The organism is Pseudomonas marincola (assembly GCF_900682675.2).
GTDB classification, from domain to species: Bacteria; Pseudomonadota; Gammaproteobacteria; order Pseudomonadales; family Pseudomonadaceae; genus Aquipseudomonas; species Aquipseudomonas marincola.
The window spans coordinates 1,140,665-1,254,882 of the sequence record NZ_LR215729.2 but is presented as its reverse complement, the minus strand read 5'-3'; the positions used below and the strand labels follow the sequence as shown (position 1 = coordinate 1,254,882).

At 57.7% G+C, this 114,218-nt stretch carries 108 protein-coding genes, 2 other RNA genes and 1 pseudogene (2 of these 111 running past the window's edge); 42 read left to right on the top strand and 69 right to left on the bottom strand.

The features are described 5' to 3' along the window. Together tcyL and tcyN are read left to right on the top strand one after the other, a co-directional pair. Positions 1-456, top strand: partial view of a cystine ABC transporter permease gene (tcyL, locus tag PMYSY11_RS05760; protein ID WP_069897802.1) — the 3' portion only. The gene continues 213 nt to the left of window position 1, outside the view; 456 of the gene's 669 nt are visible here — the last part of the coding sequence; the start codon falls outside the window, past its left edge; it ends in the stop codon at positions 454-456. Then, positions 456-1,229: an L-cystine ABC transporter ATP-binding protein TcyN gene (tcyN, locus tag PMYSY11_RS05755; RefSeq protein ID WP_150548566.1), complete on the top strand. Its 774-nt coding sequence runs from the start codon at positions 456-458 to the stop codon at positions 1,227-1,229. The genes tcyL and tcyN overlap by 1 nt, the downstream gene beginning before the upstream one ends. Positions 1,230-1,312: 83 nt before the next feature. On the opposite strand, the gene PMYSY11_RS05750 is transcribed toward tcyN, so the two are convergent. The 8 genes from PMYSY11_RS05750 to PMYSY11_RS05715 form a co-directional block, all read right to left on the bottom strand. After that, positions 1,313-1,621 (bottom strand): ribbon-helix-helix domain-containing protein, encoded by a 309-nt coding sequence (locus PMYSY11_RS05750; RefSeq protein WP_150548565.1) that lies wholly within the window; start codon positions 1,619-1,621, stop codon positions 1,313-1,315. Positions 1,622-1,649: 28 nt separating this feature from the next. Next, entirely contained in the window at positions 1,650-2,231 is a 582-nt protein-coding gene (locus PMYSY11_RS05745; RefSeq protein WP_069897805.1) for a DJ-1/PfpI family protein, read from the bottom strand. Between the two features lie 104 nt (positions 2,232-2,335). Continuing rightward, positions 2,336-3,493: a phospholipase D-like domain-containing protein gene (locus tag PMYSY11_RS05740; RefSeq protein WP_069897806.1), complete on the bottom strand. Its 1,158-nt coding sequence runs from the start codon at positions 3,491-3,493 to the stop codon at positions 2,336-2,338. Then, positions 3,493-4,071, bottom strand: a complete 579-nt coding sequence (locus PMYSY11_RS05735) for a YceI family protein (protein WP_150548564.1) — start codon at positions 4,069-4,071, stop codon at positions 3,493-3,495. Before PMYSY11_RS05735 ends, PMYSY11_RS05740 begins: the two co-directional genes overlap by 1 nt. A gap of 102 nt (positions 4,072-4,173) precedes the next feature. Beyond that, a complete protein-coding gene (locus PMYSY11_RS05730; RefSeq protein WP_150548563.1) occupies positions 4,174-4,512 on the bottom strand; it encodes an amidase in 339 nt (112 codons plus the stop codon). Beyond that, positions 4,509-5,630 (bottom strand): serine hydrolase domain-containing protein, encoded by a 1,122-nt coding sequence (locus tag PMYSY11_RS05725; protein ID WP_150548562.1) that lies wholly within the window; start codon positions 5,628-5,630, stop codon positions 4,509-4,511. Before PMYSY11_RS05725 ends, PMYSY11_RS05730 begins: the two co-directional genes overlap by 4 nt. Before the next feature lie 118 nt (positions 5,631-5,748). Next, positions 5,749-6,534, bottom strand: coding sequence for an oxygen-binding di-iron domain-containing protein (locus PMYSY11_RS05720; RefSeq protein ID WP_150548561.1), 786 nt, complete (start codon positions 6,532-6,534; stop codon positions 5,749-5,751). A gap of 77 nt (positions 6,535-6,611) precedes the next feature. Continuing rightward, positions 6,612-7,493, bottom strand: coding sequence for an acyl-CoA dehydrogenase family protein (locus tag PMYSY11_RS05715; RefSeq protein ID WP_150548560.1), 882 nt, complete (start codon positions 7,491-7,493; stop codon positions 6,612-6,614). Between the two features lie 158 nt (positions 7,494-7,651). Between PMYSY11_RS05715 and olsB the strand changes: the two genes are divergently transcribed. Both olsB and PMYSY11_RS05705 read left to right on the top strand, forming a co-directional pair. Further along, entirely contained in the window at positions 7,652-8,398 is a 747-nt protein-coding gene (gene olsB, locus PMYSY11_RS05710) for an L-ornithine N(alpha)-acyltransferase (RefSeq protein WP_069897812.1), read from the top strand. Between the two features lie 122 nt (positions 8,399-8,520). Further along, positions 8,521-9,297: a lysophospholipid acyltransferase family protein gene (locus tag PMYSY11_RS05705; protein ID WP_150548559.1), complete on the top strand. Its 777-nt coding sequence runs from the start codon at positions 8,521-8,523 to the stop codon at positions 9,295-9,297. On the opposite strand, the gene PMYSY11_RS05700 is transcribed toward PMYSY11_RS05705, so the two are convergent. Beyond that, the gene (locus PMYSY11_RS05700; RefSeq protein WP_150548558.1) at positions 9,294-9,878 is read right to left on the bottom strand and encodes an acyl carrier protein phosphodiesterase; all 585 of its coding nucleotides are present in this window, start codon (positions 9,876-9,878) and stop codon (positions 9,294-9,296) included. The genes PMYSY11_RS05705 and PMYSY11_RS05700 overlap by 4 nt on opposite strands. Positions 9,879-10,051: 173 nt before the next feature. Between PMYSY11_RS05700 and PMYSY11_RS05695 the strand changes: the two genes are divergently transcribed. Then, positions 10,052-10,363: an ArsR/SmtB family transcription factor gene (locus PMYSY11_RS05695; protein ID WP_150548557.1), complete on the top strand. Its 312-nt coding sequence runs from the start codon at positions 10,052-10,054 to the stop codon at positions 10,361-10,363. Positions 10,364-10,503: 140 nt separating this feature from the next. Next, positions 10,504-11,553 carry an alkene reductase gene (locus PMYSY11_RS05690; RefSeq protein ID WP_150548556.1) on the top strand — a complete coding sequence of 350 codons (1,050 nt, stop codon included), beginning with the start codon at positions 10,504-10,506 and terminating at the stop codon, positions 11,551-11,553. A gap of 77 nt (positions 11,554-11,630) precedes the next feature. On the opposite strand, the gene PMYSY11_RS05685 is transcribed toward PMYSY11_RS05690, so the two are convergent. After that, the gene (locus tag PMYSY11_RS05685) at positions 11,631-12,503 is read right to left on the bottom strand and encodes an ATPase (RefSeq protein WP_069897817.1); all 873 of its coding nucleotides are present in this window, start codon (positions 12,501-12,503) and stop codon (positions 11,631-11,633) included. 364 nt (positions 12,504-12,867) lie between these two features. Here PMYSY11_RS05685 and PMYSY11_RS05680 point away from each other — a divergent pair, with 364 nt between their 5' ends. Continuing rightward, on the top strand, positions 12,868-13,158 hold the full coding sequence (locus PMYSY11_RS05680; protein ID WP_069897818.1) for a hypothetical protein: 291 nt from the start codon (positions 12,868-12,870) through the stop codon (positions 13,156-13,158). 1 nt (position 13,159) lies between these two features. On the opposite strand, the gene PMYSY11_RS05675 is transcribed toward PMYSY11_RS05680, so the two are convergent. Then, positions 13,160-14,152: an NAD-dependent epimerase/dehydratase family protein gene (locus PMYSY11_RS05675; protein WP_150548555.1), complete on the bottom strand. Its 993-nt coding sequence runs from the start codon at positions 14,150-14,152 to the stop codon at positions 13,160-13,162. Positions 14,153-14,441: 289 nt separating this feature from the next. On the opposite strand from PMYSY11_RS05675, the gene PMYSY11_RS05670 reads away from it, so the two are divergent. Further along, complete coding sequence (locus PMYSY11_RS05670; protein ID WP_239655541.1) at positions 14,442-15,782, top strand: dihydrolipoyl dehydrogenase family protein; 1,341 nt, start codon at positions 14,442-14,444, stop codon at positions 15,780-15,782. Between the two features lie 78 nt (positions 15,783-15,860). On the opposite strand, the gene PMYSY11_RS05665 is transcribed toward PMYSY11_RS05670, so the two are convergent. Further along, a complete protein-coding gene (locus PMYSY11_RS05665; RefSeq protein ID WP_150548553.1) occupies positions 15,861-16,751 on the bottom strand; it encodes a LysR family transcriptional regulator ArgP in 891 nt (296 codons plus the stop codon). A gap of 109 nt (positions 16,752-16,860) precedes the next feature. On the opposite strand from PMYSY11_RS05665, the gene PMYSY11_RS05660 reads away from it, so the two are divergent. From PMYSY11_RS05660 to PMYSY11_RS05645, 4 genes are all read left to right on the top strand, one after another. Next, positions 16,861-17,259 carry an ACT domain-containing protein gene (locus tag PMYSY11_RS05660; RefSeq protein ID WP_150548552.1) on the top strand — a complete coding sequence of 133 codons (399 nt, stop codon included), beginning with the start codon at positions 16,861-16,863 and terminating at the stop codon, positions 17,257-17,259. A gap of 2 nt (positions 17,260-17,261) precedes the next feature. Next, complete coding sequence (locus PMYSY11_RS05655; protein WP_069897823.1) at positions 17,262-17,867, top strand: LysE/ArgO family amino acid transporter; 606 nt, start codon at positions 17,262-17,264, stop codon at positions 17,865-17,867. A gap of 186 nt (positions 17,868-18,053) precedes the next feature. Beyond that, on the top strand, positions 18,054-18,635 hold the full coding sequence (sodB, locus tag PMYSY11_RS05650; protein ID WP_069897824.1) for a superoxide dismutase [Fe]: 582 nt from the start codon (positions 18,054-18,056) through the stop codon (positions 18,633-18,635). Positions 18,636-18,961: 326 nt separating this feature from the next. Beyond that, complete coding sequence (locus tag PMYSY11_RS05645; RefSeq protein WP_420830077.1) at positions 18,962-21,016, top strand: putative bifunctional diguanylate cyclase/phosphodiesterase; 2,055 nt, start codon at positions 18,962-18,964, stop codon at positions 21,014-21,016. Here PMYSY11_RS05645 and PMYSY11_RS05640 read toward each other — a convergent pair. Continuing rightward, a complete protein-coding gene (locus PMYSY11_RS05640; RefSeq protein ID WP_150548550.1) occupies positions 20,987-21,874 on the bottom strand; it encodes a GIDE domain-containing protein in 888 nt (295 codons plus the stop codon). The two genes, PMYSY11_RS05645 and PMYSY11_RS05640, sit on opposite strands and share 30 nt — an antisense overlap. A gap of 3 nt (positions 21,875-21,877) precedes the next feature. After that, positions 21,878-22,450 carry a LemA family protein gene (locus PMYSY11_RS05635; RefSeq protein ID WP_090512992.1) on the bottom strand — a complete coding sequence of 191 codons (573 nt, stop codon included), beginning with the start codon at positions 22,448-22,450 and terminating at the stop codon, positions 21,878-21,880. A 203-nt stretch (positions 22,451-22,653) separates the two neighbouring features. Between PMYSY11_RS05635 and PMYSY11_RS05630 the strand changes: the two genes are divergently transcribed. From PMYSY11_RS05630 to PMYSY11_RS05600, 8 genes and pseudogenes are all read left to right on the top strand, one after another. Beyond that, the gene (locus tag PMYSY11_RS05630; protein WP_150548549.1) at positions 22,654-23,994 is read left to right on the top strand and encodes an imelysin family protein; all 1,341 of its coding nucleotides are present in this window, start codon (positions 22,654-22,656) and stop codon (positions 23,992-23,994) included. A gap of 175 nt (positions 23,995-24,169) precedes the next feature. Further along, positions 24,170-25,594, top strand: coding sequence for a di-heme oxidoreductase family protein (locus PMYSY11_RS05625; protein ID WP_150548548.1), 1,425 nt, complete (start codon positions 24,170-24,172; stop codon positions 25,592-25,594). 10 nt (positions 25,595-25,604) lie between these two features. Beyond that, positions 25,605-26,666, top strand: coding sequence for an imelysin family protein (locus PMYSY11_RS05620; RefSeq protein ID WP_150548547.1), 1,062 nt, complete (start codon positions 25,605-25,607; stop codon positions 26,664-26,666). After that, the gene (locus PMYSY11_RS05615; protein WP_150548546.1) at positions 26,667-27,761 is read left to right on the top strand and encodes a DUF1513 domain-containing protein; all 1,095 of its coding nucleotides are present in this window, start codon (positions 26,667-26,669) and stop codon (positions 27,759-27,761) included. A 177-nt stretch (positions 27,762-27,938) separates the two neighbouring features. Next, positions 27,939-28,685: pseudogene (locus PMYSY11_RS22075) on the top strand (HAMP domain-containing protein); the annotation flags it as partial. 117 nt (positions 28,686-28,802) lie between these two features. Further along, positions 28,803-29,570: a methyl-accepting chemotaxis protein gene (locus PMYSY11_RS22070; RefSeq protein ID WP_371850754.1), complete on the top strand. Its 768-nt coding sequence runs from the start codon at positions 28,803-28,805 to the stop codon at positions 29,568-29,570. Positions 29,571-29,804: 234 nt separating this feature from the next. Next, positions 29,805-30,938, top strand: a complete 1,134-nt coding sequence (locus PMYSY11_RS05605) for an efflux RND transporter periplasmic adaptor subunit (protein WP_150548544.1) — start codon at positions 29,805-29,807, stop codon at positions 30,936-30,938. Positions 30,939-31,019: 81 nt separating this feature from the next. After that, complete coding sequence (locus PMYSY11_RS05600; protein ID WP_150548543.1) at positions 31,020-34,064, top strand: multidrug efflux RND transporter permease subunit; 3,045 nt, start codon at positions 31,020-31,022, stop codon at positions 34,062-34,064. Positions 34,065-34,126: 62 nt separating this feature from the next. Here PMYSY11_RS05600 and PMYSY11_RS05595 read toward each other — a convergent pair whose 3' ends face one another. The 8 genes from PMYSY11_RS05595 to PMYSY11_RS05560 all read right to left on the bottom strand — a co-directional run bounded on the left by PMYSY11_RS05595 (position 34,127) and on the right by PMYSY11_RS05560 (position 42,276). Beyond that, positions 34,127-34,807 (bottom strand): class I SAM-dependent methyltransferase, encoded by a 681-nt coding sequence (locus PMYSY11_RS05595; RefSeq protein ID WP_150548542.1) that lies wholly within the window; start codon positions 34,805-34,807, stop codon positions 34,127-34,129. Between the two features lie 265 nt (positions 34,808-35,072). Next, the gene (locus PMYSY11_RS05590) at positions 35,073-35,297 is read right to left on the bottom strand and encodes a hypothetical protein (protein WP_069897835.1); all 225 of its coding nucleotides are present in this window, start codon (positions 35,295-35,297) and stop codon (positions 35,073-35,075) included. A gap of 463 nt (positions 35,298-35,760) precedes the next feature. Further along, positions 35,761-35,913, bottom strand: a complete 153-nt coding sequence (locus PMYSY11_RS05585) for a YegP family protein (RefSeq protein ID WP_150548541.1) — start codon at positions 35,911-35,913, stop codon at positions 35,761-35,763. A 146-nt stretch (positions 35,914-36,059) separates the two neighbouring features. Then, the gene (gene ltrA / locus PMYSY11_RS05580; protein WP_150548540.1) at positions 36,060-37,712 is read right to left on the bottom strand and encodes a group II intron reverse transcriptase/maturase; all 1,653 of its coding nucleotides are present in this window, start codon (positions 37,710-37,712) and stop codon (positions 36,060-36,062) included. A gap of 1,013 nt (positions 37,713-38,725) precedes the next feature. Continuing rightward, positions 38,726-40,372 (bottom strand): chaperonin GroEL, encoded by a 1,647-nt coding sequence (gene groL, locus PMYSY11_RS05575; protein ID WP_069897836.1) that lies wholly within the window; start codon positions 40,370-40,372, stop codon positions 38,726-38,728. 47 nt (positions 40,373-40,419) lie between these two features. Then, positions 40,420-40,713, bottom strand: a complete 294-nt coding sequence (locus tag PMYSY11_RS05570; RefSeq protein WP_069897837.1) for a co-chaperone GroES — start codon at positions 40,711-40,713, stop codon at positions 40,420-40,422. A gap of 318 nt (positions 40,714-41,031) precedes the next feature. Continuing rightward, positions 41,032-41,481, bottom strand: coding sequence for an FxsA family protein (locus PMYSY11_RS05565; protein ID WP_150548539.1), 450 nt, complete (start codon positions 41,479-41,481; stop codon positions 41,032-41,034). 81 nt (positions 41,482-41,562) lie between these two features. Further along, positions 41,563-42,276 carry a HugZ family pyridoxamine 5'-phosphate oxidase gene (locus PMYSY11_RS05560; RefSeq protein WP_150548538.1) on the bottom strand — a complete coding sequence of 238 codons (714 nt, stop codon included), beginning with the start codon at positions 42,274-42,276 and terminating at the stop codon, positions 41,563-41,565. A 104-nt stretch (positions 42,277-42,380) separates the two neighbouring features. Between PMYSY11_RS05560 and PMYSY11_RS05555 the strand changes: the two genes are divergently transcribed. Continuing rightward, positions 42,381-43,139: an SDR family oxidoreductase gene (locus tag PMYSY11_RS05555; protein ID WP_069897840.1), complete on the top strand. Its 759-nt coding sequence runs from the start codon at positions 42,381-42,383 to the stop codon at positions 43,137-43,139. Positions 43,140-43,204: 65 nt separating this feature from the next. On the opposite strand, the gene PMYSY11_RS05550 is transcribed toward PMYSY11_RS05555, so the two are convergent. From PMYSY11_RS05550 to PMYSY11_RS05540, 3 genes are all read right to left on the bottom strand, one after another. Continuing rightward, a complete protein-coding gene (locus tag PMYSY11_RS05550; RefSeq protein WP_150548537.1) occupies positions 43,205-44,209 on the bottom strand; it encodes a DUF481 domain-containing protein in 1,005 nt (334 codons plus the stop codon). Between the two features lie 262 nt (positions 44,210-44,471). Further along, a complete protein-coding gene (locus tag PMYSY11_RS05545) occupies positions 44,472-45,470 on the bottom strand; it encodes a DUF481 domain-containing protein (protein WP_090513026.1) in 999 nt (332 codons plus the stop codon). Between the two features lie 167 nt (positions 45,471-45,637). Beyond that, the gene (locus tag PMYSY11_RS05540; protein ID WP_150548536.1) at positions 45,638-46,627 is read right to left on the bottom strand and encodes a DUF481 domain-containing protein; all 990 of its coding nucleotides are present in this window, start codon (positions 46,625-46,627) and stop codon (positions 45,638-45,640) included. A gap of 19 nt (positions 46,628-46,646) precedes the next feature. Between PMYSY11_RS05540 and PMYSY11_RS05535 the strand changes: the two genes are divergently transcribed. The 3 genes from PMYSY11_RS05535 to PMYSY11_RS05525 all read left to right on the top strand — a co-directional run bounded on the left by PMYSY11_RS05535 (position 46,647) and on the right by PMYSY11_RS05525 (position 49,552). Further along, a complete protein-coding gene (locus tag PMYSY11_RS05535) occupies positions 46,647-47,039 on the top strand; it encodes an MGMT family protein (protein ID WP_079235503.1) in 393 nt (130 codons plus the stop codon). 43 nt (positions 47,040-47,082) lie between these two features. Beyond that, complete coding sequence (locus tag PMYSY11_RS05530) at positions 47,083-48,645, top strand: AmpG family muropeptide MFS transporter (protein ID WP_090513029.1); 1,563 nt, start codon at positions 47,083-47,085, stop codon at positions 48,643-48,645. 205 nt (positions 48,646-48,850) lie between these two features. Next, positions 48,851-49,552, top strand: coding sequence for a lipopolysaccharide kinase InaA family protein (locus PMYSY11_RS05525; protein WP_150548535.1), 702 nt, complete (start codon positions 48,851-48,853; stop codon positions 49,550-49,552). An 80-nt stretch (positions 49,553-49,632) separates the two neighbouring features. Here the strand turns inward: PMYSY11_RS05525 and PMYSY11_RS05520 are convergent, their stop codons facing one another. Both PMYSY11_RS05520 and PMYSY11_RS05515 read right to left on the bottom strand, forming a co-directional pair. Next, complete coding sequence (locus PMYSY11_RS05520; RefSeq protein WP_069897846.1) at positions 49,633-50,460, bottom strand: mechanosensitive ion channel family protein; 828 nt, start codon at positions 50,458-50,460, stop codon at positions 49,633-49,635. 156 nt (positions 50,461-50,616) lie between these two features. Then, positions 50,617-51,096 (bottom strand): YajQ family cyclic di-GMP-binding protein, encoded by a 480-nt coding sequence (locus tag PMYSY11_RS05515; RefSeq protein ID WP_069897847.1) that lies wholly within the window; start codon positions 51,094-51,096, stop codon positions 50,617-50,619. Positions 51,097-51,245: 149 nt separating this feature from the next. Here PMYSY11_RS05515 and PMYSY11_RS05510 point away from each other — a divergent pair, with 149 nt between their 5' ends. From PMYSY11_RS05510 to PMYSY11_RS05495, 4 genes are all read left to right on the top strand, one after another. Continuing rightward, the gene (locus PMYSY11_RS05510; RefSeq protein ID WP_150548534.1) at positions 51,246-52,211 is read left to right on the top strand and encodes a GGDEF domain-containing response regulator; all 966 of its coding nucleotides are present in this window, start codon (positions 51,246-51,248) and stop codon (positions 52,209-52,211) included. 74 nt (positions 52,212-52,285) lie between these two features. Next, complete coding sequence (locus PMYSY11_RS05505) at positions 52,286-53,197, top strand: putative 2-dehydropantoate 2-reductase (protein WP_150548533.1); 912 nt, start codon at positions 52,286-52,288, stop codon at positions 53,195-53,197. Between the two features lie 46 nt (positions 53,198-53,243). Beyond that, positions 53,244-55,262, top strand: coding sequence for a sensor histidine kinase (locus tag PMYSY11_RS05500; RefSeq protein WP_090513039.1), 2,019 nt, complete (start codon positions 53,244-53,246; stop codon positions 55,260-55,262). A 2-nt stretch (positions 55,263-55,264) separates the two neighbouring features. Next, complete coding sequence (locus PMYSY11_RS05495; protein ID WP_090513042.1) at positions 55,265-55,846, top strand: cob(I)yrinic acid a,c-diamide adenosyltransferase; 582 nt, start codon at positions 55,265-55,267, stop codon at positions 55,844-55,846. 19 nt (positions 55,847-55,865) lie between these two features. Here the strand turns inward: PMYSY11_RS05495 and PMYSY11_RS05490 are convergent, their stop codons facing one another. The 5 genes from PMYSY11_RS05490 to PMYSY11_RS05470 all read right to left on the bottom strand — a co-directional run bounded on the left by PMYSY11_RS05490 (position 55,866) and on the right by PMYSY11_RS05470 (position 60,017). Beyond that, positions 55,866-56,759 carry an RluA family pseudouridine synthase gene (locus tag PMYSY11_RS05490; protein ID WP_150548532.1) on the bottom strand — a complete coding sequence of 298 codons (894 nt, stop codon included), beginning with the start codon at positions 56,757-56,759 and terminating at the stop codon, positions 55,866-55,868. Between the two features lie 78 nt (positions 56,760-56,837). After that, positions 56,838-57,227 carry a diacylglycerol kinase gene (locus PMYSY11_RS05485; protein WP_150548531.1) on the bottom strand — a complete coding sequence of 130 codons (390 nt, stop codon included), beginning with the start codon at positions 57,225-57,227 and terminating at the stop codon, positions 56,838-56,840. A 32-nt stretch (positions 57,228-57,259) separates the two neighbouring features. Then, a complete protein-coding gene (locus PMYSY11_RS05480; RefSeq protein WP_150548530.1) occupies positions 57,260-57,949 on the bottom strand; it encodes a class I SAM-dependent methyltransferase in 690 nt (229 codons plus the stop codon). Between the two features lie 126 nt (positions 57,950-58,075). Beyond that, a complete protein-coding gene (locus tag PMYSY11_RS05475; protein WP_150548529.1) occupies positions 58,076-59,344 on the bottom strand; it encodes a sensor histidine kinase in 1,269 nt (422 codons plus the stop codon). Further along, a complete protein-coding gene (locus PMYSY11_RS05470) occupies positions 59,334-60,017 on the bottom strand; it encodes a response regulator transcription factor (protein WP_150548528.1) in 684 nt (227 codons plus the stop codon). Before PMYSY11_RS05470 ends, PMYSY11_RS05475 begins: the two co-directional genes overlap by 11 nt. Before the next feature lie 203 nt (positions 60,018-60,220). On the opposite strand from PMYSY11_RS05470, the gene PMYSY11_RS05465 reads away from it, so the two are divergent. Next, entirely contained in the window at positions 60,221-60,973 is a 753-nt protein-coding gene (locus PMYSY11_RS05465) for a phosphatase PAP2 family protein (protein WP_172970665.1), read from the top strand. Here the strand turns inward: PMYSY11_RS05465 and PMYSY11_RS05460 are convergent. From PMYSY11_RS05460 to PMYSY11_RS05435, 6 genes are all read right to left on the bottom strand, one after another. After that, the gene (locus tag PMYSY11_RS05460; protein ID WP_150548527.1) at positions 60,930-61,865 is read right to left on the bottom strand and encodes an AEC family transporter; all 936 of its coding nucleotides are present in this window, start codon (positions 61,863-61,865) and stop codon (positions 60,930-60,932) included. The two genes, PMYSY11_RS05465 and PMYSY11_RS05460, sit on opposite strands and share 44 nt — an antisense overlap. Positions 61,866-61,932: 67 nt before the next feature. Continuing rightward, positions 61,933-62,880: a Nudix family hydrolase gene (locus PMYSY11_RS05455; RefSeq protein ID WP_150548526.1), complete on the bottom strand. Its 948-nt coding sequence runs from the start codon at positions 62,878-62,880 to the stop codon at positions 61,933-61,935. Positions 62,881-62,883: 3 nt separating this feature from the next. Beyond that, positions 62,884-63,507 carry a glutathione S-transferase family protein gene (locus PMYSY11_RS05450; protein ID WP_090513060.1) on the bottom strand — a complete coding sequence of 208 codons (624 nt, stop codon included), beginning with the start codon at positions 63,505-63,507 and terminating at the stop codon, positions 62,884-62,886. 101 nt (positions 63,508-63,608) lie between these two features. Then, positions 63,609-64,826, bottom strand: coding sequence for a bifunctional glutamate N-acetyltransferase/amino-acid acetyltransferase ArgJ (argJ, locus tag PMYSY11_RS05445; protein WP_090513062.1), 1,218 nt, complete (start codon positions 64,824-64,826; stop codon positions 63,609-63,611). 138 nt (positions 64,827-64,964) lie between these two features. Then, positions 64,965-67,700 carry a preprotein translocase subunit SecA gene (secA, locus tag PMYSY11_RS05440; protein WP_150548525.1) on the bottom strand — a complete coding sequence of 912 codons (2,736 nt, stop codon included), beginning with the start codon at positions 67,698-67,700 and terminating at the stop codon, positions 64,965-64,967. A 118-nt stretch (positions 67,701-67,818) separates the two neighbouring features. Next, positions 67,819-68,748: a M23 family metallopeptidase gene (locus tag PMYSY11_RS05435; protein ID WP_150548524.1), complete on the bottom strand. Its 930-nt coding sequence runs from the start codon at positions 68,746-68,748 to the stop codon at positions 67,819-67,821. Positions 68,749-68,827: 79 nt separating this feature from the next. On the opposite strand from PMYSY11_RS05435, the gene PMYSY11_RS05430 reads away from it, so the two are divergent. Continuing rightward, the gene (locus tag PMYSY11_RS05430) at positions 68,828-69,283 is read left to right on the top strand and encodes a DUF721 domain-containing protein (RefSeq protein WP_069897862.1); all 456 of its coding nucleotides are present in this window, start codon (positions 68,828-68,830) and stop codon (positions 69,281-69,283) included. Positions 69,284-69,376: 93 nt separating this feature from the next. Here the strand turns inward: PMYSY11_RS05430 and lpxC are convergent, their stop codons facing one another. The 18 genes from lpxC to rsmI form a co-directional block, all read right to left on the bottom strand. After that, entirely contained in the window at positions 69,377-70,288 is a 912-nt protein-coding gene (gene lpxC / locus PMYSY11_RS05425) for a UDP-3-O-acyl-N-acetylglucosamine deacetylase (protein WP_069897863.1), read from the bottom strand. A gap of 112 nt (positions 70,289-70,400) precedes the next feature. Next, positions 70,401-71,603: a cell division protein FtsZ gene (gene ftsZ, locus PMYSY11_RS05420; RefSeq protein WP_069897864.1), complete on the bottom strand. Its 1,203-nt coding sequence runs from the start codon at positions 71,601-71,603 to the stop codon at positions 70,401-70,403. A 56-nt stretch (positions 71,604-71,659) separates the two neighbouring features. Beyond that, positions 71,660-72,907, bottom strand: a complete 1,248-nt coding sequence (gene ftsA, locus PMYSY11_RS05415; protein WP_069897865.1) for a cell division protein FtsA — start codon at positions 72,905-72,907, stop codon at positions 71,660-71,662. A 20-nt stretch (positions 72,908-72,927) separates the two neighbouring features. Further along, entirely contained in the window at positions 72,928-73,785 is an 858-nt protein-coding gene (locus tag PMYSY11_RS05410) for a cell division protein FtsQ/DivIB (protein WP_069897866.1), read from the bottom strand. Positions 73,786-73,788: 3 nt separating this feature from the next. Beyond that, complete coding sequence (locus PMYSY11_RS05405) at positions 73,789-74,739, bottom strand: D-alanine--D-alanine ligase (RefSeq protein ID WP_150548523.1); 951 nt, start codon at positions 74,737-74,739, stop codon at positions 73,789-73,791. Further along, on the bottom strand, positions 74,736-76,145 hold the full coding sequence (gene murC / locus PMYSY11_RS05400; RefSeq protein ID WP_239655586.1) for a UDP-N-acetylmuramate--L-alanine ligase: 1,410 nt from the start codon (positions 76,143-76,145) through the stop codon (positions 74,736-74,738). The genes PMYSY11_RS05405 and murC overlap by 4 nt, the downstream gene beginning before the upstream one ends. Positions 76,146-76,173: 28 nt before the next feature. After that, positions 76,174-77,244, bottom strand: coding sequence for an undecaprenyldiphospho-muramoylpentapeptide beta-N-acetylglucosaminyltransferase (gene murG / locus PMYSY11_RS05395; protein ID WP_069897869.1), 1,071 nt, complete (start codon positions 77,242-77,244; stop codon positions 76,174-76,176). Beyond that, a complete protein-coding gene (gene ftsW / locus PMYSY11_RS05390; RefSeq protein ID WP_069897870.1) occupies positions 77,234-78,463 on the bottom strand; it encodes a putative lipid II flippase FtsW in 1,230 nt (409 codons plus the stop codon). The genes murG and ftsW overlap by 11 nt, the downstream gene beginning before the upstream one ends. After that, positions 78,463-79,809 (bottom strand): UDP-N-acetylmuramoyl-L-alanine--D-glutamate ligase, encoded by a 1,347-nt coding sequence (gene murD / locus PMYSY11_RS05385; RefSeq protein WP_150548521.1) that lies wholly within the window; start codon positions 79,807-79,809, stop codon positions 78,463-78,465. Before murD ends, ftsW begins: the two co-directional genes overlap by 1 nt. Positions 79,810-79,816: 7 nt before the next feature. Next, positions 79,817-80,899 (bottom strand): phospho-N-acetylmuramoyl-pentapeptide-transferase, encoded by a 1,083-nt coding sequence (mraY, locus tag PMYSY11_RS05380; RefSeq protein WP_069897872.1) that lies wholly within the window; start codon positions 80,897-80,899, stop codon positions 79,817-79,819. Next, a complete protein-coding gene (locus PMYSY11_RS05375; RefSeq protein ID WP_150548520.1) occupies positions 80,900-82,279 on the bottom strand; it encodes a UDP-N-acetylmuramoyl-tripeptide--D-alanyl-D-alanine ligase in 1,380 nt (459 codons plus the stop codon). Beyond that, positions 82,272-83,735 carry a UDP-N-acetylmuramoyl-L-alanyl-D-glutamate--2,6-diaminopimelate ligase gene (locus PMYSY11_RS05370; RefSeq protein WP_150548519.1) on the bottom strand — a complete coding sequence of 488 codons (1,464 nt, stop codon included), beginning with the start codon at positions 83,733-83,735 and terminating at the stop codon, positions 82,272-82,274. The genes PMYSY11_RS05375 and PMYSY11_RS05370 overlap by 8 nt, the downstream gene beginning before the upstream one ends. After that, on the bottom strand, positions 83,735-85,468 hold the full coding sequence (locus PMYSY11_RS05365) for a peptidoglycan D,D-transpeptidase FtsI family protein (protein ID WP_090513081.1): 1,734 nt from the start codon (positions 85,466-85,468) through the stop codon (positions 83,735-83,737). Before PMYSY11_RS05365 ends, PMYSY11_RS05370 begins: the two co-directional genes overlap by 1 nt. Then, positions 85,465-85,758: a cell division protein FtsL gene (gene ftsL, locus PMYSY11_RS05360; protein ID WP_069897876.1), complete on the bottom strand. Its 294-nt coding sequence runs from the start codon at positions 85,756-85,758 to the stop codon at positions 85,465-85,467. Before ftsL ends, PMYSY11_RS05365 begins: the two co-directional genes overlap by 4 nt. Next, the gene (gene rsmH / locus PMYSY11_RS05355; RefSeq protein ID WP_069897877.1) at positions 85,755-86,696 is read right to left on the bottom strand and encodes a 16S rRNA (cytosine(1402)-N(4))-methyltransferase RsmH; all 942 of its coding nucleotides are present in this window, start codon (positions 86,694-86,696) and stop codon (positions 85,755-85,757) included. Before rsmH ends, ftsL begins: the two co-directional genes overlap by 4 nt. Before the next feature lie 2 nt (positions 86,697-86,698). Continuing rightward, on the bottom strand, positions 86,699-87,154 hold the full coding sequence (gene mraZ / locus PMYSY11_RS05350) for a division/cell wall cluster transcriptional repressor MraZ (RefSeq protein ID WP_069897878.1): 456 nt from the start codon (positions 87,152-87,154) through the stop codon (positions 86,699-86,701). 310 nt (positions 87,155-87,464) lie between these two features. Further along, positions 87,465-87,823: RNase P RNA component class A (gene rnpB, locus PMYSY11_RS05345), an RNA gene on the bottom strand. 96 nt (positions 87,824-87,919) lie between these two features. Further along, positions 87,920-88,777 (bottom strand): 16S rRNA (cytidine(1402)-2'-O)-methyltransferase, encoded by an 858-nt coding sequence (gene rsmI / locus PMYSY11_RS05340; RefSeq protein WP_239655585.1) that lies wholly within the window; start codon positions 88,775-88,777, stop codon positions 87,920-87,922. Between the two features lie 139 nt (positions 88,778-88,916). On the opposite strand from rsmI, the gene PMYSY11_RS05335 reads away from it, so the two are divergent. From PMYSY11_RS05335 to PMYSY11_RS05320, 4 genes are all read left to right on the top strand, one after another. Beyond that, entirely contained in the window at positions 88,917-90,728 is a 1,812-nt protein-coding gene (locus PMYSY11_RS05335; protein WP_090513086.1) for a penicillin-binding protein activator, read from the top strand. Continuing rightward, positions 90,728-91,099 (top strand): YraN family protein, encoded by a 372-nt coding sequence (locus tag PMYSY11_RS05330; protein ID WP_170827706.1) that lies wholly within the window; start codon positions 90,728-90,730, stop codon positions 91,097-91,099. The genes PMYSY11_RS05335 and PMYSY11_RS05330 overlap by 1 nt, the downstream gene beginning before the upstream one ends. A 117-nt stretch (positions 91,100-91,216) precedes the next feature. Beyond that, on the top strand, positions 91,217-91,810 hold the full coding sequence (locus PMYSY11_RS05325; protein WP_150548517.1) for a phosphoheptose isomerase: 594 nt from the start codon (positions 91,217-91,219) through the stop codon (positions 91,808-91,810). Beyond that, positions 91,807-92,340, top strand: a complete 534-nt coding sequence (locus PMYSY11_RS05320) for a BON domain-containing protein (RefSeq protein WP_090513093.1) — start codon at positions 91,807-91,809, stop codon at positions 92,338-92,340. Before PMYSY11_RS05325 ends, PMYSY11_RS05320 begins: the two co-directional genes overlap by 4 nt. Before the next feature lie 339 nt (positions 92,341-92,679). Here PMYSY11_RS05320 and PMYSY11_RS05315 read toward each other — a convergent pair whose 3' ends face one another. From PMYSY11_RS05315 to rplM, 7 genes are all read right to left on the bottom strand, one after another. Then, a complete protein-coding gene (locus tag PMYSY11_RS05315) occupies positions 92,680-93,093 on the bottom strand; it encodes a ClpXP protease specificity-enhancing factor (protein ID WP_069897885.1) in 414 nt (137 codons plus the stop codon). 14 nt (positions 93,094-93,107) lie between these two features. Beyond that, positions 93,108-93,725, bottom strand: coding sequence for a glutathione S-transferase N-terminal domain-containing protein (locus PMYSY11_RS05310; protein ID WP_069897886.1), 618 nt, complete (start codon positions 93,723-93,725; stop codon positions 93,108-93,110). 89 nt (positions 93,726-93,814) lie between these two features. Beyond that, the gene (locus tag PMYSY11_RS05305; protein ID WP_069897887.1) at positions 93,815-94,594 is read right to left on the bottom strand and encodes a cytochrome c1; all 780 of its coding nucleotides are present in this window, start codon (positions 94,592-94,594) and stop codon (positions 93,815-93,817) included. Further along, a complete protein-coding gene (locus PMYSY11_RS05300; RefSeq protein ID WP_069897888.1) occupies positions 94,594-95,805 on the bottom strand; it encodes a cytochrome b in 1,212 nt (403 codons plus the stop codon). Before PMYSY11_RS05300 ends, PMYSY11_RS05305 begins: the two co-directional genes overlap by 1 nt. Continuing rightward, positions 95,805-96,398 (bottom strand): ubiquinol-cytochrome c reductase iron-sulfur subunit, encoded by a 594-nt coding sequence (gene petA, locus PMYSY11_RS05295; protein WP_069897889.1) that lies wholly within the window; start codon positions 96,396-96,398, stop codon positions 95,805-95,807. The genes PMYSY11_RS05300 and petA overlap by 1 nt, the downstream gene beginning before the upstream one ends. Positions 96,399-96,655: 257 nt before the next feature. Next, complete coding sequence (gene rpsI, locus PMYSY11_RS05290; protein WP_150548516.1) at positions 96,656-97,048, bottom strand: 30S ribosomal protein S9; 393 nt, start codon at positions 97,046-97,048, stop codon at positions 96,656-96,658. A 14-nt stretch (positions 97,049-97,062) separates the two neighbouring features. After that, positions 97,063-97,491 (bottom strand): 50S ribosomal protein L13, encoded by a 429-nt coding sequence (gene rplM / locus PMYSY11_RS05285; protein WP_069897891.1) that lies wholly within the window; start codon positions 97,489-97,491, stop codon positions 97,063-97,065. Positions 97,492-97,741: 250 nt separating this feature from the next. Here rplM and PMYSY11_RS05280 point away from each other — a divergent pair, with 250 nt between their 5' ends. After that, positions 97,742-98,779, top strand: a complete 1,038-nt coding sequence (locus PMYSY11_RS05280; protein WP_150548515.1) for an NADP(H)-dependent aldo-keto reductase — start codon at positions 97,742-97,744, stop codon at positions 98,777-98,779. 67 nt (positions 98,780-98,846) lie between these two features. Here PMYSY11_RS05280 and fur read toward each other — a convergent pair whose 3' ends face one another. Next, positions 98,847-99,251 (bottom strand): ferric iron uptake transcriptional regulator, encoded by a 405-nt coding sequence (gene fur, locus PMYSY11_RS05275; protein WP_150548514.1) that lies wholly within the window; start codon positions 99,249-99,251, stop codon positions 98,847-98,849. 97 nt (positions 99,252-99,348) lie between these two features. Between fur and PMYSY11_RS05270 the strand changes: the two genes are divergently transcribed. Further along, the gene (locus PMYSY11_RS05270) at positions 99,349-99,909 is read left to right on the top strand and encodes an outer membrane protein assembly factor BamE (protein WP_150548513.1); all 561 of its coding nucleotides are present in this window, start codon (positions 99,349-99,351) and stop codon (positions 99,907-99,909) included. A 108-nt stretch (positions 99,910-100,017) separates the two neighbouring features. Here PMYSY11_RS05270 and PMYSY11_RS05265 read toward each other — a convergent pair whose 3' ends face one another. The 3 genes from PMYSY11_RS05265 to PMYSY11_RS05255 are packed head-to-tail and all read right to left on the bottom strand — an operon-like array spanning position 100,018 to position 102,212. Continuing rightward, positions 100,018-100,347 carry an RnfH family protein gene (locus tag PMYSY11_RS05265; RefSeq protein WP_150548512.1) on the bottom strand — a complete coding sequence of 110 codons (330 nt, stop codon included), beginning with the start codon at positions 100,345-100,347 and terminating at the stop codon, positions 100,018-100,020. After that, positions 100,340-100,774, bottom strand: coding sequence for a type II toxin-antitoxin system RatA family toxin (locus PMYSY11_RS05260; RefSeq protein ID WP_069897896.1), 435 nt, complete (start codon positions 100,772-100,774; stop codon positions 100,340-100,342). The genes PMYSY11_RS05265 and PMYSY11_RS05260 overlap by 8 nt, the downstream gene beginning before the upstream one ends. Positions 100,775-100,808: 34 nt before the next feature. Beyond that, complete coding sequence (locus tag PMYSY11_RS05255) at positions 100,809-102,212, bottom strand: sodium-dependent transporter (RefSeq protein ID WP_150548511.1); 1,404 nt, start codon at positions 102,210-102,212, stop codon at positions 100,809-100,811. Positions 102,213-102,552: 340 nt separating this feature from the next. Here PMYSY11_RS05255 and smpB point away from each other — a divergent pair, with 340 nt between their 5' ends. Next, positions 102,553-103,035 (top strand): SsrA-binding protein SmpB, encoded by a 483-nt coding sequence (gene smpB / locus PMYSY11_RS05250; protein ID WP_069897898.1) that lies wholly within the window; start codon positions 102,553-102,555, stop codon positions 103,033-103,035. Positions 103,036-104,098: 1,063 nt separating this feature from the next. Here the strand turns inward: smpB and PMYSY11_RS05245 are convergent. Continuing rightward, positions 104,099-104,872 (bottom strand): FCD domain-containing protein, encoded by a 774-nt coding sequence (locus PMYSY11_RS05245; RefSeq protein WP_069897899.1) that lies wholly within the window; start codon positions 104,870-104,872, stop codon positions 104,099-104,101. 319 nt (positions 104,873-105,191) lie between these two features. Between PMYSY11_RS05245 and PMYSY11_RS05240 the strand changes: the two genes are divergently transcribed. The 4 genes from PMYSY11_RS05240 to PMYSY11_RS05225 all read left to right on the top strand — a co-directional run bounded on the left by PMYSY11_RS05240 (position 105,192) and on the right by PMYSY11_RS05225 (position 111,417). Next, positions 105,192-106,889 carry an L-lactate permease gene (locus PMYSY11_RS05240; protein WP_069897900.1) on the top strand — a complete coding sequence of 566 codons (1,698 nt, stop codon included), beginning with the start codon at positions 105,192-105,194 and terminating at the stop codon, positions 106,887-106,889. A gap of 138 nt (positions 106,890-107,027) precedes the next feature. Then, entirely contained in the window at positions 107,028-108,173 is a 1,146-nt protein-coding gene (gene lldD / locus PMYSY11_RS05235; protein WP_150548510.1) for an FMN-dependent L-lactate dehydrogenase LldD, read from the top strand. 71 nt (positions 108,174-108,244) lie between these two features. Continuing rightward, on the top strand, positions 108,245-111,055 hold the full coding sequence (locus PMYSY11_RS05230) for an FAD-binding and (Fe-S)-binding domain-containing protein (RefSeq protein ID WP_150548509.1): 2,811 nt from the start codon (positions 108,245-108,247) through the stop codon (positions 111,053-111,055). A gap of 116 nt (positions 111,056-111,171) precedes the next feature. After that, positions 111,172-111,417 carry a hypothetical protein gene (locus tag PMYSY11_RS05225; protein ID WP_069897903.1) on the top strand — a complete coding sequence of 82 codons (246 nt, stop codon included), beginning with the start codon at positions 111,172-111,174 and terminating at the stop codon, positions 111,415-111,417. A gap of 49 nt (positions 111,418-111,466) precedes the next feature. Here the strand turns inward: PMYSY11_RS05225 and PMYSY11_RS05220 are convergent, their stop codons facing one another. After that, positions 111,467-113,965, bottom strand: a complete 2,499-nt coding sequence (locus PMYSY11_RS05220; RefSeq protein WP_150548508.1) for a sensor histidine kinase — start codon at positions 113,963-113,965, stop codon at positions 111,467-111,469. A 142-nt stretch (positions 113,966-114,107) separates the two neighbouring features. Here PMYSY11_RS05220 and ssrA point away from each other — a divergent pair. Then, positions 114,108-114,218, top strand: a transfer-messenger RNA (tmRNA) gene (gene ssrA / locus PMYSY11_RS05215) (it continues 276 nt past the right edge of the window).

Genomic DNA, 114,218 nt, shown 5'->3' with positions numbered 1-114,218 from the left:
CTGTTCATCATCTACTACGGGTTGCCGCAGGTCGGTATCCAGCTGAGCCCGCTGCTTTCGGCACTGGTCGGCTTCTCGCTGAACATGGCCGCCTACACTTCGGAAATTCTCCGCGCCGCGATCTCCTCGATCGACCGTGGCCAATGGGAGGCAGCAGCCAGTATCGGCATGAACCGGATGCAGACACTGCGCCGCTCGATTCTGCCGCAAGCAATGCGCACCGCTCTGCCGCCGCTGGGCAACAGCTTTATCTCGCTGGTTAAAGACACGGCGCTGGCCGCGACTATTCAGGTGCCAGAGCTGTTTCGTCAGGCGCAGCTGATTACGGCGCGCACCTACGAGATCTTCACCATGTACCTGGCTGCGGCATTTATTTACTGGATTCTGGCGACTTTACTGTCGCACTTTCAGAGCCGCCTTGAGGCGCGCGTCAACCGACACGAGCAGGACTCCTGATGATTTCCGTGCGTAACCTGACCAAACAATTCAATGGCCAAACCGTACTCAAGGGCATCGATCTTGAGGTGAAGGCCGGTGAAATTGTCGCCATCATCGGCCCCAGCGGTTCGGGCAAAACCACCCTGCTGCGTTGCCTCAATCTGCTTGAAACCCCGGACGGTGGCACCATCAAGGTCGGCGACATCGAAATCGACAGCAGCAAGCCGCTGGGCAAGCAGCAAAGCAAGATTCGTAAACTGCGCCAGCACGTCGGTTTTGTGTTCCAGAACTTCAATCTGTTCCCCCACCGCACTGCGCTGGAAAACGTGATTGAAGGGCCGCTGATCGTCAAGAAGGAACCGCTGGCAACCGTGACTGAGCGCGCCATTGCCCTGCTTGCCAAAGTGGGTCTGGCGGGTAAGGAAAACGCCTACCCGAAGCGTTTGTCCGGCGGCCAGCAACAGCGCGTCGCCATTGCCCGGGCGTTGGCGATGCAGCCAGATGTGATCCTGTTTGACGAGCCGACCTCGGCGCTCGACCCGGAACTCGTCGGCGAAGTGCTCTCAACGATTCGGGCATTGGCGCAGGAGCAGCGAACCATGGTGATTGTCACCCACGAGATGAGCTTTGCCCGTGATGTTGCCAATCGGGCAATCTTTATCGACAAGGGTGTCATCGTCGAACAGGGCGATGCCAAGAGCCTGTTTGGCGCGCCCAAGGAAGAGCGCACGCGCCAGTTCCTCAGCAAGTTCATCAGCGATGGCGCACCGCAAAATTCCGCGGACTTCTGATGCCTGCCTGAACAACGCGCAGAAAAAGACCGGCCTCAGCCGGTCTTTTTTATAACGCTGCAAAACTTCCGCCCGCTCAACGCTTATGCATTGGCCCGCGCCTGCACCACGCTCAGGCCAGTGGTGGGCGCACGCCGCTGCGCCAGATAACGGCTGCAACTGACGCGCAGGAACGAGGCAAAATTAACCACTTCGCCACGGTAATCCATAACCTCCTCATACAGCTTGGTGATCAGCTGATTGGTGGTCATGCCGTCAATTTCAGCGATTTCGCGCAGAATGTCCCAGAACTGGTTTTCCAGGCGCAAAGTGGTGACCACGCCGCAAATACGCAACGAGCGCGAGCGCGACTCGTACAGAATCGGGTCGGCCTTAACGTACAGCTCACACATAAATCACCTCAGCGTCTGCGGTTTCTGGTTACAGCTTGATTTCGGTGCCAAGCAATTGCAAGAAGCCAGCGAGCCATTTCGGATGCGCAGGCCAAGCTGGCGCCGACGCCAGATTACCCTCGACATGCGCCTCATCGGCGGCAATGTCGATGAACTCGCCACCGGCCAGACGTACTTCTGGCGCACAGGCCGGGTACGCACTGCACGCACGCCCTTCAAGCACACCTGCAGCCGCGAGCAATTGCGCGCCGTGGCACACAGCCGCAATCGGCTTGCCCGCAGCAGCCAAAGCCTTGACCAGCGCCAGCACATCCGCATTCAACCGCAGGTACTCGGGCGAGCGGCCACCGGGAACCACCAGCGCGTCGTAGTCTTCGGCCTTGACCTTGGCAAAGTCGAAGTTGAGCACGAAGTTGTGGCCAGGCTTTTCGCTGTAGGTCTGGTCACCTTCAAAGTCGTGGATGGCGGTGCGCACGAACTGGCCACTGGTTTTATCCGGGCAAACAGCGTGTACGGTGTGGCCGACCATCTGCAGCGCCTGAAAAGGCACCATCACTTCGTAGTCTTCTACGTAGTCACCGACCAGCATCAGAATCTTTTTCGCAGCCATGGTTTTCTCCTCACAGGGGTTGGGTTTAGAGAAGTATTGCCCCGCTAAAGCGTAGCCGGGTAATAGCCCGCGACTACGTTACACGGCGCAATTGAACATGCCGTTTAGCGGCGCCTGTCGAGCAGATTGACCACAACCCGGTCGAGCCAGCCCCACAACCGCTGCTGCAGGCGGCTCCACCATGGGCGTTGTTGCCAGAGTTCGTGGGTCACTTGCAGGCTCTGGCTGAAATCGTCGATGAAACATTGTTCGACCTGCTGAGTAAGCCGCGAATCGAGGGCCTCCAGATTGGCATCCAGATTGAAGCGCATATTCCAGTGGTCGAAGTTGCAAGAACCGAGGCTGACCCATTGATCGACCAGCACCATTTTCAGGTGCAAAAAGCGTGGCTGGTACTCGAATATCTTGATCCCGGAGCGCAGCAGACGCGGGTAATAACGCTGGCCGGCGTAGCGTACCGAGGGATGATCGGTGTTGCGCCCGCTCAACAGCAGGCGCACGTCTATGCCCCGCGAGGCAGCTTTACGCAGCGCCCGGCGCACCTTCCAGGTTGGCAGAAAATACGGCGTGGCCAGCCACACCCGCTGCTCGGCATTGCTCACCGCGCGGACCAGTGCCTGCAGAATATCGCGATGCTGGCGTGCATCGGCGTAAGCCACACGGCCATGGCCATCACCCGACTCGGGCGGTATTGGCGGTTGTTTGATGCGTTTGCTGGGCCGCAGCATCCAGCTCAGTTTGGCCACGCTGGCTCGCCACTGATGCTCAAACAGAGATTGCCAGTCCGCCACCAATGGGCCACTGATTTCGACCATCACTTCATGCCACGGGCTCTGCGCGTCATCCGGCACCCAGAACTCGTCGGTAGCGCCCGTGCCGCCGGTGAAGGCAACGTTGGCGTCGACCAGCAATAGCTTGCGGTGGTCACGATAAAAGTTACGGATACCGTGACGCCAGCGCAGCGGGTTGTAGCAGCGTATCTGCACGCCACAATCGCTCAAGCGCTTGCGTTCATTGGCATGCAATGCCTGCGCGCCGTAATCGTCGAACAGACAGCGCACCTGCACCCCGCGTTGAGCGGCCGCACACAGGCTGGCAACCAGCAACTCGACGCAGCGCCCGCTCTCGATCAGGTACAACTCAAGTTCCACTTGCTGCTGCGCGGCATCGATTGCCGCGATCATGCGCGGAAAAAATTGCGGGCCATCGTTGAGCAGGTTGAACCGGTTAGCGCTGCGCCAGCCAAATACTGTACCGGGCATCAGCGTTGACTGAAGATCAGGACAACACTGACCGGCACCGCCGGGCTTATCGACTTCAATCCGGCCGCGTTGCGCAAGGCCTCAAGCCCCGGCGACAAGGCAAAGTCATCAATATTGAGAATCAGCGGGCTCAGCGTCACGGCCTGGAAACGGTGGTAGTCCAGCCGGGTAATCAACAACTCGGCGCTGTACTGCTGCTGTTTGCCGTGCAGATTGATCTGCATGGGCTGCTGGATTTCCAGCTGCGCACCCGGCGCCAGCGTGGCCAGTTGGTCAAGGTCGATTTGCGCCTCGATGGTCGCTTCGGGATATTTATCTATCTCGAACAGCATCGAGCGCATGCGCTCATCGCGCAAAGGAATGCCGCTGGCAATCGACTCCAGTTCGACACGCATCTGCACCTTGCCTTGCTTATCGACGTTACCGTGCAGCTTGAGAAAGCGCTGAGGCTCGGCAACGCTTTGGTTCTTGGTCGAGACGAACGCGATCCGCGAAGACTCGTTATCCAGATACCAGTTGGCGTGAGCGGGTAAGGCAACACTGCAGGCAAGCAGCAGTAAAACACGTAGCAGTTGCATAAATATCCCTTGGGCATGGCACTCCAAGCCTCAAGATAGCCGCCTGCGTGCCCGTTGCAAAGTCACTTGAGCTTAGCCCTGCAATGTTAACGCCGTGAAATATTAACTGTCGGGTGTAGCAGCGGGTTGCGCGAGCAATTGGCAACCTTGACGCTGGCCCTGCCATTGCGCTGTTTGAGTGCTGCCCAGCCCGCGTGCAGTCACGCGCTTGCTGGCCTGATCATCAAGCAGTTCGCTCAGCGGAATGTACTGTTTGATGTAGCCTTCGCAGTAGTTCGGCGGATTATTCATCACATAGCGGCACGAGCAATATTCCTTGGCCGAGTAGGCCCCGATAATGCTCGGAAACGCTTGCAGATCAGCGCGATTAGTCCAGCCCCAGCCAAGCGCGATAAGCACCAGCACAGCCAAAATCGACAACCATGGATGACGACGGATCATGGTTTGACTCCTGGCCCAAAGGCGGCGGTGACACGTTTAAGCAACTCGTTGTGTTTGAAACTGCCATCGCGGTCATCGCCATAGCGCACCACGACCAACTTTTCCTCTGGCATCACATACATCCCCTGCCCCCAGTGGCCGAGCGCGGCAAAGGTATCGTCTGGTGCGTCCGGCCACGGCTTGCTGCCGGTTGGCGCGGCGCTGTTGAGCCACCACTGGGCACCAGGCACGGCGCCATCGGGCTTTTCAGCGTCGGCTTGATAACCGGCAAACGGCGTCAGGTTGAAAGTTACCCAGGCATCGGGCAGCAATTGCTGATCATGCCAACGTCCGCGGCGCTCCATCAGCAAGCCGACACGGGCCAGATCGCGGGCCGTCATGTAGGCATAGGAAGAACCCACGAAGGTGCCTGATGTATCTGTTTCCCAAACGGCCGAGGTGATTCCCAGCGGCTCGAACAGCGCCGTCCACGGGTAATCGGCATAGGCTTTGACGCCGACGATATTTTTCAGCGCCGCCGCGAGAATATTGCTGTCGCCACTGGAATAACGAAAGCGCTGGCCCGGCTCGGCATCCGCCGGGGTTTGCGCGGCGAACGCGGCCATGTCGGTTCGCCCACGGGTGTACAACATGCCGACCACCGAGGATTTCAGCGGCGCGTATTCATAGCCTTCCTGCCAGGCAAGGCCGGAGGCCCAGTTGAACAGATGGCCCATCTTGATTCCCGGGTGCTCAGCCATTGGCGCGTAATAAGCGGCAACGGGCGCATCTAACTTGAAACGCCCTTCGCCATAGGCAACCCCGAGCACGCTGGCCATCAGACTTTTGCTCATCGACCAGGTCAGGTGCGGCGTGGTGGCGGTAGTTGGCCCGGCGTAACGCTCGTAAATAATCTGACCATCGCGGATCACCAGCAACGCATCGGTGCGCACACCTTTGCGGGCCTCATCATCGCGCACCGGAAAGGCGTAGTCTTCCAGCGCGGTAATGGCCGCGCTGGTGCTGGCGGGCGCTGCGCTCCAATGCGGATCAGGCCAGCGCTCAGCGGCCAACACAGCACTGCAGGGCAATGCCAAGGCCAGGGCAAGAGTCAGTCGCGGGAAAAGCGGGATACGCATGGCAGCAGCTCGGCAGCAAGGGAAGCTGCACCCTAGCACGGGAAATATGACCCTCAATAGCGCGATATATACCGTGAATGCGGCTTATTTGGCGCGATAGGTCAAGGTTGTTACTGGGTTAACGCGGCAAGCGAAAATCGTCTGGCCCCATCAGATCCAATCCACACTCCAGCGTCTCGACCCAATCGAGGAACGCAGTGATCATTTCTGGCCCAACGAACGGGCGGCCATGTTGCGGCACGATCATCGCCACATCCATCTCGCGCACCATCGCCGCCCACAGCCGGCACACCTTGTTGCTGGCCATATAGCGCTGATGGAAGCCGCGCATGTGTGAGATGTGGCTGGCGAAGTCGCTCACCGGCGTTGCGTCATCCACCAGCGATGCGCCCATGTCGCCGGAAAACAGGATTTTGCTGACCGGGTCGTACAACTGAAAGTTGCCAACCGAATGCAGAAAGTGCGCGGGCACAGCCTTGAGCTGGCATTTGCCGAGGTTGAAACTCAGGCCGCGATCCGGCAGCGCGAGAATCCGGTCGTAGGTCGAGATACCGTGATTGATGGCCAGATAATTGGCCGTCAGGTGCGGCAGAAAGCGCGCCCACAATTTGGAGCAGATGACCTTGGCCCGCGTGTGCAGCAGCCATTTGTCCAGCGACGAGATGATGTCCGGGTCCTGATGCGAGGCAAAAATGTAAGTCAGGTCCTGCACCGGAATGAACCGCGACAACCCCAGCGACAGCGGGGTGTAAGTCAGATCGCCGCCGGGGTCGAGCAGCAGGTATTGGTCGTTGTCGATAATCAGGAACTGATTGGACTGCACGCCCTCGCCGCTCACCAAATCGTCGAACATCAGGCAGCTATGCCCGTCTTTCTCGAACAGCACTATCGGCTCACGGCGCATGATTTTTATTCCTGCAAAATCGCGCGACTCTAGCGAGTCCGACCCATGCGACTACTGATCTGGATCAACCCCGCGAGCTAGAGCGAGGCGAGCGCCTTGTGCAAACGCTGAGCGCGCGCCGAATTTGCGACATTCATCACAGTTTTGTCGCGACTCCATAGCGTCGCCCACTCAGCCGGTCCCGCTGCCAGTGCAGCGTCGATCTCGACCTGCAATGCATCGAACTGTGCGAACAGGCCCGCCAGCAGCACGTGCGTAGCGGCACTCGAAGCGCACAACCGCGATACCTCGCTGCAACCCGCCAGCAATGCCAGCAAACGCAACTGCAAGGGCTGCGGCCAGTCGCAAGTCTGGCCCACGCCATACAGCCAGGCACTCATGGCGCTGAGCACATGCAGGTCTTCGATGGTGCGAAACGGCTTGGCGTAATCGCTCCAGCCATCACCGGCCAGGCGCTCGCAAGGGGCGCTTTCCAGCTGCACCCGGGCATGGCTGACATCCGGCATGAACGGTAGCGCCGGCAGTTGTTCCAGACGCACGCCGGGCCCGCTGGTTTGCACCACGACCAGCGCCACGCGGGGCGCGTCTTCATCCGGTCCTTCCTCACGCGCCACCACCAACAGCCAGTCGGCAGCATCGCCAGCGGTGACAAAGTCTTTGCGACCATTGACGTGCAACCACGACAAACGCGATTGCATGTCGGCCGGGCGCAGACTTTTGTTTTCAGTCACGCACAAGGCGCCAAGTGTCCACGGTGCAGATGGCCAGAGTGCGCGCAACGCCGCCTGGTAACCGGCCAGAAAAGCCAAGCCCGGAGTGGCTGCCGCTCGCCCGCCAAGAATCGCCAGAGCCAGCGGTGACGGCTGCTGCAGCCGTTCAAGCAAGGCGCCATACCACTGATCGAGCGACGGATAAGCAGGGAGCCGTGGCTGATGACTCAACAATTCTTGCCAGCACATAAACAACCTCCGAAAACCATTTGGGCCGATGTCACACAAGCATCATGAATTGTTCATGGTGGTGACACTCGCAGTTTCTAGCCTGAGCTTGCCCAACAAGAATGATCGAATGCAAGACGTAGTCAGCACTTGCCCGAATCGGCTAACGGAGAAAGACCATGATCCAACAAGCAGCCAACACCAGTGCACGTCGTTTGCAGGCCGAACGTCTGAGCGGCCCTGCGGCTTTGCAAGAGGCGCAAGCCCTGCGCTATCGGGTTTTCAGTGCTGAATTTGACGCCAAGCTCAAAGGTGCCGAGTTGGGCCTGGACATGGACGACTACGACATTCACTGCAAACACATCGGTGTGCGCGACCTCAATACCGGCGAATTGGTCGCCACCACCCGCCTGCTCGACCATCAGGCTGCCGCCGGTTTGGGCCGTTTCTACAGCGAAGAAGAATTCAGCCTGCACGGTCTGGTTCACCTGCAAGGGCCGGTACTGGAAATTGGCCGCACCTGCGTCGCATTGGGTTATCGCAACGGCGGCACGATTGCGGTGCTCTGGAGCGAGTTGGCAGAAATCCTCAATGAGGGCGCTTACAGCTACCTGATGGGCTGCGCCAGCATTCCCATGCAGGACGGCGGCGTGCAGGCCCACGCAATCATGCAGCGTCTGCGCGAACGTTATCTGTGCAACGAACACCTGCGCGCCGAGCCCAAGCAGCCGCTGCCGGCGCTGAGCGTGCCCGCCAACGTGATTGCTGAAATGCCGCCCCTGCTCAAGGCGTATATGCGTCTGGGCGCAAAAATCTGCGGCGAGCCGTGCTGGGACAAGGAGTTCCAAGTTGCCGATGTGTTCATCCTGCTCAAGCGTGATGACCTCTGCCCACGCTACGCCCGCCACTTCAAGGCCGCGGTGTAATCGCGTCAGGCAAGCCGCTGAAACAGGCCGCGTGTGCAGTGCTTTTCAGGGGTTTGCTTGTGCGTCGACGCGCCACTGTGTAAAAAGTGCCGCCAGACTAGAGCCAACCCAACGGATACCTGATGATCAAACTGCGCCTGTATTTACGCTTGCTGCGCCTGCTCGCCGTGATCGGTCTGGGCACGTTTATGGCCGCCATTGTCAGCCTGATGGAGCGCTGCAGCCGTCGCGACTTGCTGAGCATGCGTCAACGCCTGACCCGCTGGTTCCTCAGTCGCCTCAGCGCCGCCTTGCCGTTTCGCGTCAGCGTTCGCGGCGAGTTGCCGAAAAAGCCCATGCTCTGGCTGAGTAACCATGTGTCATGGACCGATATTCCGCTGATCGGCATGATCGCCCCGCTGTCGTTTCTGTCCAAGGCAGAAGTACGCACCTGGCCGGTTGCCGGTTGGCTCGCACGCAAAGCCGGAACCTTGTTCATCCGCCGGGGTTCAGGTGACAGCGCCCTGCTCAACCAGCAGCTCGGCCGGCACTTGGGCAGCGGTCATGATTTGCTGATTTTTCCGGAAGGCACCACCACCGACGGCAGCGCCGTGCGCACCTTTCATGGCCGCCTGTTGAGCAGCGCGATTGAAAGCGCCGTGGATATCCAACCGGTGGCCATCCGCTACACGCGCCAAGGCAAGCCCGACACGATTGCGCCGTTTATTGGTGATGACGACATGCTCTCGCACCTGTTGCGCCTGTTCAGCAGCGATATCAGCGAAGTCGAAATCCAGTTGCTGACGCCCATTGCCAGCGCCAGCGGCAACCGCAATGAACTGGCGCGCAGAACCCAGACGGCGGTCAGTGACGCGTTATTTGGTCAGGCGCAACCTTGCGAGCCACGCGCCGCCGCTTAATCCTCACAGCGCCGCTGCTCGGCGACAAACGTCTGCAGCTGTGGATAAAACGCCTGAAAATCCTCCTGCAGCGGTTGATACAACCGCTGCAGCTCCAGCATCGCGTCAGCTAATTCCTCTGGGCGCGACAAACGCCGTTGCAGCCCGTAGATCACCTGCTCCAACACCGCAAAGTCGGCATAGCTGCCCAGCCAATCCTGCGCCGACATACGCGGTGCAATGCGCGCCAGATTGAGCGGCAACTCAGGTTCATTGGCCAGCACCGAGTAAACCCGGCTCGTGAACCGGTCGAGTGGCTCACTGGCGTAATCAGCCCAACGTTGCGCCAGGCAATGATCGAAGAACACATCCAGCACGATCCCGGCATAGCGCCTGCGGGTCAGTGAAAAACGCGCACAGGCCTGAAGTTGCAGTGGGTGGCTGTCGGTGAACACATCAATGCGCCGATGCAAACGAATGGCGGCTTCTATATCTGGCGCGAACTTGCCGGTGAGCGGGCCTTTGACGAAGTCGCCATACAGGCTCCCCAACAACTGCGCGGGCGCGTTGCCACCTAGATGCAAATGGGCAAGGTAATTCATGGGCCAATTCATACCGTGTAGCGGGCAATGGTGCCCGACAGAAGTTGAGTGCAGCAGGGCTGCGATGTTCCATCAGCGCAATCAATGATCACTATCGCTGGAATCGAAGGGTATATCGGGCCGACCCGATATAAAGTTCGTCCCATAGCGATACGCAACCGGCGGAACCTGACATGCAAACAGCACACATCGACCACCAAGAGATTATCAAAGCCCTCGCGCATCCGGTACGTCGAGACATTCTCAACTGGCTGAAAAACCCGGAAGAGTATTTTGCAGACCAGGACCACCCGCTCGAAATCGGCGTTTGTGCCGGCAAGATTGACCGGCTCACGGGTCTGTCGCAATCCAGTGTCTCGGCACATTTGCGCACCCTGCAAAACGCCGGACTGATTACCAGCAAGAAGATTGGCCAATGGCACTTCTTCAAGCGTGACGAGGCGGCCATTCAGGCATTTCTCGAAGAATTGAACAACACCCTTTAACTCGCTGTAACTGCCTTAAGCGTTGTTGGCGTAGCCGCCAGCTTAATAGAACCAACGCGCGACGCTCTGACGCACCGCGCAAGACTGAACCCGCAAGCATTTTTTGCACTCAACGAATAACCCTGATGGAGCGCTACCCAATGCCTACTCTGTTCGATCCAATCAAAATCGGCGACCTTGAACTCAACAACCGCATCATCATGGCGCCGCTGACCCGTGCCCGTGCTGATGAAGGCCGCGTGCCCAATGCGCTGATGGCTGAATACTATGTGCAACGTGCGTCCGCCGGCCTGATTATCACCGAAGCGACAGCCGTCACTCCGATGGGCGTCGGCTATGCCAACACTCCCGGCATCTGGTCAGCGGATCAGGTACGTGGCTGGAGCAATATCACCAAGGCTGTGCACGCCAATGGCGGCAAGATTGTCTTGCAACTGTGGCACGTTGGGCGCATCTCCGACCCGAGCTTCCTCGACGGTCAGCCCCCAGTTGCACCGAGCGCAATCGCGGCCAAGGGCCACGTAAGCCTGCTGCGTCCAATGCGTGACTACCCAACTCCGCGCGCACTGGAAACCGAAGAAATCGAAGACATTATCGAGGCTTATCGTCAGGGCGCAGAAAACGCCAAAGCGGCCGGTTTTGATGGCGTCGAAATCCACGCCGCCAACGGTTACCTGATCGACCAGTTCCTGCAGGACAGCACCAACAAGCGCACCGATCGCTACGGTGGTTCGATCGAGAACCGTGCACGCCTGCTGCTGGAAGTCACCGATGCCGCCATTGGCGTCTGGGGTGCTGGCCGGGTAGGTGTGCATCTGGCGCCACGTGGCGACTCGCATGACATGGGCGACTCGCAGGCCAGTGAAACCTTTGGCTATGTTGCCGCCGAGTTGGGCAAGCGCAACATCGCGTTCATCTTCACCCGTGAAAAGGCCGGTGAAGACAGCCTGACCCCGGCCCTGAAAAAGCAATTTGGTGGCATGTTCATCGCCAATGAGCGTTTCAGCAAAGAGCAAGCCAACGAGTGGCTGGCTGCCGGCAATGCAGATGCAATCGGCTTCGGTATACCGTTCATTGCCAACCCGGATCTGCCCGCTCGCTTGCAGGCTGATGCGCCGCTCAACGAGCCGCATCCGGAAACCTTCTACGGTTCTGGCCCTGTCGGCTACATCGACTACCCACGGATGTAACCAGCAGCCCGTTACTCAGGTAGCTGGCAGCAATAAAAAACCGGGCCTGGCCCGGTTTTTTATTGGCGATGATAAATTTAACGCTTGGCGTCGATTTGATCCTGCAGGTTGCGAATCTGCGCCTGCAAGGTCGTAATGCTGCGGGTCATCTGGGCGCGGAAGGCATCAAATTCAGCCGTGTTGTTTTTCGGCGCCGGTGCGGCCTTTGGTGCAGGCTGATTGTCGAACTCACTGCGCAGCACCAGCAGATCCTGGCTCAACCGTTCAATATCAGCGCCCGGATTGCCGATTTTCTTCAATTCAGTCACATCGCCATTCAAGCTCTTGAGCTGGCTCTGCAATTTGCTCACGTCACCTTGAGCTGCGACCAGATCCGCTTGTTGTTTCTTGAGGTCAGCCTGTTCGCTGGTCAATGCCTGCAATGCATCGGCAAGTTTAGTGCTGCCGCCCTGCTGCGATTTCACATCAGCCTGAACTGCCTCGAACACTTTGTTCTGTTCGGCTAGCTGGGCGACAGCCTTCTGCTGCTGGCCTTCCAGTTCGCCTAGCTTGCGTTGCAGTTGTTTGACCTCAAGCTTCAGCGCTTCGCTGCCGGAGGTCACGCTGGACTCGGCCGCGACAACCTTGCCGGAAATATCCTGAATACGCCCTGCTGCCTCTTCGCTGATTCGCGCAAAGCTTTCCTGCGTGGCGACCAGTTGCTGTTCCATCAGGTTGATCTGCTGAAAACTCCACCAGCCAAGCCCGGCGAAGGCGATGGTCAGCGCACCGACCAACGCCCAGAGCGGGCCGGTAGACGCCGGTTTCTGCTCGCTGCGCACAGGGCCGCGCACATGCACCGGGCGTTGTGCGGCAGGTGCTGCTACAGGCTCGGAAAAATCATCCTCCTCGCGCGCTCTGGCAGAGAGGCTGGGAACATGATCAATTTCGTCGTGTGCATCGTTACGCATGTTTAAACCTTTGGAAGGACACAGATAAGCTTGGAGCCACTGAAACAGCAGCGAACGCAGGACGCTCAGCGATTGCGCAATCGGCGCACAGTATAACGCCTCAGCGGCGCTGCATCAGTGTTGCGCAAAGTCTTTGCGCCATGCACTGAACAAGCGCACAGACCCGCCCAATCGACAGGTACAAAGCCCCACAGTTCCGCGGTTAGTGAAGTGGTACACGCTTTGCAGTCCCCTTTGGCGGGGCACAAGACCCGGTAATTGTTCGACATGCTAAACCTTCGACCTGTAAGACTCATACAGGCCTGTAAGGTCGCGAACGCCCCAAATGGGCAGGCGCGACTCATAATCAATAACAGGAAGGCCAATGGAACTGAACAAAGCGGTAATCGATTGTATGCAAAGCCTGCGCCGCCGGTTGCGCGCAGAACTCGCGGTTGATATTCGCCTTAGCCAACCGGATGCCGTGAGCGCAATGCTCAGCGCCTGCATGGCCTCGAACGACCCGCAAACCCGCGAACTCGGCGAGCATCTGGCCAATATCAGTGACACACCCATGAAGCCGACTGCACCGCCGATCAAACTTGCGGCCGAATCGGCGGATGCCGGCAGTGCAGGCTCATACAAGGTGTATCGCGGCCAGCGCGTTTACAGCTAACTCAGTTGGGCTGTACGGCTTTCCACCACTGGCAGAACTCGTCGAGTGCGGTCCATACGCTGACTTGCGGATCGTAGTCGAGGTATTGCTGCGCGCGGCCGATATCCAGCGAGAAGTCTTTGGCCATCACCGCCATGCCCAGGCGAAAGATGGTCGGCTCCGGACGCCCCGGCAACAACTTGCAAACGCCCTCGTTCAGCGCCGCCGCACTATAAGCCAGACCAAATGGCAGATGTTTGGTGACCGGGGGCATGTCGAGTTTGCGCATCACGTAATTGACCACATCCCAGAGCGGCACCGGCTGGCCGTTGCTGATGTTGTAGACCTTGCCCAGCGCCGGACCTGTCGCCATCAGGCAACTGAACAAGGCGTCGTTGAGGTTCTGCATGCTGGTGAAATCGACCTTGTTCAGGCCATTGCCGATGATCGAAAGCCGGCCTTTGCGATGCATGTTGATCAAGCGCGGAAAAATACTGGTATCGCCGGCACCGGTAACAAAACGCGGGCGCAGCGCCAGCACTTCAAGGCCAAATTCCTGGGCACCGAAAACCTGCTGCTCGGCTAAATACTTGGTCTTGCCGTAATGGTCGCTGAAACGCTTGGGAATCTGTTCTTCCTTGATGCCGACATGCGCCTGACCGTCGAAGTAGACCGAAGGTGACGACAAATGCACCAGACGCCGAACGTGGCGTTTCAGGCACGCCTCGATAATGTTTTCGGTCACGACCACGTTGGCCTGATGGAAGTGCTCGTACTTGCCCCAAACACCCACAGCGCCCGCGCAATGCACCACCGTATCGATGTCTTCACAGAGGCGTAACGCCAGCTCGGGATCGGACAAATCACCCTGAATAAATTCGGCGCCCCGTTTGACCAAATGCTCAACGCCTTCAGGACGACGGCCATTGACCCGCACTTCAAGCCCCTGCTCGAGGGCAAATCGCGCAAAGCGCCCACCAATAAAGCCGCTCGAACCGGTGACCAGAATTTTCATGGGTGATGTCCTGTTGTTTTGTTTGCCGCACTCTAGCAGTGCCGCCTGCCGGGTTACGTGGCCTGTCACGCCAGAATTACGACCTGACAGCGCACGCCGGCCACTCTGCACGCTCTGCATGGCGTTTGGCAACGCTGCATTTTCATGTGTAACCAGCACAAAGTCTTACTACCGTCAGTCTCAGTCCGATAGCCGCGCCGCAAGGCCGACGCTTATAATTTCCGGGCATTTTTTAAGGTTATTGCGATAACCACCCGCAACACGCATTCAATCGGATAGGGATATGACGATGAAATTTGACGCCATCATTATTGGCGGAGGCAATGCAGGATTCGGTGCCTCTTCAATTCTTGCCGCCGCCGGCCAGAAACTGGCCTTTATCGAGCAGGCCGAATTCGGTGGGACCTGCCCGAATCGTGGCTGCACACCTAAAAAGGTGCTGGTGGCTGCGGCCAAATCACTCGACGAGATCAACAAGGCCAGCGGCCACGGCATCAGCGTTTCAGCGCCAACCATCGACTGGACCCAGCTGATTGGCCGCAAAGACCAGATGATCGACTTCATCCCCGGTGCCATGCTCGGCGTGGCCGAGAAGCGCGGCACGGTATTCACCGGCAGCGCCAAGTTTGTCGGGCCCAACGAAGTTGAAGTCAACGGTCAGGTCTTGCAGGCCCGCAACATCATCATCGCCACCGGCTCGAAAACCCGCCCGCTGCCAATCTCCGGCGCGGAATTGATGATGACCTCCGACGATGTACTGGCCAATACCGAGTTGCCCAAGGAAATGATCTTTGTCGGTGGCGGCGTCATCGCTCTGGAATTCAGCCACGTCTATGCGCGGGCCGGGGTCAAAGTAACGATTCTCGAGGCGATGCCGCAATTACTGCCGCGCCAGGATACTGATGCCGTCGCCGCCTTGCAGAAGGCCACCGAAGCGCTGGGCGTGAGCATCATGACCGACGTCAAAGTGATGAAGATTACACGCGACGGTGAGCTGCTGAGCGTGCATATCGAGCATCAGGGCAAGTCGCTGATCCTCACGGCCGATGCGGTGGTCAATGGCGCCGGGCGCGTCGCCAACATTGACGATCTGGACCTGAACGCCGGCAATGTCGAGCACAAGGGTTATTCGATTCAGGTCGACGAATTCTTCCGCTCAACCAGCAACCCAGCCGTTTGGGTCGCCGGTGACGCCGTCGCCAGCACCGCTCAGTTGTCGCCAATCGCCACCATCGAAGGCCAGGTGGTTGCGCGCAACATTCTTGAAACCCCGCAACACCAGACCGACTATCGCGTGTTGCCCACAGCGGTTTACACCATTCCGGCGCTGAGCAGTGTCGGCCTGACCGAGCAGCAGGCCATTGATGCCAAGCTGAATGTCGAGGTTATCAACAGCGACATGAGCGGCTGGTTCTCCAGCAAGAACGTGCTCGCCGAACATGCGTGGGCGAAGATGATTGTCGATAAAGACACAGACATGATTGTAGGGGCGCACATGCTCGGGCATCAGGGCGAGGAGTTGATCAACCTGATTGCCATGGCCATGCGTTTCAACATCACTCGCAGCGAGTTGAAGGGCCAGTTGTTCGCGTATCCTACGTTCAGCTCCGACCTGAAAAACCTGATGTAAACCCTGGTTGCAGGCCAAAGGCTCCTGATAATCAGGGGCCTTTTTTGTGCGGGAAATGTACGTGTGCGCACCGTGGTCTCAAGCACTCACCAGCATAATCCCAGCCACTTGCTGCAAGCGCCGGGTGAGTCGATCAAGCAACTCGCCACCGTTGCGCCAGTGATGCCAGTAGATCGGCACATCAATCGGCTGATCGGCCACCAACTCAATCAACTCGCCACGCGCCAACTCGGCCTGCACCTGCAGTTCTGGCATCAGGCCCCAGCCCAGCCCTGCGCAGGTCATGCGCACAAAACCTTCGGAGGATGGACACAGGTGATAAACAAAGCCGCCGTTCACGCCCAACGCGGCCATGTAACGATGCTGTAGAAAGTCATCCGGGCCGAAAACAATGGCCGGCACCTGCGCCAGTTTTTCAGCCGTCACCCCTGAACTGAAGTGACGCGCGATAAACTCAGGGCTGGCGAATGCGCGATAACGCATGGCCCCAAGCAGCACGCTTCTGGCACCCGCAACCGGCCGCTCGCTGGCGCAAATGCACGCCGCCACATCGCCGCCGCGCATGCGCTTGAGCCCGACGTCCTGATCCTCGACGACCAGATCGAACACCACGCGGTTATCCGCGCAGAACTGCGCCACAGCTTGCGCCCACCAAGTGGCGAGACTGTCGGCGTTGAGCGCCACGCGCAAACGCTCCGGCAAACCTGCCTCGTTGAGCGCCGGCACCTGTGCCTGCAAATCGCGCTCAAGCAATCGCACCTGTTGCACATGGTTGAGCAGACGCCGGCCGACTTCGGTGGCTTGCGGGGGCGTTTCGCGCAACAACACCGGCTGACCCACTCGCGCCTCGAGCAACTTGATCCGCTGGGATACAGCCGACTGCGACAACCCGAGCATTTGCGCGGCGCGCTCGAAACCGCCCTGCTCGACTACAGCGGCCAGCGCCGCGAGTAACTTGTAATCAAACACATCATTTTTCCTTATATAGGATCAGCATAATTAATTTCTCTTATACATCGAGGCACGGCACATTAGCCAGCAAACCAAGCCCCTGAAACTGACTAATGGAGTTAGCGCAATGCCCGCAATCACCGACTTGAGCGAACTGTTAAAGCACATGAAGCCACTGCTCAATACCGGTGAATATGTGTTTTGCAGCATTGCCAGCCGCGCGCAACTGGGTGCTGTCGAGCCGCTGGGCAGCTTTCGTGAAAGCGAAGGCCTTACCGTGATTGTTGAACGTGAACAGGCGCAAGAACTGGGCTTGAACTTCGACTATGTGGCCGCCTGGCTGACCCTTGAAGTGCATTCGGCGTTGGCCGCTGTTGGGCTCACCGCCGCCGTGGCCAAAGCGCTGGCGGATGCGGGAATCAGCTGCAACGTGATTGCCGGTTTTTATCATGACCACCTGTTTGTCGATCACGCGCAGGGTGCGCGGGCACAGCAGGTGTTGCAGCAACTCAGCGAGGGGCAGTAATCATGTGGCAGAGCTATAGCAACGGCATATTGGTTGCCATCGGCCTGATCATGGCGATCGGGGCGCAAAACGCATTTGTCCTGGCCCAGAGCCTGCGCCGCGAGCATCATTTGCCCGTGGCGATGCTGTGCATTGCCTGTGATGCCATTCTGGTGACTGCCGGCGTATTCGGGCTCGCCACGTTACTCAGCCAAAGCCCGACGTTAATGGCCATCGCGCGCTGGGGCGGCGCGGCATTTTTAATCTGGTACGCAAGCCAGGCACTGCTGCGCGCATGGCGCCCGCAAGCGCTGGATGAAAATGGCCAAGGCACTCCGCGGCCATTGAAGGCCGTCCTTCTGGCGGCGCTGGCAGTGACCTTGCTCAACCCGCATGTGTACATAGACACGGTATTGCTGATCGGCTCGCTGGGTGCCCAGCAACCAATGCCGGGGGCCTATGCGCTGGGCGCCGCCAGCGCCTCGATGATGTGGTTCATGAGCCTGGCGTTTGGCGCGGCCTGGCTTGCACCGTGGCTTGCGCGCCCGACTACATGGCGCCTGATCGATCTGGCTGTGGCCGCCATGATGCTCACCGTCGCTCTGCAACTGCTGCTCAATCCGGTATAAGGCGAAAACGCACGCTATTGGCGGGCATGCAACTGTTATCCCACACAGTTGTCGCGTGGTTATGCGCCCTGTCCGATGCTATGATCGAAGATTCGCGGCACAGGGACGCCAAAACGCCCGCCGCTTTGTTTGGCCGCCCGTGATCGGCCTTGCGAACATCGCCCCAGACCTGACTAGGAGATAATCATGGCTTTCGAATTACCGGCCCTGCCGTACGAAAAAAACGCTCTTGAGCCGCACATTTCTGCGGAAACTCTGGATTTTCACCACGGTAAGCACCACAACACTTATGTGGTCAACCTGAACAACATGGTTCCAGGTACCGAGTTTGAAGGTAAGTCGCTCGAAGAAATCATCAAGACTTCTTCTGGTGGTGTTTTCAACAACGCCGCACAAATCTGGAACCACACCTTCTACTGGAACTGCCTGAGCCCTAACGGCGGCGGCGCTCCAACTGGCGCACTGGCTGACGCGATCAACGCGGCTTTCGGCTCGTTCGACAAGTTCAAGGAAGAGTTCAGCAAGACTTCCATCGGCACCTTCGGCTCTGGCTGGGGTTGGTTGGTGAAGAAGGCTGACGGCTCCCTCGCACTGGCCAGCACCATCGGCGCAGGCTGCCCGCTGACCAGCGGCGACACCCCGCTGCTGACTTGCGACGTGTGGGAACACGCCTACTACATCGACTACCGCAACGCGCGTCCTAAGTATGTTGAAGCGTTCTGGAACCTGGTTAACTGGGACTTCGTAGCGAAAAACTTCGCCGCCTAAGTTTCAGCCCAGAGAAGCCCGGCTCAGGCCGGGCTTTTTTATGCCCGGAGAAAATTGCCGACGTCATGGCTGCCCTACAGTTGTTTGAAATTTATATTCAAGTCTCAGGCACTATGAACCGATACGCAGACGGGGATTATTCAATTTTTGCACCCTGCACCATCGGGTAAACGTCTGGCGTTTTAAGCCGAACATTTATAGCCAGGACCTTTGACGACACCGGGCAGTTTGCCAATACTGCAAAGAGCCGAATCGCAACGCTCTGAAACAAGGATTGCTATTTGAAGCAGGATCGCAAAAACAGCTTGTCACTCAAACTGCTCGGAATGGTTTTGTTCTCTGCGCTTATCGTGGGTGTCGTTCTGAGTTGTGCGCAAATTGTCTTTGACGCCTATAAAACGCGTCAGATGGTGACCAATGACGCCCATCGAATTCTCGACATGTTTCGCGACCCTTCCACGCAAGCGGTGTATAGCCTCGACCGCGAAATGGGCATGCAGGTAGTCGAGGGGCTGTTCAAACATGAATCCGTGCATTACGCGGCGATCGGCCACCCGAATGAGCCGATGCTGGCCGAAAAAACCAGGCCGTTGCTCGACCTGCCAACGCGCTGGTTAACCGACCCGATTCTCGGCAAAGAGCAAACCTACAACACTCAGTTGGTGGGTCGCAGCCCGTATAACGAATACTACGGCGACCTGCGCATCACGCTGGACACGGCGGTGTATGGCGCCAACTTCATCACCAACTCCGGCGTGATCTTTATCTCCGGGGTGCTGCGCGCGCTAGCGATGGCGTTGGTGCTGTATCTGGTTTACCACTGGCTGCTCACCAAGCCGCTGGCAAAAATCATCGAGAACCTGAGCAATATCAATCCGGACCGTCCGAGCGAGCACAAGCTGCCGATGCTCAAAGGCCACGAGCGCAATGAACTCGGCCTGTGGATTAATACCGCCAACCAACTGCTCGCCTCGATTGAGCGCAACAGCCGGCTACGCGACGAAGCCGAGAGCAGCCTGCAACGCATGGCGCAGTATGACTTTCTCACCGGCTTGGCTAACCGCCAACAATTGCAAAACCAGCTTGATCAGATACTTCAATCTGCAGGCCCGGCGCAGCGTCGGGTCGCTGTGCTGTGCGTGGGTCTGGATGACTTCAAGGGTATCAACGAGCAGTTCAGTTATCAGGCCGGCGACGCTCTGCTGATGGCTCTGGCTGATCGCTTGCGCACCCACAGCAGCCGCCTTGGCACGCTGGCGCGCTTGGGCGGCGATCAGTTTGCACTGGTGCAGGCCGGCATCGGGCAACCTTATGAGGCGGCCGATCTGGCACAAAGTATTCTCGACAGCCTGGAGTCGCCGTTTCAGGTCGATGGCCAGGACGTGCTGCTGCGCGCCACCATCGGCATCACCCTGTTCCCGGAAGATGGCGATAACACCGAGCAGTTGCTGCAAAAAGCCGAGCAGACCATGACGCTGGCCAAGTCGCGTTCGCGTAACCGCTTCCAGTTCTACATTGCCAGTGTCGACAGCGAGATTCGTCGCCGTCGCGGGCTCGAAAAGGATTTGCGCGAAGCCCTCTCGCTCAATCAGTTCTATCTGGTGTTCCAACCGCAGATTGAATACAAGCACAACCAGATCGTCGGGGTTGAGGCGCTGCTGCGCTGGTCTCACCCGGAGCACGGGCTGATTCCACCGGATCAATTCATTCCGTTGGCCGAAAGTAACGGCCAGATCACCGCCATTGGTGAGTGGGTGCTCGACCAGAGCTGCCGCCAACTGCGCGCGTGGCACGACATGGGTTTCAATAACCTGCGCATGGCCGTCAATCTGTCGACCGTGCAGTTGCACCATGCCGAACTGCCTCGCGTCATCAGCAACCTGATGCAGGTTTACCGCCTGCCGCCGCGCAGCCTTGAACTGGAAGTCACCGAAACCGGCCTGATGGAAGACATCAGCACGGCAGCCATGCACTTGCACAGCCTGCGCCGCTCCGGCGCGCTGATTGCGATTGATGACTTTGGCACCGGCTATTCCTCGCTCAGTTACCTGAAGAGCTTGCCGCTGGACAAGATCAAGATCGACAAGAGCTTTGTTCAGGACTTACTGGATGACGAGGACGACGCGACCATTGTGCGCGCCATCATTCAGCTCGGTAAGAGCCTTGGCATGCAGGTGATTGCCGAAGGGGTCGAGACGGTTGAGCAGGAGCGCTACATCATTGCCGAAGGTTGCAATGAAGGTCAGGGTTACTTCTACAGCCGCCCCTTGCCGGCGCGTGAGCTAACCCCACTGCTGCGTCAGGCGCAGCGCAACAGCCCTGGCGCCAAGCGGGTCAGCCAAGCTGATGCTCTAGTTGCCCAGGATCCAGGCAAAGCCTAACGCACCGGCAATACACACCGCCGCGCCCGCCGCTGCCTGCCAGTACAACTGGCGGGCCAGCTCATCTTCACCGGCACACGACAATATGAAGGGCTGCGACTCAAGTGGCTTGGCCATGTGATGCTGGTCAGGCTTGAGGCTGTCGGCGCGGTGCAAGTCTTCGGCTTCGAGTTGCGCGGCAAGGCGCACCCGATTCCATTCCTGCTCGTCCAGTTGGCCATTGCCGTCGGAGTCAAAACGCTGGAGCAAGCCGCCGAAGTCACTCTTCCAGTGACGAATCACCTCGGCCTGACGGCGCTGCAAATCCAGCCCCTGACGCCCACCGCCACTGCTGCGAAAATCACCAATGGCGTATAACGGCTGGCCAACGTGCAGGCGCTCTTCAATGTAGCGATAGCGCTTGCCCATGCTCAGGAACGCCGTGAGTCCGGACTTTTGCGGCCCACGCGGATGACGCAAACTGCCCTTCCAGATTTCCCGGGTAACAGGCCTCACTTCAGCGCCCTGCGGATTGATCAGGCACTCACCGGTGCCATCACTGAGCTGCAGCCAACTGTCGCTGACGCCACTTTCAACCGGCCGCCAACTCTTTTTGTTGTCATCGCCAACATACTCTTCGATCCTGAAGCGCCACCACTGGCAAGGCTTGCCGGTTAATGGCGCGATAACTTCAGCGCCTGCACAGGCCTGTAAAACACCGTAGAACTCGACATAGCCTTGTGCGGCCGAGCGAATTTTCGAGGTGGGCGTGTCGAGCAAATGCCGCGCCTGCGCGTAACGCCGCATAAACCACCAGCCGCCCGCCACTGCCGCCCCGACACTCAGGCCCATGCCGATCCAGGCACCTTCAATTGCCATGGACTAACTGAACAGTGATTTGAGGTTGACGTCGGCCTTCTCGGCCTCAGTGAATTGCAGCAACTCTGCCGGTTTGAACGCCATCGCCCGGGCGATAAGAACATCCGGAAACTGCTCGATGCGCACATTGTTGAGGTTGACCGACTCGTTATACAGCTCGCGGCGATCCGCAATACCGTTTTCCAATCCGCTGATGCGCTGCTGCAAATGTTTGAAGCTTTCGTTGGCCTTCAGCTCGGGATAGTTCTCGGCCAGCGCAAACAATTGCCCGAGACCGGCGCGCAAACCACTCTCGGCTTTGCCCAACGCCCCGACATCGCCTTGCTGCCGCGCAGTGGAAACCGCCTGACGCGCATTGATCACCTGCTCAAGCGTGGTGCGCTCGTGCGCCATGTACTGTTTGCAGGTTTCTACCAGCTTCGGCAGCTCTTCGTGACGCTGCTTTAGCAACACATCAATATTCGCCCACGCTTTGCTGACGCCATGCTTGAGCCGAACTAAAGCGTTGTAGAGGGAAATGGCATAAGCCACGAGCAAGACCAATACAACAATCACGGCGACGCTAAACAAACTCATGCGGGTTTCTCCTTAACCTCTGCAATTAGGCAGTAGTGGCATTCTAGCGGCATCGAGACGCTTGCATAGCGTGATACTTCACGAGTTTTATGCGAATTAATCGCAACAAGGCTTTACAGGTAATGCAAATCTTTCGCATTATGTTAGCAATTCGCAAGCAGTTGCTGCTTGTTCATCACTTTCAACCAACAAAGGATGTCGTCATGATTCGTCTGCCCCTGGCTTCTGCCAGCCTGCTAGCTATCGCCATTTCCCTCGCCGGTTGTGGCGAAGACAAGGCACCGGCGACCCAGGCCGCTGCCCCGGCTCCAGCCCCAAGCGCCGCCCCGGCAACTCCGGCAGCCACCAGCAAGGTTGATGAGGCTGCTGCCAAGGCAGTGGTCAACCATTACGCCGACATCGCACTCGCTGTTTTCAGTGACGCCGCCAGCACCGGTAAAGAACTGCACGCTGCAATCGACGCGTTCCTCGCCGAGCCGACCGATGCCACCCTTAAAGCTGCACGCGAGGCGTGGGTGACTGCACGCGCACCGTACATGCAGAGCGAAGTATTCCGTTTCGGCAACCCGGTGGTTGACGACTGGGAAGGCCAGCTGAATGCCTGGCCGCTCGACGAAGGCCTGATCGACTACGTAGCCAAAGACTACCAGCACGCGCTGGGTAACCCGGGCGCAACCGCCAACATCATCGCCAACACTGAAATTCAGGTCGGTGAAGATAAAGTCGACGTGGCTCAGATCACGCCTGAAACATTGGCCAGCCTGAATGAGCTGGGCGGTTCGGAAGCCAACGTTGCGACCGGCTACCACGCCATCGAATTCCTGCTCTGGGGCCAGGACCTGAACGGCACCAATCCAGGTGCTGGCGAGCGTCCTGCTTCCGACTTCATCGTCGGTGAAGGCGCCACTGGTGAGCACAACGAACGCCGCCGCGAATACCTCAAAGCCGCTGCCGATCTGCTGGTCAGCGACCTCGACGAAATGGTTGCCCAGTGGCAGCCAGGCAAGTCGGACAACTATCGCGCCAGCCTTGAGAAAGACAGCGCTGAGAACGGCATGCGTAAAATGTTCTTCGGCATGGGCAGCCTGTCTCTGGGCGAACTGGCCGGTGAGCGCATGAAAGTTTCACTGGAAGCCAACTCGACTGAAGACGAGCAGGATTGCTTCAGCGACAACACCCACAACGCGCATTTCTATGACGCCAAAGGTATCCGCAACATCTACCTCGGCGAATACAAGAAAGTCGACGGCAGCACACTGACCGGCCCAAGCCTGTCGTCGCTGGTGGAGAAAGTTGATCCGGCAACCGACAAGACCCTGAAAGATGACCTGGCCAACACTGAAGCCAAGTTGCAGGTTATGGTCGACACCGCCGAGAAGGGCGAGAAGTACGACCAAATGATCGCAGCCGACAATGCTGAAGGTAACCAGATCGTACGCGACGCAATCGCTGCACTGGTCAAGCAGACTGGCGCCATCGAGCAAGCCGCTGGCAAGCTCGGCATCAGCGACCTGAACCCGGATACTGCTGACCACGAGTTCTGATCGGTCCGTGTTATCCACAGCCGGCGCGCGTAAAGCCCGCCGGCTTTTTTATGCCTGAAATTGGTTCGGCCGGCGCGACAAATCGCCCCTAATCGTCTTGGTAACGCAAATCGCTCTTATTTAAATTCAGCCAAACTGCTAAGATTGCACGCCCTGTTCAACACGGTTCAGCTGAATGTTGGTCACCCTGCCTCAATCGTTTGCACTGCTAGCCATCGGCCTTTCTCTGGGACTGAGCGGCTGTGACCAAGCACCACAATTCACCCAGGCTGAACCCGGCGAATCCCTTTCTGGCGGCAGCGCCACCGTGTTCAAAACCGACCACAATGCGTTCTCGCTGCCCTCGGCCAATCTCTCGCCGCTGCGCCGTCTCGACTTCAGCGTGGGCAACAGTTTCTTCCGCAATCCCTGGGTCATCGCCCCGGCCACGACCATTGCCCGTGACGGCCTTGGCCCGCTGTTCAACACCAATGCCTGCCAGAACTGCCACATCAAGGACGGTCGCGGCCATCCGCCTGCCCCGGGAGCAGTCACCGCCACCTCGATGCTGGTTCGCCTGTCGATCAGCCCCACGGCGGACCAGGCGGCAATCATCGAACGCATGGGCGTGGTCCCCGAGCCAACTTACGGCGGCCAGTTGCAAGACATGGCCAATCCCGGAGTCGCACCTGAAGGCAAGGTTCGAATGAGCTACAGCCATGAACAGGTCAGCTTCGAAGACGGTTTCACGGTCGAGTTACGCAAGCCCTCGTTGCAGATTACCCAACTCGGCTACGGGCCGATGCATCCCGACACCATGATGTCGGCACGTGTTGCCCCGCCGATGATCGGCCTTGGCCTGCTGGAGGCGATTGCCGATGACGACATTCTCGCCAATGCCGACCCGGACGACGCCAACGGCGATGGTATTTCCGGGCGCGCCAATCAGGTTTGGGATGATGTGCAGGGCAAAACCGTGCTTGGCCGATTCGGCTGGAAAGCCGGTCAACCCTCACTCAATCAGCAAAATGCCCACGCCTTTGCCGGTGACATGGGCCTGACCACCAGCCTGCTTCCCCGCGATGACTGCACCGTGGCGCAGCAGGACTGCCTAGACGCGGTTAATGGTGGCGAGCCTGAGATCACTGACAAGCTGCTCGGCAGTATTCTGTTCTACAGCCGCAACCTCGCCGTACCGGCGCGTCGCGACGTCGACTCAGCTGAAGTGCTGGCCGGCAAGAACCTGTTTTTTCAAGCCGGTTGCCAGGCTTGCCATACACCCGCATTCACCACCCGCAGCGACGCGGCAGAGGCGGAGTTGGCAAATCAGTCTATTCGCCCATACAGTGATCTTTTGCTGCACGACATGGGCCCGGGCCTGGCGGATAACCGCCCGGAATTTCTCGCCTCTGGAAGTGAATGGCGCACGCCACCACTCTGGGGAATCGGTCTGACCGAAGCCGTTAACGGCCACACCCAGTTTTTACATGATGGCCGCGCGCGCAACCTGCTCGAAGCCATACTCTGGCATGACGGCGAAGCGGCCGATGCCAAGCAACACGTACTGACCTTTTCTGCCGGTGAGCGCGATGCGCTACTGGCCTTCCTGAACTCGCTGTGAGGAGCTGCGCATGATGCGTTCACCATTCACCATTGCCCTTGCGGGGTTGGCTCTCAGTGCCTGCTCGCAAACCGACCCGCAACAGACCACCAGTGCAGCGTTGACGGAAGGCGTGTTGGTCCCGGCCTACAGCAGCTGGGTTGAAACCAATCGCCAACTGGCCAGCAGCGGCGTGGCGTTCTGCGCCGACCAACAGGATTTGGCCACAGCACGTCAGGCCTTCCTCGGCGCACAGAGTGCCTGGGCGGGTTTGCAGCCGATGTTGGTAGGGCCGATGGGCGAAGGCAATTTGTCGTGGCAGGTGCAGTTCTGGCCAGACAAAAAGAATCTGGTCGCGCGCCAGGTCACGGCGCTGCTCAACAAAACGCCGCAAGTCACCCCGGCCATCCTCGACAAATCCAGCGTCGTGGTGCAAGGCCTCACGGCGTATGAATACGTTCTGTATGACACCTCGATTGACCTTAACGACCCGGCGCAGAAGGCACGTTACTGCCCGCTGCTCACCGCAATTGGCGATCATCAGCAGGCCTTGTCGACTCACGTGCTGGAGCAATGGCAAGCCGAGGACGGTATTTCGGCGCAGCTCAAGACCTTCCCGAATGAGCGTTACGCCGAACCGACCGAAGCCATCGCCGAACTGTTACGCACTCAGGTCACGGCCATCGACGGCCTGAAGAAAAAGCTCGGCACGCCAATGGGCCGTCAGTCCAAGGGCACCCCGCAGCCGTATCAAGCCGAAGCCTGGCGCAGTAATGCCAGCATGAGCAATGTCTCGGCTACGCTGGCCGGTGCCGAGAAAATCTGGCACGGCGCCAACAACGATGGCATCCAGGCCTTGCTTGGCGATGACAATAAGGCGCTGAAAGACAAGATCGACGCGGCCTATGCCGAGACCCGTGCGCAACTGGCAACGCTGCAACGACCGCTGAGCGAAATGCTCAAGGACGAACAGGGCCGCAAGTCGCTGAACGACTTCTACGAAACCCTGAACATTTTGCACCGCCTGCACGAAGGCGAGCTGGCGCGAACCCTTGGCATCCAACTTGGCTTCAACGCAAACGACGGAGACTGAATGAAACGCAGAGCTTTCCTCGGCCTGGGCGGTTTGGCCCTCGCTGCGACCGCAATGGGTGGCTGGACCCTGATTCACAACGGCCCGCAACCGCTGCTGGTTTCAGCGCGCAATAACGCCGACGGCAAACATTACGCTGTCGGCTATACACTCGACGGCAACGAGGTATTCGCCACTCAGGTGAATGAGCGCTGCCACGATGTAGTGCCGCACCCGCAGCTGCCAATGGCCTTGTTTGTCGGGCGTCGCCCCAGCACCGAGAGCTATCTGATCGACACCCGAACCGGTGAATTGCTGCAGACCCTGACCTCCCCCGCCCAGCGTCACTTCTACGGCCACGGCGCCTTCCATGCCGATGGCCAGTGGCTGTACGCCACCGAAAATGACACCTCAGAGCCGGGCCGCGGGGTGATCAGTGCTTACCGGTTGCAAGGCAAGCAGTTGATCCGCGACCACGAATTGTCCACCCACGGCGTTGGCCCGCATCAATTGCTCTGGCTGCCAGACAACGAAACGCTGGTGGTTGCCAACGGCGGCATCCGCACCGAGGCCGAAAGCCGCGTCGAGATGAACCTCGACTCGATGGAACCCAGCTTGGTGTTGCTCAAGCGCGACGGCACGCTGATCAGCAAAGAGCAGCTGCCAGAGCGCATGAACAGCATCCGCCACCTGGCTATTGCTGCCGACGGCACCATTGTCAGCGGCCAGCAGTACATGGGCGAGATCACCGACAAGGCACCACTGGTGGCGATCAAGCGTCCGGGCGAAGCCTTCCAGCCCTTCCCGCTCGGCGAGGAACAGCGTCTGGTCATGCACCAATACACCGCCAGCGTGGCGATCAACAGTGAGCTGCGCTTGCTGGCCATGACCGCGCCGCGCGGCAATCGGGTGTTTATCTGGGACCTCGACACGGGCGCTGTGCGCCTTGATGCAGCGCTACCGGATTGCGCCGGCGTCGGCGCAGTCGAACAGGGTTTTGTGGTCAGCTCCGGTCAGAGCCGTTGCCGTCTGTACGACTGCCGTCAGCCAAAAATCGCCGTACAACCTCTGCAACTTCCCGCCGGGCTTTGGGACAACCACCTGCGTCTGGCCTGACGCTCACCTCTCAACATGACCGTCAGTCGGCGCCCGCTGACTGACGATCATGCGCATTAAAGAGTCTGGCCTGCCGGCCGACAACTGGGCTCGACCTCTTCGCTACACTTGCAGCACAACACGGAAGTTAGACCCGCGCCGAAGACTTTGCCTAATTTCCTACCCGAGGCGCATACCATGCCCCTGATGCATTCTCTGCGAGCACAAATCCTGTCGTTGCTTGGCGCCAGCCTGATCCTGATTCTGCTGATCGCGCTGTTCTGCTTCTCGTTCATGTCCAACAGCATGCAGGCCTACCGCGACCTGATTGATGGCCCGCTCCTCTCATCGCGACTGGTGAACGAGGCCAATGTTGAGTTCAAGATTCAGGTGCAGGAATGGAAGAACGTATTGCTACGCGGCAAGAACCCAACGGATCGCGACAAGTACTGGCAGCAGTTTCAGGCTCAGGAAAGCAAGGTTCAGCAAACCCTCAAGCAGCTGGCTCAGGGGGCTGGCGAGCAAGGTGATCCGGCATTGCGCGCGCAAACCGACAAACTCATCAGCGAACACCTGAACATGGGCCAAGCCTATCGTCAGGGTTTTAAAGCGTTCAGTGAGGCCGGCGCCGACCCGGAAGCGGGTGATGCAGCCGTAAAGGGCATCGACCGCGCCGCCAGCGAGCAGATGGATCAACTGGTTGCACAGCTCAGCACAGCCAGCCAGAAACGCTCGCAGTTGATCAGCGATGAAGCCCATCAGACCCTGACGCTGGGCGTCGCCTTCATGCTGATTGCCAGCGTTGTTATCGGCATGGCCTGCCTGTGGTTGCTCAACCGCAGCCTGATCAACCCGATCGGCCAACTGGTCGAGTACATCGCCCAGCTCAGCCGGGGCAATTTCGCCAAGCGCGTCGATGCCAGTCGCAAAGACGAACTGGGCAAGCTCGCGGTGGCCGCCAATACCCTGCGTGACTTCCTCGCCGAGACGTTCAGCCAACTGAAATCCAGCACCGGCAATCTCGACAGCGCCAGCAGTGAACTCGGTTCTATCGCCGCGCAGATGTCGCAAGGCACGCGTGACCAGTTCTCGCGCACTGATCAAGTCGCCACCGCCATGCACGAAATGTCGGCAACCTCGCAGGAAGTCGCCCGCCATGCAGGCGAGGCTGCAAATGCCGCCGACGATGCAGATCGCTCAGCGCAGCAAGGCGGCGAAGTGATGCAGGCAACCATTGAAACCATCACCTTGATGAGCCGCGAAATCTCCACCACGGCCGAGGTGACCCGCCAGCTCGAAGACGACTGTGGACGCATCAGCAAGGTGCTTGAAGTGATCCGTGGAATTGCCGAACAAACCAATCTGCTGGCCCTGAACGCGGCAATTGAAGCCGCGCGCGCTGGCGAAGCCGGGCGCGGATTTGCCGTGGTCGCCGATGAAGTGCGCACGCTGGCGCAGCGCACGGCCGAGTCTACTGCCGAGATCAATCAGATTATTGATACCGTACAAACCGGCGCAAGCAATGCCGTGCGCGCCATTGAAAATGGCCGTAGCCGCAGCGACCGTGGTCTGGAGCAAGTGATCGAGGCCGGCAGCGCGCTGCAGAACATCACCGCCGCGATTGAAGCCATCCGCGACATGAACCGCCAGATTGCCACGGCGGCAGAAGAGCAAACGGCCGTCGCAGAAGATATATCGCGCAACCTGACTGAAATCACCACCATCGCCAGCGCCAATGAGAAAACCGTGCAGCGCACTGAAAGTGCCAGCCACAACCTGCACCAGTTGTCTGCCGGTTTAGGCGAAGTCACCCAACGCCTCAGCGCCTGACCGAAAAGCAAGGGGCGCCTGCAACTGCGCGCCCTTTGTGCACAACTGCGCCGAAAACGCTACAACAGCGATTTCGAAATGCGTAAAGAGTCAGCCTCTTACACATTAATTGGGCGTGTGACGCAACACGAAACCAATTCCTTCAGCCAGGCTTTGACTTGCCTGACGACCGGCACTACTGTTCGTCTTTGGTAATTTTTTCAGGCTGTGCCTGACCTGCCAGGGACGAGAAACATGCTGCTTCGCCGTATGCTCATGATGTTGGGCGCCGTTTTAATCGTTGTACTTGCACTGGGTGGTTACAAGGGCTACTCGATTTATCAGCAGATTCAGCAATTTTCCAAACCCAAACCTGCCATCAGCATCACGGCTGCCACAGCCGAAAAGCGCCCTTGGCAGCAGCGTTTGGCCGCCATTGGTACGCTCAAGGCGTTTCAAGGCGTCGACCTCACGGTTGAAGTGAGCGGGATCGTGCGCGATGTTCTGTTCACCTCGGGCCAGCACGTCAACAAGGACCAGCCATTGGTGCAACTCAACAACGAAGTTGAGCAGGCCAATCTGGCCACCGCCCAGGCCAACCTCAATCTGGCCCGTGTCGAGTACAACCGCGGCAAGACACTGGTCGGCCGGCAGAACATCTCGAAAAGTGAATTTGATCGCCTCGCGGCTCAACTGCAAACCTCGCAGGCCAGCGTTGATCAGATCAAAGCCCTGCTCGACAAAAAACGTATTCTGGCGCCATTCAACGGCACCATTGGCGTCCGCCAGATTGATGTGGGTAACTTCCTCGCATCCGGCACCCTGATTGCCACGCTGCAAGACACCTCTCAGCTGTACCTGGACTTCTACTTGCCTGAGCAATCGGTGCCCAAGCTGCATCTAGGTGAAACCGTACAGTTCAAGGTGGCCGCCTACCCGGATGAGCACTTCACCGGTGAGATTGCCGCGATCAACCCCAAAGTCGAAGACACCACCCGCAACGTGTTGGTGCGCGCGCAGTTGAAAAACCCCGGCAATAAACTCTTCCCCGGCATGTTTGCCAGCCTCGATGTATTGCTGCCCGAGTCACCGGATCAGGTTCTGCTGCCCGAGACAGCGGTGGTTTATACGTTGTACGGCAACTCGGTCTACGTGATCAGCGAGCAGAAAGATGACGATGGCCAAGTTGTTAACGATGACAACGGCCAGGCCAAACTCGTGGTCGAACGCCGCATCGTCGAGACGGGCGAGCGCCGCGACGGCCAAGTGGTTGTCCTAGACGGGCTTGAACCGGGCGAGCGCGTTGCCGCCACCGGCCAGCTCAAGCTGGATAACGGCGCCCATGTGAGCATTGTCACCGAGCCTGCCAGCAAAGCCACCAAACAATAAAAGCAGCCAAGCACCCAGGGATTTCCGGGTGCTTTACGCATTACGTTTCAGCACGCCGATGCTGATCGAAGGGAAATAGCTATGGCTTTTACCGACCCATTCATACGCCGCCCGGTGCTGGCGACTGTTGTCAGCCTGCTGATCATTCTGCTGGGTTTTCAGGCGTTCAGTAAGCTCACTATCCGTGAATATCCACAACTCGAAAACGCCCTGATTACCGTGACTACGGCTTATCCCGGGGCCAACGCCGAAACGATTCAGGGCTATATCACTCAGCCGCTCCAGCAAAGTCTGGCCAGCGCTGAGGGCATCGATTACATGACGTCGGTGAGCCGGCAGAACTTCTCGATCATCTCAATTTATGCCCGCATCGGCGAGGACAGCGACCGCCTGTTTACCGAGCTGTTGGCCAAGGCCAACGAGGTCAAGAACCAACTGCCACCGGCTGCCGAAGATCCGGTGCTGTCGAAAGAAGCCGCCGACTCTTCGGCGCTGATGTACGTGAGCTTTTACAGTGACGAGCTGAGCAACCCGCAGATTACCGATTACCTGTCGCGGGTCATTCAGCCCAAACTCGCCACCCTACCCGGCATGGCCGAAGCCGAGATTCTTGGAAATCAGGTGTTTGCCATGCGTTTGTGGCTGGACCCGCGCAAAATGGCGGCATTCGGCGTTAGCGCCAAAGACATCAACGATGCCGTGCGCAAGTACAACTATTTGTCTGCGGCGGGCGAGGTCAAGGGCGAGCTGGTGGTCACCAGTATCAATGCCGAAACCGACCTGAAATCGGAAGCTGCGTTTGGCGCGATTCCGGTCAAGACCGAGGGCGACTCGCGGGTACTGCTGCGTGATGTTGCGCGGGTTGAAATGGGCGCAGAGAACTATGACTCGATCAGCTCGTTTGACGGTATTCCATCGGTTTATATCGGCATCAAAGGCACGCCCAGCGCCAACCCGCTGGATGTGATCAAGGAAGTTCGCAAGGTCATGCCGGAGCTTGCCAAAGAGCTGCCGTCGAACCTCAAAGTGTCGATTGCCTATGACGCCACGCAGTTCATTCAGGCCTCGATTGATGAGGTGGTGAAAACCCTCGGCGAAGCCGTGATCATTGTGGTGATCGTGGTCTTCCTGTTCCTGGGCGCGCTGCGCTCGGTATTGATTCCCGTGGTGACCATTCCCCTGTCGATGATCGGCGTGTTGTTCTTCATGCAACTGATGGGCTACTCGATCAACCTGCTGACATTGCTGGCCATGGTGCTGGCGATCGGGCTGGTGGTGGACGATGCGATTGTGGTGGTGGAAAACATTCACCGCCATCTCGAAGAGGGCAAAAGCCCGCACGATGCGGCGATAGAAGGCGCCAGAGAAATTGCCGTGCCGGTCATTTCAATGACCATCACGCTGGCGGCGGTGTACGCGCCAATCGGTTTTCTTGAGGGCCTTACCGGGGCACTGTTCAAGGAATTCGCCCTGACGCTGGCGGGTGCAGTGGTGATCTCGGGTATCGTCGCGCTCACCTTGTCGCCGATGATGTGCTCCAAGCTGCTGCGCCATGAAGAGAACCCGTCTGGCCTCGCCAACAAACTCGACAGCATTTTTGGCGCCTTGAAAAACCGCTATCAACGCGCGCTGCACAGCACACTTGAAACCCGGGCGGTGGTTTTGGTCTTCGCCATTTTGGTGCTGTGCCTGATTCCGGTGCTGCTCAAGTTCACTAAATCCGAGCTGGCGCCCGAGGAAGACCAAAGCATCATCTTCATGTTTTCCAACGCCCCGCAGCCAACCAACCTCAATTATCTGAACCAGTACACCGATCAGTTCCTGCCGATTTTCAAGGACATCCCGGAGTACAACTCATGGTTCCAGATTAACGGTTTCAACGGCGTGCAATCCGGTATCGGCGGCTTCCAGCTCAAGCCCTGGGATCAACGCTCGCGCAGCCAGATGGAGCTTCTGCCGGAGCTGCAAGCCAAGCTTGATCAAGTGCCTGGCCTGCAAGTATTCGGCTTCAACCTGCCCTCCTTGCCCGGCACGGGATCTGGCTTGCCGTTTCAATTCGTGATCAATACGCCGAACGACTATGAGTCGCTCCTCGCGCTGACCAACACCATCAAGGATCGCGCAGAAAAGTCAGGCAAGTTTGCCTTCCTCGATGTGGATCTGGCGTTCGACAAGCCGGAAGTCGTGGTCGAGATTGACCGCGAGAAAGCCGCGCAAATGGGCGTCTCCATGGAGGATATCGGCGTTACTCTGTCCAGCCTGCTGGGTGAAGGTGAAATCAACCGTTTCACCATCGAAGGCCGCAGCTACAAGGTGATCGCGCAGGTGGAGCGTGAGTTCCGTGACAGCGAAGTGTGGCTGAATAATTACTATGTTAAGAACGCCAGAGGCCAGATGCTGCCCTTGTCGACACTGGTGACCGTGAGTGATCGGGCGCGGCCGACCCAGCTCAACCAGTTCCAGCAGCTCAACTCGGCGATTATTCAGGGCTTCCCGATTGTGAGCATGGGCGAGGCCATCGACACGGTGCGCCAGATCGCCGAGGAAGAAGCTCCGCCCGGCTATACGTTCGACTACGCCGGCTCATCGCGCCAGTTCATTCAGGAAGGCAACGCGCTGTACGCAACATTCGCCTTGGCACTGGCGCTGATCTTTCTGGTACTGGCTGCGCAGTTTGAGAGTTTCCGCGATCCGCTGGTGATCATGGTGACCGTACCGCTGTCGATCTGCGGCGCGCTGATCCCGCTGTTCCTGGGCTTTTCGAGTATGAATATTTATACCCAGGTCGGCCTCGTGACCCTGATTGGTCTGATTACCAAGCACGGCATTCTGATTGTCGAGTTCGCCAACCAACTGCGCCGCGAGCAAGGCTTGAATCGTCGTCAGGCTATCGAGGAAGCCGCAGCGATACGCTTGCGACCCGTTTTGATGACCACTGCCGCAATGGTATTCGGCATGGTGCCGCTGCTTTTGGCCACCGGCGCTGGTGCGGTTAGTCGTTTTGATATCGGCCTGGTCATCGCCACCGGCATGTCAGTGGGCACCCTCTTCACACTGTTCGTGCTGCCGTGCGTGTACAGCTATCTGGCCACGCCGGATGCACACACCGATGAGGTGAGCGCCTGAGCTGACTGTGCTGCGGGGTAATTCACTCTTGCCCCGCAGCGCAGCGTTTGTCGCGGATCAGCTTACTTCTTGCGCAACACATAAACCCGCCACATGGCGTACCCGGGCAAGAAATCCAGCTTATCCTGAACGGTAAAACCTGCTGCCCTGAACTCAGCCTCGGCAGTGATTGCCGGCAACACAAAACGGTTTTGCTGAGCCTTCCAACTCGGGTCCTGGTCACGTTTGCGTTCCAGGCGCTTACGCCGCCATGACTTGAAGTTGCCATCGACCCAAAGTGACACGATCACACTGTCACGCGACACCCGGTGCAGTTCGTGAAGCATGGCCATGCGGTGCTCGGCGCTGCCGATGTGATGCAGCAGGCGCATGCAAAACACACTGTCTACCGCCTTGTCAGCCAGGTCGATCGCGAACACTGACGTCTGCATTGTTGTAACACGTGCAACAACATCGGCAGGTTGCGCCTTGCGCGCCGTTGCAAGCATGTCTGACGAGTTGTCGGCGGCGATTATCCTGCGCCCCGGTTGCTCCGCCAGCATGGGCCAGAAGCGCCCAGCACCACAGGGCAAGTCCAGCACCGACTGCGGATTGCCGGCACGCTCCAGCGCCTTGCGGCCGATGGCGATGTCGCGCTGGTGCGACATGCGCCTCCACAGGCCCTGCTTGTGTTTGGTTAAATATTGCTGACTGTGCTGCTCATCGTACTTGTCGGAAAACGGCAGCTTGATAGAACGACTCATTGAGGCACTCCCAGAAAATAATCACCTGATTATTCCGGTGCCGCTGTGAAAATCTCATCAAATGGAAATCAACTGAGTGTCAGAACCAGGACCACTGGTCGGCTCAGACTCTTGAGGCGCAGACAGGACGTTTGCGCCTAAACCGTCAGGAGAAAGCAGCGCTGAACTGAATCGTCAGCTCCAGGCAATCAGAGCATGGCGCGCATGGGGCAAACCAAGATGCGCGCCACACCCAACGTATTTAACAGTGGCGCTGCGGGGCTGCTTAGCTGTCGCCGCGCATGGCCTGAGACATGCCAAACATGAACAACAACAGGTCTTTGTCCGGCACCGCAGAGGCGGCTTGACGCACGTGCGGAGGCGCAGGGCAATAGCCCAGGGTGTTTTGGGTCAGGACTTCTGCTTGCGGCTCTTGCCAGGCCGCAAAGGCGGCGGAGGCGACAGCTAGCGCGCCAACCAAAAACACACCTCTAGCAATTTCTAACTTCATATCCGTAACCTCTTGATAGCGCTGCCAAACGCTGTGAATTCACCGTAGATCAAAACTTTGCCACTCATCCAACTAAGCGACGAGTGGTATGACAGTCAACGGCGAGAGCAGCACCTCGTACGAGGCTGGCCTAGCAAATGGATAGCTGTGAACCCATTTCAGCCAGCTAAGCTCAAACTATTTCAGGAATACTCCTACAGACAAAGTAAAAATTGCGTTAAATGGTTCTACCTTCTGACCAACGCGCTGGTGTGCCCGCCGCTTTTTCGCAGGCAATAAAAAACCCCGCGACCAGCGCGGGGTTTTTGTGACGCTAGGTGAGGCTGGCTGTCGGGTAAGAAGCGGCCATTACTGGCTGCCCCTCCCCTAAGAACTGTACGTGCGAGTTTCCCCGCATACAGCTCAAGCCTTTGTAAGCCCTGAGCTATCAGAGCCGGCAGTATACAGCTAACACTGAATCAGCTTAGCCCTTGTAGCCGTTGCGTTGCGCGTTGGCAATGCAGTCGGCTTTGTTAACGTAACCCTGACTCGATGCCCCAACAATATTTCCGTTCGAGGCAGTTCGGCGCCAGCGCCACTCACTTGCGTTGTCTTTGTAGAATTCCCACTTATCCATAGCTAAGCCTACTGTTCTTTCAAGTTAGTGAAAGCCCCCGAAGGGATCCCTGTGTCCAGCGGTCATCCGGCAGCTATTCCGCCGGATAGCCTGTAGCCACAACTAACATATGGGCGTGGGCGCAACAATACAAGTCGAGCTATCACTTATCTGCTATGCAATTGTCGATGACAGTTAGGGTGCAACAACTCCAGATTTTCCAACTCATCCCCGCCTCCCTTGTGCCGTTCAATGATGTGGTGAATGTTCCACCCCGTGTCGAACGTGATTAGCTGCTTGCACCTAGGACAGCGTTTTTTCTGGATGATCCAAAGCTTCAGCGTCTTCCGTTTTCCTTCGTCCGAGTTCCTCCAGGTGTATTCCAATCTTTCCTCGAAGTACATCTCGTCTGCCGGATCGAACGGGTTAGCTTCCGCCCTGATCTTGGTGTGCCGCTTGATCGGTACATCGCTGGCATACAGCAAAGTTTTCAGTTTGCCGCTGGGATGAAGCCCGGAAAATACCCAGCTGCGTGTTCCCACACGCTTGAAGTACTTTTCCTTGATCCAGCGTTTAGAGCGATTCAAATGTCGCCGCCTGCACCATTGCCATAGCAATTTCCAGATCCTGTAATCCACGTAATTGAAGGTCTGCTTAGCGACCACCGGCCGGTGATAGTTGGCCCACCCCCGAATCACAGGGTTGAGCTTATCTATCAATAAACTAGCCGGCAGCGTCTTGTTTCCCTCAATCATTGCCTTAACCTTGACCAGAAATGCCTTCAAGTTCTTGTGGGCTGGCTTTATCAGCAGCTTATCACCGTACTTGCGAACATTCTGACCGAGGAAATCGAACCCATCGGATACGTGCGTGAACAGCGTTTTCTCCACCGCAAGGCTTAACCCCCGCTCGGCCATAAAGGCCTCAACGAGCGGTTTCACCTCGTTTTCCAGCAGCTCTTTCGAGATACCGGTGATGACGAAATCATCTGCATACCGCACATAGTTGACCTTGGTCTTGTAGCTGGCTTTGGTGTTCCGTTGCCCGAATTGGGATTCAAGCACCTTTTCCAAACCATCAAGCGCCATGTTGGCCAACACCGGGGAGATGATGCCTCCTTGCGGAGTCCCCGCCTCGGTTGGGTTCAATAGGCCGGATTCCATATACCCTGCCTTCAACCACTTCCGTAAGACCACCTTGTCCAATGGGATATTGGTGATCAGCCAGTCATGGTTGATATTGTCGAAGCACCCTTTGATATCGCCCTCCATGACCCACTGCGCAGAGTGTTTGCGCCCGAGATTGACGAACAATTGCTCGATTGCGTCTGCTGTGGATCGGTAAGGACGAAAACCATAGGAATTTCTGTCGGCTGTGGTTTCAGATACCGGTTCGAGTGCCAGCAGGTATAACGCCTGCATGGCCCTATCCAGCATCGTTGGTATTCCCAGCGGTCGGCGCTGACCATTCGCTTTGGGTATGTAGACCCGTCGCAGTGGCCGGGGCTGGTAACCCGTTCGCTTCAGCCGGAATATGGCTCCCCACTTACCCTCAGGTGTGCTCCAGGTTTCCCCATCGACACCCGGAGTCCTACGACCCCGGTTTTCAGTGACTCGCTTCACTGCCAATGCCTTGGCGGCGAATGAGCGAACCAACATGCGCTGTAGGGCTTTCACCCGACGCCATTGTTGACTCTTAGCTGCCTTCGCGATTCGTACCTGTAGCCCTCTCACCTGTCGATGACTGGTTTCCCAGTCAATCGAATGCCAACTGGCTGTCAGATGGGAGGATGCAGGTACTGCTGTTTCTGCCGTGCTCATCTTGCGTTCCTCCAGAAAGATTTCCCGGAAGGCAGCAGACGCACGAGCCCCTTTCGGGGAGTGAGTTCACTGCCCCGTAAGGGATTTCTAGTTGATAGATGCCGCCGGTTAGACCAGCAAACATCACTTCTTGATGGCTTTACACGCCGTTTCGCGATCAAAGACCCGTCGGAAGTCAGCACCGTTTCCAGTCAGGGCATAACCCCTATCCAGTCCATTACAGCCTGGCATTCGCTTTTTCCGACATCCTTTGCCCGCACTTCCATGGGCCTCCCTTGCGGTTAGCTTGCCACTGCCATAACGGCCAGTGGCGAAAATACGGGTTTACCGAGTTCCATACCTGTCACATGGATGGGTTAGGTCCTGCCTATTCACCGATGACTCAATGTCAGCGTGTCTCCAGATGTAAAAGAGACAACCAGTCATGCACCATTTTGGTCAAAGCCTATCAGCAACTTTGGCTCCATGCGGTTGACGGTGTTTATCAGCAGTTCACTTACGTTGACCATACCAACCAGCCTAGCGTCGCACCCGCGTGTTGCTCGCAGGATTTGCATGGCACCTCACGGCGACCACGCACCACAGACATAGTGGGACTACATTGTCAGGAAGCTTCGCACCGCACCGTTACCAGTGACGCACTATCCCTAGGCTACTTTTGGCTGAACAAAAGGTCTCATGCCCAGACACCTTGCGGTATTCGAGTGAGACAATGACAGATACAGCTTGCGCCCTATAGAGAGCAGCCAAGCACATATCAAACAAGATCCCATGCAGGTGCAGATCCTTTCGGGGATATGCCTCTTGCAGGTAATTTGAGAGTGGGTAACGCTCCAAATTTAAGGCGCACTTACCCTGTATTCGACACCTTGTGGGTGACCGAAACCGGGATTTAGTGGCCCGGGATCGGGTTTTAATAGTGCTATTTTCTGCGGGGAAGTGGTCACCAAACCATGTTGGTGACCACCAGATGTAGCCCGCTAGGCTAGCTACCTATAGCGACTCTCGTCGCACTACATCATGCCGCCCATGCCACCCATACCGCCCATGCCGCCCATATCAGGCATTGCCGGGGCTTTCTCGTCAGCCACTTCAGCGATCATCGCTTCAGTGGTGATCATCAGGCTGGCGATCGAAGTCGCGGCCTGCAGAGCCGAACGAGTTACTTTGGCCGGATCCAGAATACCCATCTCGATCATGTCGCCGTACTCGCCAGAAGCGGCGTTGTAACCGAAGTTACCGCTGCCCTGCTTAACCTTGTCGACAACAACGCTTGGCTCGTCGCCAGCGTTGGCTACGATCTGACGCAGCGGCGCTTCAACAGCGCGACGCAGCAGAGCGATACCGACGTTCTGGTCGTCGTTGTCGCCTTTCAGTTCGCTGATCGCTTGCAGCGAGCGAACCAGAGCAACACCACCGCCAGGTACCACGCCTTCTTCTACCGCAGCACGGGTTGCGTGCAGCGCGTCTTCAACGCGGGCTTTCTTCTCTTTCATTTCAACTTCGGTACCAGCACCGACTTTGATTACAGCAACACCGCCAGCCAGTTTGGCCAGACGCTCTTGCAGCTTCTCTTTGTCGTAGTCAGAAGTTGTGTCTTCAACTTGCTTGCGGATCTGAGCAACGCGGGCTTCGATATCAACCTGCTGGCCAGCACCGTCGATAACGGTGGTGTTTTCTTTGCTCAGGATTACGCGCTTGGCGTTACCCAGGTGCTCAAGAGTGGCGCTTTCGAGGCTCAGGCCAACTTCTTCAGAGATCACAGTACCGCCAGTCAGGATCGCGATGTCCTGCAGCATGGCCTTACGACGATCGCCAAAACCTGGCGCCTTAACAGCAGCCACTTTAACGATGCCACGCATGTTGTTCACAACCAGAGTCGCCAGGGCTTCGCCTTCAACGTCTTCAGCAACGATCAGCAGCGGACGGCCTGCTTTGGCAACAGCTTCCAGCACCGGCAGCATTTCGCGGATGTTGGAGATTTTCTTGTCGACCAGCAGGATCAGCGGGGTTTCAAGCTCGGCAACCATGGTGTCTGGCTTGTTGATGAAGTAAGGCGACAGGTAGCCACGGTCAAACTGCATGCCTTCTACGACAGACAGTTCGTTTTCCAGGCCCGAACCTTCTTCAACGGTGATCACGCCTTCTTTGCCGACTTTCGCCATGGCTTCAGCAATGATGTCGCCGATGGAGTTATCGGAGTTGGCCGAGATAGTACCAACCTGAGCGATTGCCTTGGTGTCAGCGCATGGCTTGGACAGGTTCTGCAGCTCTTTAACAATAGCGATGGTCGCTTTGTCGATGCCGCGCTTCAGGTCCATTGGGTTCATGCCAGCAGCGACGGCTTTCAGGCCTTCGTTGACGATAGCCTGAGCCAGAACGGTTGCAGTGGTAGTACCGTCACCGGCTGCGTCGTTTGCCTTGGAAGCAACGTCTTTAACCAGCTGAGCGCCCATGTTTTCGAAGCGATCTTTCAGCTCGATTTCTTTAGCAACAGAAACGCCGTCTTTGGTGATGGTCGGCGCGCCGAAGCTCTTTTCCAGAACAACGTTACGGCCTTTCGGGCCCAGAGTTGCTTTAACAGCGTCAGCCAGGACGTTTACACCGGCGAGCATTTTTTTGCGAGCAGAGTCGCCGAACTTAACTTCTTTAGCAGCCATGGAAATTGATCCTCAATTCTTGACAGTTAAACGGAATTTCGCGGGAATCAGGCTTCGACAACAGCGAGGATTTCGCTTTCGCCCATAACCAGCAGGTCTTCGCCGTCAACTTTGACGGTGTTGCTGCCTGAATAAGGGCCGAACACAACCTTGTCACCTACTTTAACGGCCAGCGCGCGAACTTCACCGCTGTCCAGTACGCGACCGGTGCCAACAGCAACAATTACGCCCTGGTTTGGCTTCTCAGCGGCAGAACCCGGCAACACGATGCCGCCAGCAGTTTTGGTTTCTTCTTCGCTGCGACGAATCACTACGCGGTCATGCAGAGGACGAAGCTTCATTGTCGATCTCTCCCAATATGGTGTTTTTACTACCGGTGTCTTCACCGGTGGGTTAGCAAAGTCCGGCGGTGCCGGTTGCGTCATGCCTTGCATGACGCGGAAGTCTGTTCTGTCAGATGACAGAAAACCTTGCGGTATCAGCAACATGTGGGCACGCAAGGCGAATTCAAGGGCAAGCGAGAATTTTTTTTGCAGAAATGGGCGAAATCCGCCGAGAGGTACGACAAACGCTCTACACCGCGTACCACGCAGGCTTAGCGCATAAAAAAAGCCCACGCAGAACGTGGGCTAGGTACTTGAGTCAGAGTGATCAATCCTTCACTCGCGGCGTTCGTATTCGCCTTCAAGTACATGGGGATGAGTTTGCCCGCTGCGCGCCGCCATATCGTCGGCAAATGCACGCTGGCGTTCGGCCTGCTCCTGAGCGCGGGCGCGCAGACGACCGACCAGCATTTTGCGGGTGAACGGAATAAGGCAGAACAGCGCAATCACGTCACTGATAAAGCCGGGCAACAGGAACAGTCCACCGGCGACGGCAATCAGCACGCCTTCCAGCACTTCCTGATCAGGCATCTCGCCACGGGCCATTTTCTCGCGGGCACGCCACGCGGTGGTCACACCAGCAATGCGCATCAGGAAGATGCCGAGTATCCCGGATGCAACGAGCAGCAAGATGGTCGAGAGCGCTCCAATGGCGCCACCGACTTTGATCAAGATCGCTAACTCGATCAACGGGAAGAGCAAAAACAAAAACATAAACGCTCGCATCAAAGATTCCTTTACGGAAGATCAGCTTCCAATACAGATGAAGTATGGGCCGATGCGCTTAATTCAAGCTTAAGCATGACTTTAGGCTGGCCATTGGTCAGCATGTGCCAGCGCCACCAAGGCCTGGCGTACTGCTCCAGGACTGTTACAGGATGTTTGGAAGCCCAGCCAATGGATGCTTTGACCGATGCGCAAATGAAAACCTTCGGGGTCTATGCCGACCATTTGAGCAGGTTGGCCAGCCGCTAAACCTGCCAGTTGCACGTAGTGAGCAATCGCCTTGGCGTGGCCACTGTTCATATGCTCGATCATGCCGGCTTCAATGTCGCCACAAAATGGATTGGCTTCAGCCACTTCGTCGAGCCAGTGGATCGCGCCAAAGCCACCGATGAAACGCCAGCGCACAGGTTGCAAGCGCCAAAAATCGAAGTCATGCGCCTGATGATAACCCTGCGACTCAGGAAAATAGCGGTAGTAGCGTGCAGCCGCCGCGGCTATTTCGGTTTCATCCTCGATGCGCACCGCTTCGCTCAACAGCGTGAGACGCCCCACGGCCTGCACATCTTCTGCGCCCCGCTCACCCACCAGCAGCGAGCATTTAGGGTCCATCTGCAGATTATGCGTGTGCTGCGCAATGCGGCTGATGAGGATCAACGGCTCGCCCTGAGCATTCAGGCAATATGGCACCACTGAGCCGAAAGGGAAGCCTGGCATGGCTTTAGAATGGGTAGAAAGCACCCCACGGTATTCCTTGAGAAGCAATTCTCGGGCATGCTTACGGGCTTTCACGCTCACTAAATGACTCCTCGCGTAGAATTCGTCACAAACGGACAGGTGCATAGAATAACGGTTCGACAGCATCCGCGGGACAAACCATCCACCTTGAGGGTAAATACGCTATGCAGCTGCAAGATAAAGTCATCATCATCACTGGCGGTTGCCAGGGCCTGGGCCGTTCCATGGGTGAGTACTTTGCCGCACGCGGTGCCAAGCTGGCACTGGTCGATCTCAACCAGGAAAAACTCGACGATGCAGTAGCGGCGTGCAAGGCACTCGGCGGCGACGCGCGTTCCTACCTGTGCAACGTAGCCAACGAAGAACAGGTTACGCACATGGTCGCCCAAGTGGCCGAAGATTTCGGCGCGATCAATGGCCTGGTCAACAATGCGGGTATTTTGCGTGACGGCCTGACCATTAAAGTTAAAGATGGCGAAATGACCAAGATGAGCTTAGCCCAATGGCAAGCCGTGATCGACGTCAACCTGACTGGCGTGTTCCTTTGCACCCGTGAAGTGGCTGCGAAGATGATCGAGCTGAAAAATCAGGGTGCGATCGTCAACATTTCGTCGATTTCCCGCGCTGGCAACATGGGCCAGGCCAACTACTCGGCGGCTAAAGCCGGTGTCGCGGCGGACACCGTAGTCTGGGCCAAAGAACTTGCCCGTTACGGCATCCGCGTGGGCGGCGTAGCGCCAGGTTTCATCGAAACCGAAATGGTTGCCAGCATGAAGCCGGAAGCCCTTGAGAAAATGACCTCGGGTATTCCGCTGCGTCGTCTGGGCAAGCCTGACGAGATCGCCCACTCGGTGGCTTACATTTTCGAGAACGACTACTACACCGGTCGTATTCTGGAACTCGATGGCGGCCTGCGGTTGTAATCGCCAGCCACAATAAAAGAAGCCCTGCACATGCAGGGCTTCTTTGTTTCAGGCGTTCACGACCATCACCAGCCAACGCCGAAGCCCAAGGTGTAGCGCGAGTCATCGATCTCGCCTTCGTTGCCGTTTACCAGCTCACGCTCAGCCTTGAGGTTGAGCGACGCCCAGTCGGTCACTTTGTAGCGCAAGCCTATTTCGGCATCCAGCGAGAAGTCGCCGACATTGCCCAGCGGCTTACCGATTTCGCCATTGGTGAAGAACTCGATGGCCTTACCCAGCAGATAGCGGTTGTAATCCCACTTGGCGCTCAACGCATAGAAATTATCGTGCTCGCCATTGGTGTAATCGTAAGCCGTGCGGCTGAGCAGCCCCGCCACCGAGAACGCGCCCAACTCGTCATCCCAGAACTGGTAACCGGGACCGGTACCGTAGTTGCGCTGGCGCTCCAACTCTTCGACTTTATCGCGCTTGTATTCGAGACGACCCTGCCAGAACCAGTGCTCATCAATGAAGCGGTCGAGTGCATATTCACCGTCCCAGTTGTCGGTCGTCACCAGATCATTGGTCAACTCACGGTGATAACCCGCCGTTGCGTTATGCCGCCAGTTGCCATGGCGCGCCTTGGTTTTCAGGTCGATGTCGTAATCGTCGGTGTCGCTTTCCGAACGTTCATAATCCAGACCCGCATCGATGTTGCCGCGCCAGGTGAAATCCTCGATAACCGGCTTGGGTTTCATGATTTGCTGGATGCTCGCCAGCTCAATCGCCCGGGGCGCTTCACCGTTGACCAGAATCACTTTGCCGGACGGGCCTCTGCGCAGCGACTTGGCGCGCTCGCCCACTACCGCGTCTTCCTTGATGAGCAATTCCTGGTCGCTCTCAAGCGTGGCAACTTTGTTCCATGCAATGGGGATTGAACCGCCGAATTCAGTTTGAATCAGCAGTTTTGCACCATCGAAAAATCTGATTTGTCCACTGACCCGATCACCGTTGGTTAGCCAGACGGTATCGGCGAAGGCTGGAATTGCAGCAAAAGAGGCACTGAGCAGGAGCAGGGTTCTAGAAAGCATGGGAAAGTTACTACGTATTTTTCAGGCGAAGCCGACCATTATGAAGCAAGTCAGCTACTGGAAGCATAAAGACCGACACCAATCGCCCAAGTTCAGATAAAACGCTTACCTGAATCGCTTTTTAGCGAGCAAAACCGCCCACAGCGCCCATGCCAGAGCGCCTGCCAGTAAAACGCCCAGAACTGTCAAACACGCCGAATAGAGAAACAACCAGACTAGCGCTGCAGGGCGCCAGATTATCCGCCTTTCACTGCGAAAAAATTCACCACGCCACCCCAAGACCGATCAGGAAATGCTCATCTGAATTACGCTGACCTTCGGCCTCAATCTGATCCAACTCATACAACAGCGAAACCCGCGCCCAATCATTCACCCGATAGCGCAGGCCAAACTCGCTCTCCAGCACATAGTCGATGTCGCTGATCTGCGGCACCTGCAATTCAGCCGTGCTGTAGAACTCAAAGCGGGTTCCCCAGAGCAGGCGCTTGAAGTCCCAGGCCAGCGAGAGCGTGCGAAAGCTCAGATCACCACCTTCGTATTCAAACTCGACATCGTTGACCTGGCCAATCAGATCGAAGCGCCCTAACGTGTCATCCCAGAACCGATAACCCGGCCCGGTACCAATAATCCGCGCCCTGTCGATGAACTCCAGATGATCGACTTGCCACTCGCCGCCCGTTCGCCAAAACCAGTGCTGGGTGAAGAAGCGGTCGATGTCGTATTCGGCAGTCCAGTTATCGTCAGTGACCGTGCCATTCTCGGTTTCACGTTCGTATTCGCCGTTAGCCACATGCCGCCAGCGGCCATGCTCAAGGCGCGTATCGCCTTTGAGGCGAAACTCGTCGGAGTCGTCGTCTTTGCGCTCCATGTCGAGTTTGGCGTCGAGGTTGCCTTCCCAGACCACATCGCGCAGCAACTCACGCGCGGGCACGATGCGGGTGACGCTGGCAAGCGGCACGGTTTTAGTCGTGCCATTGACGATCCGCACCATGCCTTTACCGGCCGCCGACAACCGCTGCGTGTGCTGACTGTCCAAACCCTCCTGACGCAGCAGTAACGGCTTCTCGGCGCTTAAGGTATCGATATCTTTCCAGTCGATAAGCACTTGGCCGGCATATTTGGTTTTCAATGCCAGTTTGCCGCCATCAAGCAGAACAATGTTGCCGGTGATCCGATCACCGTTATTCAGCCACACCGTATCGGCCCAGAGCGGCCCAGCAAGCCCTAGCAGGATCGCAAGCAAAACGCTGCGCAGCCCCATGATTGACCACCGTACATTGAGTTGTCTTTTTATAGCCGCCAGCATGCCGTCGTACGATGAGTACGGCAAGCCACAGGAAAGCGATGATCAGCAGAGGTAAGACAACGGACTATGACTGAGCCTGATTAACCGAGTACTCGCTGCGTTGCAAACGCGCAGCGCAGCCGCTACCACGCCACGCCAACGCCGATCAGGTAGCGCCGGTCCGAGTCCAGCACACCCTGCCCCCGTGTCTGATCCAGCTCGTAGAGCAGCGACAGGCGCGCCCAGCTGTTAAGGCTGTAGCGCAAACCCACTTCGCCATCAATTACGTAATCGACTTTATCAATCATCGGCAGGTGGGTTTCTGCGCTGGTGTAGAACTCCAGCCGCGTGCCCCAGATCAGGCGCTTATAGTCCCAAGCGATGGACAGGCTGTTGAATTCGAGATCATCGATCTCAGAACGATACTTAATCCGGTTGATCTGGGTAATCAGATCGAAGCGCCCCAACTCGTTGTCCCAGAAGCGGTAGCCGGGACCGGTGCCGAGAATGGTCTGGCGCCGCACAAAATCGAAGGCATCCTGCTGGTGTTCGACACCTGTGCGCAAAAACCAGTGGTTGGTGAAAAACCGGTCAATGTCATATTCGAGCTGCCAGTTATCATCAACCACTATGTCATTCTTGGTTTCGTGTTCGAACTCGCCATTAAAAACATGCCGCCAGCGGCCATATTCGATGCGCGAGTCGGCCCTGAAGTTGAACTCGTCGGAGCGATCCTCGTTGCGTTCAAGGTCGAGTTTGGCATCGAGATTACCCTCCCAAACCGCATCCCGCACGATCTTGCGTGGATGCACCATGCGGGTAATGCTGGCTAACGGCACGGTGGTTGTCTTGCCGCCCGGCTCATCGTGCACGACACGCACCATGCCTTTGCCGGCAGCCAGCAACTGATTGCTGCGATTGCTGTCCAAACCATCACGGCGCAGCATTAAGGGTTTATCGGCGCGAAGGGTGTCGATATTTTTCCAATCAATGAGCACCTGGCCGGCATATTTGGTTTTTAATGCCAGTTTGCCACCATCCAGCAGGACAATATCGCCGGTAATACGGTCACCATTGTTCAACCAGACCGTGTCCGCCAACGCCGGCACCATCCATGCGAGGACTGAACTCATTAATAAGATGCGCGACCACATGATCCTTCACTCACTCACGCCACAAACAGACGCCGACAAGCATGAAGCCTTAGCACAGGCCGGGGCAAGTCAGCGTGAGCGACTGGATGCCCTGTATCTGGTGTTGGCGCAGGTTCCTTGCGGCAAAGTCGTCAGTTACGGCCAGCTTGCCGAGCTTGCAGGGTTGGGCCGGGCTGCGCGTTGGGTCGGCACCACGTTGAGCCGTTTGCCAGAGGGCAGCACTCTGCCCTGGCACCGGGTAGTGGCCGCTGGCGGTCGTCTCAGCCTGCCGGCGGGAAGTGCCTCGGGCGCCGAGCAACGGGCCAGATTACGCACCGAGGGCGTATTGGTAATCAATGATCGTGTGGATATCCGACGGCATGGCTGGCATTCCATGCAGGACAGCGGTTAGAGTGCGCCCTTTGTTAGATAATCCCCAGGCTGAAAACCGCCCAATGCAACGAAAAAGCTGGCGCGACGCGCTCGCCGCCTACTCCAGCCCGTCAACGCTCGTGCTCCTGTTACTGGGATTCGCCGCCGGCTTGCCGTACATGCTGGTGTTCTCGACACTTTCGGTCTGGCTCCGTGAAGCGGGTGTAGCCCGCGAAACCATCGGTTTCGCCAGCCTTATCGGCTTGGCCTACGCCTTTAAATGGGTCTGGTCACCGCTGCTCGATCAGTGGCGCCTGCCGATTCTCGGCCGCCTCGGCAGACGCCGCTCGTGGCTGGTGCTCTCACAAATCCTGATCGCCATCGGTCTGGCCGGCATGGCCTTCTGCGACCCGCAAACGCACCTCACCTGGCTGATTGCCTTGGCGGTGTTGGTCGCGTTCGCCTCGGCGACTCAGGATATTGCCGTTGATGCATACCGCCTGGAGATCGTCGACGACAGCCGTCAGGCGGCGCTGGCAGCCAGTTACATGTCCGGTTATCGGGTCGCCGCGCTGCTGGCAACCGCGGGCGCGCTGTACTTTGCCGAAGGCTTCGGTTCGACCGTACAGCTTTATCACCACAGTGCCTGGGCGGCGACTTATCTGGTATTCGCCCTGCTGATGCTGCCGGGCCTGATTACCAGCATCTGGATGAAAGAGCCCGACGTGGCGCTGCGCACCCAGCTGTCAGCGGCTCGCTATGGTTTCAGCCACCAGATTGCCTCGGTGGTGGTGTTGATCATTCTGCTGGTTTCAGTGCCGGCGATGTTCACCCAGTATTACTACACCGACTTCGCCAGTGTGCTGCGCGGCGACACCAGCGTACTCGGGCTGGTCATGCAGGATCGCGCCCTGCTGCGCGCCATGATGTACACCATATTCACCTTCCTCTGCCTGTCGGCCTTTGGCCGTCGCGGACTGGCACCGGTGCTGACGCCGATCAACGACTTTGTCGGCCGCTATCGCTGGCAAGCGCTGGTGTTACTCGGTCTGATTGCAACCTACCGCATGTCCGACACGGTCATGGGCGTAATGGCCAACGTGTTCTACATCGACCAAGGCTTTACCAAAGACCAGATCGCCAGCGTGAGTAAGCTGTTTGGCCTGATCATGACGCTGGTAGGCGCTGGCGCTGGCGGCTTGCTGATCGTTCGTTTTGGTATTCTGCCGATTCTGTTCATCGGCGGCTTGGCGTCTGCGGCAACCAACCTGCTGTTCCTCATGCTCTCCAGCATGGGCGCCAACCTCGAGATGCTGATTGTGACCATCTCGGCAGACAACTTCAGTGCAGGGCTTGCGACGGCGGCTTTCGTGGCTTATCTGTCGAGCCTGACCAACCTCAAGTTCTCCGCCACCCAATACGCGCTGCTCAGTTCGATCATGCTCCTGCTGCCGCGCCTGATTGGCGGTTACTCCGGAGTGATGGTCGAGCGACTTGGCTATGCGCACTTCTTTTTGGTCACGGCATTGCTCGGCGTACCGACCCTGATTCTGATCGCCATGCAATGGCGTCGCGAGGGGCCGCAGGCCAACGGCAGCAAGTCCGACAGCGCCGAAAACCCGAACGGCTCGACCGAGCACGCTTAAAGTCCTGGATAACGGTCACAGCGCAACGCTGTGATCGCCGCCTTACACGCCATACTTAGCGCCGGCTTAATCCCTAAAACCGCCCCCTCCAAGCCGCCTTTTTCGTGACTGGGCAGTCCGTTGTCACAATATGGCAACGTGCGGTCGCATCTGAATTCGTCAGCCATTATTATTGGTCACCGATAGCCTTTAATCTGGAGCGAACATGCCCGATAGCGCATCTGAGGTGCCCCTTTCAACTGCCGATCAGTTCGAGGACTGGTGGCAGACCCAAGGTGAATGGGTTGAAGAACCCAACCAGCGGCGTGGCGGAGAAAGTGGAGTCCAACGGGTTCGCGGTCGTAACGGTGAGCTGCTCTATGTCAAACGCCAGGTTGGCCATGCGCATCGCAGCTTGCGCCATCCGTTTGGCCGCCCCACCGTTCTGCGTGAGCGTGAAGCATTGCTCAGCGCACGCCAGGCCGGCGTTAATGTTCCCGATATCGTTTACTGCTCGACCTCAGGAAAACGCGGACTGTTAGTCACGGCGGCCCTCGATGGGTATCTGAATGTGGATGACTGGTACGCCAGCGGCGGCCGCGAACGCTGTGGCGAGGCGATGCATGAGCGCCTGCTCAAAGCCATCGGCAGCAATATCGCCCTGTTCAACCGGGCTCGCTGGCAACACAGCAGCACCTATTCCAAGCATATTTTCGTCTGCATTGACGGTCAGGGTGAGAATGCCAAACCCCTGACAGCGCTCATTGATCTGGAAAAAAGCCGCCAGCGTCTGACGGCCAAGCAAGCAGCATTGCATGACATGAAGCAGCTGCGCCGGCGCTCCAACTGGAGCCGCGAAGACTGGAAAGTGATCATCGACGCCTATCAGCAAACGTTTGGCTGCACCCTCAGCGAATTGCCCGACTAAACGCAAAAAGGCCCTCAAATGAGGGCCTTTTTACGAGCGGCTGCCTTGCAGCCTTAGCGTTGTGCGGTTGAGCCAGACGCTTACTCTGACTTGGCCATGTGCATAACACGCTGCGGGAACGGAATGCCTACGCCCGCTTCGGTGAGCTTGATCTTGGTCTGCTCAGTGAACTCGAAAGTCACCGGCCAGAAATCACCGGTCGCCACCCAGATACGCAGCGACATATTCACAGCGCTGTCGCCCAGGCCGGTCACGTAGACCACTGGCGCTGGGTTGGTCAGCACGCGCGGATCCTTGGCGATCTGCATCAGCACATCACGGGCAACCTTGATATCGCTGGAATAGTCGATCCCCACATTGATATCGACACGGCGAGTGGCCTCACGCGAGTAGTTGGTAATGTGGCCGTTCGAGAGAATCCCGTTAGGCACGATAACCACTTTGTTATCGGCGGTTTTCAGGGTCGTGTGGAAGATCTGAATGGTATCGACGGAGCCCGAAACGCCCTGCCCTTCAATCCAGTCACCCGCACGAAACGGGCGGAACAACATGATCAGCACACCGCCCGCGAAATTGGCGAGGCTGCCTTGCAGGGCCAGGCCAATGGCCAGACCGGCGGCACCGATCACCGCGATGAAGGACGTTGTTTCGACCCCGACCATCGAAGCCACACTGACCAGCAGCAGGGTTTTCAGGATGATATTGGCCAGACTGCCAATAAAACCATTCAGTGCGCGGTCAAATTTACGGGCTTCCAGAACCTTGGTTACTTTGCGCAGCAATACACCAATTAACCACCAACCGATAACCAGGGTGATCAATGCCAGAAGCAGCTTGCTGCCGTAACTCAAAATGATCGGCATCCAGCTTTCTGACATCTTGATGATCTGATCGACACTCATATCCATTCGTCTCTCCTTCTACACAAAGCAAACAACACCGCCTGCCGGCAGGGTTGGTTTTAAAGCGTGCTTGTAAAATGCAATCGCCATGGCATGCCATGGCGATAAAGTATGACTCTGATGTACGACGTCATTATGCCATCAGGGTTCAATTTGATCGGACTAATCGCGGAAGTTGTTGAATTGCAGCGGCATTTCAAACTCTTTGGCGCGCAGATTGGCAATCGCCTCCTGCAAGTCGTCGCGCTTCTTGCCGGTGACCCGAACTTGCTCACCCTGAATCGCCGCCTGAACTTTCAGCTTGGCTTCTTTGAGGTGCGCGACGATCTTCTTCGCCAGCTCCTTGTCGATGCCTTCGCGCAGAATGACTTCCTGCTTAACCTGTTTACCGGACGCATAGGCATCCTTGATCTCAAGGCACTGCACGTCGATCTTGCGCTTGACCAGGGCCATTTTGAGAATTTCAAGCATGGCCTCAAGCTGGAAATCCGCCTCAGCTGTCAAATTGACAGTCAGCTCTTTCAGCTCAAAACTGCCTTTGCCACGGAGGTCATAACGACGATCGAGATCTTTGATCGCATTGTCGACGGCGTTGGTGACTTCGTGTTTGTCCAGTTCGGACACCACGTCGAACGATGGCATATTCATTCTCCTGATAAATGCCGCGACTCACTTCACGGAAGCAAGCCACTCAGCTTGACGGTCTTAAAACCATGCCATTATATAGTGCCTGCGAGCAAATCTGCCCGTCGTTGACCAACGCCTGAGTCCAATTATGTGAGTTTGACCCAATGCCAACGCCACATCTAAGCATTATGGTGGTGGATGACGCCAAATTCTCCAGCGCACTCATCGGCAAAACGTTAAGCCAAGCCGGCTATAAAGATATTCGTTTTGCCGCAAGCGCAGCCCAAGCACTGGCTCAACTAGAAGAACGCCCTGCCAGCGTTATCCTCGCCGATTGGCTGATGCCGAAAATGGACGGCCTTGAGTTGACCGGAAAAATCCGCCAACTGGATGAAGCCACCGACCATTACACCTACGTGATTCTGCTCACAGGCAAGGAAGGCGACAATATTCTGGCCGAAGCCTTTGATCGTGGCGTGGACGACTACATCAGCAAAACCCAGATGGCCGAGCAACTGATACCGCGCATCTATGCGGCGGATCGCCTGTGCAACACCTTGCAGCGCTTGCTCCGGCAGAATCAGATGCTCACCAGCAATGTCCATACGCTGGAACACCTCAACGTGATTGATCCACTCACGGGGTTGGGCAATAACCGCTACCTGAACCAGAAATTGAACGACAGCCTGCGTCAGGTCGAATCACGTGGCGGCGCATTGTGCTACCTGCTGATCGGCCTGGAGGATGCCGGGCAATTAAGACAGCAGCATGGCGATGCCCTGTTCAACGAATTGATGCATGCGGTTGCCCGCAGGCTCCAGCAACTGGTGCGCCCGCTCGACACACTGGGTCGTCTCGACGACAACCACTTTGTGCTGATCACCGTGCTCAGCAACTTGCAGGAGTGCTCGCCGAGCAGTTTCAAGCGCCTGCATGAAGGCATCAACCTCAAAGCGTTCAAAACCAGCACAGGTTATGTGACGCTCAAATCAGGGATTTCTCTGGTCGGCATGGACAACAAGAGCTTGCCGGTCGCGCCCGAAGATATTCGCCAGCGCGCCAGCCAGTTACTGCCCGAGGCTTACGTATCGGGCCGGGTAACCGCTACGCGCATGTCTGAGAGAGGCTAAGCCGGCACTGAAGCTGTATTGCAAGGCGCCAAGGCCATAAACTGGACGCTTTGCACTTCATCAAGGAGCCGGCCATGACCTGGCATGTACTTGGCGCAGGCAGCCTGGGCTGTTTGTGGGCTGCGCGACTGGCGCGGGCGGGCCTGCCTGTCACGCTGCTGATGCGTAATCAGCAGCGCCTCGACGCCTATCTGCAAGCGGGCGGGCTTAGCCTGATTGAAAATGGCCAGCGCTCGCACTACCCCGTCGCCGCACAAACCTGCGATCACAGCCAACCGATCAGTCGCCTGCTGGTCGCCTGCAAGGCTTACGACGCCGAAGCGGCAGTCGCCCAGATTGAGTCGCGGTTAACCGCTGATGCCGAGCTTATCCTTTTGCAGAACGGTCTTGGCAGCCAGAGCGGCGTGTCCGCCAGAGTGGCGCCCGCACGCTGCATTCTGGCGTCCAGCACCGAGGGCGCCTTTCGCCAGAACGACTTCGAAGCGGTCTTCGCCGGGCAGGGCCAGAACTGGCTGGGTGATCCGCTTGAGCAGACGCCGCCCGACTGGCTATCGGAACTCGCGGCCAGCGGCATCGCCCATAGCTGGAGCACAGACATCAACACCAGGCTCTGGCGCAAACTGGCCCTGAACTGCGCGATCAATCCGCTGACTGTGCTGCATGACTGCCGCAATGGCGGCCTTGAGCAATACCCGCAACAGGTCATGGCGCTGTGCAACGAACTGAGCACATTGTTGACTGCCTGCGATCAGGCAGATGCGGCGCAAGATCTGCACCAGCAGGTGCTGCAGGTGATCCGCGCCACGGCGCAGAATTACTCCTCGATGCATCAGGACGTCAGCCACGGCCGCCGCACCGAGATCAGCTATATAAGCGGTTATGCCTGCACCGCTGCGCAGCGCTTGAACCTTGCGCTGCCGCACCTCGAAGCGGTGCATGCACAATTGGTGCAGGCGCTTGAGGCCCGAGGATTGCCCAGCCGATGACCGGCACGTTACCCTGCATTCATCTTGATTTGGCGACGGTTAACCCATGACATTGCGTCAACGCCTCGAAAACCTGCCGGTTGGGCGCAAACTGCTCGCCGCCCTGCTAATCCTGCTGGCCACTGTATTGATTACCGCCAATCTGGCGTTTATCAGTGCCGCCTACTGGATTTCGCAACAGAGCATGGCGCCGCAGGCCCTGCATACACTCGGCAAACTGATCGCCAGCCCCGCCCTCAGTCATCAGGCGCTGACCACAGCGGCAGCCGCCGAGTCACTGCTCAAACGCCTGGATGGTTATGAGCCGCTGCGCGCGGCGGTGATTTATGACAGCAATGGCGTAAGCCTGGCGCAATTGCAGCGCGGCGATAAATTAGAGCTGCCATTGCACGTCAATCAACTTGAATCGTGGCGACTGACCGAGTTTCGTACCAACCTGCTCACCGAACTGCCGCAGCCCGGCGGACGCCCGGGCTACTTGCTGCTGGTCGCCTCCAGCGAACTGCCGGGCGAGTTCTACACCGGCACCCTGACGGCCAGCGTGGCCATTTTAATGGTCAGCGTGATTCTCTGGCTGTTGATTGCCCGGCAGATCCGCCGACTGGTGACCAAGCCGATCCGCCGCCTCGAAGAGCTGTCGCGGCAGGTAACCCGCGAGGAGAACTATGCGTTGCGCGCCCGCCCTGGCAATCAGGATGAGATCGGCAGCCTGGCCAATGCATTCAACACCATGCTTTCTCGTATCGAGGCCCGCGAAGATCAGCTCAAACGGGCACGCGACGATGCCCAGTCGGCCTTCGATCAGGCGCACAATCTGGCGGAAGAGACGCGCCACTCGAACCGCAAACTGGAACTCGAAGTGCAGGTGCGCAGCAAGATCGAGAAAAAACTCACCGGCTTTCAGAACTACCTGAACAACATTATCGATTCCATGCCGTCGGCGCTGATCGCGCTCGACGAGCAGTTCTATGTCACTCAGTGGAATCAGGAAGCCAGTGCGCTCTCCGGCACCTCGATTAATGAAGCACTCAACCAGCCGATATTTCTGGCCTTCCCGCCGCTAAAGCCCTTCATGGCGCAACTGACCCAAACCGTCGAGAAACAGCAGGTCGAAAAAGTCGACAGGGTGACCTGGAACCGGAATCAGGAGCCGCACCATTACGCCCTGACCTTCTACCCGCTGGTGGGCGGAGGCGGCCGTGGCGTGGTGATCCGCATAGACGACATTACCCAGCGCCTGAGCCTAGAAGAAATGATGGTTCAGTCAGAGAAAATGCTCTCGGTGGGCGGCCTCGCGGCAGGAATGGCGCACGAGATCAACAACCCGCTGGGAGCTATTTTGCACAACGTGCAGAACATCCGCAGACGCCTGTCTCCGGAGCTGGAAAAGAACAACCAACAAGCCGAGCTGATCGGGATTCGTCTGGAAGTGATCGACCAATACCTGCAAGCCCGCGAAGTGCCGCAGTTGCTCGACGGTATTCAACAGGCAGGCAGCCGCGCCGCACGGATTGTCAGCCATATGCTGAGTTTCAGCCGCCTGAGCAATCGCCTGCTGGCGCCATGCTTGCTGCCCGGGTTGATTGATCAGGCGCTGGAGATTGCCGGCAACGACTTCGATCTGACCGACAGTTTCGACTTCAAGAGCCTGATTATCGAGCGCGACTTCGACCCGCATTTAGGCCCGGTGCCCGCTACCGCCAACGAGCTTGAACAGGTGCTTCTGAACCTGTTGAAGAACGCCGCACAGGCCATCCATCAGCGTGAAGATGACAGCGCACCTGGCAAGATCTGCCTGCGCACGCGACTCAGCCCGCCGTGGGCTGAAATCATTGTTGAAGACAACGGCGTCGGCATGCCCGAGGCTGTGCGCAAGCGCATTTTCGATCCGTTCTTCACTACCAAGGAAGTGGGCGAAGGCACTGGCCTTGGCCTGTCGGTTTCATACTTCATCATCACCAACAATCACAAAGGCCAGATGGAAGTTCAGTCCGCCGAAGACCAAGGCACCTGCTTCACTCTGCGCTTGCCACTGACTGCCGCCATGCCGCACAAGGATCAATAACCATGGGTTTCCGACTTTCGAAGATTTACACCCGCACCGGCGACAAAGGTGAAACCGGGCTGGCCGGAGGGCGCCGGGTTTCCAAAGCGCATCCGCGTGTTGAGGCCATGGGCGAGATCGACACATTCAACAGTCATCTGGGCCTGCTGCTGGCAGAACTCGCCGAGGCGCAGGCCCAGCACGCCGGTTTGAGCGAGGTTATCGAGGTGCTGAGCCCGTGTCAGCATCGCCTGTTCGACCTCGGCGGCGAATTGGCCATGCCTGAATATCAGGCGCTGCACAGCAGTGAAATCGCACGACTTGAGCAGGCGATTGATGTATGGAATGAAGAGCTGGGACCACTGCAGAATTTCATCCTGCCGGGCGGCTCAAAGCTGGTTGCTCAGGCGCATATTTGCCGCAGCCTGGCGCGCGCAGCAGAACGCCGCTGTCAGCATTTGAACAGCGAGGAGCCGCTGCGCGAAGAAGGCCTGGCGTATATCAATCGTTTGTCTGACCTGCTGTTCGTCGCAGCGCGGATTATCGCCAAGCGCCAGAACGTCGCCGAAGTTCTGTGGCAGGAAGCCCGCAAACAGGACGCGTAACGCTAAAGGCTTAGCCGCCCTAATCGAGCGTCAGGCGGCTTTCGAACTGGCGTTGCTCGCCGGTCACCGGATCGCTGAAACCAAGCCCTTTGGCCAGCAGCTTCAAGGGGATTGAGTAATCGTCCGGATCGTCGGGAGCGCCAGTCACAACCGGATAGAACGGGTCGTTGCAGATCGGCGCGCCCAGACTGGCCAGATGCACGCGCAACTGGTGCTTTTTGCCGGTCACCGGGTACAACGCATAGCGCCAGATTTCACCCATTTTCTCGGCAACCTCGATCCGCGTCTCGGTGTTCGCCTCGCCCGCCACTTCGCGCATTCGAAAGAACGGCTCACCCGGCCCGAAACGGGTTTTGCGCACCAGCGGAAACTCCAGTTCAGGCAGCGCCGGCGCCAGCGCTTCATAGCGTTTGAACATCTGCCGCTCGCGGAATAACGCCTGATACTGGCCACGGGTTTGCGGGTTGGTTGAGAACAGCACCAGCCCGGCAGTGTGTCGGTCGATGCGGTGCAGTGGCACCAGATCAGCACTGCCAACACGCTTGCACAGACGCGCCTGCAAGGTTTGCTCGACATAACCGCCGGATGGCATCACCGGCAGAAAATGCGGTTTGTCGGCGACCAGTAAATGCTCATCCTGAAACAGGATCGACTCCTCGAAAGGGATCACAATCTCGCTCGGCACCTCACGAAAGTAATGCACGCGCAACGCAGGCTGATACGGCTGAGTCTCTGTGACAAGCGAGCCATCGGCATTCAGCACCCGCCCGCGCGCCATGCGATCGAGCCAGATATCACGGCTGATGGCCGGAAAATGCGCGCACAGACAATCGAGCACGGTGAGCCAGTTGCCTTGCGGCAGGTGAACCGTGCTGGGACGCATATTGGAGGCAGAGCGGGCATTTACAGACATAAGTAACAATCAGCGAGTCGGACAGACACGCATTAGGCCGCAGCGGGCGGCCTACGTCAAAGCGCAGCTGCGCTGCAATCAGAGCAAGATCAGCGCCCAGGTCACGGCAATAATGCTCATGGCGACAAACTGGGCGGCGCTGCCCAGATCTTTGGCCTGTTTGGACAGCGGGTGCAGCTCAAGCGAGATGCGGTCTACCGTGGCCTCGATTGCCGAATTGATCAACTCGACGATCAATGACAACAGGCACACCAGAACCAGCATTGCGCGCTCAACCCGGCTTACATCCAGGCACAACGCAACGGGGATCAGCAGCACGCTGAGCAGCAGCAACTGCCGAAACGCCGCCTCCCCGAAAAATGCAGCTTTCAAGCCGGCCCATGAATAACCAGCGGCCTGGAAAATGCGCCGGATACCGGTGCGGCCTTTCAGTTCGCTCGCATTGCCAGCCAGAGATTGCGTATTCATCCGTGCCTTCCTAACTATCAAATTGCTCGCACTCAGTGGCTTTTGCGCAAGATGTAAACGCGCCACATGGCGTAGCCGGGGAGAAAATCGAAGCTGCCGAGAATATTGAAACCGACAGATTTGAACTCACTTTCAATTACACTGCGCGCAACCACACTGCGCCCTGATCGCACGCGGGACTGGCCTAACGCCGCCCGCCTGGCTTCCAGACGCCTACGCTTCCAGGACTTGTAGTTACCGTCGACCCACAGCGAGATGATTAACGTGTCTCGCGTGACCCGGTGAAACTCGTTGAGAATCTGCGTGCGCTGGGCGGGATCGATCAGTTGCTGCTGCATAAAGCGCATGCAGAAAATGCTGTCGACCGCGTTGGCATCCAGCGGGATGCTGGTCATGGTGGCGGCAAGCGGTTGGATCCGCTCGGTAATCGAGCGCGGGTAGCGCGCAATAAGCTGGCTTATGTCCGGCTCGCCGCTATCTGCAGCAAGCACGACGCGGGTCGGCAAATGCGCCAACAAAGGCCAATAACGGCCTTTCAGCGTTGGAAAATCAAGCACCAGATTCGGCTCACCCGCCAGTTGCAGTGCTTTGCGCGCCAGCTTCTGCCCGCGCCACAACGACAACCGACGAACGAGGCCAGCCTGTTCCTGTACTGGAAGCCCGCGATCCTGATCCGCGTCATAGCTGGGCGACAAATCAAGTTCGACGTTCTTCGATGCCACAGCAGCCTGCCCTGTTAATGATTTTGGTAACAGGCAGACTATGGGCAAGCGCATCAAACGGCTGTTAAGACAATGAGAAAATTCCGTGAAACAGCCTTAGGTTAAGGTTTTATGAACCCTGAAACCTTAGGCCAGTTTAACTTCAAACACGGTACCGCCCGCCTCGCCGTCATGCACCGAGACCTGCCAGCCCTGATGCGCGCACACCCTTTTTACCAGCGACAGCCCCAAGCCCAGGCCTTCGCCACGCTGCTGGTTAACCCGCACAAATGGCTGAAATACGGATTCATGCAGCTCCTCAGGGATGCCGATGCCGGAATCCTCGACACGAAAGCCATGCTTACCGGTAATCAGGCGAATCTCGCCCTGATCGGTATAATGCATGGCGTTGCGTAACAGGTTGGAGATAACCGTTCGCAAGAATGACAAATTGTATTGGCCGTCATCAGGCGCCTCCTCGATCAGGCTGAGTTTCAACCCCTTCTCCTCAATCGCCGGCGCCCATTGCTGGATCTGTTCCTGCGCAACACCGATCAGCGTTGCTTCACCGCCAGGCACCTGTTTATCGGTTTTACGCCGCGCCAGAATCAGGAAGGTTTCCACCAAGTCACGCATATCTTCACTGGCCCGACGAATACGCTGGACCTGTTCTTGCTGGCGGGCATTGAGATTGTTGCTCACAGTAAGCAACTCGCACGAGGTCGAGATGATCATCAGCGGCGTGCGCAATTCATGGCTGACATCACTGGTGAACAACTGCTCACGCTCCAGCGTGCCGCGCAACTGACCCAGTGTGCCGTCGAATGAGGCGGCTAAACGCCCGACTTCATCATCCGGATAATCTGGCGCCAACGCTGGTGCCAGCGGATGCAGTTGATCGCGGTGGCGCACTTGGTTGGCCAGGCGAATTACCGGCGCCATCACCCGACGGGCCAGCATTAAACCAAGCCCCCACGCCGCCAGGACACTCAACACGAAGCCACTCAGAACGATCTTGTAGAGCAACACCTCGCGCTCTTCAAATTCGTGCTGCTCCTGCACCAGAATGTAGTCTTGCCCGTCAACGGTGCGGCGCATCACATAGTAAGCATGATCACCATCAGTCACTTCGGAGTAGCCGGTTTCGACGTTGGCAAACAATGGCGGAATTGCAAATGCGGCGCCGTGCCCGGTTGCATAAAGCTGGGTGCGTCCATCCAGACGCGGGCGCAACACGCCCTGATTCTCGGGCGCCAATACGTTATCCAGTTCGCCATCGAGCTCCAGCGGCACCAGATGCCCTTCAACAAAGTGCACGGTGGCGACAATACTCACCGAGAAGATTCCGCTGACCACAACTGTCATCAGCACAAAGGCGATGACAATGCGCCGGATCAGGGGTTGTTTAGACACCATTGGGCGACTCCGCCAAGCGATAACCCACGCCGTGAATGGTATGCAGCAATGGCACATCGAACGGTTTGTCGAGCACCTGACGCAGTTGATGGATGTGGCTTCTCAGGCTGTCGCTGTCTGGGCAATCATCGCCCCAAAGCGCTTCTTCAAGGGTTTCACGACGGACCACAGCCGGGCTTTTCTGCATCAACACGGCGAGCAGTTTAAGCCCCAGCGGATTGAGCTTGATCGGCTGGCCAGCGCGGGTGATATACAGCGTGTCGAGATCGTAAACCAGATCAGCTACCTGCATCTTGCGCTTGCGGCTGCCCTGCGTGCGCCGCAGTACGGCTTCGATACGGGCAACCAATTCGGACAATGCAAACGGCTTAACCAGATAATCGTCGGCACCAACACCTAGGCCCTGCAGGCGATCGTCCAGCGTATCGCGGGCGGTGAGCATGATGATCGGAGTCTCCAGCCGGGCATCTTCACGCAGCCGTTGGCAAATCTGGAAACCATCCATTCCGGGCAGCATCACATCCAGCACGATCAGATCATATTGCTCGGTAACGGCCAGATGCATGCCGCCCAAACCATCCTGTGCACAGTCGACGGTGTAACCCTTGAGTGCAAGAAAATCGAGGACATTAGCCAGAATATCCTTGTTATCTTCGACTACCAGAATACGCATACACCTGCCCTCGGCTTGCAAAATTAGCGATCAATATACTGGCATCTGATGGCTGGCGAATAGTCGTCATGTCAAAACACCAACAGCGCATCCACAGCCAAGTAATGACGTTGACGATTTCTTCACAACCGCATAACAGTGCACTCACAGCCCATGATTAAAACTTCGCATCAGACTGAGACCGTTCAAGAAGGTTCGAGCTGATGCTCAAAACGCTGCCGCCAATTCCACGCCCATTCAACTTTCGTTTGGCCTATGCCATCCCGCTCGGGTTGATGGCGCTGATGCTGTGCGTTGATCCCAGCCCGCTGGATCTGGCGATTGCGCACCTAATGTACAGCCCGCAAACGGGCTTTATCGGTGGCCACAGTTTTTTCCTTGAGGATGTCCTGCACGACTACGCCAAGCAGCTGATTATCGTTTGCGGTCTGCTCACCATCGCCGCGCTGATCACCTGCCAGTTCAGGCCAAAGCTGAAACACTGGCGGCGCCCTCTGAGTTACGTGGTGCTTGCGGTTGCGCTTTCGACCAGTGTCATCACACCTCTCAAGGCGCTGACCAATGTGCCCTGCCCGTGGAGCATTACCGAGTTCGGCGGAAGCCAAACCCATACGCCACTGCTCAGCAGCCGGGCCGATAACGACAAGCCGGGGCGCTGCTGGCCGGGCGGTCATGCCAGCACCGGGTTTTCCTGGCTGGCATTGTTTTTCGTCTGGCGCGACCGTCGCCCTCGCGCCGCCAAGGCCGCGTTAATTGGCGTGCTCGCGGTGGGCACGATTTTCTCGGTGGGGCGCATGCTGCAAGGGGCGCACTTCCTCTCGCATAACGTCTGGACGTTATTGATCTGTTGGCTGATCAGCTTGAGTACTTACTACCTGATCCTTTACCGACCGGCGCTGGCGAAAGCACCACTCAAGGATGCAACTGGATTACGTACAGACACAGCGACAGAGTGACCAGCGAGCCCAGTGTGGAGAACAAAATACTGCGCGACACCACCGCCGCGTCGCGCTGGTAATACTCGGCCAGCATGAAGGGCCCGGTTCCAGTTGGCAGCGCGCTCAGCAGTAACGCCGAATGCGCCCAGAGTGGCGGCAGATCGAGTATCTGATAGGCCAGCAGCCACACCAGAAACGGATGTACGACCAGCTTCAGCGCAACCAGCGGTAAGCTGCCATCGCTGCGGCCAACCTGTTTGTGGGCGAGAAACAACCCCAGCGAAATCAGCGCACACGGCGCTGTTGCCGCGGCGAGCAAATCCAGCACACGCTGCGCCGGCAGCGCAACGCTAAAACCACTGGCGGCCCAGACGCCACCGAGCAAGGGCGAAACCACCAGTGGATTCTTCAACAAGGCCAACGCCACTTTGCGCACCGCATTAAACAGGCTGGGCTCGCTTTGCAGTGCCACTTCGATGCACACCACGGCCAGCGCAAACAGCACGCAGATTACGATCAGGCTGGAAATCAGTGCCGGCTGCAAACCCGCATCGCCAAACACCAGTATGCACAGGGGAATTCCCATGTACCCAGTGTTCGCATAAGAGGCGCTGAGGCCTTGGATACTGGCATCGGCCAGACTCTTGTGTACGCGCCAGCGCCAGATGAGCGTAATCAAGAAGACAGCGATGGTGCCCGCGGTGTAGGCCGCAATAAAGCCCGGCTCCCAGAAGTGCGCCCAACTGGCTGACGCCGTGGCATTGAAGAGCATGGCTGGCAGGCACAGCCAGACCACCATGCGGTTGATTTCGGAGGCTGCCGTCGGCCCAAGCAACTCCAGCCGCCGACAAATAAAACCGAGCAAGATGAGCGCAAAAACCGGCAGGATTACGCTAAGTACTGATGCCATAAAATCGCCATTGCCAACATCCATTCAGCACTGCGCAACATCACAGCACCCCAAGTCAATCGCCTGCTTATAACGCCACAGGCCAGAATGCGCGAATCCCCGCGACACCCTGCGCACCCATCTTACGGGCTTGTGCGGCGTCATCCGGGCCGACGCCACCCAACAGAAATACCGGCAGATTTGTTTGTTTGATCCATTGCTCGCACAGCGTCCAGCCCAGAGGCTGGGCCTCGGGATGAGTCTGCGTCGCCGCCAGCGGAGACAAGGTCACGAAATCGACGCCTAGTTGCGCAGCCATCTCAAGCTCAGCCAAGGAATGGCAAGAGGCTGCCAGCCAGCGCGAGGCCTGAATCGGGCGCTCGCCACCAGCCAGCTCAGTCAGTTGCTTGCTGGTCAGATGCCAGCCCGCCGCCGGGAAATCGCTAAGCCATTCGAGTGGGCCTTTAAGCATGACCTGTGCGCGCCCGGCGCAGAGGCCAATCGCGTCCAGTGCGAGCGTACGGTATTCGGGATCAAACATCGCCGGCGCGCGCAGCTGCAACAAACCAGCGCCCTGACTGACCGCCCGGTGAATGCCATTAAGCAGCTCACTGGCCGACAAGTCCTGCGGAGTAATCAGGTATTGCTCCGGCAAACGCGCGGCCGCGACGATCGGCTGATTGGCCTGCGGAAACTCATACTCGGACAGTTGCCTGGCACTGACCCACGCCAGCGGCTGCCCTTCGGCGCCATGCGGCTCGCCGCTAAACTCACTGACTTCCCAGACATCCAGCAGTACGTGCTTATCAGGATAATCGTGCTGCACCTGTATCAGCGGCTGAGCCTTGATTACGCTGATCGCCAGCTCTTCCTGCAGCTCGCGCACCAGTGCTTCACGCACGGTTTCAGAGCCCTCGACCTTGCCGCCCGGGAACTCCCACAAACCGCCCTGATGCTGGGTATCGGCGCGTTTGGCAATCAGAATCCGGCCGTCTGCACCGCGTATCACCGCAGCCGCCACGTGTATGCGTTTCAAGCGTTACTCCTCTAGCGCGGCCTGATACCACTTCTGAAATGCCGGCCATTGATAGATGGTGTTTACATAATCCTCGGCCACCGCTGGCAGCTCGACTTTATAGCTGCGCAACCGGCAAGCCACTGGCGCAAAGAAGGCATCGACCAGGCTCACGCTGCCGAACAGATAAGGCCCCTCCGCCCCGAACAGCTCGCGGCACTCCAGCCACAGGTTACACACCCGCTGAATGTCGGCGCGTACCGCTTCCGGCACCTCGGCCAAGGCTTCATTGCGCTGCAAGTCCATCGGCATGTGCGTACGCAGTGCGACGAAGGCGCTGTGCATCTCGGCGCAAGCACTGCGGGCACGCGCCCGGGCATAACGCTCACGCGGCCACAAGTGCGCCTGTGGATAAGACTCAGCCAGATACTCGGCAATTGCCAGTGAATCCCACACCGGGCCATCTGCGGTCTTCAGCAGCGGCACTTTGGCGGTGGGTGAGTGCTTGAGGATCAGCGCCTGGGTGTCGGGACGATTGAGCAGAATCAGTTGCTCTGTGTAAGGCGCGCCTGTGAGTTCCAGGGCCAGCGCCGCACGCAGCGACCACGACGAATAACGCTTGTCACCAATCACCAATTGCAGAGACATGAGGTGTTCCTTGGTCAGGTTGCAAAAGACAGGGACGCCGAAGCGTCCCTGAATTTGTCATTTGAAAACAACAATATCAACCGTGGCAGTAAAGCACCGACTCAGGTGCGATATTCCGCGTTGATCTTAACGTACTCATGCGACAAGTCAGTGGTCCAGATAGTTTCGCTGCAGGTGCCACGACCCAGCTCGATGCGGATGGTGATCTCTTCCTGCGCCATTACGGCGCTGCCCTGCTCTTCGGTGTAACTCGCCGCACGGCAACCACGGCTGGCGATGCACACATCACCGAGGAACACATCAATCTTGCTGACATCCAGTTGCGCCACGCCAGCCCGGCCGACAGCGGCCAGAATCCGGCCCCAGTTCGGGTCAGAGGCAAACAGTGCGGTCTTGATCAGCGGCGAATGCGCCACCGCGTAACCCACGTCCAGGCATTCCTGATGGGTGGCGCCGCCATTAACGGCCACGGTCACGAACTTGGTCGCACCTTCACCGTCACGCACGATAGCCTGCGCCACTTCCATGCACACTTCGAACACAGCTTTTTTCAAGGCAGTGAACAGCGTGCCGCTGGCCTGAGTCACTTCCGGCAGCGCAGCTTTGCCGGTGGCAATCAACATGCAGCAATCATTGGTCGAGGTGTCGCCATCAATGGTGATGCGATTGAACGACTTGTTCGCAGCATCGCGCAGCAGGTCTTGCAACACGCCCTGGCTGACTTTGGCATCGGTTGCGATGTAACCAAGCATGGTCGCCATGTTCGGCTTGATCATGCCCGCGCCCTTGCTGATCCCCGTTACCGTAATGGTCACGCCATCATGCTCGAACTGACGGCTCGCGCCCTTGGGCAGCGTATCGGTGGTCATGATGCCTTCGGCAGCCTGCGCCCAGTTGTGTTCGCTGAGGTTGTCGATAGCGGCCTGCAACGCGCCTTCGATTTTCTCGACTGGCAATGGCTCGCCAATGACACCGGTGGAGAATGGCAATACCGCGCTTTCCTCAACACCGCTCAATTCGGCCAGCTTGGCGCAGGTACGCTCGGCGTTGGCGAGGCCCGGCTCACCCGTGCCAGCGTTGGCATTGCCGGTATTGGTGAGCAGATAGCGCACATTACCCAACACCCTCTTCTTGGCCAGAATCACCGGTGCGGCGCAGAACGCATTCAGGGTAAAGACCCCGGCAACGCTGGAGCCTTCAGCGCAGCGCATGACCACTACATCTTTGCGCCCGACGCGCTTGATGCCCGCACTGGCAATACCAAGTTCGAATCCTGCAACCGGGTGCAGAGTAGACAACGGGCCAAGACCTACAGCCATGAAAGCGCTCCTTATCGAGACACGCGCCAGCCGCAGGCTAGCGCACAGAGGATGGTAAAACGCCGCGAGCGGTAAACCGTTCGCGGCGTATATAGCCGGGCTAGCAATGATAAACGCTGAAGCGTGCTTATCGCCTGCTTAGTTCACCTGGCCATGGCAATGCTTGTACTTTTTACCGGAACCGCACGGGCACGCCTCGTTACGACCGATTTTCTGCTCGGTACGCGCCGGGGCAACTGCCACCGCTACTTCAGCTTCTTCGGCTTCAGCTTGCGGCTGATTCAGGGCAGAAGCTTCAGCGTGCTGGAACTGCATGCGCTCAGCCATGGCTTCGGCTTCGGCGCGCAGACGCGCTTCCTCTTCGGCCGGATCTTCGCGGCGAACCTGAACATGTGACAGCACACGAATGGTATCGCGCTTGATCGAATCGAGCAGTTCCTGGAACAGGGCGAAAGACTCGCGCTTGTATTCCTGCTTCGGGTTTTTCTGCGCATAGCCGCGCAGGTGAATACCGTGACGCAGGTGATCCATGGTTGACAGGTGATCTTTCCACAGGTCGTCCAGAACGCGCAGCAGAATCTGCTTCTCGAAGGTACGCAGTGCGTCGGCACTGGCCATATCTTCTTTCTCGTTATAGGCATTAACGATTTCAGTCAGGATGCGCTCGCGCAGGGTCTCTTCGTACAGCTGATGGTCATCATCGAGCCACTGCTGAATCGGCAACTGAATGCTGAAAGCAGTCGACAACGCATCTTCCAGACCACTGATGTTCCACTGCTCTGGCAGTGACTGCGGCGGGATATGCTCGTTGATGGTGCTGTCGAGGACTTCCTTGCGGAACTCGGCAATGGTCTCGCCAATGTCGTCGGACGCCAGCAACGTGTTACGCATGTGATAAATCACTTTACGCTGTTCGTTGGAAACGTCGTCGAACTCGAGCAATTGCTTACGCATGTCGAAGTTGCGGCCTTCAACCTTACGCTGAGCTTTCTCGATAGCGTTGGTCACCATGCGGTGCTCGATGGCCTCGCCTGACTGCATGCCGAGGGCCTTCATGAAGTTCTTCACGCGGTCGGAGGCAAAGATGCGCATCAGGCTGTCTTCCAGCGACAGGTAGAAGCGGCTCGAACCCGGGTCACCCTGACGGCCAGCACGACCGCGCAACTGGTTGTCGATACGACGCGACTCGTGACGTTCGGAAGCGATCACATGCAAGCCGCCCGACTCGATCACCTGCTGGTGACGCTTCTGCCAGTCACTCTTGACCTGAGCAACCTGTTCAGGCGTCGGGTTCTCAAGTGCAGCCACTTCAACTTCCCAGTTACCGCCCAACAGGATGTCGGTACCACGACCGGCCATGTTGGTGGCAATGGTCAGTGCGCCAGGACGACCGGCCTGAGCAATAATTTCAGCTTCCTTCTCGTGGAATTTGGCGTTGAGCACCTTGTGCTCCATACCTTCCTTGTCGAGCAGGCGGGAAACGTGTTCAGAGGTTTCGATGGTGGCAGTACCGACCAGAATCGGACGACCCTGCGCCTGACACTCTTTGATGTCGGCAATGATGGCGGCGTATTTCTCGTCCTGGGTCAGATAGACCAGGTCGTTGAAATCTTTACGCGCCAACGCACGGTTGGTCGGAATAACCATCACTTCCAGACCGTAGATCTGGTGGAATTCGAATGCTTCGGTGTCAGCTGTACCGGTCATGCCGGACAACTTGCTGTACAGACGGAAGTAGTTCTGGAAGGTGGTCGAGGCCAGTGTCTGGCTCTCTGCCTGAATGTTCAGGCCTTCCTTCGCTTCGATCGCCTGATGCAGGCCTTCGGACAAACGACGGCCCGGCATGGTCCGGCCGGTGTGTTCGTCGATCAGCAGAACCTGACCATCCTGCACAATGTATTCAACGTTACGCTGGAACAGCGTGTGAGCACGCAGGCCCGCATAAACGTGAGTCAGCAAGCCCAGGTTGTGCGCCGAATAGAGGCTTTCACCTTCAGCCAGCAAGCCGGCCTGAGTGAGCATGTCCTCGATGAACTGGTGGCCCTGCTCGTTGAGCTCGACCTGACGGGTTTTCTCGTCGACCTTGTAGTGACCTTCCTGAGTAACCACGCCCTCTTCTACCTCGATGTGCTGCTTGAGGGTCGGAATCAGGCGGTTGATTTCGCTGTAGAGTTTGGAGCTGTCTTCGGCCTGACCCGAGATGATCAGCGGCGTACGCGCCTCATCGATCAGAATTGAGTCGACTTCGTCGATTACCGCGAAGTTTAGTTCGCGCTGGAATTTCTCGTCCAGACTGAACGCCATGTTGTCGCGCAGGTAATCGAAACCGAATTCGTTGTTGGTACCGTAGGTGATGTCGGCAGCATAGGCGCTGCGCTTCTCTTCCGGCGGCATGAAAGGCGTGACGATGCCAACGCTCATGCCGAGGAATTCATACAACGGGCGCATCCAGTTGGCGTCACGACGGGCAAGATAGTCGTTTACCGTAACAACATGCACGCCTTTGCCAGACAATGCATTGAGGTATACCGCCAGGGTTGCCACCAGGGTTTTACCCTCACCGGTGCGCATCTCAGCGATTTTGCCTTCGTGCAGGGCCATACCGCCCACTAACTGCACGTCAAAGTGGCGCATACCCATTACACGCTTACCGGCCTCACGGGCTACAGCAAACGCTTCAGGCAACAGCTGATCAAGCGTCTCGCCTTTGGCTAAACGGGCTTTGAACTCATCTGTTTTGGCACGTAGTTGCTCATCCGAGAGTGCAAGGATTTGCTCCTCGAAGGCATTGACGGTCTGCACCGTCTTGAGCATGCGCTTAACTTCACGCTCGTTCTTGCTTCCAAAGAGTTTCTTTAACAAAGGCGCAAACATATCGACAGGTTCTTCCCACACGTATGGATGGAGGGCGGCCCTACAGTCGCCCATGCAGCCCTGAAGGCTGCTTGCGAAGGAGGCATTCTACTCGGAAAAGGCAATCAGGAAAGTAGCGTTATTGTTCTTCGCTCACTCGCGCGATGTAAGTGGTGGGGTTGACCACTCGACCTTTACTGGTTACTTCGAAGTGCACATGATACCCAGTGGAGCGTCCTGTGCTGCCTACCTGAGCGATAGTTTGGCCACGTTTGACCAGATCCCCGACCTGCACCATATTACGACGATTGTGCCCGTACAAGGTTGTGTAACCATCGGCATGGCTGATTTCGACCACATTGCCGTAGCCTCTTTTGACTCCGGAAAAGGTCACAACCCCTGCGGCCACAGCCACTACCGGGCTGCCTGCCTTGGCAGCGAAATCGACTCCTTTGTGCACGCTGGAGCGCCCGGTCAACGGGTCTGTACGGCGGCCATAATGGGATGACACATAGCCCTGCAAAACCGGCTGACCGGCGAGGTATTCAGACTCGCTGAGACGACGTTCAGCCAGCAGTTGCTCAAGCACCTGCAACTGGCTTTCGCGGCTGTCGAGCTGCAAGGCCAGATCGTCCAGTGTGCTCATGAATGATGGCGGTGCGTAGGCCGATTCCTGCAAAGCATCATCCGGCCCGCCCTGCCCCACATTCAGCGAAAAATCGAACTCGCTCGAGTCCAGATCAGCCAACTCGGTCAAGCGCTCACCCAGCGCATCCAGACGCGTCAGGCGTGCCTGCAATTCGGCAACGTGGCCGGCGAAAGCATCCAGTTGGCGCTGCGCATCGACGCGCACTTCACCGACCTCGGCACGTTGTTCATCAAGCGCCTGAGTGACTTCGGCAGTTTGCAGAATTGCGGTGTCTATCGGCGCATGGATCCAGGTCGCAAATGCGGCCCCCATACTCAACGATACAGCCAGAAACATCGCCAGGCCCAAGGCCATCCAGCGCATGTCCAGACTCACCGTACGAGCGGCGCCGTGGCGCCGACTTAATAAGATTATTTGCACAACTTCCCCTCTGGTGAAGCCAAAGCTGGCAGCAGGTATTCTGCTACCATGACGGCTTCACAATTCAAGGCGTTCAGCCATGACGTTTCGCCCTTTACCGGCTAAGGCCACTTCCGCGCTACTGCGTGAAGTGAAGCCACTCAAAGCGCTGTTCCATCAAGCTCAGAAGCTTGATCAACTGCAGCAACTTGTTGAGAGCCAGTTACAGCCAGCTGCCCGTGAACACTGCCATATAGCATCGTGGCGTGACGGCTGCCTGTTGCTAATTGTCACCGATGGCCATTGGGCCACCCGCCTGCGTTACCAGCAACGACGCCTGCTTAAACAGTTGCAGGCGCTCGAAGCGTTCGCGACCTTAACCAAGATACACTTCAAGGTGCAACCACCGACTGCCGAAAGGCGTGTACCCGGTCGCACTTTTTGTTTATCGGCCAGCGCCGCAGAAAACATCCAGGAAACCGCCGATAGCATCAGCGATCCAAAACTGCGAGCCGCATTAGAGCGCCTGGCCAAGCATGTAACCCCGTCCGAATAAATCCATCGGGGCACTTGCCGGCGTTGGCTGGCGACGAATAAAAAGAGGCCACCCGAAGGTGGCCCCGAAAACAAAAAGAAGAGAGTTTATTACTTACACCGCCGCAACCGGGCGCATGTAGGAGATCGGTGCGCTGCTGGCATCATCGAATGTCACAGTTTCCCAGGCATCCGTCTGTTCGATCAAAGCGCGAAGCAGACGATTGTTCAGGGCGTGACCCGATTTGAAACCACGGAACTCACCAATCAAGCTGTTACCGAGCAGGTAAAGATCACCGATTGCATCGAGAATCTTATGCTTAACGAATTCGTCCTCATAACGCAGGCCGTCTTCGTTAAGTACCCGAAACTCATCCACCACAATGGCGTTATCGACGCTGCCACCGAGCGCAAGGTTCTGCGAACGGAGGAACTCGATGTCACGCATGAAACCGAATGTGCGAGCCCGGCTCACTTCCTTGACGAAAGATGTGCTGGAAAAATCGACACTGGCCGACTGCGTACGATTGCGGAAAACCGGATGATCGAAATCGATCTCGAAGCTCACTTTGAAACCATCAAACGGGACGAACGTGGCGCGCTTGTCGCCCTCGACCACAGTCACTTCGCGCTTGATGCGGATGAACTTCTTAGCCGCTTCCTGCTCTTGCAAACCCGCCGATTGAATCAGGAATACAAATGGACCCGCGCTGCCGTCCATGATTGGCACTTCGGATGCGGAGAGCTCGACGTAGGCGTTATCGATGCCCAGGCCAGCCATGGCCGAAAGCAAATGCTCAACCGTATCCACCTTGACATCACCGTTGACCAGCGTGGTCGACATGGTGGTTTCACCAACGTTGTCCGCGTTCGCGGCAATTTCCACGACGGGATCAAGGTCGGTACGACGGAACACGATACCCGTGTCCACAGGTGCCGGCTTCAGGGTCAGGTATACCTTCTCCCCGGAATGCAGGCCAACGCCAGTGGCGCGGATGATGTTCTTCAGGGTGCGTTGTTTAATCATGGGCTTGGCCGCTATAGCGCTAGTTGCGAATTGTTTTCAACAATGGCCGGCGATAATAGCAGAACCGGCCTTTGCTGAACACCAATCGTCCCAATGCTCCTGATACATTTCATTAATCGGCCTGACGACGCAGGAATGCCGGGATGTCCAGATAGTCCAGATCGTCCTGAGGATTGAGCTTAGCGGCTGTGGCCGCGCCGCTGTGGCTCTGACGCTGAACGGTCGGACGCTCGTAGTCCTTGTAGTTGACGGTGTGCTCATTACGCACCGGCGCAGGCGCTGGAGTCTGAGCGTTGTTCGACACTGGAGCGGTCGAGACCTGAACGGTGTTGTCGATAACCTTGACCGGCTTCTCGAGCTTGGCACCCAGACCTGTAGCCACTACGGTGACGTGCAGCTCATCACGCATGTCCGGATCGATCACGGTACCGACCTTGACGGTCGCGTGCTCGGATGCGAACTGCTCGATGATGTTACCCACGTCGGAGTACTCACCCAGCGACAGGTCAGGACCGGCGGTGATGTTAACCAGGATGCCACGGGCGCCCTGCAGGTTTACATCTTCCAGCAGCGGGTTGCGGATAGCCGCTTCAGTGGCTTCGCGAGCGCGGTTCGGGCCGCTTGCGCAACCAGTACCCATCATCGCCATGCCCATTTCGCTCATGACGGTTTTAACGTCGGCGAAGTCGACGTTGATCATGCCCGGGCGCTTGATGATATCGGAGATACCGCGCACGGCACCGGCGAGAACATCGTCAGCCTTGGCGAATGCCGACAGCAGGCTGGCGTCTTTGCCGAGGATGGTCAGCAGTTTTTCGTTAGGAATAGTGATCAGCGAGTCGACGCTTTCAGACAGGGCACGAATACCCTCGTCAGCGATCTGCATACGCTTACGGCCTTCGAACGGGAACGGACGCGTTACCACGGCAACGGTCAGAATCCCCATTTCCTTGGCAACCTGAGCAATTACAGGCGCTGCACCAGTACCGGTACCGCCGCCCATGCCCGTGGTGATGAACACCATGTCGGAGCCTTGCAGGACTTCAGCTACACGCTCGCGGTCTTCCATTGCAGCCTGACGGCCGACTTCAGGATTGGCGCCAGCGCCCAGACCTTTGGTCACAGCGGTACCCAGTTGCAGAACAGTGCGCGCACCAATGTTCTTCAGGGCTTGTGCGTCAGTGTTGGCGCAGATGAACTCAACGCCTTCAATGTTGCAAGTCGTCATGTGGTTGACTGCGTTACCGCCGCCACCGCCGACACCGATTACTTTAATGACCGCTGTTTGCGGGATGTTGTCTACGAGTTCGAACATTTTCCCTCTCCTTTTTACTTTCTAGTTGTAACGCCTACTGCAGATGCGGTTTTACTTTAGAAATTTCCCTGGACCCAACGCTTGAAGCGCTCAAGTACAGGCGCCTTGGCCTCGTCGCTGTAACTGCCGATCGATGACATCGAGATGCCGTCGTGCTGCTTCTGCAGCCCGTACATCAACAACCCCACACCGGTCGAATAAATCGGGTTGCGTACAACATCAGCAAGCCCTTTGACACTCAACGGCAAACCCAAACGAACCGGCATGTGGAAGATCTCTTCCGCCAACTCGACTGCGCCTTCCATCTTCGCGGTGCCACCGGTGAGAACGATCCCGGCTGGGATCAGATCCTCGTACCCGCTGCGCCGCAGCTCCGCCTGAATGAGGGTGAACAGTTCGTCATAACGCGGCTCGACCACTTCAGCCAAAGACTGACGTGAAAGGTCGCGCGGCGGACGATCACCCACGCTCGGGACTTTGATTGTTTCGCCCGCGCCGGCCAGCTTGGCCAGTGCGCAGGCGTAACGAATTTTGATTTCTTCGGCGTACTGCGTAGGGGTACGCAGCGCCATGGCGATGTCGTTGGTGACTTGATCGCCGGCAATCGGAATCACCGCTGTGTGGCGAATTGCGCCTTCGGTGAAGATGCAGATATCGGTGGTGCCGCCGCCAATATCGACCAGGCAAACGCCCAGCTCTTTCTCGTCGTCGGTGAGTACCGCGTAAGCCGAAGCCAGTTGCTCAAGGATAATGTCGTCAACCTCAAGGCCGCAGCGGCGCACGCACTTCTCGATGTTCTGCGCTGCATTCACTGCACAGGTAACAACGTGCACTTTGGCTTCGAGACGAACGCCACTCATGCCCAGCGGCTCGCGAACGCCTTCCTGGTTATCAATCACGTAATCCTGCGGCAGCGTATGCAGAACCCGCTGATCAGCAGGAATTGCAACGGCCTGAGCAGCATCGAGTACGCGTTCGAGGTCGGCCTGGCTGACCTCACGATCACGGATGGCGACAATCCCGTGGGAGTTCAGGCTGCGGATATGGTTACCGGCAACGCCGACAAACGCCGAGTGAATCCGGCAGCCTGCCATCAACTGGGCTTCCTCGATCGCACGCTGGATCGACTGCACGGTGGACTCAATGTTGACCACGACGCCCTTCTTCAGGCCGCGCGAGGGATGAGTACCGATACCGACGATTTCCAGCTGGCCATCAGCCGCGACCTCACCCACCAGCGCCACTACTTTCGAAGTGCCGATGTCGAGAGCAACGATCATCTTTCCGCTCTGCACGTTTGCCATTTGTCTTGCCTTCTCCTGATTCACTGCACGACAGCAGTGTTAGCTGCCGTGATCACGGCCGGTTCACGCCACGCAACGGCCAGGCCGTTGGAGTAACGCAGATCGATCCGCGCTATATTCTCTATTTGGTCACTCAGCTTCTTGTCATAAATGGTCATGAAGCGGCGAATCTTGTCGATCAGATGATCGCGGCCCAGCAGCATCTCGATGCCCTGACCCGTGGTTAAAAACCAGCTGCCACGATCACGCAGTTCAAGGCGCGCGACGGTAAAGCCAATGGGGCGCAACATCTGGCTGAGCACTTGATACTGCTGCATCACTTTTTGCTGCGCCCGCTGCGGACCGTAGAGCTGCGGCAGGTGCTGATAATTCGCCAGTTCCTGCGGGGCAAACGACTGGCCCTGATTGTTCAACAGCGCTGCATCGCCCCAGCGAGCGATTGGCAGTTGTTCTTCGAGCTTGATCTGCACCTGGTCTGGCCATACGCGACGCACTTGTGCGCTGGCGATCCACGGCATGCTTTCAAGTTCGTGACGCATACCGACCAGATCCACGCTGAAGAAGCTCGCCGAGACAAACGGAGCGATGCGTTCCTGCACCGACTGCTGGCTGATGTAGCTCAAGTCGCCATCAACGCTGATTTTCGAAATCGGCTGATCGGCATACGGCAGCAAACGCAGCGACGCTTCATACGCGCCAATCCCCAGCGCCAACAGCAGCAACGGCCAGGTCACGCTCTTGAGAAACTTGAAGCTCGGTTTCGGCAAGCGCTTGCTCAACGGCTCCTTGGCCACCAAACGGCTGGCGCCGCGCTGCGCAGGCTTGGCACGCAAAGGTGCGCCATTGGTGCCTGGCTGATGACGAAGGATGGCGTTCATGACTTAACCCCGAGCCTCAATACTGTCGGCGAGAATCGCCAACACCAGTTGTTGAAAATCCAGACCGGCCGCTTTGGCCGCCATTGGCACCAGGCTGTGATCGGTCATGCCTGGCACGGTATTCACTTCGAGCAACCAGAACGCGCCCTGCGCATCCTGCATCACGTCAACCCGCGCCCAGCCCTGAATGCCTACTGCTTCGCAAGCGCGCTCGGTGAGCTGCTGCAGTTCGGCTTCCTTGTCAGCGTCGAGGCCGCACGGAATGCGGTACTGGGTATCATTGGCCAGATACTTGGCGTCGTAATCGTAAAAGCTGTGCGGCGTGCCCAGACCAATCACTGGCAAGACCTGACCACGCAGCGTTGCGATGGTGAATTCCGGTCCCTGAATCCACTGCTCAACCAGCACCTGGCTGTCGAACTGGCTGGCGGTTTGCCACGCACCGATCAGTTCTTCAACGTTGGCAACCTTGGCCATGCCGATGCTCGAGCCTTCGTGAGCCGGCTTGACGATCAACGGGAAACCCAGCTCCGCGCCAGCCTGCTGGCAATCTTCAATGCTCGACAGTGCAGCGTGGCGTGGCGTCGGCAAGCCCAGGCTCTGCCAAACCTGCTTGGTGCGCAGTTTGTCCATCGCCAGTGCCGAGGCCAGAATGCCGCTGCCGGTGAAAGGAATGCCTGCGCATTCGAGCAAGCCCTGCATGCTGCCGTCTTCACCGCCACGACCGTGCAGCACGATGAACGCGCGGTCGATTTTCTCGCTAAGCAAGCGCTGCAGCAGGTCGTCGCCAACATCGATGCCGAACGCATCAACACCAGCGGCCTGCAACGCACTCAGTACCGCAGCGCCCGACTTCAGGGACACTTCACGCTCGGCGCTTTTGCCGCCGAACAGGACGGCGACGCGACCAAAAGCGCTGACCGGCAGCTGAGATTTCAATTTTTCAGTACTCATTTAGCTTTACCTGAAGCCACTGCAAACTGCGGGCTCTGCAACAGTTGTGGAGCCAAACCGCCGATGTCGCCCGCGCCCTGACACAGCAGGATGTCGCCGGCACGCAGTAGCGGCTTGATCAGTGGCGCCAGATCGACACCACGCTCGATATAAATAGGGTCCAACTGGCCGCGCTGACGGATGCTGTGGCACAGCTGACGGCTGTCGGCGCCCGGAATCGGCTCCTCGCCTGCCGGATAAACTTCCATCAACAGCAGCACGTTGGTCTCGCCGAGAACCTGAACGAAATCGTCATACAGATCGCGGGTACGGCTGAAACGGTGCGGCTGGTAAACCATGACCAGGCGACGATCCGGCCAGCCACCGCGAACAGCCTTGATTACCGCAGCTACTTCGCGCGGGTGATGGCCGTAGTCATCAACCAGCATCACTTCACCGCCTTCAACCGGCAGCTCGCCATACACCTGGAAACGACGACCCACGCCCTGGAAGCCGGAAAGGCCCTGAACGATGGCTTCATCAGAAATGCCTTCATCGGTGGCGATGGCAATTGTGGCCAGCGAGTTGAGCACGTTGTGGTTGCCCGGCATGTTTACCGAGACATCCAGCGGCTCGCGATCCGGGCGCAATACGGTGAAGAAGGTGCGCATGCCTTCCTGGCGAACATTGATCGCACGCACGTCGGCACCTTCGGCAAAACCGTAGGTCACGGTCGGGCGCGCCACGTGCGGCAGAATTTCGCAGACCACCGGATCATCCACACACATCACGGCCAGCCCGTAGAACGGCAGGTTGTGCAGGAATTCGATGAAGGTTTTCTTCAACTTGTTGAAGTCACCTTCATAGGTGCTCATGTGGTCCATGTCGATGTTGGTGACCACGGCAACCATTGGCTGCAGGTGCAGGAAGCTGGCATCACTTTCGTCAGCTTCGGCAATCAGGTAACGGCTGGTGCCCAGCTGGGCATTGGTGCCCGCGGCATTCAGACGGCCACCGATGACGAATGTCGGATCAAGGCCGCCGGCAGCAAATACCGAAGCCAACAGACTGGTGGTCGTGGTTTTGCCGTGCGTACCGGCAACGGCGACACCGTGGCGGTAGCGCATCAGCTCGGCGAGCATCTCGGCACGCGGCACTACCGGAACGCGACGTTCCAGCGCACTGGCGACTTCCGGGTTGGCAGTATTGACTGCGCTCGAGACCACCAGCACATCGGCGTGGGCCGAGTTATCAGACTGGTGACCGATAAAGATTTTCGCGCCGAATTTTTCCAGACGATCAGTCACGGCCGATGCCTTGAGGTCGGAGCCGGAGACCTGATAGCCCAGATTCAGCAGTACTTCGGCGATGCCGCACATGCCCGCGCCGCCGATACCGACGAAGTGGATATTACGGATACGGCGCATTTCGGGTTGCGGTGCGGCTTTCTGCGACTCAACCACGGGCCACCTCCAGGCAAATCTCAACGACGCTGCGTGTGGCGTCAGGTTTGGCCAGGCTACGGGCAGTAGTGGCCATGGTTGTTAGTTTTTGTGGCTGCATCAAAACCTCGTTCAGCTGCGCGGCCAGCATTGCCGCGTCAGTGGAGCGTTGCGGGAGGAGCACTGCGGCACCCTCGTTCGCGAGAAATTCGGCGTTGCGTGTCTGGTGGTCGTCAATCGCATGGGGCAATGGCAGCAAGAATGCTGGCAAACCCGCTGCCGCCAATTCACTGACCGTTAGCGCACCTGCACGACAAATAACCATGTCTGCCCAACCATAGGCCTGCGCCATGTCCTTGATAAATGGGGCGACTTGCGCTTCGACGCCTACATTGCGATATCGTTCGCCAGTAATTTCACTGTGTTGCTTGCCCGCCTGATGAAACACCTCGGGGCGCACTTCAGGGTCAATCAACGACAGCGCTTCAGGCAGCAATTTATTCAGTGGTTCAGCGCCCAGACTGCCGCCCAAAACCAGCAAACGCGGCTTGCGATTGGCCAGCGGTTGACGCGGGGTTTCCAGGAACAGTTCTTCACGCACCGGGTTGCCGGTGGTACGGCGCTTGTCGGATGCGCTGAAGGTGTTCGGGAAGGCTTCACACACGCGAGCGGCGAAAGGCGCCAGGCTGCGGTTAGCCGTACCGGCCACGGCGTTTTGCTCATGAATGATCAAAGGTGCGCCACACAGGCGTGCCGCCAAGCCGCCTGGCCCGGTCACATAACCGCCCATGCCGAGCACGCAGACTGGCTGCAACTGGCGCATGACTTTGCGCGCTTGATACAGCGCCTTGAGCAGCTGGAACGGCGCCTTGAGCAGCGACAGTTTGCCCTTGCCACGCAATCCACTGACATCGATCAGGTGCAGTGGCAAACCGGCAGCCGGCACCAGTTCGTTTTCGATGCCACGCGGAGTGCCCAACCAATGCACGCTGTAACCGCGCGCCTTGAATTCGCTTGCACAGGCCAGCGCCGGGAACACGTGCCCGCCAGTACCGCCTGCCATGATCAGAACATTACCGGCCACGAGCGACCTCCTTTACAGGTGCAGTCGCCAGATCGGCAAAATCCGACTCGGTGAAATCGACATCTTCGCTGCCGAGCGAGGTCCGACGCTCCCACTCGATGCGCAGCAACAGCGCCAGACTGACGCAGCAAATAACCAGCGAGCTGCCGCCGTAACTTAGGAACGGCAGGGTAAGACCTTTGGTTGGCAGCAGGCCGACGTTTACGCCGATGTTGATCAGGATCTGGCCGATCCACAGAAATGCCAGACCGTAGGCCACGTAAGCGGCGAAGAACTGCTTGGCCTTCTCGGCCCACAAACCGATGTACAGAGCGCGAACGCTGACGAACACAAACAGCGCCACGGTGGTCAGTGCGCCAACCATGCCGAGTTCTTCAGCGAGTACCGAGAACACGAAGTCGGTGTGCGCTTCTGGCAGGTAGAACTGCTTCTGAATACTGTTGCCGAGGCCAACGCCAATCCACTCGCCACGACCAAATGCGATCAGGGCCTGACTCAACTGGTAGCCCGCGCCGAACTGATCGGCCCATGGGTCGGCGAAGTTGGTCATACGCGCCCAGCGATACGGGTCTTGTACCAGCCAGACCACAGCACCAACAGCCAGCAGCACCATGACCCCGAAGCGGAACAGGCCAACACCACCAAGGAACAACATGGCAGCCGCAGCACCGAACATCACCACCGTTGCACCGAAGTCAGGCTCAAGCAGCAGCAACAGCGCCATCGGCATCAGCACGGCGAATGGCTTGATGAAACCGGCCCAGCTTTCGCGGACCTGCTCCTGACGACGAACCAGATAACCGGCAAGGAACAACACCACAAAGACTTTGGCGATTTCTGAAGGCTGCACGTTGAATGCACCGAAACCGATCCAGCGCATCGAGCCGTTCACCTCACGGCCAACCCCCGGAATCAGCACCATCAGCAACAGGGCAAATGCCACGAGCAGCAGCATCCAGCCGTAACGCTGCCATGTGGCAATCGGAATCATCAGCACAATGCCGGCCGCGCCCAGACCAATCAGCAGATAGATCAGGTGACGGATCATGTAATACAGCGGGCTGCCGGTATTCACCGCAGCCACTTCGGTAGACGCCGAGGCGATCATCACCAGACCAATACCCAGCAGTGCCAGGCAACCTGCCAGCAGCGGGAAGTCCATGCTCATGCCGCGTGGGCCGAACAGCGGTGACGGATAAGGGCGCAGGAATTCGAACATCAGTTCAACGCCTCCGCCGCTTGTGCAAAGAGCCGACCGCGCTCTTCGAAATTCTTGAACATGTCCAGGCTCGCGCATGCCGGCGACAGCAGCACAGCATCACCCGCCTCGGCCAACTCGGCGCAACGCGCAACCGCTTCTTGCAGCGTGCTCACATGCACCAGCGGTGCGCTGTCAGCCAGCGTTGCAGCCAGCAACGGCGCATCGCGACCCAACAAAACAACCGCGCGGCAGAAACGTGCCACTGGCTTGGCCAACGCCGAGAAGTCTGCGCCCTTGCCATCACCACCGGCGATCAACACCAGCTTGCCGCTGATATCCGCACCCAAGCCTTCGATAGCAGCCAGTGCAGCGCCAACGTTCGTGGCTTTGGAGTCATCGTAATAATTCACACCGCGCAGCTCGCGAACCCACTGACAACGGTGAGCAAGGCCGGTGAACTGTTTGAGCGTTTCCAGCATGGCCGCCATCGGCAGGCCGACTGCATGGCCCAGCGCTAAAGCGGCCAAAGCATTCGACTGGTTATGCGCGCCGCGAATTTTCAGCTCGCGGACCGGCATCAAGGCATCGAATTTGAAGCCGAGGCATTTCTCGCCGTTTTCATCGATCAAACCGAAACGCTGGAAGTCCGGCTTACCCAAGCCGTAGTTCCAGCAAGGCACCTGATCGGCAATCAGCGGCCGCGACAACGGATCGTCGCGATTCACCACAACCTGACGTGCGCCACGAAAAATGCGGTGCTTGGCAAGATGATAAGCCGGCAGATCGGCGTAGCGATCCATGTGGTCTTCGCTGATGTTCAGGCACGTTGCCACTTCGGCGTTTAACTGCTCGGTGGTTTCCAGCTGGAAGCTCGACAGCTCAAGCACATAAAGCTCGACATCATCGGACAACAAATCCAGCGCTGGCGTACCCAGGTTACCGCCTGCGGCGACCTTCTTGCCCGCTGCTGCGGCCATTTCGGCAACCAGCGTAGTCACGGTGCTTTTTGCGTTGGAACCGGTGATCGCCACAATCGGTGCTTTGGCGTGACGGGCAAACAGGTCGATATCGCCCGACAACTTGACCCCGCGCCTGGCCGCTTCCTGCAACTGCGGCGTTGCAATGGCCAGACCCGGGCTCACCAGCAACTCGCTGGCGCGGCAGAGGAACTCGACATCCAGCTCGCCACAGCGCACTTCGACCTCTGGGAACTGTTCACGCAAAGTGGCCAGCTCCGGAGGATTCGCACGTGTGTCTGCCACGGCAAAGCGGGCACCCTGACGCGCGAGGAAGCGCACCAGCGACATGCCACTTTTGCCGAGGCCGACAATAATGCGGAAGTTGTCTGTAGCGATCAGGCTCATCGTGTCCTCAACGCAATTTCAAAGTGGAAAGACCGATCAACACCAAAATCACGGTGATGATCCAGAAACGTACAATCACCCGCGGCTCCGGCCAGCCCTTCAATTCGAAGTGGTGATGGATCGGCGCCATGCGGAATACGCGCTTGCCGGTCAACTTGAATGAAGCGACCTGGATAATGACCGACAGGGTTTCCATCACGAACACGCCGCCCATGATGAACAGCACCACTTCCTGGCGCACGATGACGGCGATGGTGCCCAGTGCAGCGCCCAGCGCCAGCGCGCCAACGTCACCCATGAAGACCTGAGCCGGATAGGTGTTGAACCAGAGGAAACCGAGACCGGCACCCACCAGCGCCGAGCAAAACACGATCAGCTCACCCGCGCCTGGCACGTAAGGAATCAGCAGGTAATCAGCGAATTTCACGTTGCCCGACAGGTAGCAGAAGATTCCCAGCGCACCGCCAACCATCACGGTTGGGAGAATGGCCAGACCATCAAGACCGTCAGTCAGGTTGACCGCGTTGCTTGAGCCCACGATTACCAGATAGGTCAGTACGACGAAGCCAGCGCCCAGCGGAATGCTGACATCTTTCAGCAGCGGCAGGATCAGTGTGGTTTCTACCGGTGTTTGCGCCGTCATATAAAGGAACACGGCAGCGCTTAGACCAAATACCGACTGCCAGAAATACTTCCAGCGGCTCGGCAGGCCACGCGAGTTCTTCTCGATCACCTTGCGGTAGTCATCCACCCAGCCCACAGCGCCGAACAGCAGGGTTACAGCCAGAACCACCCAGACATAACGGTTGCTCAGGTCTGCCCACAGCAGGGTGCTGACGGTAATGGCAGACAGGATCAGCGCGCCACCCATGGTCGGAGTGCCTTTCTTCGACAGGTGCGATTGCGGGCCGTCATTACGCACCGATTGGCCGATTTGACGGGTTTGCAAGGTACGGATCATCCACGGGCCGAGGCACAGCGCGATAACCAGTGCAGTGAGCACACCGAGAATTCCGCGCAGTGTCAGGTACTGGAATACAGCGAAACCAGTGTGGAACTGTTGCAGGTACTCGGCCAGCAGCAGCAGCATTTAGTGAATCTCCCCAGACGTGCCACAAAGAGCCGCGACGATTTTCTCCATCGCGGCGCTGCGTGAACCTTTAATAAGTACAGTGGTGTCACCCGATTCGAGGCGAAGCGCTTCGATCAGGCTGGCTTGATCGGCGAAATGCCGGCCATTTGTTGCGAATTCTTCTACAGCAAAACTCATCAGCGGTCCGACGGCATACAGCGCATCAACTTTGCCCTTGGCGTACTCGCCAACAGCACGGTGACTTTGCTCAGCCCATTCCCCCAATTCGCCCATATCTCCGAGCACCAGAACAGTGCGGCCGGAAAAGCCGGCGAGTATATCAATCGCCGCGCAAATCGACGCGGGATTTGCGTTGTAGGTGTCATCGATTACGCGCATGCCATTGGGCGCCAACTGCGCTACTGCACGGCCTTTCACCGGTTGCAGCGCCTCGAGTCCGGCCTTGATATCGATGAGCGGTACGCTCAGCGCATGTGCCGCGGCCGCAGCAGCCAGCGCATTGCTGATGTTGTGCTCGCCCAGCAAGTTGAGCTGAATGCGCGCCATGCCTTCACTGCAATTGAGGGTGAAGTTGGCGCAACCGCGCGGGTCACGGCTGCAATCGCTGGCGTGAAAATCGGCGCTGCTGTCGACCTTGGCAAAACTCAGAACAGACGCGGGCTTGGCGCGCTCGCTCCAGATGGTAAACGCCGCGTCGTCCTTGTTCAGCACCGCAATGTGGTGCTCGCTCAGGCTGGCGATGATTTCGCCCTTGGCTTCTACGATTTTTTCCGGGCCGCCAAACTCGCCAACATGCGCAGTACCGGCGTTGGTGATCATCGCCACCTGCGGCTTGGCCAGGCTGACGGTGTAGGCAATTTCGCCAACGCGCGATGCGCCCAACTCGATAACCGCTGCTTTATGCTCGGGGCTCAGTTCGAGCAAGGTCAGCGGTGCGCCCAAATCATTGTTCAGGTTGCCGCGCGTCGCCAGAACGGCCGAGGCCTCCCCTGCATTGGCTTCACGCATGATGCTAGCCAGCATCTCTTTAACAGTGGTTTTGCCGCTTGAGCCGGTAACCGCAGCCAGTGGGCCACGGTAGGCTTTGCGGTTCATCGCAGCCAGTTGACCGAGTGCCACGCGGCAATCTTTGACAATTAGCTGCGGCAAGGTTGAATCGGCAATGTGGCGTTCGACCAGAGCGGCTACAGCGCCCTTGCCAGCGACTTCATTCAAATAGTCGTGGCCATCGAAGCGCGGACCGGTCAGGGCAATGAACAACTGACCCGGCTTGATGCTGCGGCTGTCGGTATTGACTGCATCGAACTCGCCGTCTGCACCGATAAGCTGCGCATCAAGTGCGCTCAACAACTCAGAAAAACGCAGTGCCTTAAGCATGAGCATTCTCCCAAGCTGTGAGTGCATTAGCCGCTTCGACCAGATCGGAGAACGGCTGACGCACGCCGTTGATTTCCTGGTAATCCTCATGCCCCTTGCCGGCCAGCACGACGATATCGCTGGCCTGCGCCGCCGCAACGACCTTGGCGATGGCCAGACTGCGTCCGGCGACGAACTCGACAGCGTCGGGCGCAACAAAGCCCTGACGGATATCAGCAAAGATCTGCTCGGGCGCTTCGGTGCGCGGGTTGTCATCGGTAACTATCACAGCATCGGCCAGACGCTCGACCACTTCGGCCATCAGCGGACGCTTACCGCGGTCGCGGTCACCGCCGCAGCCAAACACGCAGGTCAGACGCCCCTGAACATGTGGGCGCAGCGCTTCAAGTACTTTTTCCAGCGCATCCGGGGTGTGGGCGTAATCGACCACAACCAATGGCTTTTCGCCGCCGCCCAAACGCTGCATGCGGCCAACCGGGCCTTGCAGGTTTGGCAGCACCTTGAGAATTTCATCCAGCGCGTAATCCAGCGCCAGCAACGCGCCAACCACGGCCAGCAGGTTGCTCAGGTTGAAGCGGCCCAGCAAGGTGCTGCGCAGAATGCCTTCACCACGCGGGGTTACCAGCTTGGCGCGAACGCCGTGATCATCAAACTGCAGCGCGTCGCAGAACAGGTAAGCACTGCTGTCGATCAGGCTGTAAGTGATCAGACGCGAGTCGTGCTGCTCTTGCGCCAGTTTCTGACCGAAGCTGTCATCCAGGTTAAGTACGCGGCAACGCAGGCCCGGCCATGCGAAAAGCTTGGCTTTGGCGGCCGCGTAGGCTTCCATCGAACCGTGGTAATCGAGGTGATCGCGGGAAAGATTGGTCAGCACGGCAACATCAAATGCCAGCGCCGCCACCCGGCCCTGATCGAGACCATGGGACGAGACTTCCATCGCCACCGCACGCGCATGGGATTTTTTCAGGTCGGCCAGCACAGCCTGCACCCCAATCGGGTCCGGCGTGGTGTGCTTGCCCTGAGTCAGCGCGTTGTAGAAGCCATTGCCTAACGTGCCAACGATGCCGCATGGCTCGCCGAGCATGTCCAATGCCTGCGCCAGCAATTGGCTGACGCTGGTTTTGCCGTTGGTACCAGTGATGCCGACCATATGCAGGGCGCGGCTCGGCTCACCGTAGAAACGACCGGCGATAGCCGACAGTTGACCAGCCAGGCCTTTGATCGCAACCAGTTCGGCATTATCGACGCTCATGTCGAACGCGCCTTCGGCTTCATAAGCAACCGCAGCAGCGCCGCGCTCCAGTGCATCGGCAATGTGCTCGCGGCCATCCTGAGCCAGCCCCGGCACTGCCAGAAACAAGTCGCCCGGACGCACTTTGCGGCTGTCCAGAGTCAATTCGCGAATCAAGGTGCTCGACTGCGCTTTAGGAATGAGTTGGCTAAGTGGCATTGGCATTAGCCGCGCCCTCCTTTAGTCGACGCAGCATCTACGGTCTGCACAGCTTCGTCCTTTGGCAAGTTATCCGGCGTCACGTTCATCAGGCGTAAACCGCCTGCCATGACGCGACTGAACACCGGAGCAGAAACCAAACCACCGTAGTAACCGCCCTGACTTGGCTCATCGATAACGACGGCAAGCGCAATGCGCGGGTTGTTGACCGGTGCGAAACCTGCAAACAGCGAGCGATAGGCATTCTCGCGATAACCTTTAGTCCCGACACTGACCTTACGTGCCGTGCCGCTCTTGCCCGCTACGTGATAGCCAGGTACCTGTGCGCGGTAAACGCCGCCTGGCGCTTCAATCACTTGCTGCAACATGCCGTGCACAGTCTGCGCAACATCTTCGGGAATCACTTGTACGCTGTCTGGCGTCTTATCAACGCGAATCATCGACAACGGCACGGTGCGGCCGTCATTCGCCAGCGCTGCGTAGGCATGAGCCAACTGCACGGCGGTTACCGAAAGGCCGTAGCCGTAGGCCAATGTGGCCGTTTCCGCCTGGCCCCACTTGCGATGGTTGGGCAGATTGCCGACGCGCTCGCCCGGGAAGCTGAGGCCGGTATCCTGACCAAAGCCGACTTGCTGCATCACGCTGTAAATCGACTCGGCACCGATATCGAAGGCCACCTTGCTCACGCCGACGTTACTCGACTTGATCAAAATGCCGGTGAGATCAAGTACACCGCTGTTACGCGACACGTCGCGGATGGTGTAACGACCAATACGCAGCCAGCCCGGCGCGACATTAACGGTGTCGGTCGGTTTCCAGCGGCCAGTTTCCAGCGCGGCGCTGATCGAGAACGGCTTAACCGTCGAGCCCGGCTCGAACAGGTCAGTCATGGCGCGGTTACGCATGGCGGCCGGTTGCAGGGTGCGGCGATTGTTTGGGTTGTAGGTCGGCTGGTTGACCATCGCCAACACTTCACCTGTCTTGACGTCGACCATCACCAGACTGCCGGCTTTAGCACCGAACTCGACCAGCGCATTGCGCAGCTCGCGGTGAGCCAGATATTGCAGGCGCAGGTCGATCGACAAGGCCAGGGTTTTACCCGGCTTGGCGTTCTGCGTGACCTGCACATCTTTAATCAGACGGCCGCGACGATCCTTCAGCACCTGACGCTTGCCCGGCACACCGGCCAGCCAATCATCAAACGCCAATTCCATGCCTTCACGGCCACGGTCATCGATGTCGGTGAAGCCGACCACGTGCGCGGTCACTTCGCCCGCCGGATAGAAACGGCGGAATTCCTCGCTGGAATAAACCCCGGGGATTTTCAGGTCAAGAATGCGCTGACCCTGCTCAGGCGTCAGCCCGCGAACCAGATACAGGAACTCACGCTCGGCGTTGGCCTGCAGGCGCTTGGCAAAATCTTCCTGATTCTGGCCCAACGCTTTAGCCAGTACCGGCCACTGCGCCTTGGCTTGCTGCAGTTCTTTGCCATTGCCCCACAAAGTGGTGACCGGCGTACTGACCGCCAGCGGCTCGCCATTACGGTCTGTCACCAGACCGCGGTGTGCGGGGATCGGAATGTGGCGCACGCTGCGCGCATCGCCATGAGCCTGCAGGAAGTCATGATCGAAAATCTGCAGATCAATGATGCGCCAGACAATAGCAGCCACCATCAGCGCCAACAGGAACAGCACAACCCTGAAACGCCACGGATAAAGTGCGCCTTCGAGCCTGATCATGGCGCCACCATCCGTACTTCGCCGGCATCGGGAATGCGCATACCAAGCTGATCGTGGGCCAGTGTTTCGATACGGTTATGCGCTGTCCAGGTGCTCTGCTCAAGGATCAGGCGACCCCACTCAGCCTGTGCTTTGTCGCGCACGCTGAGTTCGGAGTACAGGTTGTTGAGCAACTGGCGATTCCAGTGCGCGCAGTAAGACACAGCCAACGCCGACATAATGACGGCGATGAACAGCAGCAGCATCAGCAGCGTGCCGCGCGGCAGTGTCTTCAGCGACTGCATGCTCATCTGACTTTCTCGGCGATGCGCATTACGGCGCTACGCGAACGGGGGTTGGCTTTGAGTTCGGCTTCCGAGGCAAATACCGGTTTGCCAATCAGTTTCAGGCGTGGCTCGAATGCCTTGGGGATAATCGGCAGGTCACGCGGCAACTTGTCGGCTTCGCCCTTGGCGTGCTTGCGCATGAACTGTTTGACGATGCGGTCTTCCAGCGAATGGAAGCTGATCACCACCAGACGACCGCCCACTTCGAGGGATTCCAACGCTGCATCCAGGCCACGCTCAAGGTCGCCCAGCTCGTTATTGATGTAGATACGCAGACCCTGAAAGGCACGGGTTGCCGGATTCTTGCCTTTTTCCCAGGCGGGATTGGCCACGGTCAACACTTGCGCCAAATCTGCGGTGCGCTCAAACGCCTGCTCGCTGCGGCGCTGCACAACGGCGCGCGCCATGCGCTTGGCAAAACGTTCTTCGCCGTATTCCTTGAATACGCGGGCGATTTCTTCTTCGCTGGCGGTGGCAATGAACTGGGCTGCGCTCACGCCGCGGTCCGGGTCCATGCGCATGTCCAGCGGGCCGTCATTAAGGAAGCTGAAACCGCGCTCGGCATCGTCCAGTTGCGGCGAAGAGACACCGAGGTCGAGCAGAATGCCGCTGATTTTGCCGTCGATTCCGCGGACAGCAGCTTCTTCGGCAAGTTCCGCAAAACTGCGTTGTACAACGACAAAGCGGCCGTCATCGGCCGCTAGTGCATTTCCCGTGGCGATTGCCAGTGGGTCTTTGTCGAACCCTAGCAACCGCCCCTCTGCACCGAGCGTTTGGAGTATCAGGCGGCTATGTCCGCCGCGCCCGAATGTGCCATCGATATAGCAGCCGTCAGCGCGTACGGCGAGGCCTTCGACGGCTTCGTCCAATAACACGGTAATATGGCTGAAGTTGCTATTCATAGTCACAGGATCAAGTCACGTAGATCGTCGGTTAAAGCACCCGGTAGTTTGATAGCGGCCAAATCAGCCTCTGCCACGCCATTCCAGGTTTCTTCATCCCACAATTGAAATTTATCGAGTTGGCCAACCAGCATCGCGCGCTTGTCCAGCTTTGCGTATTCGCGCAAGCGCGGCGGAACCAGGAAACGACCACTGGCATCCAGTTCAAGGTCAACGGCATTACCAATCAACAGACGCTGCAAGCGACGGTTCTCTTCACGGAAGGAAGCCAACGCGCGCAATTTCTGTTCAATGATTTCCCACTCGGCGAGCGGATAGATGCACAAACAAGGGTCAATGGCGTCGATTGTTACGATGAGCTGGCCAGAACAACGCGAGACGAGCTCATCCCGATACCGACTTGGCATCGCGAGCCGCCCTTTGGCGTCGAGATTAATGGCGTTAGCTCCGCGAAACACGGTTGCACATCCCCTTTTATTAGCTTTCCATGCCCAAAAAAACCCACTTCGTGCCACTTCTTACCACTTGCGCACACTATAGGAACGCCACCCCCCCACCGTCAAGGCACTCCACGAGGGAAAAAGCCTTATAGAACGGTGATTTACGGAAATAAGGAGGGATATGGAGTGAGCTGCGCAACATTCGAAAAGTTAAAAACGAACAGGCACAGCGAAATGAACTTCAAAGTTAAAGTGATTTATTAAGAGTAAGATTTTTTAGGTATTAGAAAGGCGGGAAATGTAGTTTTGCGATACAGCGGGAATAAAGGTGGAGAGTCGATCTGTAAGCCGGGTTCTGTCGAGGACAGTCATTCCTCTACGACGTACATCACTGCACGCCTTTAGCAACCTACCCGGTTCCAGCGCGGGCCACGCCAATGGAACCCTATTTGGTCTTGCTCCGAGTGGGGTTTACCTAGCCACGGACTGTTGCCAGCCGCGCGGTGCGCTCTTACCGCACCTTTTCACCCTTACCGGCGCCGAAGCGCTTAGGCGGTTGTTTTCTGTGGCACTTTCCGTAGGCTCACGCCTCCCAGGCATTACCTGGCACTCCGCCCTATGGAGCCCGGACTTTCCTCCCCCACATTACGCAATGCGCAACGCGGCAGCGACTGTCCGATCGACTCTCCGGCGCCAAGGTTAGCGACAGATGCCTTTGAGGACAAGGATAATCCGCGCTAACCGACTGAATTCAAACCTGCAAAGCCACCAAGCCCACACGCATCACGCCTGCCCCTGACGCTCCAGCGCGACCTGATACAGCAGGTTCTTACGCACGCCGGTAATCTCCGCAGCCAGCGCGGCTGCCCGCTTGAGCGGCATATCTTTGAGAAGCAAATCGAGCACGCGCAGCGCTTCACTGCTCACCGCAGCATCACTTTCTGGCGCCTGCCAGCCGGCCACTACCACAACACACTCGCCGCGCTGCTGATTGCTGTCACTGGCGACCCAACTATGCAAGTCGACCAGCGGCATACCCTGCAACGTTTCAAACGTCTTGGTGATTTCACGCGCCAACAAAGCCGGGCGCTCATCGCCAAACACCGAACGCATGTCTTCGAGGCATTCGAGAATGCGGTGCGGCGCCTCATAGAAAATCAGGGTGCGCGGCTCTTCCTTTACCTGCTCAAGGCGCGCGCGACGCCCCACCGCCTTGGCCGGCAAAAAGCCTTCGAAGATGAATCGATCGGACGGCAAGCCGGCCGCCGACAACGCCGCAATCAGCGCACAGGCGCCCGGCACGGGCACCACCGCATAGCCCGCCGCGCGCGCCTGACGGACCAGGTGATAACCGGGATCAGATATCAGCGGAGTGCCGGCATCGGAAATCAGCGCGACATCCTCACCCGCCTGCAAACGCGAGATGAAACGACCACCCTGATCACGCTCATTGTGCTCGTGACAAGCCGCCAGAGGCGTCGCGATACCGAAGTGCTGCATCAGGCGCGCCGAGTGGCGAGTGTCTTCTGCCGCGATCAAACTGACTTCATTAAGCACACGAATGGCCCGCGCGCTGATGTCTTCCAGGTTGCCGATGGGCGTGGCGACCACAAACAGCGTGCCCTTCTGTGAGTTAGCAATAACCGGTTCTGTCACAGCAACGCCCCAAGAATCGTATAAAAGAGGCTATTGTAACCCGTTTAGCACCTCCAACATCGCACCTGAGCCAGTGGTTCGGTACAATCGCCCTTCAATTTGATCAAGTATCAGGAACGCTTACATGATCGCCTGCCTGCGCCCCTTTATCGTGCTCTGCCTCGTTGGCCTGATTGCCGCTTGCGCCAGCTCCCCTTCATCCACGCTCGGCGAACTGCCTCGCACCCCTCAAGCCAGCATTGAACAGCTGCTCCAGGAGGCCGGCGACAGCCAGTCGGAGGAAGCTAATCTGCTGCGTTTATCCGCCGCCGACCTGGCTTACCAACAGAAGGACATCGGGCGCGCCAGCAGCATTCTCGAGCAAGTGCAGATGGAAGGCTTGAAGCCTGCCCAGCAAATCTACGCCAGCACTTTAACTGCGGAACTGGCACTGGCGCGCAAGAGCCCGAAAGCGGCACTTAAGGCCTTGCAGAACCCAAGCTTCGCCCGTCTCGGCGAATTGCCGGTCGAACAGCAGGCGCGCAGCCAGCTGGTTCGCGCCACTGCACTGGAGCAGGACGGTCAGACCCTTGCCGCCGCTCGCGAGCGCGTCTTTATCGCACCACTGCTGACCGGCGCCACCGCAGCCGCCAACCATGAAGCCATCTGGTCGCTGGTCTCGCGCCTGCCCAAAGAGCAGCTGCAACCTACAGGTGACGCCGACCTCTCTGGCTGGCTGGAACTGGCAAGCGCCACCAAAGGTGCTGGCACGCTGGAAACTCAGCAGCAGGCCATCAGCAACTGGCAAGCCACCCACCCGAATCACCCGGCAGCGCTGAACCTGCCAAAATCCCTGCAGGATCTGCAGCAACTGGCCAGCCAACCGCTGTCCGAGATTGCATTGCTGCTGCCTATGGAAGGTCGCTTGGCCAGCGTATCGCGCGCACTGCGTGATGGCTTCATGGCTGCCAACTTCGAAGCCCAGCAAAGCGGCCAAGCCGCGCCGAACATCCAGTTTTTCGACAGCTCTCGTCTGACCTCGATTGATGATTTCTACCGTCAGGCGCAGGCCAGCGGCGTGCAACTGGTAGTCGGGCCACTGGAAAAGGAACTGGTCACCCAGCTCAACAACCGCGAGCAACTGCCCATCACCACACTGGCCCTCAACTACAGCGAAAACGACAAGGAAGGCCCACCACAACTGTTCCAATACGGTTTGTCTGCTGAGGATGAAGCACGCGAAGCATCACGCCGCGCCTGGGCTGATGGCCGCCGCAGCGCCTTTGCACTGGTACCGAGCGGCACATGGGGCGACCGCGTTCTTGAAGCTTTCAGCAGCGACTGGCGCGCTCGCGGCGGCAACATGATTGCAGCCGAACACGTGTCCAAGCCGGTAGAGCTGGCGCAACAAATTGCCCGCCTGCTCAAATTGCGTGAAAGCGAAACCCGCGCGCAAAACGTCGAGAGCACCATCGGCACCTCGGTTGATGCACAGCCCACGCCTCGTCAGGACGTAGACTTCATCTTCCTCGCCGCCACCCCGCAACAGGCGCAGCAGATCAAGCCGACTCTGGCGTTCCAATACGCAGGCGACATGGCGGTGTATGCGACCTCGCACCTGTACACCGGTGTCTACAACCAGGCCCAGTATCAGGATTTGTCCGGTATTCAGTTCTGCGAAACGCCGTGGCTGCTCGACTCCAGCGATCCGACCCGCCAGCGCATCAGCAATCAATGGCCACAAGCCAACAGCGGCCTGGGCCGGATTTATGCGATGGGCATTGATGCCTACTCGCTGGCGCCACGCCTCGGCCAGTTGAAGGCACTGCCATCGACCCGCATCGATGGCTTTACCGGCAGCCTGTCGCTGGATGCTCAGCAGCGTATTCAACGCCAGCTGCCGTGGGCCGAGTTCCGCGACGGACAGGTTCAGCGCCTGCCTGACACGCCTCTTTGATTGATCGAAGTAGCAAGCAAAGCACCGGCAAGGACGCCGAAGCGCTGGCTTGCGACTTCCTCAAACAGCAAGGTTTGCGCCTCATCACCCAGAACTGGAGCTGCCGTCGCGGCGAGCTCGATCTGGTCATGCTAGACGCAGATACAGTAGTATTCGTAGAAGTTCGCTATCGGCGCCACTCAGGATGGGGAGGCGCCGCCGAGAGTGTGGACAGGCGCAAACAGCAGAAACTGTGCATTGCCGCCAACCACTTTCTCCAACAAGAATCACGCTGGGGCAAACATCCGTGCCGTTTTGATGTCATAGCCATTAGCCATAAACCTGATTCGCCGCCACAACTCAACTGGATCAAGAACGCCTTTGATGCGTAAGCCATTCGCTACAAACACCCGCGCAAGCCAATCTATTATGCAGATGGCGGCCGCCCACACAGTGCGCAGCCCCTTCACCGCTCCTGCGCAATCGCACACCACAAGGTATTTTCTCTGATGGATATGCAAGACCGTATTCGCCAGCTGTTTCAAGCCAGCATCGACACCAAGCAGCAGTCCATGAGCGTTGTAGCGCCGTATATCGAGCATGCCAGCATGGTCATGGTTCAGGCGCTGCTTAATGAAGGCAAGATTCTCACCTGCGGTAACGGCGGCTCAGCCGGCGATGCCCAGCATTTCTCGTCGGAATTGCTCAACCGCTTCGAGCGAGAGCGTCCGAGTCTGCCTGCCATTGCACTGACCACCGACACCTCGACCATTACCTCGATCGCCAACGATTACAGCTACAACGAGATTTTCTCCAAGCAGATTCGCGCACTCGGCCAACCCGGTGACGTGCTGCTCGCCATCTCGACCAGCGGCAACTCAGCCAATATCATCCAGGCCATTCAAGCGGCGCACGACCGCGAGATGACTGTAGTCGCCCTGACCGGGCGCGATGGCGGCGGTATGGCCTCACTGCTACTGCCGGAAGACGTCGAAATCCGTGTGCCGGCAAAATCTACTGCGCGCATTCAGGAAGTTCATCTGTTGAGCATTCACTGCCTGTGCGACCTTATCGACAGCCAACTATTCGGGAGCGAAGAATGAAGCGTTCACCCCTAGTCATCGCCGGCCTGCTACTGGCCATCGCCGTATCCGGCTGCACCAACCGCAGCATCGGCAACTCGCTGGACGACAAGCTGCTCGACCCGGAACTGCGCTCAAGCGTACAGAAAGCCAGCGCCGACCTGAGTAGTCCGACCTCACACATCGTGCTGAGCAGCTACAACGGCGTGGTCCTGCTGACCGGACAAACCCCGCGCGCCGACCTCAAAGCACTGGCTGAACGCGCCGTAAACAGCGTGCAAGGCGTTAAAAAGGTCTACAACGAGCTGCAGGTGCTGCCGCCAACCACACTGCTCGCACGCAGCAACGACTCGCTGCTGACCGCACAGATCAAAACCGCGATGCTGGCTGACACCAGCGTGCCGAGCACCAACATCAAGGTGATCACCGAAAACGGTATCGTCTACATGCTGGGCCTTGTGACCCACGCCGAAGCCAACCAAGCCACCAACGTGGTTCAGGGTGTAGGCGGCGTGCAGAAAATCATCAAACTGTTCCAGTACACCGACTGATTGCACAGTTGCCCCATAAAAAATGGCGATCAGGTGATCGCCATTTTTTATGCACGAAAGAAAAGCACCGGAGGATGGATAAACCGCAGGTTAATCCGTCATGGCTCAATTGCGGGTGTACGCGGTTCGGTTGTTTGACGGTTTCGGATGCTTGAGGCATTCAATGAGCAAACTGTGTATCGACGCTCAAATCCGTCGGGGCGGATTATCCGCCGTCATCCGAAATGGTCATGACGGATTGCCCCGGCACGGGGCTATCCATCCTCCGGCGGTTGAGCGTGATGAATCAACGTCATTTTGCGGGCATTAAAAAGGCGATCATTCGATCGCCTTTTTAAATTATTTCACAACCTTGAGGCTTGGGCGCCCGGTTGGTCGTGGTGGATCGCTATCCGGTGGACCCTGATCATCCGGGCCCTCGCCTTCAACGTCCTCGCCTACAGGCGGCTCCAAATCGAAAACCATGCCCTGACCGTTCTCACGCGCGTAAATGGCCAATACGGCCGCACCTGGAACGTAGAGGCTATGTGGCGTGCCACCAAAGCGGCCTTCGAAGCTGATGGCTTCGTTATCCATCTGCAAGTGACGCACGGCAGAGGGTGAGACATTGAGAACGATCTGACCGTCGTTGGCAAAACCTGCCGGCACGCTCACGTTCGGGTATTCAGCATTCACCAGCAAATGCGGGGTACAGCCGTTATCGACAATCCATTCGTAAAGAGCACGAACCAGATAAGGGCGACTTGAATTCATCGAGACCTCCTGCATTAGCGCATATCGCGCTCAACACCAGACAAGCTGGCCTGAAACGCTTCGCGGGCAAACTGACGCTCCATGTAGTCGAGCAATGGCTTGGCCGGCTTTGGCAACTCAATGCCGAGCACCGGTAAACGCCACAGAATCGGCAACAGGCAGCAATCGACCAGGCTCATTTCTTCACTGAGGAAGTATGGCTTATCGACAAAAAGTGGGGATACCCCGGTCAGGCTCTCACGCAATTCCTTGCGCGCCTGAACACGTGCAGGTTCTTTGCTGCGCGGATCGAGAATCAGATCGACCAACGCACACCAATCGCGTTGTATACGGTGAACCAGCAAACGGCTATTTGCCCGTGCAACCGGATAAACCGGCAACAATGGCGGATGCGGGTAACGCTCATCCAGATACTCCATCACTACGGTTGACTCGTACAGAGCCAGATCGCGGTCGACCAGAGTAGGCAGGCTTGCGTATGGATTGACCTCAAGCAGTTTCGGCGGGTAACGACCCGGCTCTACTGTGATGATCTCGGCGCTGACACCCTTCTCGGCGAGCACAATGCGTACGCGGTGGGAGTAGTGGTCGGCGGGGTCGGAATAACAGGCCAACCGGTTGGTCACGCCCATGGCGATCCTCCTCGCTTATATGGTTATTTGAAGCAGAAAAACCTGCGCGCCCAGGTGGGCGCGCAGGTCAACAACAGAGCGACGGCAGATTAATGCACGTCCTTCCAGTATTCACGCTTGAGCAGATAGGCGAATACGAAGAAGAAAGCCAGGAACAGCAGAACGTAAGTACCGATACGCTGGCTTTCCAGTTTTACCGGGTTAGCTGAATAAGCCAGGAAGGTCACCAGATTCTTGATCTTCTCGTCAAACTCGGCCTCGCTCAGTTCGCCAGTTTTCGGCTCTACGACCAACTCATCACAACCTTCGTGAGTAATTGGCGTACCGGTCAGCGGGTCATACTGCTTCTTGCCGTCTTCGACGACCTGAACCTGCTTGCAACCGATGTACTGACGACCTTGCAGGCCAACCAGAACGTTAGGCATACCGACGTTGTGGAAAACCTTGTTGTTCACACCCATTGGGCGTGCCGGGTCTTCGTAGAAGCTACGCAGGTAGGTGTACAACCAATCGTTACCACGCACACGAGCAACCAGAGTCAGATCAGGTGGCGCGGCACCGAACCAGGCCTTGGCGTCTTCAGAGCGCATGCTGTTCTGCATGTGATCACCGATTTTGGCACCGGTGAATACGATGTTTTCGAGCATTACGTCGTGCGGCACACCAATGTCATCAGCTACGCGCTCATAACGTTGGAATTTGGCACCGTGGCAACCCATGCAGTAGTTGGCGAACGTACGCGCGCCGTCCTGCATGGCTGCTTTATCAGTCAGGTCGATATCAACCTTGTCGAGATGCACACCTTCAGCGCTAGCGAAGGCGAGAGCTGGCAGACACGCCACAATCATTGCTGCAAATAGCTTTTTCATCAGCCAGTCACCCTTTCCGGAACCGGTTTGGTTTTTTCCATCCTGGTGTAGAAAGGCATCAGGATGAAGTACGCGAAATACAGGAACGTGCACACTTGCGAGAGCAAGGTACGGCCTGGAGTTGGCGCCAATACACCCAGCACACCAAGGATTACGAAGGATACGCAGAAGACCAGCAACCAGATCTTGCTCATCCAACCCTTGTAGCGCATGGATTTAACCGGGCTACGGTCAAGCCAAGGCAACACGAACAGCACGGCAATTGCAGCACCCATGGCGATTACACCCAGAAGCTTGTCTGGAATCGCGCGCAGGATTGCGTAGAACGGTGTGAAGTACCAAACCGGTGCAATGTGTTCAGGCGTCTTGAATGCGTTGGCCACTTCGAAGTTCGGCTTCTCGAGGAAGTATCCGCCCATCTCCGGGAAGAAGAACACGATCGAGCAGAAGATGAACAGGAAGACCACAACGCCGACGATGTCTTTAACAGTGTAGTAAGGGTGGAACGCGATGCCGTCGAGCGGAATGCCGTTCTCGTCCTTTTTCTTCTTGATGTCGACGCCGTCAGGGTTGTTCGAACCCACTTCGTGCAGAGCCAGAATGTGCAGCACAACCAGACCGAGAATTACGATTGGCAGCGCCACAACGTGCAGAGCAAAGAAGCGGTTCAGCGTGATCCCCGAAATCAGGTAGTCACCACGAATCCACTGGGTCAGGTCATCGCCGATAACCGGAATGGCACCGAACAGCGAAATAATTACCTGTGCACCCCAGTAAGACATCTGGCCCCAAGGCAGCAGGTAGCCCATGAAGGCCTCAGCCATCAACGCCAGGTAGATCAGCATGCCGAACACCCAGACCAGCTCACGCGGCTTCTGATACGAGCCGTAGAGCAAGCCACGGAACATATGCATGTAAACCACGATGAAGAATGCCGAAGCACCCGTCGAGTGCAGCAGACGCAGAATCCAGCCGTATTCCACATCACGCATGATGTATTCGACCGAAGCAAATGCTTCTTCAGCCGACGGCGTGTAGCTCATGGTCAGCCAGATGCCGGTGAGGATCTGGTTAACCAGAACCAGCAGCGCCAGCGAGCCAAAGAAGTAGAAGAAGTTGAAGTTCTTCGGTGCGTAATACTTGCTTAGATGGTCTTCCCACATTTTTGTGGCGGGAAAGCGGGCGTCAACCCATTCCATGAACTTGCTCATCAGGCTTTCTCCTGGTCCACGCCGACGACGATAATCTCATCCGTCTCATACGAGTGCGGCGGCACTGGCAGATTCAGCGGCGCTGGCTGCGATTTGTATACGCGCCCTGCCATGTCATAACGCGAGCCGTGGCATGGGCAGAAATAGCCCCCCACCCACTCAGGACCCAAATCTGCCGGAGCGACTTCTGGACGGAACGTAGGTGAGCAACCCAGGTGAGTACAGATGCCGATAAGCAGCAGCACTTCTGGTTTGATCGAACGAGTAACCGGATCTACGTAGGTCGGCTGAACCGAAGCTTTTGACTCCGGATCGGCGACACGGTCGTGGATCTTATCAAGGTTACCGAGGATCTCCTCGGTACGGCGCACGATAAATACCGGCTGCCCCCGCCATTCGGCAATCATCTGCTGGCCTGGCTCGACCTTGCTCACGTTCACCTTCACAGGCGCACCGGCTGCTTTAGCCTTGGCACTCGGGAACCATGACCCCACGAACGGGACCGCGGCACCCACCGCTCCTGCAGCGCCCACCACAGAGGTGGCTGCTACCAAGAAGCGACGCCGGCCTGCATTCACGCCGTCATTGCTCATTCAGTCGTCTCCCATCAGCTTTGTGGCCTGTGGTTCAGGCCTATACTTAAATAAAATTTTGTAGCGCAAAAAATTCGCCAAATGGTAAAGAAAAGCCCCTTTACTGACAAGGCAATTACCTAACCAAGTGCAGCGCACTCCCTCGCAGCGCGCTGCTGGTAAGGATGCGGCACGTTGTCGCACAGTAGTCTAGCACCCATAAAAAACGCCCAGCTCCGAAATGGAAACTGGGCGTTTTCTTGAACGCAGGAAGCGAATTAACGCTTCGAGTACTGCGGACGCTTACGCGCTTTACGCAGACCAACTTTCTTACGTTCAACTTCACGAGCATCGCGAGTCACGTAGCCTGCTTTACGCAGAGCCGGACGCAGAGTCTCGTCATAATCCATCAACGCACGAGTGATACCGTGGCGGATTGCGCCAGCTTGACCGCTCACACCACCGCCAACAACGGTAACGAAAACGTCAAACTTTTCGGTCAGCTCGGTCAGTTCCAGCGGCTGACGAACTACCATGCGGGCAGTTTCGCGACCGAAGAAAGCATCCAGCGTACGATTGTTGATAGAGATGCTGCCGTTACCCGGACGCAGGAAAACGCGTGCGGTTGCAGTCTTGCGACGGCCAGTGCCGTAATTTTGAGTCGCCGACATAATGAACTATTCCGTTAAATCTTCAGTTCTTGGGGCTGCTGAGCAGTATGAGGGTGAGCAGCGCCCGCATAGACTTTCAGCTTACGGTACATGTCGCGACCCAGCGGGTTCTTAGGCAGCATGCCTTTAACCGCGGTCTCGATCACGCGCTCTGGCGCCTTGGCGATCAGCTTTTCGAAGTTGATCGACTTGATGCCGCCCGGAAAACCGGAGTGAGAGTAATACATCTTATCGGTAGTCTTGGCACCGGTAACACGTACCTGCTCAGCATTGATAACAACGATATAATCGCCAGTATCTACGTGCGGAGTGTACTCAGGCTTGTGCTTGCCACGCAGACGAGTAGCGATTTCGGTAGCCAGACGACCCAGGGTCTGACCAGCAGCGTCGACGACGAACCAGTCGCGCTTAACTGTTTCTGGTTTAGCAGTAAAAGTCTTCATTCTTTATAGCCTCAGGGGCCGCCCTGATAAATAAGACGGCGGATCTTACTGAATAGTGCGTACTTTGACAAGGTCAAAGGCAGCCGGATACAGACGCTATCGGGGGCTCGGGTCAGCACGTCTGATAAACGGCAAGATGTTTTCGGCAGGCGGCGCATCACTTCCACTGCAGAAAGAGCTGCGCAATTATGCAGATTGCGAAAATTTTATCAACCTGATTCTATAGTTGTTTCTTAAATAAGGGCCAATCATGCAATTTCGTCAGCTAGGTAAAACCGACATCACCGTTAGCGCCCTCTGCCTCGGCACCATGACCTGGGGCGAACAAAACAGCCAAAGCGAAGGCATTGCCCAGATTGACCGGGCCAAGGAATACGGCGTTAATTTCATCGACACCGCCGAAATGTATCCGGTCCCGCCTCGCGCCGAGACGTACACCAAGACCGAACAAATCATTGGCGAGTACTTCAAGCAACGCGGCGACCGCGCCGACTGGGTGCTTGCCAGCAAGATCGCCGGCCCCGGCAATGGCATCGATTATATTCGCGACGGCCAGCTCAGGCACAACCGTCAACACATCCGCGAGGCCGTAGACTCCAGCCTCAAGCGCCTGCAAACCGACTGGATTGACCTGTACCAGCTGCACTGGCCTGAGCGCCCGACTAATTTCTTCGGCCAGCTCGACTACAAGCATCAGGAAAGCCAGTTCACCGCCTTCGAAGAAACCCTGGATGCGCTTGCCGAACAGGTCAAGGCCGGCAAGATTCGCCATGTTGGCCTGTCCAACGAAACCCCGTGGGGCACCATGGAGTTTCTCAAGCTGGCAGAAAGCCGCAACCTGCCGCGTTGCGTGTCCATCCAGAACCCGTACAGCCTGCTTAACCGCACCTTCGAAATTGGCCTGGCGGAAGTGGCCATTCGCGAACAATGCGGCCTGCTGGCCTACTCGCCCCTGGCTTTTGGCATGCTCAGCGGCAAATACGAAAACGGCGCACGCCCGGCCGATGCCCGCCTGACGCTGTTCAGTCGCTTCGCGCGCTACAGCAACCCGCAAGCCGTTACGGCCTGCTCACGCTACGTTGCACTGGCCAAGGAGCATGGGCTCGATCCGGCGCAAATGGCCCTGGCTTTTGTAACCGCACGACCATTCGTCACCAGCAACATCATTGGCGCGACCACGATGGAGCAGCTTGAGAGCAACCTGGCCAGCAGCGAACTGACATTGAGCAGCGAAGTCATGGAAGGCATTCAGGCGATTCACACCGCCCAACCCAACCCCGCCCCGTAAGCACAAAAAAAGCCGATCAGGATTAGCTGATCGGCTTTTAATCACTACGCTGCAATGCAGCGCGGTATCAACTCTTCTTGCGCACGTACAACACGAGGTTGTGATCCACCAACTCGAAGCCGTGCTCGGCAACGATTTCCTTTTGGCGTTTTTCGATCTGCGCATCCATGAATTCGATAACCTCACCGGTGTCGACGCAGACCATATGATCGTGATGGCCACCATCAGCCAGTTCGAATACAGCGTGGCCGCCATCAAAATTATGCCGCACGACCAAGCCGGCAGCCTCAAATTGAGTCAGTACACGGTATACGGTGGCCAGGCCAACATCTTCTCCTGCCTCCATCAGAGACTTGTAAACATCCTCTGCGCTCATGTGCCGTTGACCCGCAGAATCCAGCATCTGCAAGATCTTGACCCGTGGCAGGGTCACTTTCAGGCCTACCTTTCTTAACTCGTTATTTTCAACCATGGTCTGCTTTCTCGTGGAAGCGGTTTCGCAGCTTCCCTTATTACGGGTATGATCTGGGTTTATATTGCCCAGCCAAGATAGTGGAAGTCACCCACCGATGCAAAAAACCAAGCTCCTGATGACAAGCCTCACCCTGACGGGGCTCTTCGCGATCGCCGGTTGTTCATACCCCGGGGTTTATAAAATCGACATTCAACAGGGCAATGTCGTCACACAAGACATGATAGACCAGTTACGCCCTGGAATGACCCGCAAACAAGTGCGGTTTATCATGGGTAACCCCCTGATTACCGACACGTTCCATGCTAATCGCTGGGACTACCTGTACAGCATGCAGCCAGGCGGCCGCCAGCGTACGCAGGAGCGCGTGAGCATTACCTTCAATGAAAGCGACCAACTGGTAGGTCTTTCTGGCGACTTCATGCCGGGTATGAGCCGCGAGCAAGAGATCATGGGCAATACGCCTGCGACCACCACGACCGAGGTGGCACCGACCACTGAACCCGTGGAAACGACCCCTGTCGCACCGGCACCTGTTGAACCTGTTGAAGAAGAGCCTGCAGAGCCCGGCTCGCTGCTCGACACTATTCAGCAAGAAATCGACGACGCTGAAACAGCACCGGTGCCGACACCAGCCCCGCTGGAGACTGCACCCTAACCTGCACAGGTTAGCGCTCAGCAACAAAAAGCCCGGCATCCCGGGCTTTTTGTTATCTACAGGGCGCGAAACAAAACAGTTCACGCCATCGCAGCATCAACAGTCGACCTACGAATCGCCCTCGGCACTTCTAGCCTTAGCCGCCTCTGCTGCCTTGGCCGCACGCTGCTTGCGCACTTCCTTGGGATCGGCAATCAGCGGCCGGTAAATCTCGATCCGCTCACCCTCTTGCATAACCCGCTCATCGGGCTTGGGCACGGCCTTGCCGAATATACCCAGCGGGCTCTCCGCCAAATCCAATCCGGGGAAATGCTCCTGCATACCGGACTTCAGCACCGCCTCACGCATGGTTGTGCCTTGCGGCACGTTGATCCGCAAAAGCTTTTGCTTGTGCGCCAGCGCATAGACAACCTCAACCACGATGGTTTGCTTATCCATAGAGATCCTTGGCGCGCTGACAGAAGGCATCGACCAGAGTATTTGCCGCCTGATTGAACAAAGGCCCGAGGGTTGCCCGAACCAGCGAGCCGGCATAATCAAACTGCATGTCGAGGCTGATTTTGCAGGCCTTGTCCCCGAGGGCCTTGAACTCCCAGCGCCCGTGCAACTTGGTGAACGGGCCTTCATCCAGGTTCAGCTCAATCGACTTGCCCGGCACCAGCGTATTGCGCGTAACGAAGCGTGAACTCAGGCCGCCCTTGGCGATATCCAGACTCGCACGCATGTGTTCGTCACTGACCTCAAGCACCTGACTTGAGGCGCACCAGGGCAGGAATTCCGGATACTGAGCCACATCATTGACCAGATCGTATAGCGCCTGAGCGGTATAGGGCAGCAGCGCCGAACGCTGAATATGAGTAGTCATAAGCCGGGGTATTCACTCCACAGGTTCATCGGTTTCACTTCGTCAGCTCGGCAACGAAGACAATCAAAACGCCAATCGGTGCAACGACACGAATCAGCCACAACGCAACATTGAACAGCACAGGGCTGCTGATCGACAACTCGTCACGCACCGCCTCCCGGGTCATGACCCAGCCGGCAAACAGCGCAAAGGATAACCCGCCGAGCGGCAACAGCAGGCGGCTGGTCAAATAATCAATGCCTTCAAAGAAGTTCTTGCCACCCTCAGCACCCCACTGAAACAGATGGAAGCCATCGTTGGCAAACACGAAGAACTTGGCATCGGCCCCGACATTGAACGACAGCACGGTGCCCATGCCGACCAACCAGCAAAAGAATGCCAGCGTCGAGGTGACAACTGCGCGGCTGCGACCTGTGCGCTCAACAAAGTAGGCAACCGCAGGCTCCAGCATGGAGATCGACGAACTCCAGGCGGCCAGTGCCACGAGTACAAAGAACACCAGACCGGCGATCTGGCCAAAGGCAATGTTGCCGAAGGCAATCGGCAAGGTCACGAACATCAAGCCCGGACCACCGCTGGGTTCCAGCCCGGCCGCGAACACAATCGGGAACAACGCGAGCCCGGCCGTCAGCGCCACAACCGTATCCAGCAAGCCGACTGTAAGCACGGTGGCGCCGATTGATGACTTCTTCGGCATGTAAGAGCCGTAAACCATGATCGAACCCACGCCCACGCTCAGCGTGAAGAATGCATGGCCCATCGCCGCCAGAATGCCTTCCTGCACCTTGCTCGAATCGAAGTGGAACAAGAAGCGCACGCCATCCATGAAGTGGCCGGTGGTCAGGCTGTAGCCCAGCAGCATCAGCAACAACACGAACAACATCGGCATCATGATCCGCAGGCTGCGCTCAAGCCCCGCAACCACGCCTTTGGCGATCACAAAACCGGTGAAGACCATGAACAGGGTGTGCCACAGCGTCAGGCGCCAGGGGTCCGAGGTCAGCCCACCAAAGGCCTCGCCCGCCCCTTGCGGGCTGATACCACTGAAATCACCACGGCCCATGCCGATGATGTAATCGAGCGACCAGCCCGCCACAACACTGTAAAACGACAGGATCAACAACGCCGCCACCATGCCGATGACAGCCGCAAGTGGCCACAGCTTCGAGCCGCCAGACTCTGCCGCCAGCGCCTTCATCGAGTTCACCGGGCTCTGCCGGCCGCGACGCCCGATCAGGGTTTCAGCGAGCATGATCGGCACACCAATCAGAGCGATGCACACCAGATACATCGCCACGAAAGCGCCGCCGCCATACATGCCGGTCATGTACGGAAACTTCCAGATATTGCCCAAGCCCACAGCGGAGCCCGTTGCGGCAAGGATAAACACCCAGCGGCTGACCCATGCGCCATGTATCGAAACTTTGTCTGTTGCCATGTACCGCCAGCCTGATTGGGTGAGAAAAAGTGCGCGCATTGTCGGGGATTCGCCCACGCGGCTCAAGCTTGGACGAATCCCGAAAAATCCGACGCCAGCCATTGTAGGTTTAACAGCCCGAACACAGCCCACACATGCACGCTGCAACGCGCATCAACTCTTATAGTAGTTAATGGACAACCCTCAGTTGCCCCGCCACTTGCAGCGCGGAGCAACCGCTACTCTGCCCGTGCCCAGCCACGATTGCGGGTGGTCGAGAGCAATTGCAATCATCAATCACACACTTTGCCTGCTTGAGTCCGTAGCGCAGATGCTGGCGACTCCTTATAATGCGCCGCCTATGGCTAAACAAAAGAAACATCAAGAAGGCACCATCGCGCTGAATAAAAAGGCGCTGCATGACTATTTCATCGAAACCAAGTTCGAGGCCGGTCTGGTTCTGGCTGGCTGGGAAGTGAAAAGCATGCGCGCCGGCAAGGCTCAGTTGGTTGACAGCTATGTGCTGCTCAAGAACGACGAAGCCTGGCTGATGGGCTGCCACATTACCCCCCTGAAAACGGCGAGCACCCACGTGATCGCTGACCCGATCCGTACCCGCAAGCTGCTTTTGAACAAGCGCGAGCTGGAGAAATTGTTCGGCGCAGTCAATCAGAAGGGGTACACCTGCGTGGCATTGTCGATCCAGTGGAAAGCCCACTTGGTCAAATGCACCATCGCCTTGGTGAAGGGTAAGAAAGACTTCGACAAGCGCCACACCGAGAAAGAACGTGACGCCGACCGTGAAGTCCAGCGCGCCATGCGCACCAAGGGCAAAGGCGATTAATCACCCGCCTGCCTTGGCGACTTAGCCTGCGCCCGCCCCTCCTCCGGAATCGCCACCTCGCCAAGGGTGCGCGTTGGATCATTATGATCAACCCCGGTTGAATCATAACGACCAACCCCCGGAGGATGGATAGCCCCGCACCGGGGCAATCCGTCATGACCATTTCGGATGGCGGCAAATAATCGGTCATGACCATTTCAGACCTCGACAAATAATCCGCCACGACAATTTCGCGCATCGACGCGCAATCCGTTTATGGATCATTTCAAGAATCCGCAACCGCCAAACAACCGCAACCGCGTACATCCGTATTTACGCCATGACGGATTAACCTGCGGTTGATCCATTCTCCGTGGAGTGTTGAGTCATAACGATCAATCCCGGTTGAATCATGATGACCAACCACCGGAGGATGGATAGCCCCGAACGGGGCAATCCGTCATGACGATTTCGGGTGACGGCAAATAATCCGTCATGACGATTTCAGACCTCGACAAATAATCCGCCACGCCGATTTCGCGCATCGACGCGCAATCCGTTTATGGGTCGTGTCAATAATCCGCAACCGCCAAACAACGGCAATGGTGTACATCCGCAATTACGCCATGACGGATTAACCTGCGGTTGATCCATCCTCCGTGGGGTGTTGAGTCATAACGATCAATCACCGGAGGATGGATAGCCCCGAACGGGGCAATCCATCATGACGATTTCGGATGACGGCAAATAATCCGTCATGACAATTCCAGACCCCGATAAATAATCCGCCACGCCGATTTCGCGCATCGTCGCGCAATCCGCTTATGGGTCATTTCAATAATCCGCAACCGCCAAACAACCGCAACCGCGTACACCCGCAATTGCGTCATGACGGATTAACCTGCGGTTGATCCATCCTCCGTGGGGTGTTGAGTCATAACAATCATTCACCGGAGGATGGATAGCCCCGAACGGGGCAATCCGTCATGACGATTTCGGATGACGGCAAATAATCCGTCATGATCATTTCAGATGGCGGCAAATAATCTGTCATGACCATTTCGGATCACACCAACGTCAGCGATTAACCTCCGTGCGTTGAGCGGCGCTGGGCGCGGGCGACTCGTTGGGCCTGCTGCTGCACGTCGGACAAAACTTCCTGCACGTAATCAATATGCTGATTGGACAACGTGCGCGCCTGCTCGGCATGGCCCTGCATGATGGCCTCGTATAACGCGCGGTGCTGGGCAATCAGCATGTCACGGGTCTCGTCACGCTGCGCATACATGCCGCCAATGTTGGTCACCACATTGCGCCGGAGCAGATCAAACAAGCCGCGAATGGTATGCAGCAATACGGCATTGTGGCTGGCCTCGGCAATCGCCAGGTGGAAGTTGGCATCGGCGGCGCCCTCTTCTGCGCGAGTCGCCTTACCCGCACGGCTGTAGCACTCCTGCAACGCGTCAAAAGCTGCTGTCAGCCGCACGCGATCAATACTGGTGGCGCGCTGAGCCGCATAAAACGCACACGAGCCTTCCAGCGTATGACGAAATTCAAGTAAGTCGCGCTGGGCGCTTGGGTTGTTTTCCAGCAGGTGCAGCAGCGGATCACTGAAAGTCGAGCCCAAGGTTTGCGACACATAATTGCCACCGCCCTGGCGGCTCACCAAGAGCCCACGGGCGACCAATTTCTGAATCGCTTCACGCAACGAAGGGCGTGACACACCAAAACGCTCAGCAAGCACACGCTCAGCCGGCAAGCGCTCGCCCGCCGTCAACGTACCTTCAAGCACCATGGTTTCGATCTGCTCGACAATGCCATCCGACAAACGTCGCTGCTGTACCTGCCCTACGTCCATTTCCATCACCTTATTGGTTTTACCACCCCGAAGCGCCGCACCGCGCGGCCTCGGGATGTCCTGCAAGAAGCCTATAGAGCCTGCAGACACTGCACAAGATAGTGCTCTGAGACCAAAGTTGTAGAGACATAAATTGACTTTAACCGCACCGGCCTTTTACTCTGAGCCCATCAACTTGTAAATTGGTCTGACCAATTTAAGCACTAACTAATAATAATTTCAAAATACGCCACGAGGTTATTGATGTCGCCAATGCCAACCTTCCCTGCCAACACTCGGAATATATCCAGTCAGTTCGCCTGCGCAGGGAGCCAGACCAATGAATAACGGCTTACTCGCACTTCTCGCCTTCTCGCCGATTCTGCTGGCCGCGATTCTGCTGATCGGCCTGCGCTGGCCGGCAAAACGCGCCATGCCGCTGGTTTACCTGCTGACTGCCGCCGTTGGCTTGTTTGCATGGGACATGACGTTCAATCGCGTATTGGCCTCAACCATTCAAGGCCTGCTGATAACCCTCGGCTTGTTGTGGATCATCTTCGGCGCAATCCTGCTGCTCAACACCCTAAAACACTCCGGTGGCATCACCGCGATTCGTGCAGGCTTCGCCACCATCAGCCCAGACCGCCGCATTCAGGCGATCATCATTGCCTGGCTGTTTGGTTGCTTCATTGAAGGCGCCTCAGGCTTCGGCACACCGGCTGCGATTGCTGCGCCGCTGCTCGTCGCTATCGGCTTCCCTGCCATGGCCGCCGTACTAATGGGCATGCTGGTCCAGAGCACACCGGTGTCGTTCGGCGCGGTTGGCACGCCAATCATCGTCGGCGTCAGCACCGGCCTCGACAGCAACGCCATTGGCGCGCAATTGGCTGAACACGGCTCGTCGTGGGCGCAGTTCCTGCAACTGATTACCAGTGAAGTCGCCATCATCCACGCCATTGTCGGCACTGTTATGCCGCTGTTCATGGCCATGATGCTGACGCGCTTCTTCGGTCAGGAGAAAAGCTGGAAGGCAGGCCTCGCAGTCATGCCGTTCGCCATTTTCGCCGGCCTGGCATTTACCATTCCTTACGCCCTCACCGGCGTGTTCCTCGGCCCTGAGTTCCCGTCACTGATTGGCGGCCTTACAGGCCTGGCGATTGTCACCACCGCTGCCCGTTTCGGCTTCCTGGTACCGAAAACCTCGTGGGATTTTGCACCGGCTAAAGACTGGCCAGCAGAGTGGATCGGCACCGTTGAAATGAAGCTCGAAGAACTCACGCAAAAGCCTATGAGTTCGCTGCGCGCTTGGCTGCCTTACGTACTGGTGGGCGCCCTGTTGGTCATCAGCCGCGTATTCCCGGAAGTCTCCGGCGCACTCAAAGCTGTGGTCATCAACTTCCCGGACTTGATGGGCGAAGCAGGCGTCAGCGCCAACTTCCAGCCGCTGTATCTGCCAGGCGGAATCCTGGTTGCAGTGGTTATCGCCACCTTCTTCCTGCACGGCATGCGTGTTCGTGAACTGACGGCAGCCGTTAAAGAGTCGAGCAGCGTTCTGCTCAGCGCGGGTTTCGTTCTGCTGTTCACCGTGCCGATGGTGCGTATTCTGATCAACTCGGGCGTTAACAGCGCCGACATCGCCAGCATGCCAATTGTCATGGCTCGCTGGGTCGCAGACAGCGTTGGCGGCATCTATCCGCTGCTGGCGCCAAGCATCGGTGCACTCGGCGCATTCATCGCCGGCTCCAACACCGTCAGCAACATGATGTTCAGCCAGTTCCAGTTTGGCGTGGCGCATACACTCGGCATGTCCGGTGCGCTGATTGTCGCGGTACAAGCGATTGGCGCAGCGGCTGGCAACATGGTCGCGATTCACAACGTGGTCGCCGCCTCTGCCACCGTCGGCCTGCTCGGTCGCGAAGGCACTACATTACGCAAGACAATCTGGCCTACGCTGTACTACGTTCTGTTTACCGGCCTGATTGCCCTGTTTGCCGTCTATGGTCTGGGCATTACCGACCCGTTAATGCTCGCCCAGTAAACTGATAAACCAGCCCCGCCTTTCGAGGCGGGGCTTAGTCAATTACGGCGCACAATAAAGCGCCCGGCCTTGGCAACCGGCACATTCAATTGCCCCCTTGCCCGGCCATTCGTTGATTAAATTACAGGTTGTTCATCTATGATCATTTCTGCCTCGACCGATTACCGCGCCGCCGCAAAAAGCAAGCTGCCACCGTTCCTGTTTCACTACGCTGATGGCGGCGCTTACGCCGAACATACCCTGCGCCATAACGTCTCCGACCTCTCGGAGATTGCCCTGCGCCAGCGCGTGTTGCGCAACATGAGCGAGCTGAACCTCGAAACCCAACTGTTCAACGAAACCCTATCGATGCCGGTAGCGTTGGCACCGGTTGGCCTCACGGGCATGTTCGCCCGTCGCGGTGAAGTACAGGCCGCTCGCGCAGCTGCCGCTAAAGGCATCCCGTTTACCCTGTCGACCGTTTCGGTGTGCCCGATTGAAGAAGTTGCCCCGGCAATCAATCGTCCGATGTGGTTCCAGTTGTACGTTCTCAAAGATCGCGGCTTCATGAAGAACGCACTTGAGCGCGCCAAGGCCGCTGGCGTCACCACACTGGTTTTCACCGTGGACATGCCAACGCCAGGCGCTCGCTACCGTGACGCGCACTCCGGCATGAGCGGCCCGAATGCTGCCATGCGCCGCATTCTGCAAGCCATGACGCATCCGCAGTGGGCCTTCGATGTTGGTTTGATGGGCCGCCCGCATGACCTGGGCAACATCTCGACCTATCGCGGCAACCCGACCGGTCTGGCGGATTACATTGGCTGGCTGGCCAATAACTTCGACCCGTCGATCTCCTGGAAAGACCTGGAGTGGATCCGTGATTTCTGGGACGGCCCGATGATCATCAAAGGCATTCTCGATCCGGAAGATGCCAAAGACGCAGTCAAGTTCGGCGCCGACGGCATTGTCGTCTCCAACCACGGCGGGCGTCAGCTCGACGGCGTTCTGTCCAGCGCCCGCGCCATGCCGGCCATTGCCGACGCGGTTAAAGGCGATCTTAAAATTCTCGCCGACTCGGGTATCCGCAGCGGCCTCGATGTGGTCCGCATGATCGCACTGGGCGCCGACACTGTGATGCTCGGCCGCGCCTTCCTTTACGCCCTCGCCGCTGCCGGTGAAGCAGGCGTGAGCAATCTGCTCGACCTGTTCGAGAAAGAAATGCGCGTGGCCATGGTGCTCACTGGCGCCAAGTCGATCAGCGAAATCAGCGCCGAATCGCTGGTTCGCGAACTAGGCCGCTAAACACACGCTGCATTGAGCCACTGGATACGGCCGCTCAGGCGGCCGGCAATAATTGCAACACTGGAGCACACATGGGTCTGCCTGCCGTATTTCTCAGCGAAGTTGAACGCCTGATTCCCCGTGAACGACGTTTTGACGACCCATTGTCGACACTGGCATTCGGCACAGATGCGAGCTTCTACCGGCTGATTCCCAAGCTGGTGATTCGCGTCGAATCCGAAGCGGAAGTCGTCGCGGTATTGAAGTTGGCAGCCGCGCAGAGTGTTTCAGTGACGTTCCGTGCTGCCGGCACCAGTTTGTCCGGTCAGGCACTCAGCGATTCAGTGCTGATTGTGCTGGGCGACAATTGGAATGGCCGCGAGATCCTCCAACAAGGCGCACAGATTCGCCTGCAACCGGGCGTAATCGGCGCCAATGCCAACGCCGTCCTGCTGCCGTTCCAGCGCAAGATTGGCCCAGACCCTGCGTCGATCAACGCCTGCAAAATCGGCGGTATCGTCGCCAACAATGCCAGCGGCATGTGCTGCGGCACCGCGCAAAACAGCTACAACACATTGGCGGGCATCCGTATCGTGCTGGCCGATGGCAGCGTCCTCGACACCGAAGACAGCGCCAGTGTTGCCGCCTTTGAACAGAGCCACACCGCACTGCTTGAACAACTTGCCGAACTTGCCCGCGCCACTCGTAGCAACAGTGAATTGGCGAGCAAGATTCGCCACAAATACCGCCTGAAGAACACCACGGGTTTATCGCTTAACGCGCTGGTCGACTTCGACCAACCGCTGGATATTCTCAGCCACCTGATGGTCGGCTCCGAAGGCACCCTGGGTTTCATCAGCTCGGTGACCTACAACACCGTGCCCGATCACCCACACAAGGCCAGCGCCTTGGTGGTATTCCCCGATGTCGAGAACTGCTGCCGCGCCGTTACCGTACTCAAAGCCCAGCCGGTTTCAGCGGTGGAACTGCTGGACCGCCGCAGCCTGCGCTCAGTCGAAAACAAAGCCGGCATGCCGGACTGGGTCAAAAACCTGTCCGATAACGCCTGCGCCTTGCTGATTGAGTCACGCGCCGCCAGCCAGAGTTTGTTGCATGAGCAACTGACTCAGGTAATGGCATCGCTCAGCAGTTTCCCGGTCGAGAAACAGGTCGATTTCAGCGAAGACCCGGTGGTGTACAACCAACTGTGGCGCATTCGCAAAGACACCTTCCCGGCCGTTGGTGCCGTGCGCGAAACCGGCACCACAGTCATCATTGAAGATGTCACCTTCCCCGTTGAACAACTGGCTGAAGGGGTTAACCGCCTGCTGCAACTGTTCGACAAGCATCAGTACGACGAAGCCATCATTTTCGGCCACGCGCTGGAAGGCAACCTGCATTTTGTGTTCACTCAGGGCTTTGACTCGCCCGAGCAAGTCGCCCGCTACGAAGCCTTCATGCAGGATGTCGCGCAACTAGTCGCAGTCGAATTTGGTGGCTCACTCAAGGCTGAACACGGCACAGGCCGCAACATGGCGCCGTTCGTTGAGCTTGAGTGGGGCAAAGATGCCCATCAACTCATGTGGCAGATCAAGCGCCTGCTCGACCCGCAAGGCATTCTGAATCCGGATGTGGTGTTGTCCAACGATCCGCACATTCACCTGAAAAACCTTAAGCCGCTGCCCGCCGCCGACGAGATCGTCGACAAGTGCATCGAGTGCGGCTTTTGCGAGCCGGTATGCCCGTCGCGCGAACTGACACTGAGCCCGCGCCAGCGCATCGTTATCTGGCGCGACATTCAGGCCAAAAAGCGCGCTGGCGTCGACACCACAGCGCTTGAGCGTGACTATCAATACCAAGGAGTCGACACCTGCGCGGCGACCGGCCTTTGCGCCCAGCGTTGCCCGGTAGGCATCAACACCGGCGACTTGGTGCGTAAATTACGCGCCCGCGATGCCAACAGCACAGGCGCTGCCAACTGGCTGGCCAAGCATTTCGACGGCGCGATCAAAGGCACACGTTTCACCCTGATGGCCGCCAACATGGCGCGTCAGCTACTCGGCCCGAAGAACCTTGCAAGCCTGAGCCACAACCTCACGAAAATCAGCGCCAACCGACTGCCGCAATGGACACCGGCCATGCCGCAAGCAGCTCGTCCGATTCGCCTGAACACCCAGCAAGTGGCTGATCCGCGACCTCGCGTGGTCTACCTTACCGCCTGTGTTTCACGCGCGATGGGCCCGGCATTCAGTGACCGCGAACAAGTCCCGCTGATTGATAAAACCCGCGCTTTGCTGGAGAAATCTGGCTTTCAGGTGGTCTTCCCGGCGGAACAAGGCAGCCTCTGCTGCGGCCAGCCATTCGCCTCGAAAGGCTATGCGGAGCAAGCCGATCGCAAGCGCAGCGAACTTATCGATGCCTTGCTCGAAGCCAGCCGCGGCGGGCTTGATCCCATTTATTGTGACACCAGCCCCTGCACCCTGCGTTTGCTGCAAGACGGCCTCGATGAGCGCCTTAAACTGCACGACCCGGTGAAATTCATTCGTGAGCACATGCTCGACCGACTGGAGTTCACCCCGCAAGCAGAGCCGGTGGCGATTCACGTAACGTGCAGCACCCAGCATCTGGGCGAAGCTCAAGGCCTGATCGACATTGCCAAGCGCTGCAGCCAGCAGGTGGTCATCCCGGAAGGCATTCATTGCTGCGGGTTTGCCGGTGACAAAGGCTTCACTACACCGGAACTGAATGCTCACGCACTGCGCAGCCTGAAAAATGCAGTGCAGATTTGCGATGAAGGCATCTCCACCAGCCGCACCTGTGAAATCGGCCTGAGCCACCACGCCGGTATCGATTACCACAGCCTGGTGTATCTGGTAGACCGCGTAACCCGCGCAAGAGCCTGAGCGAATGGCGATGGGCTAATACCACTCACCGCCATCACAACCTGTGCTGACCAACGGACATGAGCGTTTTTAACAGCGCTCTATACTCAGCGTTGTCCGTCCACAGGAGAGCTATCATGCGTAGATTTGCACTATTGCTTACTGCCGCCCTGCTAAGCACTTCAGCCTGGGCCAACCACTGCCCTGCTGATATGGCCAAGATCGATGCCGAGCTTGCCAGCAACCCACCGAGCGACCCAACTGTTTTAGCCGAAGTGAAAAAACTGCGTGCCGAAGGTGAGGAGCTACACAAGGCGGGGGATCACGCCAAGTCGATGGAAACGCTCGCCAAGGCCCAAGCGCTGCTTGACGCCAACGAGTAAAAGGACACGTCGGGCGCAACTTAATAGTGCGCCCGACGCCTTCACTGCCTCACTCAGGCAAAGCGCTCTGCAGGTCCACCCAGAAACAACTGCCCTGCCCCTCTTCACTGCGAAAGCCAATCTCGCCGCCCATCAACTGCGCCAACTCTCTGCTCAAGACCAGGCCAATACCGGTGCCGGGAATCGTTGAGCTTTCGAGTCCCAAACGCTGGAACGGCTGAAACAACTGCTGTTGTTGCTCCTCACTGAGCCCCACGCCGTCGTCTTCGACCCAGAGCCGGACGCAGTCTGAGCGCATCTCATAACCCAGCGTGATCAAACCGCTTTCACGGCTGTACTTCATTGCGTTGGATAGCAAGTTCAGCAGTACCTGACGCAAACGCCGGGCATCCGCTTGCACACACAACGCTGAGTCCGCAGGCACTTGCACATCAATGCGCAGACCACGCTGTTGCAGCTCTGGCAAAATCAGTTCGGCGCAACCGTGCAGCACTCCGGCAATTTTTACCGGCTTCATCTGCAATTGCTGAGGGCGATTTTCAATGCTCGATAAATCCAGTACGTCATCCACCAAAGCGGCAAGATGACGGCTCGCATTGATGATTTCCCGCGCATAATCAGCCTCCTGCTGCGCGTTTTCACGTTCTTGTGCGTCGACCTCGATCAGTTGCGCAAAACCCTGAATCGCATTCAACGGCGTGCGCAGTTCGTGGCTCATGCTCGACAAAAAACGGCTCTTCGACTGGCTGGCATCCTGCGCCTGCAAACTGGAGAGGCGCAGCGCTTCCTGGGTTTCCTTGAGCCCGCTGATATCAACATGCGTGCCCGCCACGCGTAATGGCTTGCCTGACTCATCACGCTCAAGCACCCGGCCTCGGCTGAGCAACCAGACGTAATGCATATTGGCATCGGCAAAGCGATACTCAGCCTCGTAGTGATCCTCGCCGCTGGCGGCAAACTGCTCGCGTAAATGGCGCACCCGCTCCAAATCATTCGGGTGAACGCGCTCATTGAATGCAGCCATCGTCATGCGCTTTTCCGCCAGACTGAAGCGCTTGCAGAAACGCTCACTCACCGAAATCATCAGCAAGTCGGCCTCAATCAGCCACATACTTTCAGTGGTACTTTCAACCACCACCCGCAGCAGCTTTTCCGCATCGAGGCGCTGTATCTCACTCGCCTGTAATTGTTCACCCGCCTGAGTCACGGCAGCCTCGATCGCGGCCAATTCTTCAATTCTGCTGCTGTCACCCACGGTCTGATACTGGCCCTGACCAAGCTGGCGCATGCGCACCACAATGCCGCCTACACCTTGAATCAACTCCTGCCCCAAATGCCTGGAGCGCAGCCACATCCAAAGAATAAACAGCAGATAAAACAGCACCAGCCCACCGATCAACCAATAGCCGATCTTGTCGTATTTCGCCGCCAGCATATTGGTTTCGTTGAGTATTTTTTCTTCATCAACCACCAATAACAGCCGCCAGCCGGTCTGCTCAATCTCACTCCAGACCACTAACTGCTTGCGACCGCCCAACTCCAGCTCCATGACCTTGGGCCGATCCGCAGCTATGGCGGCAATCAACGGCTGCATATCCGCACGCGATGCCAGATTAAAATCTTCGGGCTTAAGCACCTCACGACGAATCGCTTCGGCATAGGAATAGTCGGTTAGTTCGCGCAGACCAAAGTCACGCTCACCCGGCGGCGGCAGGGCCATAATGTTGTTATCTTTATTGAGCAACACCGCGTACCCCTGCCAAGGCACCTGCAGATTATTGATCTGGTCGAGCACCATATTGATGGTCACATCAAGACCAACAACACCCTCCAGAAAATCCCCCTGATAAACCGGAGCAACCGCCGACATAATCCAGCCCAACCCGGCAGGGTCAACATACACATCGGTCCACACCACGCGGCGTGAAGGGTTGTGCGTGGCGTCGGCACGGTAATAGAAGTTGTACCTCGGGATGAACATGTCTGCCGGGTAGCGCTGCAATACATCGAAGTAGGGATAGATGCGGTTGTAGCTGTCCCAAGTGTTGAAATACAACACCGCGACACTCGAGTCGTTCTCATGCATGGAGCGCATCAACGGGTCCAGTTGAGACAGGCGCAGCGCCTTGGCATGGTCTTGTTTGGCAACTGGCGTTGCACTGGAATAGAAGGACGCCGCACGGCCATCGTCACTGCGGCTGTAGAACACGCCGTCGTCTGATAACGCATGACGACCCTGCTCAACGGCATCCGGCGTGTACGCCTTGTTGGCAAGCGCTCGCGCAGTTGCATCAGCGAGTATCTTGGCCTGCTGACTAACAGCTTGCAGGTGAATATCAATCACATCGCTTTCACGCGTGGCCGCTGCCGAAAGCGTGGCCAATGCGTTTTCTTGCAGGTGACCAACCTGCGCCTCACGGATCGCCTCGTTACCGACCAGAAAAACCGTAACAAGTACGAACTCGACCAGAATAAGCGGAATCAAAGCGCTCTGAACAAACGCCCGCCAAATCCATTGCCGCAAGGGGTAGCGCTGAGCGCGCGACATACATACCTCGTCCTGAAGTCGAAGCTTCCTGCCTGAAGGGCCCTAATCATAACTGGTGTTTTAGCCCCGTGCAGGCTTGATCATCAGCACGGTCGACGTTAGCCATGGTTTGGCTGTACAATTGCCCTGCAACGACAGTTTTGGGGCCGATTAGGATTCGACGCCGGTAGCGAAACTCGAGGGGCATGCCGAGTGGGTAACAGAACTCGTAAATCCACTGTTGCAAACTTTATAATTGCCAATGATGACAATT

Bases quoted from the DNA above. Each gene is read 5' to 3' on its own strand.
- tcyN (WP_150548566.1), top strand. From the start codon at position 456: ATGATTTCCGTGCGTAACCTGACCAAACAATTCAATGGCCAAACCGTA.
- PMYSY11_RS05750 (WP_150548565.1), bottom strand. From the start codon at position 1,621: ATGTGTGAGCTGTACGTTAAGGCCGACCCGATTCTGTACGAGTCGCGC.
- PMYSY11_RS05745 (WP_069897805.1), bottom strand. From the start codon at position 2,231: ATGGCTGCGAAAAAGATTCTGATGCTGGTCGGTGACTACGTAGAAGAC.
- PMYSY11_RS05740 (WP_069897806.1), bottom strand. From the start codon at position 3,493: ATGCCCGGTACAGTATTTGGCTGGCGCAGCGCTAACCGGTTCAACCTG.
- PMYSY11_RS05735 (WP_150548564.1), bottom strand. From the start codon at position 4,071: ATGCAACTGCTACGTGTTTTACTGCTGCTTGCCTGCAGTGTTGCCTTA.
- PMYSY11_RS05730 (WP_150548563.1), bottom strand. From the start codon at position 4,512: ATGATCCGTCGTCATCCATGGTTGTCGATTTTGGCTGTGCTGGTGCTT.
- PMYSY11_RS05725 (WP_150548562.1), bottom strand. From the start codon at position 5,630: ATGCGTATCCCGCTTTTCCCGCGACTGACTCTTGCCCTGGCCTTGGCA.
- PMYSY11_RS05720 (WP_150548561.1), bottom strand. From the start codon at position 6,534: ATGCGCCGTGAGCCGATAGTGCTGTTCGAGAAAGACGGGCATAGCTGC.
- PMYSY11_RS05715 (WP_150548560.1), bottom strand. From the start codon at position 7,493: ATGTGCTGGCAAGAATTGTTGAGTCATCAGCCACGGCTCCCTGCTTAT.
- olsB (WP_069897812.1), top strand. From the start codon at position 7,652: ATGATCCAACAAGCAGCCAACACCAGTGCACGTCGTTTGCAGGCCGAA.
- PMYSY11_RS05705 (WP_150548559.1), top strand. From the start codon at position 8,521: ATGATCAAACTGCGCCTGTATTTACGCTTGCTGCGCCTGCTCGCCGTG.
- PMYSY11_RS05700 (WP_150548558.1), bottom strand. From the start codon at position 9,878: ATGAATTACCTTGCCCATTTGCATCTAGGTGGCAACGCGCCCGCGCAG.
- PMYSY11_RS05695 (WP_150548557.1), top strand. From the start codon at position 10,052: ATGCAAACAGCACACATCGACCACCAAGAGATTATCAAAGCCCTCGCG.
- PMYSY11_RS05690 (WP_150548556.1), top strand. From the start codon at position 10,504: ATGCCTACTCTGTTCGATCCAATCAAAATCGGCGACCTTGAACTCAAC.
- PMYSY11_RS05685 (WP_069897817.1), bottom strand. From the start codon at position 12,503: ATGCGTAACGATGCACACGACGAAATTGATCATGTTCCCAGCCTCTCT.
- PMYSY11_RS05680 (WP_069897818.1), top strand. From the start codon at position 12,868: ATGGAACTGAACAAAGCGGTAATCGATTGTATGCAAAGCCTGCGCCGC.
- PMYSY11_RS05675 (WP_150548555.1), bottom strand. From the start codon at position 14,152: ATGAAAATTCTGGTCACCGGTTCGAGCGGCTTTATTGGTGGGCGCTTT.
- PMYSY11_RS05670 (WP_239655541.1), top strand. From the start codon at position 14,442: ATGAAATTTGACGCCATCATTATTGGCGGAGGCAATGCAGGATTCGGT.
- PMYSY11_RS05660 (WP_150548552.1), top strand. From the start codon at position 16,861: ATGCCCGCAATCACCGACTTGAGCGAACTGTTAAAGCACATGAAGCCA.
- PMYSY11_RS05655 (WP_069897823.1), top strand. From the start codon at position 17,262: ATGTGGCAGAGCTATAGCAACGGCATATTGGTTGCCATCGGCCTGATC.
- sodB (WP_069897824.1), top strand. From the start codon at position 18,054: ATGGCTTTCGAATTACCGGCCCTGCCGTACGAAAAAAACGCTCTTGAG.
- PMYSY11_RS05645 (WP_420830077.1), top strand. From the start codon at position 18,962: ATGGTTTTGTTCTCTGCGCTTATCGTGGGTGTCGTTCTGAGTTGTGCG.
- PMYSY11_RS05640 (WP_150548550.1), bottom strand. From the start codon at position 21,874: ATGGCAATTGAAGGTGCCTGGATCGGCATGGGCCTGAGTGTCGGGGCG.
- PMYSY11_RS05635 (WP_090512992.1), bottom strand. From the start codon at position 22,450: ATGAGTTTGTTTAGCGTCGCCGTGATTGTTGTATTGGTCTTGCTCGTG.
- PMYSY11_RS05630 (WP_150548549.1), top strand. From the start codon at position 22,654: ATGATTCGTCTGCCCCTGGCTTCTGCCAGCCTGCTAGCTATCGCCATT.
- PMYSY11_RS05625 (WP_150548548.1), top strand. From the start codon at position 24,170: ATGTTGGTCACCCTGCCTCAATCGTTTGCACTGCTAGCCATCGGCCTT.
- PMYSY11_RS05620 (WP_150548547.1), top strand. From the start codon at position 25,605: ATGATGCGTTCACCATTCACCATTGCCCTTGCGGGGTTGGCTCTCAGT.
- PMYSY11_RS05615 (WP_150548546.1), top strand. From the start codon at position 26,667: ATGAAACGCAGAGCTTTCCTCGGCCTGGGCGGTTTGGCCCTCGCTGCG.
- PMYSY11_RS22070 (WP_371850754.1), top strand. From the start codon at position 28,803: ATGTCGCAAGGCACGCGTGACCAGTTCTCGCGCACTGATCAAGTCGCC.
- PMYSY11_RS05605 (WP_150548544.1), top strand. From the start codon at position 29,805: ATGCTGCTTCGCCGTATGCTCATGATGTTGGGCGCCGTTTTAATCGTT.
- PMYSY11_RS05600 (WP_150548543.1), top strand. From the start codon at position 31,020: ATGGCTTTTACCGACCCATTCATACGCCGCCCGGTGCTGGCGACTGTT.
- PMYSY11_RS05595 (WP_150548542.1), bottom strand. From the start codon at position 34,807: ATGAGTCGTTCTATCAAGCTGCCGTTTTCCGACAAGTACGATGAGCAG.
- PMYSY11_RS05590 (WP_069897835.1), bottom strand. From the start codon at position 35,297: ATGAAGTTAGAAATTGCTAGAGGTGTGTTTTTGGTTGGCGCGCTAGCT.
- PMYSY11_RS05585 (WP_150548541.1), bottom strand. From the start codon at position 35,913: ATGGATAAGTGGGAATTCTACAAAGACAACGCAAGTGAGTGGCGCTGG.
- ltrA (WP_150548540.1), bottom strand. From the start codon at position 37,712: ATGAGCACGGCAGAAACAGCAGTACCTGCATCCTCCCATCTGACAGCC.
- groL (WP_069897836.1), bottom strand. From the start codon at position 40,372: ATGGCTGCTAAAGAAGTTAAGTTCGGCGACTCTGCTCGCAAAAAAATG.
- PMYSY11_RS05570 (WP_069897837.1), bottom strand. From the start codon at position 40,713: ATGAAGCTTCGTCCTCTGCATGACCGCGTAGTGATTCGTCGCAGCGAA.
- PMYSY11_RS05565 (WP_150548539.1), bottom strand. From the start codon at position 41,481: ATGCGAGCGTTTATGTTTTTGTTTTTGCTCTTCCCGTTGATCGAGTTA.
- PMYSY11_RS05555 (WP_069897840.1), top strand. From the start codon at position 42,381: ATGCAGCTGCAAGATAAAGTCATCATCATCACTGGCGGTTGCCAGGGC.
- PMYSY11_RS05550 (WP_150548537.1), bottom strand. From the start codon at position 44,209: ATGCTTTCTAGAACCCTGCTCCTGCTCAGTGCCTCTTTTGCTGCAATT.
- PMYSY11_RS05545 (WP_090513026.1), bottom strand. From the start codon at position 45,470: ATGGGGCTGCGCAGCGTTTTGCTTGCGATCCTGCTAGGGCTTGCTGGG.
- PMYSY11_RS05540 (WP_150548536.1), bottom strand. From the start codon at position 46,627: ATGAGTTCAGTCCTCGCATGGATGGTGCCGGCGTTGGCGGACACGGTC.
- PMYSY11_RS05535 (WP_079235503.1), top strand. From the start codon at position 46,647: ATGATCCTTCACTCACTCACGCCACAAACAGACGCCGACAAGCATGAA.
- PMYSY11_RS05530 (WP_090513029.1), top strand. From the start codon at position 47,083: ATGCAACGAAAAAGCTGGCGCGACGCGCTCGCCGCCTACTCCAGCCCG.
- PMYSY11_RS05525 (WP_150548535.1), top strand. From the start codon at position 48,851: ATGCCCGATAGCGCATCTGAGGTGCCCCTTTCAACTGCCGATCAGTTC.
- PMYSY11_RS05520 (WP_069897846.1), bottom strand. From the start codon at position 50,460: ATGGATATGAGTGTCGATCAGATCATCAAGATGTCAGAAAGCTGGATG.
- PMYSY11_RS05515 (WP_069897847.1), bottom strand. From the start codon at position 51,096: ATGCCATCGTTCGACGTGGTGTCCGAACTGGACAAACACGAAGTCACC.
- PMYSY11_RS05510 (WP_150548534.1), top strand. From the start codon at position 51,246: ATGCCAACGCCACATCTAAGCATTATGGTGGTGGATGACGCCAAATTC.
- PMYSY11_RS05505 (WP_150548533.1), top strand. From the start codon at position 52,286: ATGACCTGGCATGTACTTGGCGCAGGCAGCCTGGGCTGTTTGTGGGCT.
- PMYSY11_RS05500 (WP_090513039.1), top strand. From the start codon at position 53,244: ATGACATTGCGTCAACGCCTCGAAAACCTGCCGGTTGGGCGCAAACTG.
- PMYSY11_RS05495 (WP_090513042.1), top strand. From the start codon at position 55,265: ATGGGTTTCCGACTTTCGAAGATTTACACCCGCACCGGCGACAAAGGT.
- PMYSY11_RS05490 (WP_150548532.1), bottom strand. From the start codon at position 56,759: ATGTCTGTAAATGCCCGCTCTGCCTCCAATATGCGTCCCAGCACGGTT.
- PMYSY11_RS05485 (WP_150548531.1), bottom strand. From the start codon at position 57,227: ATGAATACGCAATCTCTGGCTGGCAATGCGAGCGAACTGAAAGGCCGC.
- PMYSY11_RS05475 (WP_150548529.1), bottom strand. From the start codon at position 59,344: ATGGTGTCTAAACAACCCCTGATCCGGCGCATTGTCATCGCCTTTGTG.
- PMYSY11_RS05470 (WP_150548528.1), bottom strand. From the start codon at position 60,017: ATGCGTATTCTGGTAGTCGAAGATAACAAGGATATTCTGGCTAATGTC.
- PMYSY11_RS05465 (WP_172970665.1), top strand. From the start codon at position 60,221: ATGCTCAAAACGCTGCCGCCAATTCCACGCCCATTCAACTTTCGTTTG.
- PMYSY11_RS05460 (WP_150548527.1), bottom strand. From the start codon at position 61,865: ATGGCATCAGTACTTAGCGTAATCCTGCCGGTTTTTGCGCTCATCTTG.
- PMYSY11_RS05450 (WP_090513060.1), bottom strand. From the start codon at position 63,507: ATGTCTCTGCAATTGGTGATTGGTGACAAGCGTTATTCGTCGTGGTCG.
- argJ (WP_090513062.1), bottom strand. From the start codon at position 64,826: ATGGCTGTAGGTCTTGGCCCGTTGTCTACTCTGCACCCGGTTGCAGGA.
- secA (WP_150548525.1), bottom strand. From the start codon at position 67,700: ATGTTTGCGCCTTTGTTAAAGAAACTCTTTGGAAGCAAGAACGAGCGT.
- PMYSY11_RS05430 (WP_069897862.1), top strand. From the start codon at position 68,828: ATGACGTTTCGCCCTTTACCGGCTAAGGCCACTTCCGCGCTACTGCGT.
- lpxC (WP_069897863.1), bottom strand. From the start codon at position 70,288: ATGATTAAACAACGCACCCTGAAGAACATCATCCGCGCCACTGGCGTT.
- ftsZ (WP_069897864.1), bottom strand. From the start codon at position 71,603: ATGTTCGAACTCGTAGACAACATCCCGCAAACAGCGGTCATTAAAGTA.
- ftsA (WP_069897865.1), bottom strand. From the start codon at position 72,907: ATGGCAAACGTGCAGAGCGGAAAGATGATCGTTGCTCTCGACATCGGC.
- PMYSY11_RS05410 (WP_069897866.1), bottom strand. From the start codon at position 73,785: ATGAACGCCATCCTTCGTCATCAGCCAGGCACCAATGGCGCACCTTTG.
- PMYSY11_RS05405 (WP_150548523.1), bottom strand. From the start codon at position 74,739: ATGAGTACTGAAAAATTGAAATCTCAGCTGCCGGTCAGCGCTTTTGGT.
- murC (WP_239655586.1), bottom strand. From the start codon at position 76,145: ATGCGCCGTATCCGTAATATCCACTTCGTCGGTATCGGCGGCGCGGGC.
- ftsW (WP_069897870.1), bottom strand. From the start codon at position 78,463: ATGTTCGAATTCCTGCGCCCTTATCCGTCACCGCTGTTCGGCCCACGC.
- murD (WP_150548521.1), bottom strand. From the start codon at position 79,809: ATGAGCCTGATCGCTACAGACAACTTCCGCATTATTGTCGGCCTCGGC.
- mraY (WP_069897872.1), bottom strand. From the start codon at position 80,899: ATGCTGCTGCTGCTGGCCGAGTACCTGCAACAGTTCCACACTGGTTTC.
- PMYSY11_RS05375 (WP_150548520.1), bottom strand. From the start codon at position 82,279: ATGCTTAAGGCACTGCGTTTTTCTGAGTTGTTGAGCGCACTTGATGCG.
- PMYSY11_RS05370 (WP_150548519.1), bottom strand. From the start codon at position 83,735: ATGCCAATGCCACTTAGCCAACTCATTCCTAAAGCGCAGTCGAGCACC.
- PMYSY11_RS05365 (WP_090513081.1), bottom strand. From the start codon at position 85,468: ATGATCAGGCTCGAAGGCGCACTTTATCCGTGGCGTTTCAGGGTTGTG.
- ftsL (WP_069897876.1), bottom strand. From the start codon at position 85,758: ATGAGCATGCAGTCGCTGAAGACACTGCCGCGCGGCACGCTGCTGATG.
- rsmH (WP_069897877.1), bottom strand. From the start codon at position 86,696: ATGAATAGCAACTTCAGCCATATTACCGTGTTATTGGACGAAGCCGTC.
- PMYSY11_RS05335 (WP_090513086.1), top strand. From the start codon at position 88,917: ATGATCGCCTGCCTGCGCCCCTTTATCGTGCTCTGCCTCGTTGGCCTG.
- PMYSY11_RS05325 (WP_150548517.1), top strand. From the start codon at position 91,217: ATGGATATGCAAGACCGTATTCGCCAGCTGTTTCAAGCCAGCATCGAC.
- PMYSY11_RS05320 (WP_090513093.1), top strand. From the start codon at position 91,807: ATGAAGCGTTCACCCCTAGTCATCGCCGGCCTGCTACTGGCCATCGCC.
- PMYSY11_RS05315 (WP_069897885.1), bottom strand. From the start codon at position 93,093: ATGAATTCAAGTCGCCCTTATCTGGTTCGTGCTCTTTACGAATGGATT.
- PMYSY11_RS05310 (WP_069897886.1), bottom strand. From the start codon at position 93,725: ATGGGCGTGACCAACCGGTTGGCCTGTTATTCCGACCCCGCCGACCAC.
- PMYSY11_RS05305 (WP_069897887.1), bottom strand. From the start codon at position 94,594: ATGAAAAAGCTATTTGCAGCAATGATTGTGGCGTGTCTGCCAGCTCTC.
- PMYSY11_RS05300 (WP_069897888.1), bottom strand. From the start codon at position 95,805: ATGAGCAAGTTCATGGAATGGGTTGACGCCCGCTTTCCCGCCACAAAA.
- petA (WP_069897889.1), bottom strand. From the start codon at position 96,398: ATGAGCAATGACGGCGTGAATGCAGGCCGGCGTCGCTTCTTGGTAGCA.
- rpsI (WP_150548516.1), bottom strand. From the start codon at position 97,048: ATGTCGGCGACTCAAAATTACGGCACTGGCCGTCGCAAGACTGCAACC.
- rplM (WP_069897891.1), bottom strand. From the start codon at position 97,491: ATGAAGACTTTTACTGCTAAACCAGAAACAGTTAAGCGCGACTGGTTC.
- PMYSY11_RS05280 (WP_150548515.1), top strand. From the start codon at position 97,742: ATGCAATTTCGTCAGCTAGGTAAAACCGACATCACCGTTAGCGCCCTC.
- fur (WP_150548514.1), bottom strand. From the start codon at position 99,251: ATGGTTGAAAATAACGAGTTAAGAAAGGTAGGCCTGAAAGTGACCCTG.
- PMYSY11_RS05270 (WP_150548513.1), top strand. From the start codon at position 99,349: ATGCAAAAAACCAAGCTCCTGATGACAAGCCTCACCCTGACGGGGCTC.
- PMYSY11_RS05265 (WP_150548512.1), bottom strand. From the start codon at position 100,347: ATGGATAAGCAAACCATCGTGGTTGAGGTTGTCTATGCGCTGGCGCAC.
- PMYSY11_RS05260 (WP_069897896.1), bottom strand. From the start codon at position 100,774: ATGACTACTCATATTCAGCGTTCGGCGCTGCTGCCCTATACCGCTCAG.
- PMYSY11_RS05255 (WP_150548511.1), bottom strand. From the start codon at position 102,212: ATGGCAACAGACAAAGTTTCGATACATGGCGCATGGGTCAGCCGCTGG.
- smpB (WP_069897898.1), top strand. From the start codon at position 102,553: ATGGCTAAACAAAAGAAACATCAAGAAGGCACCATCGCGCTGAATAAA.
- PMYSY11_RS05245 (WP_069897899.1), bottom strand. From the start codon at position 104,872: ATGGACGTAGGGCAGGTACAGCAGCGACGTTTGTCGGATGGCATTGTC.
- PMYSY11_RS05240 (WP_069897900.1), top strand. From the start codon at position 105,192: ATGAATAACGGCTTACTCGCACTTCTCGCCTTCTCGCCGATTCTGCTG.
- lldD (WP_150548510.1), top strand. From the start codon at position 107,028: ATGATCATTTCTGCCTCGACCGATTACCGCGCCGCCGCAAAAAGCAAG.
- PMYSY11_RS05230 (WP_150548509.1), top strand. From the start codon at position 108,245: ATGGGTCTGCCTGCCGTATTTCTCAGCGAAGTTGAACGCCTGATTCCC.
- PMYSY11_RS05225 (WP_069897903.1), top strand. From the start codon at position 111,172: ATGCGTAGATTTGCACTATTGCTTACTGCCGCCCTGCTAAGCACTTCA.
- PMYSY11_RS05220 (WP_150548508.1), bottom strand. From the start codon at position 113,965: ATGTCGCGCGCTCAGCGCTACCCCTTGCGGCAATGGATTTGGCGGGCG.